This is a genomic window from Burkholderia sp. AU33423 (genome assembly GCF_002223135.1).
GTDB lineage: Bacteria > Pseudomonadota > Gammaproteobacteria > Burkholderiales > Burkholderiaceae > Burkholderia > Burkholderia lata_D.
Genome location: NZ_NKFH01000010.1, coordinates 1 through 113,891 on the forward strand (window position 1 = coordinate 1; position 113,891 = coordinate 113,891).

Annotated in this window: 104 protein-coding genes, 1 rRNA gene and 7 pseudogenes (1 of these 112 running past the window's edge); 82 read left to right on the forward strand and 30 right to left on the reverse strand. The window is 68.0% G+C overall.

Annotated elements, in window-relative coordinates:
* Positions 1 to 3: 3 nt before the first annotated feature.
* Positions 4 to 116, forward strand: a 5S ribosomal RNA gene (gene rrf / locus CFB50_RS35345).
* Between the two features lie 136 nt (positions 117 to 252).
* Here rrf and CFB50_RS35350 read toward each other — a convergent pair.
* From CFB50_RS35350 to CFB50_RS35365, 4 genes and pseudogenes are all read right to left on the reverse strand, one after another.
* The gene (locus tag CFB50_RS35350) at positions 253 to 969 is read right to left on the reverse strand and encodes an O-methyltransferase (protein WP_089449071.1); all 717 of its coding nucleotides are present in this window, start codon (positions 967 to 969) and stop codon (positions 253 to 255) included.
* A 105-nt stretch (positions 970 to 1,074) separates the two neighbouring features.
* Entirely contained in the window at positions 1,075 to 1,371 is a 297-nt protein-coding gene (locus CFB50_RS35355; protein WP_089449541.1) for a 4Fe-4S dicluster domain-containing protein, read from the reverse strand.
* 2 nt (positions 1,372 to 1,373) lie between these two features.
* Positions 1,374 to 1,682, reverse strand: a complete 309-nt coding sequence (locus CFB50_RS35360; protein ID WP_039343153.1) for a hypothetical protein — start codon at positions 1,680 to 1,682, stop codon at positions 1,374 to 1,376.
* A gap of 12 nt (positions 1,683 to 1,694) precedes the next feature.
* Positions 1,695 to 2,280, reverse strand: a pseudogene (locus CFB50_RS35365) (RNA polymerase sigma factor).
* 534 nt (positions 2,281 to 2,814) lie between these two features.
* On the opposite strand from CFB50_RS35365, the gene CFB50_RS35370 reads away from it, so the two are divergent.
* A complete protein-coding gene (locus tag CFB50_RS35370; protein ID WP_089449072.1) occupies positions 2,815 to 4,644 on the forward strand; it encodes a methyl-accepting chemotaxis protein in 1,830 nt (609 codons plus the stop codon).
* Positions 4,645 to 4,694: 50 nt separating this feature from the next.
* On the opposite strand, the gene CFB50_RS35375 is transcribed toward CFB50_RS35370, so the two are convergent.
* The 3 genes from CFB50_RS35375 to CFB50_RS35385 all read right to left on the reverse strand — a co-directional run bounded on the left by CFB50_RS35375 (position 4,695) and on the right by CFB50_RS35385 (position 6,334).
* Positions 4,695 to 5,159 (reverse strand): GNAT family N-acetyltransferase, encoded by a 465-nt coding sequence (locus tag CFB50_RS35375; protein WP_089449073.1) that lies wholly within the window; start codon positions 5,157 to 5,159, stop codon positions 4,695 to 4,697.
* 111 nt (positions 5,160 to 5,270) lie between these two features.
* Entirely contained in the window at positions 5,271 to 5,642 is a 372-nt protein-coding gene (locus tag CFB50_RS35380) for a nuclear transport factor 2 family protein (protein WP_089449074.1), read from the reverse strand.
* A gap of 92 nt (positions 5,643 to 5,734) precedes the next feature.
* A complete protein-coding gene (locus tag CFB50_RS35385) occupies positions 5,735 to 6,334 on the reverse strand; it encodes a hypothetical protein (RefSeq protein ID WP_089449075.1) in 600 nt (199 codons plus the stop codon).
* A gap of 383 nt (positions 6,335 to 6,717) precedes the next feature.
* Here CFB50_RS35385 and CFB50_RS35390 point away from each other — a divergent pair.
* The 3 genes and pseudogenes from CFB50_RS35390 (at position 6,718) to CFB50_RS35400 (ending at position 11,382) form a co-directional block, all read left to right on the forward strand.
* Positions 6,718 to 8,223 (forward strand): annotated as a pseudogene (locus CFB50_RS35390) (aldehyde dehydrogenase).
* A gap of 81 nt (positions 8,224 to 8,304) precedes the next feature.
* The gene (locus CFB50_RS35395) at positions 8,305 to 9,696 is read left to right on the forward strand and encodes an aspartate aminotransferase family protein (protein WP_089449076.1); all 1,392 of its coding nucleotides are present in this window, start codon (positions 8,305 to 8,307) and stop codon (positions 9,694 to 9,696) included.
* Positions 9,697 to 9,996: 300 nt separating this feature from the next.
* A complete protein-coding gene (locus CFB50_RS35400; RefSeq protein ID WP_089449077.1) occupies positions 9,997 to 11,382 on the forward strand; it encodes a purine-cytosine permease family protein in 1,386 nt (461 codons plus the stop codon).
* Positions 11,383 to 11,430: 48 nt separating this feature from the next.
* On the opposite strand, the gene CFB50_RS35405 is transcribed toward CFB50_RS35400, so the two are convergent.
* Complete coding sequence (locus CFB50_RS35405; RefSeq protein ID WP_089449078.1) at positions 11,431 to 12,447, reverse strand: AraC family transcriptional regulator; 1,017 nt, start codon at positions 12,445 to 12,447, stop codon at positions 11,431 to 11,433.
* Between the two features lie 144 nt (positions 12,448 to 12,591).
* On the opposite strand from CFB50_RS35405, the gene CFB50_RS35415 reads away from it, so the two are divergent.
* From CFB50_RS35415 to CFB50_RS35425, 3 genes are read left to right on the forward strand one after another with little or no spacing between them, the layout of a single operon-like run.
* The gene (locus CFB50_RS35415; RefSeq protein ID WP_089449079.1) at positions 12,592 to 14,259 is read left to right on the forward strand and encodes an acyl-CoA synthetase; all 1,668 of its coding nucleotides are present in this window, start codon (positions 12,592 to 12,594) and stop codon (positions 14,257 to 14,259) included.
* Between the two features lie 22 nt (positions 14,260 to 14,281).
* Complete coding sequence (locus CFB50_RS35420) at positions 14,282 to 15,049, forward strand: 3-hydroxyacyl-CoA dehydrogenase (protein WP_089449080.1); 768 nt, start codon at positions 14,282 to 14,284, stop codon at positions 15,047 to 15,049.
* 18 nt (positions 15,050 to 15,067) lie between these two features.
* A complete protein-coding gene (locus CFB50_RS35425) occupies positions 15,068 to 16,258 on the forward strand; it encodes an acetyl-CoA C-acyltransferase (RefSeq protein WP_089449081.1) in 1,191 nt (396 codons plus the stop codon).
* Between the two features lie 113 nt (positions 16,259 to 16,371).
* Here CFB50_RS35425 and CFB50_RS35430 read toward each other — a convergent pair whose 3' ends face one another.
* Entirely contained in the window at positions 16,372 to 17,064 is a 693-nt protein-coding gene (locus tag CFB50_RS35430) for a TetR/AcrR family transcriptional regulator (RefSeq protein WP_089449082.1), read from the reverse strand.
* A gap of 356 nt (positions 17,065 to 17,420) precedes the next feature.
* Between CFB50_RS35430 and CFB50_RS35440 the strand changes: the two genes are divergently transcribed.
* The 8 genes from CFB50_RS35440 to CFB50_RS35475 all read left to right on the forward strand — a co-directional run bounded on the left by CFB50_RS35440 (position 17,421) and on the right by CFB50_RS35475 (position 28,122).
* On the forward strand, positions 17,421 to 18,701 hold the full coding sequence (locus CFB50_RS35440) for a Zn-dependent hydrolase (protein WP_089449083.1): 1,281 nt from the start codon (positions 17,421 to 17,423) through the stop codon (positions 18,699 to 18,701).
* Positions 18,702 to 18,836: 135 nt separating this feature from the next.
* Positions 18,837 to 20,174, forward strand: a complete 1,338-nt coding sequence (locus CFB50_RS35445; RefSeq protein WP_089449084.1) for an NAD(P)-dependent oxidoreductase — start codon at positions 18,837 to 18,839, stop codon at positions 20,172 to 20,174.
* A 64-nt stretch (positions 20,175 to 20,238) separates the two neighbouring features.
* Positions 20,239 to 21,555, forward strand: coding sequence for an NAD-dependent dihydropyrimidine dehydrogenase subunit PreA (preA, locus tag CFB50_RS35450; RefSeq protein WP_089449085.1), 1,317 nt, complete (start codon positions 20,239 to 20,241; stop codon positions 21,553 to 21,555).
* A gap of 100 nt (positions 21,556 to 21,655) precedes the next feature.
* Complete coding sequence (locus CFB50_RS35455) at positions 21,656 to 23,164, forward strand: NCS1 family nucleobase:cation symporter-1 (RefSeq protein ID WP_089449086.1); 1,509 nt, start codon at positions 21,656 to 21,658, stop codon at positions 23,162 to 23,164.
* A 34-nt stretch (positions 23,165 to 23,198) separates the two neighbouring features.
* Positions 23,199 to 24,656, forward strand: a complete 1,458-nt coding sequence (gene hydA / locus CFB50_RS35460; RefSeq protein WP_089449087.1) for a dihydropyrimidinase — start codon at positions 23,199 to 23,201, stop codon at positions 24,654 to 24,656.
* A gap of 337 nt (positions 24,657 to 24,993) precedes the next feature.
* Positions 24,994 to 26,268, forward strand: a complete 1,275-nt coding sequence (locus CFB50_RS35465; RefSeq protein ID WP_069249965.1) for a NupC/NupG family nucleoside CNT transporter — start codon at positions 24,994 to 24,996, stop codon at positions 26,266 to 26,268.
* Positions 26,269 to 26,306: 38 nt separating this feature from the next.
* Positions 26,307 to 27,623 carry a thymidine phosphorylase gene (deoA, locus tag CFB50_RS35470; protein WP_089449088.1) on the forward strand — a complete coding sequence of 439 codons (1,317 nt, stop codon included), beginning with the start codon at positions 26,307 to 26,309 and terminating at the stop codon, positions 27,621 to 27,623.
* 109 nt (positions 27,624 to 27,732) lie between these two features.
* Positions 27,733 to 28,122 (forward strand): cytidine deaminase, encoded by a 390-nt coding sequence (locus tag CFB50_RS35475; protein ID WP_089434074.1) that lies wholly within the window; start codon positions 27,733 to 27,735, stop codon positions 28,120 to 28,122.
* A gap of 34 nt (positions 28,123 to 28,156) precedes the next feature.
* On the opposite strand, the gene CFB50_RS35480 is transcribed toward CFB50_RS35475, so the two are convergent.
* From CFB50_RS35480 to CFB50_RS39310, 5 genes are all read right to left on the reverse strand, one after another.
* Positions 28,157 to 29,272, reverse strand: coding sequence for an aromatic ring-hydroxylating oxygenase subunit alpha (locus CFB50_RS35480; protein WP_069250308.1), 1,116 nt, complete (start codon positions 29,270 to 29,272; stop codon positions 28,157 to 28,159).
* A 248-nt stretch (positions 29,273 to 29,520) separates the two neighbouring features.
* A complete protein-coding gene (gene msrA, locus CFB50_RS35490; RefSeq protein ID WP_089449090.1) occupies positions 29,521 to 30,216 on the reverse strand; it encodes a peptide-methionine (S)-S-oxide reductase MsrA in 696 nt (231 codons plus the stop codon).
* Positions 30,217 to 30,339: 123 nt separating this feature from the next.
* Positions 30,340 to 32,208, reverse strand: coding sequence for a cytochrome c biogenesis protein DipZ (locus tag CFB50_RS35495; protein WP_089449091.1), 1,869 nt, complete (start codon positions 32,206 to 32,208; stop codon positions 30,340 to 30,342).
* A gap of 37 nt (positions 32,209 to 32,245) precedes the next feature.
* On the reverse strand, positions 32,246 to 32,776 hold the full coding sequence (gene msrB / locus CFB50_RS35500) for a peptide-methionine (R)-S-oxide reductase MsrB (protein ID WP_089449092.1): 531 nt from the start codon (positions 32,774 to 32,776) through the stop codon (positions 32,246 to 32,248).
* A gap of 2,062 nt (positions 32,777 to 34,838) precedes the next feature.
* A complete protein-coding gene (locus tag CFB50_RS39310) occupies positions 34,839 to 35,084 on the reverse strand; it encodes a hypothetical protein (protein WP_144020748.1) in 246 nt (81 codons plus the stop codon).
* On the opposite strand from CFB50_RS39310, the gene CFB50_RS35510 reads away from it, so the two are divergent.
* From CFB50_RS35510 to CFB50_RS35635, 26 genes and pseudogenes are all read left to right on the forward strand, one after another.
* Complete coding sequence (locus tag CFB50_RS35510) at positions 35,083 to 36,093, forward strand: isocyanide synthase family protein (protein ID WP_089449094.1); 1,011 nt, start codon at positions 35,083 to 35,085, stop codon at positions 36,091 to 36,093. The genes CFB50_RS39310 and CFB50_RS35510 overlap by 2 nt on opposite strands.
* Before the next feature lie 43 nt (positions 36,094 to 36,136).
* Positions 36,137 to 37,330, forward strand: a complete 1,194-nt coding sequence (locus tag CFB50_RS35515; RefSeq protein WP_166890763.1) for a multidrug effflux MFS transporter — start codon at positions 36,137 to 36,139, stop codon at positions 37,328 to 37,330.
* A 29-nt stretch (positions 37,331 to 37,359) separates the two neighbouring features.
* Positions 37,360 to 37,830, forward strand: a complete 471-nt coding sequence (locus CFB50_RS35520; protein WP_089449096.1) for a protein tyrosine phosphatase family protein — start codon at positions 37,360 to 37,362, stop codon at positions 37,828 to 37,830.
* On the forward strand, positions 37,827 to 39,680 hold the full coding sequence (locus CFB50_RS35525; protein ID WP_089449097.1) for an L-tyrosine/L-tryptophan isonitrile synthase family protein: 1,854 nt from the start codon (positions 37,827 to 37,829) through the stop codon (positions 39,678 to 39,680). Before CFB50_RS35520 ends, CFB50_RS35525 begins: the two co-directional genes overlap by 4 nt.
* A gap of 25 nt (positions 39,681 to 39,705) precedes the next feature.
* A complete protein-coding gene (locus CFB50_RS35530; protein ID WP_144020749.1) occupies positions 39,706 to 40,995 on the forward strand; it encodes a nucleotide disphospho-sugar-binding domain-containing protein in 1,290 nt (429 codons plus the stop codon).
* A gap of 127 nt (positions 40,996 to 41,122) precedes the next feature.
* Positions 41,123 to 43,540, forward strand: coding sequence for a hypothetical protein (locus tag CFB50_RS35535; protein WP_089449099.1), 2,418 nt, complete (start codon positions 41,123 to 41,125; stop codon positions 43,538 to 43,540).
* A 10-nt stretch (positions 43,541 to 43,550) separates the two neighbouring features.
* Positions 43,551 to 44,231, forward strand: a complete 681-nt coding sequence (locus CFB50_RS35540) for a class I SAM-dependent methyltransferase (RefSeq protein WP_089449100.1) — start codon at positions 43,551 to 43,553, stop codon at positions 44,229 to 44,231.
* Positions 44,232 to 44,248: 17 nt separating this feature from the next.
* Positions 44,249 to 45,667 carry a UbiA family prenyltransferase gene (locus CFB50_RS35545; RefSeq protein WP_089449101.1) on the forward strand — a complete coding sequence of 473 codons (1,419 nt, stop codon included), beginning with the start codon at positions 44,249 to 44,251 and terminating at the stop codon, positions 45,665 to 45,667.
* Positions 45,664 to 47,043 (forward strand): FAD-binding oxidoreductase, encoded by a 1,380-nt coding sequence (locus CFB50_RS35550; RefSeq protein ID WP_089449102.1) that lies wholly within the window; start codon positions 45,664 to 45,666, stop codon positions 47,041 to 47,043. The genes CFB50_RS35545 and CFB50_RS35550 overlap by 4 nt, the downstream gene beginning before the upstream one ends.
* Positions 47,040 to 47,780, forward strand: coding sequence for an SDR family oxidoreductase (locus tag CFB50_RS35555; RefSeq protein WP_089449103.1), 741 nt, complete (start codon positions 47,040 to 47,042; stop codon positions 47,778 to 47,780). Before CFB50_RS35550 ends, CFB50_RS35555 begins: the two co-directional genes overlap by 4 nt.
* Complete coding sequence (locus tag CFB50_RS35560; protein WP_060362602.1) at positions 47,777 to 48,712, forward strand: NAD-dependent epimerase/dehydratase family protein; 936 nt, start codon at positions 47,777 to 47,779, stop codon at positions 48,710 to 48,712. Before CFB50_RS35555 ends, CFB50_RS35560 begins: the two co-directional genes overlap by 4 nt.
* Positions 48,713 to 48,722: 10 nt before the next feature.
* Positions 48,723 to 50,018, forward strand: coding sequence for an NAD(P)/FAD-dependent oxidoreductase (locus CFB50_RS35565; RefSeq protein ID WP_089449104.1), 1,296 nt, complete (start codon positions 48,723 to 48,725; stop codon positions 50,016 to 50,018).
* Positions 50,015 to 50,464 carry a GtrA family protein gene (locus CFB50_RS35570; protein ID WP_089449105.1) on the forward strand — a complete coding sequence of 150 codons (450 nt, stop codon included), beginning with the start codon at positions 50,015 to 50,017 and terminating at the stop codon, positions 50,462 to 50,464. The genes CFB50_RS35565 and CFB50_RS35570 overlap by 4 nt, the downstream gene beginning before the upstream one ends.
* A gap of 273 nt (positions 50,465 to 50,737) precedes the next feature.
* A pseudogene (locus CFB50_RS40365) lies at positions 50,738 to 51,000 on the forward strand (tyrosine-type recombinase/integrase); the annotation flags it as partial.
* Between the two features lie 425 nt (positions 51,001 to 51,425).
* Positions 51,426 to 51,815, forward strand: a complete 390-nt coding sequence (locus CFB50_RS35580; RefSeq protein WP_256979409.1) for an FAD-dependent oxidoreductase — start codon at positions 51,426 to 51,428, stop codon at positions 51,813 to 51,815.
* A 92-nt stretch (positions 51,816 to 51,907) separates the two neighbouring features.
* Positions 51,908 to 53,437, forward strand: a complete 1,530-nt coding sequence (locus CFB50_RS35585) for a ferritin-like domain-containing protein (RefSeq protein WP_089449106.1) — start codon at positions 51,908 to 51,910, stop codon at positions 53,435 to 53,437.
* 9 nt (positions 53,438 to 53,446) lie between these two features.
* Entirely contained in the window at positions 53,447 to 54,883 is a 1,437-nt protein-coding gene (locus CFB50_RS35590; RefSeq protein ID WP_089449107.1) for a hypothetical protein, read from the forward strand.
* Positions 54,873 to 55,736 carry a hypothetical protein gene (locus tag CFB50_RS35595; RefSeq protein WP_089449108.1) on the forward strand — a complete coding sequence of 288 codons (864 nt, stop codon included), beginning with the start codon at positions 54,873 to 54,875 and terminating at the stop codon, positions 55,734 to 55,736. Before CFB50_RS35590 ends, CFB50_RS35595 begins: the two co-directional genes overlap by 11 nt.
* A complete protein-coding gene (locus CFB50_RS35600) occupies positions 55,726 to 57,138 on the forward strand; it encodes a radical SAM/SPASM domain-containing protein (protein WP_089449109.1) in 1,413 nt (470 codons plus the stop codon). The genes CFB50_RS35595 and CFB50_RS35600 overlap by 11 nt, the downstream gene beginning before the upstream one ends.
* On the forward strand, positions 57,135 to 58,649 hold the full coding sequence (qhpG, locus tag CFB50_RS35605) for a flavin-dependent monooxygenase QhpG (RefSeq protein WP_089449110.1): 1,515 nt from the start codon (positions 57,135 to 57,137) through the stop codon (positions 58,647 to 58,649). Before CFB50_RS35600 ends, qhpG begins: the two co-directional genes overlap by 4 nt.
* Before the next feature lie 305 nt (positions 58,650 to 58,954).
* Positions 58,955 to 59,077 (forward strand): annotated as a pseudogene (locus CFB50_RS40370) (VapC toxin family PIN domain ribonuclease); the annotation flags it as partial.
* 434 nt (positions 59,078 to 59,511) lie between these two features.
* Positions 59,512 to 60,411, forward strand: coding sequence for a LysR substrate-binding domain-containing protein (locus tag CFB50_RS35615; RefSeq protein WP_069249971.1), 900 nt, complete (start codon positions 59,512 to 59,514; stop codon positions 60,409 to 60,411).
* Between the two features lie 158 nt (positions 60,412 to 60,569).
* Positions 60,570 to 61,319 (forward strand): SDR family NAD(P)-dependent oxidoreductase, encoded by a 750-nt coding sequence (locus tag CFB50_RS35620; protein ID WP_089449111.1) that lies wholly within the window; start codon positions 60,570 to 60,572, stop codon positions 61,317 to 61,319.
* Positions 61,320 to 61,393: 74 nt separating this feature from the next.
* Positions 61,394 to 62,719 (forward strand): MFS transporter, encoded by a 1,326-nt coding sequence (locus CFB50_RS35625; protein WP_089449112.1) that lies wholly within the window; start codon positions 61,394 to 61,396, stop codon positions 62,717 to 62,719.
* A gap of 40 nt (positions 62,720 to 62,759) precedes the next feature.
* Positions 62,760 to 63,605 (forward strand): transketolase, encoded by an 846-nt coding sequence (locus CFB50_RS35630; RefSeq protein ID WP_089449113.1) that lies wholly within the window; start codon positions 62,760 to 62,762, stop codon positions 63,603 to 63,605.
* Positions 63,602 to 64,600 (forward strand): transketolase family protein, encoded by a 999-nt coding sequence (locus CFB50_RS35635; RefSeq protein ID WP_089449114.1) that lies wholly within the window; start codon positions 63,602 to 63,604, stop codon positions 64,598 to 64,600. Before CFB50_RS35630 ends, CFB50_RS35635 begins: the two co-directional genes overlap by 4 nt.
* On the opposite strand, the pseudogene CFB50_RS35640 reads toward CFB50_RS35635, so the two are convergent.
* Positions 64,546 to 64,764, reverse strand: a pseudogene (locus CFB50_RS35640) (LysR family transcriptional regulator); the annotation flags it as partial. The gene CFB50_RS35635 and the pseudogene CFB50_RS35640 overlap by 55 nt on opposite strands.
* Positions 64,765 to 64,927: 163 nt before the next feature.
* Here CFB50_RS35640 and CFB50_RS35645 point away from each other — a divergent pair.
* Together CFB50_RS35645 and CFB50_RS35650 are read left to right on the forward strand one after the other, a co-directional pair.
* Positions 64,928 to 66,133 carry a zinc-dependent alcohol dehydrogenase gene (locus CFB50_RS35645; RefSeq protein WP_089449116.1) on the forward strand — a complete coding sequence of 402 codons (1,206 nt, stop codon included), beginning with the start codon at positions 64,928 to 64,930 and terminating at the stop codon, positions 66,131 to 66,133.
* Positions 66,134 to 66,135: 2 nt separating this feature from the next.
* A complete protein-coding gene (locus tag CFB50_RS35650; protein WP_089449542.1) occupies positions 66,136 to 66,486 on the forward strand; it encodes a four-helix bundle copper-binding protein in 351 nt (116 codons plus the stop codon).
* 9 nt (positions 66,487 to 66,495) lie between these two features.
* Here CFB50_RS35650 and CFB50_RS35655 read toward each other — a convergent pair whose 3' ends face one another.
* Entirely contained in the window at positions 66,496 to 68,088 is a 1,593-nt protein-coding gene (locus CFB50_RS35655; protein ID WP_089449117.1) for a PAS domain-containing hybrid sensor histidine kinase/response regulator, read from the reverse strand.
* A 282-nt stretch (positions 68,089 to 68,370) separates the two neighbouring features.
* Here CFB50_RS35655 and CFB50_RS35660 point away from each other — a divergent pair, with 282 nt between their 5' ends.
* From CFB50_RS35660 to CFB50_RS35710, 12 genes and pseudogenes are all read left to right on the forward strand, one after another.
* Entirely contained in the window at positions 68,371 to 68,739 is a 369-nt protein-coding gene (locus CFB50_RS35660; protein ID WP_089449118.1) for a chemotaxis protein, read from the forward strand.
* 187 nt (positions 68,740 to 68,926) lie between these two features.
* Entirely contained in the window at positions 68,927 to 69,814 is an 888-nt protein-coding gene (locus CFB50_RS35665) for a BON domain-containing protein (protein WP_089449119.1), read from the forward strand.
* 77 nt (positions 69,815 to 69,891) lie between these two features.
* Positions 69,892 to 70,239: pseudogene (locus CFB50_RS40585) on the forward strand (ABC transporter transmembrane domain-containing protein); the annotation flags it as partial.
* A 48-nt stretch (positions 70,240 to 70,287) separates the two neighbouring features.
* Positions 70,288 to 70,755: pseudogene (locus tag CFB50_RS40590) on the forward strand (hypothetical protein); the annotation flags it as partial.
* Positions 70,685 to 71,053 (forward strand): hypothetical protein, encoded by a 369-nt coding sequence (locus CFB50_RS35675; protein ID WP_256979433.1) that lies wholly within the window; start codon positions 70,685 to 70,687, stop codon positions 71,051 to 71,053. The pseudogene CFB50_RS40590 and the gene CFB50_RS35675, both read left to right, overlap by 71 nt.
* 184 nt (positions 71,054 to 71,237) lie before the next feature.
* Entirely contained in the window at positions 71,238 to 71,990 is a 753-nt protein-coding gene (locus CFB50_RS35680) for an SDR family oxidoreductase (RefSeq protein ID WP_089449121.1), read from the forward strand.
* The gene (locus tag CFB50_RS35685) at positions 71,981 to 72,589 is read left to right on the forward strand and encodes a D-glycero-alpha-D-manno-heptose-1,7-bisphosphate 7-phosphatase (RefSeq protein ID WP_089449122.1); all 609 of its coding nucleotides are present in this window, start codon (positions 71,981 to 71,983) and stop codon (positions 72,587 to 72,589) included. Before CFB50_RS35680 ends, CFB50_RS35685 begins: the two co-directional genes overlap by 10 nt.
* Positions 72,589 to 73,791 (forward strand): glycosyltransferase family 9 protein, encoded by a 1,203-nt coding sequence (locus tag CFB50_RS35690; RefSeq protein ID WP_089449543.1) that lies wholly within the window; start codon positions 72,589 to 72,591, stop codon positions 73,789 to 73,791. Before CFB50_RS35685 ends, CFB50_RS35690 begins: the two co-directional genes overlap by 1 nt.
* Positions 73,792 to 73,794: 3 nt before the next feature.
* Entirely contained in the window at positions 73,795 to 75,540 is a 1,746-nt protein-coding gene (locus CFB50_RS35695; protein WP_089449123.1) for a carbamoyltransferase family protein, read from the forward strand.
* Positions 75,537 to 76,538 carry a glycosyltransferase family 2 protein gene (locus CFB50_RS35700; RefSeq protein WP_089449124.1) on the forward strand — a complete coding sequence of 334 codons (1,002 nt, stop codon included), beginning with the start codon at positions 75,537 to 75,539 and terminating at the stop codon, positions 76,536 to 76,538. Before CFB50_RS35695 ends, CFB50_RS35700 begins: the two co-directional genes overlap by 4 nt.
* Positions 76,535 to 77,620, forward strand: coding sequence for a glycosyltransferase family 9 protein (locus tag CFB50_RS35705; RefSeq protein WP_089449125.1), 1,086 nt, complete (start codon positions 76,535 to 76,537; stop codon positions 77,618 to 77,620). Before CFB50_RS35700 ends, CFB50_RS35705 begins: the two co-directional genes overlap by 4 nt.
* Positions 77,610 to 78,560: a glycosyltransferase gene (locus CFB50_RS35710; RefSeq protein ID WP_089449126.1), complete on the forward strand. Its 951-nt coding sequence runs from the start codon at positions 77,610 to 77,612 to the stop codon at positions 78,558 to 78,560. Before CFB50_RS35705 ends, CFB50_RS35710 begins: the two co-directional genes overlap by 11 nt.
* 22 nt (positions 78,561 to 78,582) lie before the next feature.
* On the opposite strand, the gene CFB50_RS35715 is transcribed toward CFB50_RS35710, so the two are convergent.
* Entirely contained in the window at positions 78,583 to 79,605 is a 1,023-nt protein-coding gene (locus tag CFB50_RS35715) for a sigma-54 interaction domain-containing protein (RefSeq protein ID WP_089449127.1), read from the reverse strand.
* 349 nt (positions 79,606 to 79,954) lie between these two features.
* On the opposite strand from CFB50_RS35715, the gene CFB50_RS35720 reads away from it, so the two are divergent.
* A complete protein-coding gene (locus CFB50_RS35720) occupies positions 79,955 to 81,322 on the forward strand; it encodes a sigma-54-dependent transcriptional regulator (protein WP_089449128.1) in 1,368 nt (455 codons plus the stop codon).
* A gap of 14 nt (positions 81,323 to 81,336) precedes the next feature.
* On the opposite strand, the gene CFB50_RS35725 is transcribed toward CFB50_RS35720, so the two are convergent.
* Both CFB50_RS35725 and CFB50_RS35730 read right to left on the reverse strand, forming a co-directional pair.
* Positions 81,337 to 82,260, reverse strand: a complete 924-nt coding sequence (locus tag CFB50_RS35725; RefSeq protein ID WP_089449129.1) for a glycosyltransferase family 2 protein — start codon at positions 82,258 to 82,260, stop codon at positions 81,337 to 81,339.
* On the reverse strand, positions 82,239 to 82,949 hold the full coding sequence (locus CFB50_RS35730) for a PIG-L family deacetylase (protein WP_089449130.1): 711 nt from the start codon (positions 82,947 to 82,949) through the stop codon (positions 82,239 to 82,241). Before CFB50_RS35730 ends, CFB50_RS35725 begins: the two co-directional genes overlap by 22 nt.
* 101 nt (positions 82,950 to 83,050) lie before the next feature.
* On the opposite strand from CFB50_RS35730, the gene CFB50_RS35735 reads away from it, so the two are divergent.
* On the forward strand, positions 83,051 to 85,366 hold the full coding sequence (locus tag CFB50_RS35735) for a PAS domain-containing protein (RefSeq protein ID WP_089449131.1): 2,316 nt from the start codon (positions 83,051 to 83,053) through the stop codon (positions 85,364 to 85,366).
* Between the two features lie 31 nt (positions 85,367 to 85,397).
* Here the strand turns inward: CFB50_RS35735 and CFB50_RS35740 are convergent, their stop codons facing one another.
* The gene (locus tag CFB50_RS35740; RefSeq protein WP_089449544.1) at positions 85,398 to 86,444 is read right to left on the reverse strand and encodes a UDP-glucuronic acid decarboxylase family protein; all 1,047 of its coding nucleotides are present in this window, start codon (positions 86,442 to 86,444) and stop codon (positions 85,398 to 85,400) included.
* On the reverse strand, positions 86,444 to 87,763 hold the full coding sequence (locus CFB50_RS35745) for a glycosyltransferase family 4 protein (protein WP_089449132.1): 1,320 nt from the start codon (positions 87,761 to 87,763) through the stop codon (positions 86,444 to 86,446). Before CFB50_RS35745 ends, CFB50_RS35740 begins: the two co-directional genes overlap by 1 nt.
* A gap of 242 nt (positions 87,764 to 88,005) precedes the next feature.
* On the opposite strand from CFB50_RS35745, the gene CFB50_RS35750 reads away from it, so the two are divergent.
* The 7 genes from CFB50_RS35750 (at position 88,006) to CFB50_RS35780 (ending at position 92,695) form a co-directional block, all read left to right on the forward strand.
* On the forward strand, positions 88,006 to 88,407 hold the full coding sequence (locus CFB50_RS35750; RefSeq protein ID WP_089449133.1) for a BON domain-containing protein: 402 nt from the start codon (positions 88,006 to 88,008) through the stop codon (positions 88,405 to 88,407).
* Between the two features lie 30 nt (positions 88,408 to 88,437).
* Complete coding sequence (locus CFB50_RS35755; RefSeq protein ID WP_089449134.1) at positions 88,438 to 89,466, forward strand: SDR family oxidoreductase; 1,029 nt, start codon at positions 88,438 to 88,440, stop codon at positions 89,464 to 89,466.
* A 26-nt stretch (positions 89,467 to 89,492) separates the two neighbouring features.
* Positions 89,493 to 89,792 (forward strand): DUF2795 domain-containing protein, encoded by a 300-nt coding sequence (locus tag CFB50_RS35760; RefSeq protein ID WP_069250315.1) that lies wholly within the window; start codon positions 89,493 to 89,495, stop codon positions 89,790 to 89,792.
* A 64-nt stretch (positions 89,793 to 89,856) separates the two neighbouring features.
* Positions 89,857 to 90,426, forward strand: a complete 570-nt coding sequence (locus tag CFB50_RS35765; protein WP_069249998.1) for a hypothetical protein — start codon at positions 89,857 to 89,859, stop codon at positions 90,424 to 90,426.
* A 105-nt stretch (positions 90,427 to 90,531) separates the two neighbouring features.
* Positions 90,532 to 91,389, forward strand: coding sequence for an SDR family oxidoreductase (locus tag CFB50_RS35770; protein ID WP_089449135.1), 858 nt, complete (start codon positions 90,532 to 90,534; stop codon positions 91,387 to 91,389).
* Between the two features lie 34 nt (positions 91,390 to 91,423).
* Entirely contained in the window at positions 91,424 to 92,029 is a 606-nt protein-coding gene (locus CFB50_RS35775) for a DUF4142 domain-containing protein (RefSeq protein WP_089449136.1), read from the forward strand.
* 57 nt (positions 92,030 to 92,086) lie between these two features.
* Positions 92,087 to 92,695, forward strand: a complete 609-nt coding sequence (locus tag CFB50_RS35780) for a DUF892 family protein (protein WP_069250001.1) — start codon at positions 92,087 to 92,089, stop codon at positions 92,693 to 92,695.
* Positions 92,696 to 92,779: 84 nt separating this feature from the next.
* Here CFB50_RS35780 and CFB50_RS35785 read toward each other — a convergent pair whose 3' ends face one another.
* Positions 92,780 to 94,060 (reverse strand): NRAMP family divalent metal transporter, encoded by a 1,281-nt coding sequence (locus CFB50_RS35785; protein ID WP_089449137.1) that lies wholly within the window; start codon positions 94,058 to 94,060, stop codon positions 92,780 to 92,782.
* Positions 94,057 to 94,716, reverse strand: a complete 660-nt coding sequence (locus CFB50_RS35790) for a UdgX family uracil-DNA binding protein (RefSeq protein ID WP_089449138.1) — start codon at positions 94,714 to 94,716, stop codon at positions 94,057 to 94,059. Before CFB50_RS35790 ends, CFB50_RS35785 begins: the two co-directional genes overlap by 4 nt.
* Before the next feature lie 195 nt (positions 94,717 to 94,911).
* Between CFB50_RS35790 and CFB50_RS35795 the strand changes: the two genes are divergently transcribed.
* Positions 94,912 to 95,388 (forward strand): response regulator, encoded by a 477-nt coding sequence (locus CFB50_RS35795; protein ID WP_089449139.1) that lies wholly within the window; start codon positions 94,912 to 94,914, stop codon positions 95,386 to 95,388.
* A 30-nt stretch (positions 95,389 to 95,418) separates the two neighbouring features.
* On the opposite strand, the gene CFB50_RS35800 is transcribed toward CFB50_RS35795, so the two are convergent.
* Both CFB50_RS35800 and CFB50_RS35805 read right to left on the reverse strand, forming a co-directional pair.
* Positions 95,419 to 96,630 (reverse strand): MFS transporter, encoded by a 1,212-nt coding sequence (locus tag CFB50_RS35800; RefSeq protein WP_089449140.1) that lies wholly within the window; start codon positions 96,628 to 96,630, stop codon positions 95,419 to 95,421.
* Positions 96,631 to 96,668: 38 nt separating this feature from the next.
* Positions 96,669 to 96,938 (reverse strand): DUF4148 domain-containing protein, encoded by a 270-nt coding sequence (locus tag CFB50_RS35805; protein WP_089449141.1) that lies wholly within the window; start codon positions 96,936 to 96,938, stop codon positions 96,669 to 96,671.
* Positions 96,939 to 97,132: 194 nt separating this feature from the next.
* On the opposite strand from CFB50_RS35805, the gene CFB50_RS35810 reads away from it, so the two are divergent.
* Complete coding sequence (locus tag CFB50_RS35810) at positions 97,133 to 98,026, forward strand: LysR family transcriptional regulator (protein WP_089449142.1); 894 nt, start codon at positions 97,133 to 97,135, stop codon at positions 98,024 to 98,026.
* A 112-nt stretch (positions 98,027 to 98,138) separates the two neighbouring features.
* Here CFB50_RS35810 and CFB50_RS35815 read toward each other — a convergent pair whose 3' ends face one another.
* The 3 genes from CFB50_RS35815 to CFB50_RS35825 all read right to left on the reverse strand — a co-directional run bounded on the left by CFB50_RS35815 (position 98,139) and on the right by CFB50_RS35825 (position 99,478).
* Positions 98,139 to 98,621, reverse strand: a complete 483-nt coding sequence (locus tag CFB50_RS35815; RefSeq protein WP_069250007.1) for a PRC-barrel domain-containing protein — start codon at positions 98,619 to 98,621, stop codon at positions 98,139 to 98,141.
* Between the two features lie 91 nt (positions 98,622 to 98,712).
* Positions 98,713 to 99,144, reverse strand: coding sequence for a CBS domain-containing protein (locus CFB50_RS35820; protein ID WP_089449143.1), 432 nt, complete (start codon positions 99,142 to 99,144; stop codon positions 98,713 to 98,715).
* Positions 99,145 to 99,223: 79 nt separating this feature from the next.
* On the reverse strand, positions 99,224 to 99,478 hold the full coding sequence (locus CFB50_RS35825) for a hypothetical protein (RefSeq protein WP_089434103.1): 255 nt from the start codon (positions 99,476 to 99,478) through the stop codon (positions 99,224 to 99,226).
* Positions 99,479 to 99,654: 176 nt separating this feature from the next.
* Between CFB50_RS35825 and CFB50_RS35830 the strand changes: the two genes are divergently transcribed.
* The 14 genes from CFB50_RS35830 to CFB50_RS35900 all read left to right on the forward strand — a co-directional run bounded on the left by CFB50_RS35830 (position 99,655) and on the right by CFB50_RS35900 (position 111,243).
* Entirely contained in the window at positions 99,655 to 99,960 is a 306-nt protein-coding gene (locus tag CFB50_RS35830) for a hypothetical protein (RefSeq protein WP_089449144.1), read from the forward strand.
* A gap of 409 nt (positions 99,961 to 100,369) precedes the next feature.
* Positions 100,370 to 100,681 carry a hypothetical protein gene (locus tag CFB50_RS35840; protein WP_069250010.1) on the forward strand — a complete coding sequence of 104 codons (312 nt, stop codon included), beginning with the start codon at positions 100,370 to 100,372 and terminating at the stop codon, positions 100,679 to 100,681.
* Between the two features lie 25 nt (positions 100,682 to 100,706).
* The gene (locus CFB50_RS35845) at positions 100,707 to 101,012 is read left to right on the forward strand and encodes a hypothetical protein (protein WP_089449145.1); all 306 of its coding nucleotides are present in this window, start codon (positions 100,707 to 100,709) and stop codon (positions 101,010 to 101,012) included.
* A gap of 112 nt (positions 101,013 to 101,124) precedes the next feature.
* Positions 101,125 to 101,634 (forward strand): DUF892 family protein, encoded by a 510-nt coding sequence (locus CFB50_RS35850; protein WP_089449146.1) that lies wholly within the window; start codon positions 101,125 to 101,127, stop codon positions 101,632 to 101,634.
* Between the two features lie 408 nt (positions 101,635 to 102,042).
* Entirely contained in the window at positions 102,043 to 102,231 is a 189-nt protein-coding gene (locus tag CFB50_RS35855; protein ID WP_069250317.1) for a DUF3008 family protein, read from the forward strand.
* 46 nt (positions 102,232 to 102,277) lie between these two features.
* Entirely contained in the window at positions 102,278 to 102,439 is a 162-nt protein-coding gene (locus CFB50_RS35860; RefSeq protein WP_006767422.1) for a DUF1328 family protein, read from the forward strand.
* Positions 102,436 to 102,822: a DUF3022 domain-containing protein gene (locus CFB50_RS35865; RefSeq protein ID WP_089449147.1), complete on the forward strand. Its 387-nt coding sequence runs from the start codon at positions 102,436 to 102,438 to the stop codon at positions 102,820 to 102,822. The genes CFB50_RS35860 and CFB50_RS35865 overlap by 4 nt, the downstream gene beginning before the upstream one ends.
* A 93-nt stretch (positions 102,823 to 102,915) precedes the next feature.
* Positions 102,916 to 105,054, forward strand: coding sequence for a catalase HPII (katE, locus tag CFB50_RS35870; protein ID WP_089449148.1), 2,139 nt, complete (start codon positions 102,916 to 102,918; stop codon positions 105,052 to 105,054).
* A 12-nt stretch (positions 105,055 to 105,066) separates the two neighbouring features.
* Positions 105,067 to 105,570: a DUF421 domain-containing protein gene (locus CFB50_RS35875; RefSeq protein WP_089449149.1), complete on the forward strand. Its 504-nt coding sequence runs from the start codon at positions 105,067 to 105,069 to the stop codon at positions 105,568 to 105,570.
* A 39-nt stretch (positions 105,571 to 105,609) separates the two neighbouring features.
* Entirely contained in the window at positions 105,610 to 106,602 is a 993-nt protein-coding gene (gene ku / locus CFB50_RS35880; RefSeq protein ID WP_089449150.1) for a non-homologous end joining protein Ku, read from the forward strand.
* Between the two features lie 24 nt (positions 106,603 to 106,626).
* Positions 106,627 to 109,374 carry a DNA ligase D gene (gene ligD / locus CFB50_RS35885; RefSeq protein ID WP_089449151.1) on the forward strand — a complete coding sequence of 916 codons (2,748 nt, stop codon included), beginning with the start codon at positions 106,627 to 106,629 and terminating at the stop codon, positions 109,372 to 109,374.
* 179 nt (positions 109,375 to 109,553) lie between these two features.
* Entirely contained in the window at positions 109,554 to 109,964 is a 411-nt protein-coding gene (locus CFB50_RS35890; RefSeq protein WP_089449152.1) for a hypothetical protein, read from the forward strand.
* A gap of 69 nt (positions 109,965 to 110,033) precedes the next feature.
* A complete protein-coding gene (locus CFB50_RS35895; RefSeq protein ID WP_089449153.1) occupies positions 110,034 to 110,426 on the forward strand; it encodes a DUF3022 domain-containing protein in 393 nt (130 codons plus the stop codon).
* A 268-nt stretch (positions 110,427 to 110,694) separates the two neighbouring features.
* Positions 110,695 to 111,243: a type 1 glutamine amidotransferase domain-containing protein gene (locus tag CFB50_RS35900; protein WP_069250318.1), complete on the forward strand. Its 549-nt coding sequence runs from the start codon at positions 110,695 to 110,697 to the stop codon at positions 111,241 to 111,243.
* Positions 111,244 to 111,378: 135 nt separating this feature from the next.
* Here CFB50_RS35900 and CFB50_RS35905 read toward each other — a convergent pair whose 3' ends face one another.
* A complete protein-coding gene (locus CFB50_RS35905) occupies positions 111,379 to 112,626 on the reverse strand; it encodes a phosphatidylserine decarboxylase family protein (RefSeq protein ID WP_089449154.1) in 1,248 nt (415 codons plus the stop codon).
* Between the two features lie 110 nt (positions 112,627 to 112,736).
* Between CFB50_RS35905 and CFB50_RS35910 the strand changes: the two genes are divergently transcribed.
* Entirely contained in the window at positions 112,737 to 112,982 is a 246-nt protein-coding gene (locus CFB50_RS35910) for a hypothetical protein (protein ID WP_089449155.1), read from the forward strand.
* A gap of 192 nt (positions 112,983 to 113,174) precedes the next feature.
* Here the strand turns inward: CFB50_RS35910 and CFB50_RS35915 are convergent, their stop codons facing one another.
* A protein-coding gene (locus CFB50_RS35915) for an endonuclease/exonuclease/phosphatase family protein (RefSeq protein WP_089449156.1) crosses the window boundary here: on the reverse strand, positions 113,175 to 113,891 show its 3' portion. Its footprint extends 93 nt past the window's final position; the window shows 717 of its 810 coding nt (coding positions 94-810); its start codon lies beyond the right edge, outside the window; it ends in the stop codon at positions 113,175 to 113,177.

The window sequence follows — 113,891 nt, forward strand, 5'->3', positions numbered from 1 at the left end:
TTGCCTGATGACCATAGCGAGTCGGTCCCACCCCTTCCCATCCCGAACAGGACCGTGAAACGACTCTACGCCGATGATAGTGCGGATTCCCGTGTGAAAGTAGGTAATCGTCAGGCTCCCTAAGCCAAGAACCCCCGCCCGAAAGGCGGGGGTTTTTGCATTTGGGCGATGGAAATGTATGGGGGATCGGGATGGCGGCCGTGTTCTTTAGCCCGAGATCCCGTGGAAGAAACGCTTCGATGGACTCCCCGCTCAAGAAACGACGACCGTAAATTCGACTCCCGATTCAAAGTCCAGGGTCATGCTCGAAAACCGCGGGTCGTTGTCGAGGTAGTGCTTGTACGGTCGAACGGCGTCCTCTGCTGTGTACATGTTGTCGGCCAGTACGACCGATCCCGGGCGCAGCAGGCGCTCGATCTGCCTGAACAGTTTCAGATAGGCGTCGGCCCATACATCGATGAACACCATGTCGAAAGTGCCTTCCAGTTCGGCGACGGTCTCGAATACGTCGCCCTCCCGCATGTCGACATAGGCGTCCAGGCCCGCCGTCCCGACGTGATCGCGCAAGCGTGTGAACTTGAGCGCATCGCATTCGGTCGCGACGACCACGCCACGGCCCAGCGTGCGTAACGCCTCGGCGAAATACAGCGTGGATACGCCGCATGAACTGCCGAGTTCAAGGATTCTGGCCGGTCGTTGCGAGAGCACCATGTTGCGCAAGAATCCGCCCGTTTCCGGCGACACGGCCAACGATAGCGGACTGCCTTCGGGGGAATCGAAGTCGTCGCTGGACAGCCCGAACGTTTCGAGAAACCGCCCTCGCAGACGGGGCGCGATCGCTTCGTATTCCTCGGCTAACGACAGAAAATCCTCGTTCGATCCCTGGAACTGCGCACGGGCGCGGGCGACAATTTCGGTCCGGCTCTCTTCGTGGAGCCGCTGCAGAAGAGCGAAGGTGGATGAAGCCATGTGCGTTCCTTGACGAGATTGATCCGGTCGACGAGGTATCCAACGACAGCCTCTCCCGTCAGGGCTTTTGCGCTGTCGCTCGATATCGGCGATACATGGATGTTGTTATGCCGTTCGGGCGAGCGTGATTGCGCGTTCGGGGCACGCCGTCACACACAGTCCGCACGACCGGCACGCGTACGCATTCGGCGTATAGGCAACCTTCATTCCATGCACGCGCTGCTTCAGGCGATGCATCAGATCAAGGCCGAGGTAATCGACTTTGTCGATGCGCCGGATCTCGAACACGTTCTCGGGACAAACGGCAACACAATCCCCTTTGCCTTCGCAACGTTTCAGATCGACGACCGGCGCAATCACACCCGGCTTCTGTTTGCAGTCGCCCGTTGATTTTTCGCGCACGTTCACTCTCCCGTGGGCCGGTTGCTGCCGGATCGCCACGCGGTCCGGAAATGCTCGCGTTCCTCGGGGGTCATGGACTCCCACTTGCGCCAGTGGCGTCGACCGCGCCAGCCGTGATGTCCGCGGAATCCACCAAACAGGATGCGGCTCAACACAAGCAGGCCCAGCGCATGGGCGAAGTCGATCGTACGGGCGCCGACGAATAGCGCCGGAATCACCCAGTTCCATAACATCATGACGACCCATCCGAGCACGCCTATCGCGATCAACACGAGAAGCGCCTTGCCTGCACATCTGATTCGGAAATTCATCTGTCGATTCCTCTAGGTGTTATCCAGTTCGTCATAAATGGGCTGCAGTCGGGCACGCAGATGCAAGACCGCATAGCGTTTGCGAGCGAGCAGCGTATTGAGCGCGACACCGCTTTGTGCCGCCATTTCCTTGAAGGACTGACCTTCCAGCTCGTGTGCGATAAAATACCTCACGCTGATTCGTCGGCAACTCGTCGAGCGCATCCTGCAAGGCCTTGAGCACTAGCGTGCGCGCGTACCGTGCTTCGGGGCCGGCATCATGCGCCGGTAGCGCGAGGTCCAGGCGATACTCATCGTTTGCGTCATCGTCGACCTCGGACAGATCGGTCAGCGGCTGCTCCTTCTTCTTGCGAAAACGGTCAACGATGCGATTGCGTGCGGCACGAAAAAGCCACGCGCTTGCCTGTTCGATTGGCGCAGGAAGTCGATACGCCTGTACGAATTCGTGAAACACATCCTGCAGGATGTCCTCGGCATCGTCCGGGTCGCGAATCCGACGCCGGATGAAATTCACTAGCCTCGATCGTTCACGCATCACTGTCGCTGTGATGTCGCGGTCTGGGTCGGTCATCATGTGCGAAGTGGGTGGCGATTCCATGCGCTTGAAGACGTTTCGGGCGCGCGAATATTGTGGCGAGAGCAAAGAAATCTGCTGCTGAACGCGTCGGCCTTGCGGTAATACCCTTTATCGCCGGCTAAGCCGGGAGTGCACATATCGTCGGCGGCTCGTCAAACACGCGTGCCGGAGCGGAATCGATGCCTGATCCCGTCTCTCGGCTTCAACACGCTGAACGAGATGCCGTCCTGCGGCCGCCCATGCGGAAGTCGACCGGACCGCGAGGCAGATAGACCTTCAACCCTTCGGCGAACCGGAACATGGCAACCTTCCGAGTATCCGGACGAGCGTTGCCAGTTCATCAAGACTCCCTTCTACGCGCCCCAGTCGGCCCCACGGTATCCGATCTTGCCGGATCAGCCCGTCCGTCTCGCACTCCGCGACTCCGCCGATCCGTTGCTCACACTGGTCTGGCCAGTCAGGCCTTAAGTTCCCGCAACCGCGGTCGTTAAACAGGACGTTGCCTGTTTTTGGCAACCCCATTCATATAACGCGGTAACGGAGATCGAAGTCATCATGTTGTCCTCGATTCGTGCACGGATACTCGCGACCTGCGTCGCCATCGTGGTAACGGCGCTGGCCGTCACAGGCGGCCTGGTCTATTACGTCGTCAAGCAACACAACGACGAGGCAATCGACCAGAATCACAAGGCGATCCTCGCCGGGCACGCGCTGGCGATCAATGAATGGGTGGCCAGCAGAGGCCGGGAAACCCAGGCCCTTGCAGACACGATCGCGATCGGCGAGGGCGACCCGCTGCCGGCGCTGAAGTTGCTGGGCAAGTCGGGCGGCTTCGAGGTGCTGACGCTCGGCCTGCCGGACAAGACCGCGTTCTCGAACGTGCCGCTCGCGCCTGGCTACGACCCGACCGCACGTCCGTGGTACAAGCAGGCCGTCAGCGCCGGTAGCCTGGTCGTGACGGCGCTCTACCGTGATGCAACGACCGGCAAGCCGGCGGTTGCGTTCGCGGTACCCGTGGTGCGCGACGGCACGGTGAAGGGGGTACTGGCCGCCAGCCTGTTCATGGAGAGCGTGAGCTCGATCGTGACCTCGGTACACCCGACACCCGCGAGCTTCGCATTTCTGGTGGACAAGAGCGGACGCGTGATCGCGTCGGCCAAGACCGACCTGATCATGAAACCGGCAACCGGTCTTTCGCCGGCACTCGACGCCGACCACCTCGGCGCGCTGCAAACCGCGTCCGAGCCCGTCGCGGTCGACATCGACGGCGCCACCAAGCTGGTGCGGGCCCAGCCGATCGCCGGTACCGACTGGTCCCTCGTGCTCGCGCTCGACAAGGCGGACGTGACGGCCGGCATGCGCGCGGTCGCGACGACGACGCTGGCGGCGATCCTGATCGTGGCCGTGATCGCGGCCGCGCTCGTCGGTGCGATGACGAACGCGGCTTTCAAGCGCATCCTGCTGGTGCGCGACGCGCTGACGGATGTGTCGACCGGCAGCGGCGACCTGACGAAACGCCTGCCTGCCGACGGCGCGGACGAAGCCGCGCAGATCGCGCATGCGTTCAACCTGTTCGCCGAAAAGATCAGTACGATCCTGCTGCAGATTCGCGAGTTCAGCGAATCCGTCAACCTCGCGAGTGCCGAGATCGCGCAGGGCAACCAGGATCTGTCCGGCCGGACCGAACATGCAGCATCGAGCTTGCAGGAAACCGCCGCCGCGCTCGAGGAAATCGCCGGCACGGCTCGCAATTCCGCCGACGCCGCGAGCCAGGTGAGCCGTCTGGCGGAATCGGCGTCGGACGTCGCGGTGCGCGGCGGCACGGTCGTCAGCGAGGTCGTCTCGACGATGAACGAGATCACGCAGGCGTCGAGCGAGATCGCCAACATCGTCGGCGTGATCGACGGCATCGCGTTCCAGACCAACATTCTCGCGTTGAACGCTGCCGTCGAGGCCGCACGTGCGAACGAGCACGGCCGGGGCTTCGCGGTCGTCGCGGGCGAGGTGCGTGCGCTCGCGCAGCGCAGCGCGCAGGCCGCCAAGGAAATCAAGCAGTTGATTCACTCGTCGGTCGAGAAGATCGAGGGGGGCTCGGGACTCGTCCAGACGGCCGGTACGACGATGAACGAAATCGTCGAGGGCGTGCGCAGCATCACGAGCGTGATTGCGGAAATGACCGTCGCTGCCAAGGAGCAGAGCACGGGGCTCGAGCAGGTGAATCAGGCGGTGTCGCATCTCGACAATGCGACGCAGCAGAACGCGGCGCTCGTCGAGCAGTCGGCGGCGGCCGCGACGTTGCTGCGCGAGCAGGCCGCGAGGCTCGCGCAGACGGTCGGCGAGTTCAAGCTCGAGGACCGCCGCGCGATGACGTTGCAGTCAGCCTGAGAAGGGGCGATACCGGGTGCGTCCGGCGGCGGTGCCGACGGACGTTGCAATCAGATCGTGATCCTCAAGATCGGGAAGAACCTGCCCGGGACGACGCTCGATTCCTTTTCGCCGATTTTTTCAGCACCGAGCGCCAGATAGAACGGAAGCGCATTGGGGTCCGCTTCGATCACGAAGCTTCTGATCCCTCTCGCGGCGCTTTCCCTGCGGACCTCTTGCCACAGTGCCCGGGCGACACCGCGGCCCATGTGGTCGGGATGGACGAACAGCCATCCGGGCGTCGGGCGATCCGATTCCGATGCCGCCCGGACCCAGAACCCGATGATTGCTTCGCCGGATTCCGCAACGTATCCGATCGACCCGTCGATCGTCTCCGGCGCAATCGTGAGATCGCTCTGCCACAAGTCGAGCCAGTCCTGCGGATAGCCCCAGTGTGCCTTCGAAATGCGAGCCAGTCGCGTGAGCGCGTCCGCGTCCGTGGTACGGGCAGCGCGTACGGTGAATGCTTGGTGCATCTCGTCTCCTGTGATGGTCGACACCTTCGTCGGGGTGTTGCCCGGCTCGCCTCGACTCAACGCCGGATTCGCGGGGCTTGCCGACTCGAAGGAACGTCGCGCTCGACGCGGCTACGCGACCTGCGATGCATGCCCGGCGACGACGCGCCAGCCGGAGGATGATCGGCGCCAGAGCCGAGTATAGGCAAACGTGCCGTCGAACGCCGTGCCGTCGAAATGGCCGGTGAGTATCGCCTTCGTCGTGGTCAGGATCATCTCGTCGATCACGCGTGCGCGCGTTTCCCGCACATCGAGTCTGTCGAGGCGCAACAGCTTCGCACGATGGGTCGCCAGGTCGTCCTCCTTCGAGATGACCTGTCCGGTCGGAACGGTGAACACAAGGTCGTCGTCCAGCAACGCATCGAGCGCTGCGACATCGTTGGCCAGCATCGCGGCACGAAGCGCGGCTTCGCTGGGTTCGATGGCTGTACGGGTTGCATCCATTTCAGGGCCTCGCATCGTCTCTGAAGGTTTGTGGTTCAGCGCATGCCGGCGAGCAACAGCAGCAACGAAGATACCGCACCGAAGGATACCGTCTACCGCGCGTTCGACAGCGATTGACGCCGGACGAGCATCACCACGCAGATGCCGATCGACGCGATGATGTTGACGGCCGGATAGAACGCGACCGCGACGCTCCACGTGCTCAACGCCAGCAATGCCAGCGCGTACTTGAACACGCACAGCCCGAAATACGCGAGGCTCTCGCTCCACGGATCGCGGATCGTCTTGCGGACGGTCGGGCCGAGGCCGGCCAGCTCGATCAGCGTGACCAGGCAGATCGAGATCGTCGGGTCGTCGGTCAGCATCCACAGCGGAATGGCCGACAGGGCCGCGACCAGGAAAAACCAGTCGACGCGTGTCCAGCCGCGTTCGCCGCGAAAGATGCTCGCCACCAGCGTCAGAAAGCAGGTAATGGCAATGGCTGCCGTGCACCACGCGGACGGCCCGGCACCCGCGACGAACTGGCCGGCAGCCGCGATCGCCGTGACGACCGACCACACGAGCCATGTGAACAGATGCGGGCGAACCGTGCGCCGGTAGATTGCGAGCGCATACGGAATCGCCGCCAGCAAAGACACGGCCGTTCCGATCACGCCAAAGATCGAAGCGGCATCCTGATCGACACTCATCATCGACGCATCCTCATTCGCGCAGGCCGACCAGTATGTGGTCGGACGGGCCGGGGCGCAATGTCGTACCGGCCAGGTGTCGTCGCGGATGACACGTCGAATCTCATCGGAAAGGCGACGCGATCGCGCGCAAACAAACGGCACCGGGATTGCGACGCGGCAGGAAAACCCACTGCACGACCGCGGAATGAATAGAAATAACCTCTTCAATGAGAAGAAAAACTGTTCTTTCGAATCTCATTTTGATGACCGACAGTTTGCCAACCGGACGTCTGCGGCGATGCGCGGCGGTCATGGGCATCGGTCATGCCCGCTGGCGTCATTCGTCGGGTCGGGTTCAGGCGGAGAACAATGCATAAACGCCTGTCGTCAAAACGGAGTCTTGAATGAACCCAACGTCAGCAGAAAATCGTCAGCACGCGGACTGGAGACGTCTCGCGGCGCAAGTGGTCCCGAGAACGCTCGCGCATATCGGCGGCCGCGGCGTGCCGGCCCGAAGCGGCCCGACGTTCGCCGCGATCAATCCGGCGACGGAGGCCGTCATCGCGGAAGTCGCGTCGTGCGATGCACCGGACGTCGACGACGCAGTGCGTGCCGCGCGTCGCGCGTTCGAATCCGGCGTCTGGTCACGTTGCGCACCGGCAGAGCGCAAGCGCGTGCTTTGCCGGCTCGGCGAACTCATCGCATCGCACGGTGCGGAGCTCGCGCTGCTCGACTCGCTCAACATGGGCAAGCGTGTGGCGGACGCGTTCAGCATCGACGTGCCGGCCGCGGGCGGCCTGTTCAGCTGGTACGGCGAAGCCGTCGACAAACTGCATGGCGAAGTCGCGTCGACGGACCCCGGCAACTTCGCGGTCGTCACGCGCGAACCGTTGGGCGTGGTGGGCGCCGTGGTGCCGTGGAATTTTCCGCTCGACATGGTCGCGTGGAAGGTCGCGCCGGCGCTGGCGGCCGGCAACAGCGTCGTGCTGAAGCCGGCGGAACAATCGCCACTGTCGGCATTGCGTCTCGCGGAACTGGCGCTGGAGGCCGGCCTGCCGCCGGGCGTGCTGAACGTCGTGCCGGGCTACGGCGAGACTGCGGGGCGTGCGCTCGGGCTGCATCCCGACGTGGACGTGCTCGCCTTCACGGGATCAACGGCCATTGGCAAGAAATTCCTCGAATACGCCGCGCAGTCGAACATGAAGCAGGTGTGGCTCGAGTGCGGCGGCAAGAGCCCGAACCTGGTCTTCGACGATACGGACGATCTGGACCTGGCCGCACGCAAGGCGTGCTTCGGCATTTTCTTCAACCAGGGCGAGGTGTGTTCCGCCAACTCGCGGCTGCTGGTCCAGCGTTCGATTCACGATGCGTTCGTCGACCGGCTGATTGCGCATGCCGCCGCGTTCATGCCGGGTGATCCGCTCGATCCGGCGAGCGGGATGGGCGCCATCGTCGACGAGCAGCAGCATCGGCGCGTGCGCGAGTAGATTGCTCGCGGCCGCGATAGTGCGACGCTCGCGATCGGTGGAGGCGCGCCGCGCGTCGACGGCAAGGGCTACTTCATCGAGCCGACGATCTTCATCGACGTGAAGCACGACGACGCCATCGCACGCGAGGAGATCTTCGGGCCGGTGCTGTCGGTGATGGCGTTCGACACCGAGGACGAGGCCGTCCGGCTCGCGAACGACTCGATCTATGGGCTGGCCGCGTCGCTCTGGACCGGCAGCCTGTCGCGTGCGCACCGTGTATCGGGGCGGCTGCGTGCCGGCACGGTGTCCGTCAACACGGTCGATGCGCTGAGCGCGCAGACGCCGTTCGGCGGGTTCCGCCAGTCGGGCTTCGGCCGCGATCTTTCGCTGCATGCGATCGACAAGTACACGGGCCTCAAGACAACCTGGATCAGTTACTGATTCGACGCGGCAGGCTGCACGCGGTTGCGCCGCGCAACACGACAACGCTTTTTATCCACAAAACGAACCGGGGACTCGCCCATGAATGCGCCCAACTTTCCGCATCGTACGACGCAAGACTATCAACGCAGCGACGCCGCGCATCACCTGCACGCATTCGTCGACCAGAAGGCGCTGAACGAGGAAGGCGCGCGCGTGATGGTGCGCGGCGAAGGTGTCCATCTATGGGACAACGACGGCAACCGCTACCTGGACGGCATGTCCGGGCTGTGGTGCACGAACGTCGGCTATGGCCGGCCGGAGCTGGTCGACGCTGCCGCGCGGCAGATGAAGGAACTGTCCTACTACAACATGTTCTTTCACACGACGCACCCGTCGGTGATCGAACTGTCGGAGCGGCTGTTTGCGCTGCTCGGCGATCGCTTCAGTCACGTGGTGTATACCAATTCGGGATCCGAATCGAATGAAGTGCTGATTCGCACCGTACGGCGGTTCTGGGACGTGATGGGCAGGCCGCAGAAGAAGGTGATGATCGGCCGCGTGAACGGCTATCACGGGTCGACGGTGGGGAGCGCATCGCTGGGCGGCATGGCGTTCATGCATGAAATGGGCGACCTGCCGATTCCGAACATCACGCACGTGGACGAACCGTACTGGTACGCGAACGGCGGTGACCTGAGCCCCGAGGCATTCGGCAAGCAGGCGGCGCTGTCGCTCGAGCGCAAGATCCTGGAGATCGGTGCGGACCGCGTGGCCGCGTTCGTCGCGGAGCCGTTCCAGGGCGCGGGCGGGATGATTTTTCCGCCGGACGGCTACTGGCAGGAGATCGAGCGCATCTGCCGTCAGTACGACGTGCTGCTGTGCGCGGACGAGGTGATCGGCGGCTTCGGCCGCACCGGCGAGTGGTTCGCGCACCGTCACTTCGGCTTCGAACCGGACCTGATCTGCATGGCCAAGGGGCTGACCTCGGGCTACGTGCCGATGGGCGGGCTGATCATGAGCCGGCGCGTCGGCGATTCGCTGGTCGACAAGGGGGGCGTCTACGCGCACGGGCTGACCTATTCGGGGCACCCGGTCGCGGCCGCCGTCGCACTGGCCAACCTCGACCTGCTCGAGCGCGAAGGCCTCGTCGAGCGGACGAAGACGGATACCGGGCCGTACCTGCAGAAGGCGCTGCGCGATGCGTTCGGCAACCATCCGCTCGTCGGCGAGATCCAGGGCGTGGGTGCGGTCGGCGCGATCCAGTTCGCGAAGAACAAGGCGACGCGCGAGCGCTTTGCGAACGAGGCCGACCTGACCTGGCACAGCCGGACCGTCGGGTTCGAACTCGGCGCGATCGTGCGTTCGACGAACGGCCGACTGATCGTTGCACCGCCGCTGGTGATCGATCACGCGCAAATCGATGAACTGGTCGACACGATGCGCAAGGCCGTGGATGCCACCGCGCGCGAAGTGCTCGGGATCGACTGCTGACGAGGTGAGCGGCGCGCTTTCGTCCGATGAGTGTCGGGCGCAAGCGCGCCAAACCACAGGATCCGGTTCGGAGACGAGTCGACTGCGCGCGGCCACCGGAGTGGCAATCCGGCAGAGCGAAGACCGGGTATCGTGGGCGATGGTCGCAATAAAGCGATGTTCCGCCGGCTGCTTATTGATAAGGAATGCAAATGGCATAGTCGGCAGATCGAAGCGCGCACGCTTTGAGCCAGCCACGTATTCCTGGTCACCCTTCAATCCCCGAATCCACGAACATCACAACAGAAACAAGGAGACGAAATGAGTCAGGGCGAGTCCATTGCTCATCTCGAGGAAAGCACCATCCAGCCGATTCCGCTCACCGAGCGGCACGGCAGCGCGAAGGACCTGTTCACGATCTGGTTCGGGTCGAACATCATGATGCTGACGATCGTCACCGGATCGCTCGCGACCACGGTGTTCAAGCAGCCGTTCTGGTGGGCGGCGCTCGCCACGCTCGTCGGCAGCCTGATCGGCGCGGTCTTCATGGCACTGCATTCCGCGCAGGGGCCGCAGCTTGGCGTGCCGCAGATGATCCAGACCCGCGGGCAGTTCGGGTCGTTCGGCGCGCTGCTCGTGGTCGGGCTGGTCGTCGTGATGTATGTGGGCTTCTTCGCATCGAACTGCGTGTTCGGCGGGCAGGCGCTGCACAGCCTGGGCGCCGGCATTCCGCTCGATGCGGGCGTCGTGGTGATCGGCCTGATCAGCCTGCTCGGATCGATCTACGGCTACAAGCTGATCCACGCGTATGCGCGGCTTTTGAGCTGGTGCTCGGGCAGCGTGCTCGTGCTGGCGTTCGTGTGGATCATCTTCGTGCACGGATTGCCCGCCGATACGTTCTCGAAGCATTCGCTGAACCTGTCGGGCTTCCTGGGTGCGATGTCGGTCGCCGCGCTGTGGCAGATCGCCTATGCGCCTTACGTATCGGACTATTCGCGCTACCTGCCGCCCGATACCGGGCCGCGCACCGCGTTCTGGTCGAGTTACTGGGGCTGCGTGCTCGGCTCGTTCTTCCCGATGCTGCTCGGTTGCCTGGTGGGGCTCGCGACGCCCGACGGCAATGTCGTGAGCGGCCTCACGGGCCTCACGCAAGGGATCAGCGTGCTCGTGATCGTCGTGCTGTCGTTCGGCATCGCGGCCAGCAATGCGATGGAACTGTATTGCGGTGCGCTGTCGGCGATTACCGTGCTGCAGACGCTCTTCCCGTCGTGGTCGGGCAAGGCGCGTGCGCGGGCGATTACCGCGATCGTCCTGTGCGGCATCGCGCTCTCGATCGCGCTGTTCGGGCAGGACAATTTCCTCGCCGGCTACACGAACTTCATCCTGCTGCTGCTGTACGTGCTCGTGCCGTGGACCGCGATCAACCTCGTCGACTACTACCTCGTCTGCCACGGCGAGTACGACGTCGATTCGTTCTTCCGGCAGGACGGCGGCATCTACGGACGCTTCAATACGATCGCCGTTGGCTCGTATTTCATCGGTATCGTCGCGCAGGCGCCGTTCATGGCGACCGATCTCTATACGGGAGAACTGGCGAGCCGGCTCGGCGGCGCGGACGTGTCGTGGATCGTCGGTTTGTCGCTGACGTCGCTCGTCTACTACGCGGGGTGCAAGCTGTTCTCGCGGCCGTTGCAGGGCGTAGCGTGAGCGTTTCCGTGCCGGCCGGGCATGCAGTGTTGACGACTGCCCGCCGCATCATCCGCTCACCACCCCCGGTTCCTCCGCCGCATGCACGTCCCGCCGGAACGCACCCGGGCTCGTGCCCGTCCATTTCCGGAATGCGCGATGAAACGCGCTCGGCTCGGTGAAGCCGAGCTCGGCCGCGATCTCCGCCACGCTGAGCGCATGCCCGCGCAGCAGCGACTGGGCCAGCGCACCGCGCAGCTCGTCCTTGATTGCCGCGAAGCTTTGCCCTTCGCTGCGCAGACGCCGTCGCAGCGTCGCGGGCGTCGTGCCGAGGCGCACGGCCAGCGTATCGAAGTCGGGCCACTCCGCGGCCGGCAGCGTCTTCAGCTGCGCGCGCGTCTTCGTGACCCAGCCCGTATCGTGCCGGTAGCGGACCAGCAGGTTGCCGGGCGCGCCGCGCAGGAAGGTCTTCAGTGCCTGCTCGGAGCGGATCGTCGGCAGCGCGAGGTACGCGGCATTGAACGCAAGCCGGCTGTCGGGCCGGTCGAAATGCACGGGCACGCCGAAGAACTGGTGATAGTCGCTGCGCTGGTCGGGGCTCGGGCACGCGAAGTCGATGCGCTGCAGCGGGATGCGCCTGCCGATCAGCCAGCACGCGACACCGAGCAGGATCAGCCAGAACGTCCGGTACGCGAACGCCGGACAGGGCGCGCCCGTCTGCGTCAGCACGATCTGCGCCTGCCCATCGGCCACGACGAGCTCGCCATGCGGCTCGTCCAGCACCACGCGCAGGAACTGCAGCGCGCGCCGCAGCGCCTTGTCGAGCGTGCCGGCGTGCAGCACCGCATGGCACAGCAGCGTGAAGCTGCCGCGCCGCATCGGGCGCGCGGCAAGCCCGAAGAATTCGTCGTCGAGCGCACCGGCGATCGCGAGCCACAGCCGGCCGTACTGCTGCGGCGTGACGGGCTCGCGCACGGCGGCCGGCAGGCCGGCGGCACGCAGCACGGCCTCCGTCGGAAGGCCTTGCCGGCGCAGGCACGCGAGCGCATCGTCGACGAAATCCGGCGAAATCATCTGCGGCCCCATTTTCCTGCATCCTCCCGACATGGCAAAAGCGATCACGATTCTAGATTCTGTTTGTCATTGATTGCAATGTACGGGCTGTCTACTATCGAACTATCCCCGTCGCGCCCCTGGCTCGCCGGCGGCCATAACGCACAGGAGACACGCATGTCTGATGGAGCTACCGCCCGCGCGGTGCCGGCCTACGCCGACGCCGTGGCCCGGTTCAGTATCGAGACCGCCGCGCAGCAACTGCACGGCGACCTGGAGCGCGGCCTGAACGCGTGCGTGGAATGCTGCGACCGGTACGCATCGGCGGACGCGATCGCGCTCGACTGGATCGACGCCGGCGGGCAGCACCACCGCTACACGTTTGCGCAGATGAAGGCGCTGTCGGCGCGCGTCGCGAACCTGCTGGTCGCGCAGGGCGTGAAGCCGGGCGACGTGGTGGCGGGCCTGTTGCCGCGCACGCCGGAACTCGTCGCGACGATCCTCGGCACGTGGCGCGCGGGCGCCGTCTACCAGCCGCTGTTCACCGCATTCGGCCCGAAAGCGATCGAGCACCGGCTGCGCATGAGCGACGCGCGCCTGGTCGTGACCAACGTCGCGAATCGCGCGAAGCTCGACGAGATCGCCGGTTGCCCGCCCGTTGCGACGGTGCGCGAGCCGGGCGAGACGTTGCCGGAAAGCGACATCGATTTCCGCGCGGCGCTCGATGCGCAGTCCGACTCGTTCGAGCCGGTGCTGCGCAAGGGCACGGACCTGTTCATGATGATGTCGACATCGGGCACGACGGGTTTGCCGAAGGGCGTGCCGGTGCCGCTGCGCGCGCTGCTCGCGTTCGGTGCGTACATGCGCGAAGCGGTGGACCTGCGCGCCGGCGACCGGTTCTGGAACATCGCCGATCCGGGCTGGGCATACGGCCTCTACTACGCGATCACGGGCCCGCTGCTGCTCGGCCACGCGACGACGCTCTACGAGGGCGGTTTCACGGTCGACAGCACGTACGACGTGATCGAACGGCTCGGGATCACGAGCCTCGCCGGCTCGCCGACGGCCTACCGGATGCTGATGGCGGCCGGGACGGAAGCGGCGGCGCGGCTGAAGGGCAAGCTGCGCGTGGTCAGCAGCGCGGGCGAACCGTTGAATCCGGAAGTCGTGCGCTGGTTCGACGCGGCGCTCGGCGCGCCGATCTACGATCACTACGGCCAGACCGAACTCGGGATGGTCGTGAACAACCACCACGGCCTCGCGCATGCGGTCCACGCCGGTTCGGCCGGCTTTGCGATGCCCGGCTACCGCGTCGCGGTGCTCGACGACGCGAGCCGCGAGCTCGGCCCCGGCGAGCCGGGCAACCTCGCGATCGACATCGCGCGCTCGCCGCTGCTGTGGTTCCACGGCTACTGGCAGCAGGACACGCCGGCGATCGCGGGCGGCTATTACCGGACCGGCGACAACGTCGAGCTGGAGCCGGACGGCACCGTGAGCTTCATCGGCCGCGCGGACGACGTGATCACGTCGTCCGGCTACCGGATCGGCCCGTTCGACGTGGAAAGCGCGCTGATCGAGCATCCGGCCGTGAGCGAAGCCGCCGTCATAGGCGTACCCGACGCGGAGCGCACGGAGATCGTCAAGGCGTTCGTCGTGCTGTCGAAAGACTATGACGGCACGCCGGCGCTGGCCGAGGAATTGAGCCTGCACGTGAAGCGGCGGCTGTCCGCTCACGCCTATCCACGCGCGATCGACTTCGTCGACGCGCTGCCGAAAACCCCGAGCGGCAAGATCCAGCGCTTCGTGTTGCGCAAGATGGAAGCCGAGAAGGCCGCTCAACCCTGAACACAACCTGTACGGACTGCGAATGGATATCAAGGATCGCGTTTTTCTGATTACGGGCGCCGGTTCCGGCCTCGGCGCCGCGGTGGCGCGCATGGTGGTCGCGGAAGGCGGCAAGGCCGTGCTGCTGGACGTCAACGAAGAAGCCGGCGCGGGCCTCGCGCACGAGCTTGGCGCGGCGGCGCGCTTCGTGAAGACCGACGTGACGAGCGAAGCCGACGGCCAGGCGGCCGTTGCCGCCGCGCGTGACGCGTTCGGCCGCATCGACGCGCTCGTCAACTGCGCGGGCGTCGCGCCGGGCGAGAAGGTGGTCGGCCGCGAGGGTCCGCATTCGCTCGACCGCTTCGCACGCGCCGTGTCGATCAATCTGGTCGGCACGTTCAACATGATCCGGCTGGCCGCCGACGCGATGTCGAAGCAGGACGCCAATGCGGAAGGCGAGCGCGGCGTGATCGTCAACACCGCGTCGGTCGCGGCGTTCGACGGGCAGATCGGGCAGGCCGCGTATGCGGCGTCGAAGAGCGGCGTGGTCGGCATGACGCTGCCGATCGCGCGCGAGCTCGCTCGGTTCGGCATTCGCGTGGTGACGGTCGCGCCGGGCATCTTCGCGACGCCGATGATGGCCGGCATGCCGCAGGACGTGCAGGATGCGCTCGGCAAGAGCGTGCCGTTCCCGCCGCGGCTCGGCCGCCCGGAAGAATTTGCGGCGCTGGTGCGCCACATCGCCGAGAACACGATGCTGAACGGCGAAGTCATCCGTCTCGATGGCGCGTTGCGCATGGCACCGCGCTGACACTGGAGGAAGCGAATCATGACGACTCAGGATCCGATCGTAATCGTTGGTATGGCGCGTACGCCGATGGGTGGTTTTCAGGGCGACCTGGCGGCCGCCAGCGCGAGCGACCTCGGCGCGGTAGCGATTCGCGCGGCGCTCGAGCGCGCGAACGTGCCGGCCGAGCGCATCGATGAAATCGTGTTCGGCTGCGTGCTGCCGGCGGGCCAGGGCCAGGCGCCGGCGCGCCAGGCCGCGCTGAAGGCCGGGCTGCCGCTCGCCGCAGGTGCGACCACGGTCAACAAGATGTGCGGCTCGGGGATGAAGGCCGCGATGTTCGCGCGCGACCTGCTGCTGGCAGGCTCGGCAGGCGTGGCCGTCGCGGGCGGGATGGAGAGCATGACGAATGCGCCGTACCTGCTGCCGAAGGCGCGCGCGGGGATGCGCATGGGTCACGGGCAGGTGCTTGATCACATGTTCCTCGACGGGCTCGAGGACGCGTACGAGAAGGGCCGCCTGATGGGCACGTTCGCCGAGGATTGCGCGCAGGCATACCAGTTCACGCGCGAGGCGCAGGATGCGTTCGCGATCGCATCGCTGACGCGCGCGCAACGGGCGATCGCCGACGGGCATTTCGTGTCGGAAATCGCGCCGGTGACCGTGAAGGCCGGCAAGACCGAAACGGTCGTGTCGATCGACGAACAGCCGGGCAAGGCGAAGCTCGACAAGATCCCGACGCTGAAGGCTGCGTTCCGCGACGGCGGCACGGTGACGGCCGCGAATGCGTCGTCGATCTCGGACGGCGCGGCCGCGCTGGTGATGATGCGCCGCTCGGAAGCCGAGCGCCTCGGCCTCACGCCGAAGGCCGTGATCGTCGGGCATTCGACCTACGCGGACAAGCCGGGCCTGTTCGCGACCGCGCCGATCGGCGCGCTGCGCAAGCTGTCGGAGAAAACCGGCTGGAACCTGCGCGACGTCGACCTGTTCGAGATCAACGAAGCGTTCGCGGTCGTGCCGATGGCCGCGATGCGCGATCTCGACCTGCCGCACGAGAAGGTCAACGTGCATGGCGGCGCGTGCGCGCTTGGGCATCCGATCGGTGCATCGGGTGCGCGCGTGATGGTGACGCTGCTGGCCGCGCTCGAAACCTATGGGATGAAACGCGGCGTCGCATCGCTGTGTATCGGCGGCGGCGAGGCAACGGCCATCGCGATCGAGCGCATCGTGTAACGCATCACGCAGTACATCACGCGTAGTCGGCAAGTGGCGACGCGTACGACGGGTATCGCACGGGAATTACCGGTGCGATACCCGTTTTGCTTATGGCGGATCGCGTGGTCCCGCTACGCCTTCGCGCGCGGCGACACCGCCCCGCACGCACGAAGCACGAGCTGCACGACCTGTTCGGTCTGCTCGTCGTACGCCTTCTGCGTGAACGTCCGCTTGCCGCTCAGCGCGCGGATCTGTGCATCGAAATCCGCGTAGTGCTGCGTGGTTGCCCAGATCAGGTACATCAGCGCATGCGCGTCGATCGGCGCGAGCAGCCCGCGCGCGATCCAGCCGTCGATGACCTTCACGCGCGTATCGAACCACGGCTTCACGCGTTCCGACAGGATGTCCTGCATGTGCTCCGCACCGTGGATGATCTCGTTGGCCCAGACCTTCGAGCCGAGCGGGCGCCGCCGCGACAGCGCCATCTTCGCGCGCACGTAGGCACCGATCGCTTCGACGGGATCGTCGTCGGCCTCGAACGAACCGGCCGCGCGATGCCAGTCCTCGAACAGGTCGTCGAGCACGCGGCGGTACAACGCAAGCTTCGTCGGGAAGTAGTAATGCAGGTTGGCTTTCGGCAGGCCGGCGCGCTCCGCGATCATCGCGGTGCTTGCACCGTCGAGCCCGCGTTCCGCGAACACGGCCTCCGCGCAGGCGAGCAGATGCGCTTCGTTGGACTCGCGGATGTGCGCCTTGCGTCGCCGCAAAGGCGCGGGCGTTTCGTCGCTGTCGGTGGCTTCGGTTGCCGCCTCGTCATGTCTCATCGTTGCCCTCGCGCGGCGGGCGTGCCGCGTTGGGCTTCATTCTAGCCGCTGATTCGCATCGAACGCACGCGTGCTGATCTCGTGCATCCGTCGCCATGCTGCGTTGCGATGGCACGTTTCTCGCTCCATTCATTCACGCAAGAAAGAGATTGATTTGGTGATTTTGATCGTCTAAAACCTGTCCAATCGGACAGGATTCGACGAGCGGCGGAAACCTGTCAACCCGATTCGTCGGACGATCTTCGCGAACGACCGGGGCATGCACCGCGCTTGGGCGGCATTGCCCCAAAACAGGCATGACACGCACCGGCACAGACCGGGCTGACGACATCACCGACCCCACAGGAGCGATACGAATGAACGCGGTATCGGAAACAGTGAAGCGGGCAGCTTTCGACACGTCGATCAAGGTCGACGGCAAGCGGTTGTGGGACAGCCTGATGGAAGTCGCGAAGATTGGCGCGACGCCGAAGGGCGGCGTGTGCCGCCTTGCGCTGACCGATCTCGACAAGGCCGGCCGCGACCTGATCGTCGGCTGGGCGAAGGCCGCCGGCTGCACGGTGGCGGTCGATACGATGGGCAACGTGTTCATGCGCCGCGCGGGCCGCGTGGCCGATGCGGCGCCGGTCGTCACGGGCTCGCACGCGGATTCGCAGCCGACGGGCGGCCGCTTCGACGGCATCTACGGCGTGCTCGGCGGCCTCGAGGTGATTCGCAGTCTCAACGATCACGGCATCGAGACCGAGCATCCGGTCGAGGTCGTGATCTGGACCAACGAGGAAGGCTCGCGCTTCGCACCGGCGATGGTAGCGTCGGGCGTGTTCGCGGGGGTGTTTTCGCTCGAATACGGACTGTCGCGCAAGGACGTGGACGGCAAGACGATCGGCGAGGAGCTGGCGCGCATCGGCTACGCGGGTGACGTGCCGTGCGGCGGACGCAAGCTGCACGCGGCGTTCGAACTGCATATCGAACAGGGACCGATTCTCGAAGCGGAATGCAAGACGATCGGCGTCGTAACCGATGCGCAGGGGCAGCGCTGGTACGAGATCACGTTCACCGGCCAGGAAGCGCACGCGGGGCCGACGCCAATGCCGCGGCGGCGCGACGCGCTGCTCGGCGCATCGCGCGTGGTCGATCTCGTCAACCGGATCGGCCTCGATCATGCGCCGTTCGGCTGCGCGACGGTCGGCATGATGCAGGTCTACCCGAACTCGCGCAACGTGATTCCGGGCCGCGTGTTCTTCACCGTCGATTTCCGTCATCCGGACGACGCAGTGCTCGCGAAGATGGATGCCGCATTGCGCGATGGCGTGGCGCGCATCGCGGGCGAGATCGGGCTCGAGACCGAACTCGAGCAGATTTTCTATTACAAGCCGGTCGCGTTCGACGCGGCCTGTGTGGAAGCGGTGCGCAGCGCGGCCGACCGCTTCGGCTTCTCGCATCGCGACATCGTGTCCGGTGCCGGACACGACGCGTGCTACCTCGCGCAGGTCGCACCGACGTCGATGGTGTTCGTGCCGTGTGTCGACGGCATCAGCCACAACGAGATCGAGGACGCGACGCCCGCCTGGATCGAGGCCGGCGCGAACGTGTTGCTGCACGCAATGCTGTCGCGCGCATGCGAGCCGGCCTCATGACGCCGCGACCGTAGCCGCCGGCAGGCTGCTCGACGCCCGATAGCCTGACCGTAGGACGCCTAACAACGACCGCCCCGACTGTGCATTCGCAGCCGGCGGGGACGGCTTTGTCTCCACCCAGTCGAAGGAACGCGTATGACCACCAAGCCAACCGGCGATATCGCCGCGCATCGCCTGTCGTCCACGCAACTCTCGTGCGAATTCGCCGACATCGCGCCGCTGCTCGATCCGACTGCCGCGGCGGCGGCCGCCAGCCGCTGCCACTACTGCTACGACGCGCCGTGCGTGCAGGCCTGCCCGACGCAAATCGACATCCCGAGCTTCATCCGCAAGATCGGCAACGGCAACCTGAAGGGCGCCGCGACCGACATCCTGTCGGCGAATCCCCTCGGCGGGATGTGCGCCCGCGTGTGTCCGACCGAGATCCTGTGCGAAGGCGCGTGCGTGCGCAACCACCAGGATGCGCAGCCCGTCGCGATCGGCGCGCTGCAGCGGCATGCAACGGATTGGGCGATGGAGACCGGCGCGGTGCGCTTCACGCGCGCGCCGGACACGGGCCGCCAGGTCGCGGTGGTCGGCGCGGGGCCGGCCGGGCTCGCGTGCGCGCATCGGCTCGCGCTCGCCGGGCACAGCGTCACGCTGTTCGACGCGCGCCCGAAGGGTGGCGGCCTCAACGAATACGGGATCGCCGCATACAAGACCGTCGACGATTTCGCGCAGCGTGAAGTCGAGTGGCTGCTGTCGGTGGGCGGCATCACGTTGCAAACCGGCGTCGCGCTGGGCCGCGACATCACGCTCGACGCGCTGCGCGAGCAGCACGACGCGGTGTTTCTCGCGATGGGGCTCGGCGGCGTGCGGGCGCTTGCGATCGATGGCGAGCAACTGAACGGCGTGATGAACGCGGTCGATTTCATCGTGCAGGTGCGGCAGGCCGATGCGCTGGAGAACGTGCCGGTCGGGCGGCGCGTCGTCGTGATCGGCGGCGGCAATACGGCCATCGATGCGGCGGTGCAGAGCCGCAAGCTCGGCGCCGAGCGCGTGACGATGGTGTATCGGCGCGGCGTGGATGCGATGAGCGCGACGTGGGCCGAGCGCGAGTTCGCGCAGAAGAGCGGCGTCACGCTCGTCACGCACGCGAAGCCGGTGCGCATGGCGGGGGTGAACGGGCAGGTGACGGGTGTCGAGTTCGAGGCGGCATCGGGCGAGCGTTTCACCGTCGATGCGGACATGGTGCTGAAGGCGATCGGCCAGACGCTGGTGCCGGACGCCATCGACGCCGCGCTGCTGACGGCGGACGGCGCGCGCATCGCGGTGGACGCCGACGGACGCACCGCATGGCCCGACGTGTGGGCCGGCGGCGACTGCGCGGCGACGAGCGGCGTCGACCTCACGGTGCAGGCCGTGCAGGACGGCAAGCGCGCGGCCGCGTCGATCGACGCAACGCTCGCGCAGCGCGACGCGAAGGCCGCGTGACCGCACCGCGCGCGTCACGCACCACGAGCACAACCAACACGACCCCACTCTCACGGAGCCGACCATGGCCGACCTTCGCTGCACCATCGCGGGCATTACTTCGCCGAACCCCTTCTGGCTGGCGTCCGCGCCGCCAACCGACAAGGCCTACAACGTGAACCGCGCGTTCGAGGCGGGCTGGGGCGGTGTCGTCTGGAAGACGCTCGGGCTCGATCCGCACGTCGTCAACGTCAGTTCGCGCTATGGCGCCGTGCAGTGGAACGGTCAGCGCATCGCGGGCCTGAACAACATCGAGCTGATCACCGACCGTCCGCTCGACGTGAACCTGAGAGAGATCGCGCAGGTGAAGCGCGACTGGCCGGACCGCGCGCTGATCGTGTCGCTGATGGTGCCGTGCAACGAGCGGGACTGGAAATGGATCCTGCCGCTCGTCGAGGATACGGGCGCCGACGCGGTCGAGCTGAACTTCGGCTGTCCGCACGGGATGAGCGAGCGCGGGATGGGCGCGGCGGTCGGACAGGTCCCCGAATATGTGGAGATGGTCACGCGCTGGGTGAAGGAAGGCACGAAGCTGCCGTGTCTCGTGAAGCTCACGCCGAACATCAGCGACATCCGGATGGGGTCGCGCGCCGCGTACAAGGGCGGTGCGGACGGCGTGTCGCTGATCAACACGATCAACTCGATCGTCGCGGTCGATCTCGACCACATGGCGCCGATGCCGATGGTCGACGGCAAGGGCACGCACGGCGGCTATTGCGGCCCGGCGGTCAAGCCGATCGCATTGAACATGGTGGCGGAGATCGCGCGCGACCCGGAAACGCCGAACCTGCCGATCTCGGGTATCGGCGGCATCTCGTCATGGCGCGACGCGGCGGAGTTCATGGTGCTCGGCGCCGGCAGCGTGCAGGTGTGCACCGCCGCGATGCATTACGGATTCCGGATCGTGTCGGACCTCACCGACGGGTTGTCGAACTGGATGGACGAAAAGGGCTACGCGACGCTCGACGACATCCGCGGCCGCGCGGTGCCGAACGTGACCGACTGGAAATACCTGAACCTGAAGTACGACATCAAGGCGCGCATCGACCAGGACCGCTGCATCCAGTGCGGGCTGTGCCATATCGCGTGCGAGGACACGTCGCACCAGGCGATCACCGCGACGAAGGACGGCGTGCGCCACTTCGAAGTGGTCGATTCGGAATGCGTCGGGTGCAATCTTTGCATGCATGTGTGTCCGGTCGAGCAATGCATCACGATGGAGCGTGTCGATTCGGGCGACTACGCGAACTGGACCACGCATCCGAACAATCCGGCGAGCGCGGAGGCGGGGGCGAGTGCAGGCGCGGCGGCATCCGAGAAGCACGCGAAGAAGGCTGCTTGACGGCGTCCGGCGATGCGGGTCATCCTGCATCGCCGCCTTTCGTTCCACCCGGGCCGGCATCGGACGATGCCGGCGCTGACGTTTTCGTGGAGTGCGTTCGATGAATCACGCAGCGAATCCCGCCGATCCCGATAGCGCCGCGGCGCAGGGCGGCAGCCTGTACAACGACGACCTCGCGCCGACGACGCCGGCGCAGCGCACGTGGAAGTGGTATCACTTCGCGGCGCTGTGGGTCGGGATGGTGATGAACATCGCGTCGTACATGCTCGCGGCCGGGCTGATCCAGGAAGGCATGTCGCCGTGGCAGGCGGTGATGACCGTGCTGCTCGGCAACCTGATCGTGCTCGTGCCGATGCTGCTGATCGGCTATGCGGGCGCGAAGCACGGGATTCCTTACGCGGTGCTCGTGCGTGCGTCGTTCGGCACGCAGGGCGCGAAGCTGCCGGCGTTGTTGCGGGCGATCGTCGCGTGCGGCTGGTACGGTATCCAGACCTGGCTCGGCGGCAGCGCGATCTATACGCTGCTGAACATCCTGACCGGCAACGCACTGCACGGCGCCGCGCTGCCGGTCATCGGCATCGGGTTCGGGCAGCTCGCGTGCTTCCTCGTGTTCTGGGCGCTGCAGATCTACTTCATCTGGCACGGCACCGATTCGATCCGCTGGCTCGAGAGCTGGTCCGCGCCGATCAAGGTCGTGATGTGCGTGGCGCTCGTGTGGTGGGCGACGTCGAAGGCGGGCGGCTTCGGCACGATGCTGTCGGGGCCGTCGCAGTTCGCCGCGGGCGGCAAGAAGGCCGGGCTGTTCTGGGTGACCTTCTGGCCGGGACTGACCGCGATGGTCGGCTTCTGGGCGACGCTCGCGCTGAATATCCCCGACTTCACGCGCTTCGCGCATTCGCAGCGCGACCAGATGATCGGGCAGTCGATCGGGCTGCCGTTGCCGATGGCGCTGCTGTCGGTGGTATCGGTCGTCGTGACGTCGGCGACTGTCGTGATCTACGGCAACGCGATCTGGGATCCGATCGACCTGACGAGCCGGATGACGGGCATCGGCGTGGGTATCGCGCTCGTGATCCTCACGCTCGACACGATGTGCTGCAACCTCGCCGCGAATCTCGTCGGTCCGGCCTACGACTTCTCCAGCCTGTGGCCGAAGGCGATCTCGTACCGCACGGGCGGAATGATCACCGCGACGATCGCGATCGTGATGATGCCGTGGAAGATCCTCGCGACGACGGACGGCTACATCTTCACCTGGCTCGTCGGCTATTCGGCGCTGCTCGGGCCGGTGGCGGGGATCCTGATGGTCGACTACTTCCTGATCCGCGGCACGCGGCTCGACACGCGCGCGCTGTTCGACGAGCGCGGCGGCTTCAGCTACGCGCGCGGCTGGAACCCGGCCGCGCTGGCCGCGCTCGCCGTCGGCGTGCTGCCGAACCTGCCCGGCTTCCTGCATACGGCTTTTCCGGCATCGTTTCCGAACGTGCCGGCGTTCTTCAACACGCTTTATACGTACGCGTGGTTCGTCGGCCTCGTGCTGGCGTCATGCGTGTACGGCACCTGGATGAAGTGGCGCGCCGGACAGCACGCGCAGATCGCGAGCGCCTGATGCGGCACCCGACAGTCAACGAGGAGGCAACCCCATGGCAATCCTGATTCGTGGCGGCACCGTGGTCGATGCGGACCGCTCCTATCGCGCGGACGTGCTCTGCGCAGCCCCGGAGGACGGCGGCACGATCCTGCAGATCGCCGAGCAGATCGATGCACCGGCCGGCGCGACCGTCGTCGATGCGCACGACCAGTACGTGATGCCGGGCGGCATCGATCCGCATACGCACATGGAACTGCCGTTCATGGGCACGACCGCGAGCGACGATTTCTACTCGGGTACGGCCGCCGGGCTCGCGGGCGGCACGACGAGCATCATCGACTTCGTGATCCCGAGCCCGAAGCAGCCGCTGATGGACGCATTTCACGCATGGCGAGGCTGGGCCGAGAAGGCCGCGGCCGACTACGGCTTCCACGTGGCCGTGACGTGGTGGGACGAGAGCGTGCACCGCGACATGGGCACGCTCGTGCGCGAGCATGGCGTGTCGAGCTTCAAGCACTTCATGGCGTACAAGAACGCGATCATGGCCGACGACGAGGTGCTCGTGAACAGCTTCTCGCGTTCGCTCGAACTCGGCGCGTTGCCGACCGTGCACGCGGAGAACGGCGAGCTCGTGTTCCAGTTGCAGAAGGCGCTGCTCGCGCGCGGGATGACAGGGCCGGAGGCGCATCCGCTGTCGCGGCCGCCGGAGGTCGAGGGCGAAGCCGCGAACCGCGCGATCCGCATTGCGCAGGTGCTCGGCGTGCCGGTGTATATCGTGCATGTGTCCGCGAAGGACGCGGTCGATGCGATCACCAAAGCGCGCAGCGAAGGGCTGCGCGTGTTCGGCGAGGTGCTGCCGGGCCACCTGGTGATCGACGAGGCCGTCTATCGCGATCCGGACTGGACGCGTGCGGCCGCGCACGTGATGAGCCCGCCGTTCCGCTCGGCCGAGCATCGCGAGGCGCTGTGGCGCGGGCTGCAGGCGGGGCAGCTGCATACGACGGCAACCGACCACTGCGTGTTCTGCGCATCGCAGAAGGCGATGGGCCGCGACGACTTCACGAAGATCCCGAACGGCTGCGGCGGTGTCGAGGATCGCATGTCGGTGCTGTGGCATCACGGCGTGAATCACGGCCGTATCACGCCGAACGAGTTCGTGCGGATCACGTCGACGAACGCCGCGCAGATCTTCAACCTGTATCCGCGCAAGGGTGCCGTGCAGGTGGGCGCCGATGCCGATCTCGTCGTGTGGGACCCGGCCGCGACCAGGACGATCTCGGTGAAGACCCATCACCAGCAGGTTGATTTCAACGTGTTCGAGGGCATGACGGTGCAGGGCGTCGCGACGCACACGCTCACGCGCGGCGCACTCGCGTGGGCCGACGGCGATCTGCGGGCCGTGCGCGGCGCGGGCCGCTATCTGAAGCGCCCGCCGGCGGCCAGTTACTACGAGGCCGCGCGGATCGCGAATCGGTTGCGCGAACCGCATCCGGTCGAACGCGCCGGTTGAGCGTTGCGTGTCGCGCGGGGCGTGTCGGTTCGAACGGCACGCCCGCGCATGTTTGAGCGTGCGTTTCCATTCGTGCCGGCACCGCTCCTGCCTCCTCCCCGCATCACGCCAATTCTCTCAGTATTTGGGACGAATGGAGCGTGATCGCGCCTTTCCGATCTCCAGGTACATAGAACAACTGAGCAAGTCGACGCAACCCGCGACGTCGCGCAAATGCGACCATTTTGTTTGCGTTGTCGGCGTGCATGCCCGCGAGTAATATCCACCGACGGCGTTGCGCAGGCGTGCCGGGCCGCCCGCCGAACAATCCAACAACATTGAGAGCAAGGAGTACGAGGTGGATATTCTGCGCAGTCTCCTGGGTATGCTGTTCCTGCTGCTGGTTGCCTATCTGCTGTCGAACAACCGGCGCGCGGTAAGCGGCCGGACCATGATCGCCGCGCTGTGCACGCAGCTGGCGATCGGTGCGCTGGTGCTGTTCGTGCCGGCGGGCCGCGCGGCACTGGCGGGCGCCGCGAACGGCGTCAATCGCGTGCTCGACATGGGCAATCACGGCATCGCATTCGTATTCGGCGGGCTCGTCGACAGCCGGATGTTCCAGCTGTTCGGCGACGGCGGGTTCGTGTTCGGCCTGCGCGTGCTGCCGATGATCATCTTCGTGACCGCGCTGATCGCGGTGCTGTACTACATCGGCGTGATGAAGTGGATCGTCGCGATCCTCGGCGCGGCGCTGGCGAAAGTGCTCGGCGTGAGCCGCATCGAGGCGTGCTCGGCGGTCGCGACGATCTTTCTCGGGCAAAGCGAAATGCCCGCGCTCGTGAAGCCGTTCGTGCGGAACATGACGAGCGCCGAGATCTTCACGGTGATGGCGAGCGGCATGGCATCGGTCGCGGGCTCGGTGCTGGTCGGCTACGCCGGCCTCGGCGTGCGGATGGAATACCTGCTCGCCGCGTCGTTCATGGCGGTGCCGGGCGGGCTGCTGTTCGGCAAGCTGCTGTATCCGACGGTCGAGCCGAGCCGCGTCGTGGTCGACGGGCTCGACTTCGACGACAAGCGGGCCGCCAACGTGATCGAGGCCGCGGCGTCGGGTGCTTCGGTCGGGCTGCGGATCGCGATCAACGTCGGCGCGATGCTGATCGCGTTCGTGGGGCTCATCGCGCTGATGAACCTCATCGTCGGCGGCGTGGCCGCGTTCGCGGGCTTTCCGCAGATCACGCTGGTGGGTATCATCGGCCACCTGTTCGCACCGCTCGCGTGGATCATCGGCGTGCCGTGGCACGACGCGGCGCTGGCGGGCAACTTCATCGGCGAGAAGCTGATCTTCAACGAGTTCGTCGCGTATGGCGACCTGTCGCCTTACCTGAAGGGCGGCGAGCACGTCGCGGCCGCCGGCCTGCAGGTGCTCGACCCGAAGACGCTCGCGATCGTGTCGTTCGCGCTGTGCGGTTTCGCGAACTTCTCGTCGATCGCGATTCTCGCGGGCGGCTTCAGCGCGGTCGCGCCCGAGCGCCGCTCGGAAGTCGCGCGGCACGGCCTGCGCGCATTGACGGCCGCGACGCTGTCGAACCTGATGAGCGCCGCGATCGCCGGCCTGTTCTTTTCCCTGCATTGAGCCCGCAGCGGCCATCGACCGATCGAGGAGAGGCAACGATGTTCTTACCGCAGGAATTCATTCGCCGGAAGCGCAACCGGCAGCCGCTCGATCGCGACGAGATCGCCGCGTTCGTGCGCGGCGTGACCGACGGCAGCGTGACCGAGGGCCAGGTGGCCGCGTTCGCGATGGCCGTGTATTTCAACGACCTGAGCACCGACGAGCGCGTCGCGCTGACGCTCGCGCAGCGCGACTCGGGCGACGTGCTCGACTGGCGCGCGCTCGAGCTCGACGGGCCGGTGATCGACAAGCATTCGACCGGTGGCGTCGGCGATGTCGTATCGCTGATGCTCGGGCCGATGGTGGCCGCGTGCGGCGGCTACGTACCGATGATCTCGGGGCGCGGGCTCGGCCATACCGGCGGCACGCTCGACAAGCTCAGCGCGATTCCCGGCTACGACGTCACGCCCGATACGGATGCGTTTCGCCGCACGGTGCGCGACGTCGGCGTCGCGATCATCGGGCAGACCGCGCGGCTGGCGCCGGCTGACATGCGCATCTATGCGATTCGCGACGTGACGGCGACCGTCGAGTCGGTCGCGATGATCACGGCGTCGATCCTGTCGAAGAAGCTCGCGGCCGGGCTCGACGGGCTCGTGATGGACGTCAAGGTCGGCTCCGGCGCATTCATGCCGACCGCCGAGCAGTCGGCGGAGCTGGCGCGCAGCATCGTCGACGTCGGCAACGGCGCCGGCATGAAGACGACCGCGATCCTCACCGACATGAACCAGTCGCTCGCGCCGTGCGCGGGCAATGCACTCGAAGTGGCGTGCGCGATCGACTACCTGACGGGCAAGTCGCGTCCGGCGCGCCTGCATGAGGTCACGATGGCGCTGTCGGCGGAACTGCTCGTCACCGGCGGGCTGGCACGCGACGTCGCAGAAGCGCGCGCGAAGCTGCAGCAGGCGCTCGATACGGGTGCGGCAGCGGAACGCTTCGCGAGAATGGTCACGGCGCTCGGCGGCCCCGCGGATCTGATCGACGCACCTGCGCGTCATCTGGCGCGGGCGGAGGTGATCGTGCCGGTACCGTCGCGCGAGAGCGGCGTGGTGCAGCGGGTCGATTGCCGCGCGCTCGGGCTGGCGGTCGTCGCGCTCGGCGGCGGCCGCACGCGCGCGGCGGATGCGATCGACTACAGTGTCGGCCTGACGGCGCTCGCGGAGATCGGGCAGCGTGTCGAGGCCGGCCAACCGCTCGGTTACGTGCATGCCCGCGACGCCGCCGCAGCCGCGCACGCGGTGGACACGATCCAGCGCAGCTACGTGCTGGGCGAGACGGGTGACGCGCCGCCGACCATTTATCAGCAGATCGGCTGACCAATCGCCGGTACGGGCATAGGCGATCACTTCACGTCACGGGGGTATCGCGACGGTCGCGGTTTGGCCGCGCCGATACCTTCCCGCACACAATCGAGGGTATGACGAGATGGAACGAAACGAACTGATCGAAGCGGCGAAGGCGGCGCGCGAACGCGCGTATGCGCCGTATTCGCGCTTCAAGGTCGGCGCGGCGCTGCAGGCGCGCGACGGGACGATCTTTCACGGCTGCAACGTCGAGAACGCGTCCTACGGACTCTGCAATTGTGCGGAACGCACGGCGATGTTTTCGGCCATCGCCGCCGGGTATCGTCCGGGGGATTTCACGCGGCTTGCGGTGGTGGGCGACACCGACGGCCCGATCGCGCCGTGCGGCGCGTGCCGTCAGGTGATCATCGAGATCGGCACGCCCGACATCGAAGTGATCCTGGCCAACCTGAAAGGGGCCGTCGAGGTCACGACGGCCCATGCACTGCTGCCGGGCGCGTTCCGGTTGTAACGGCGCGCGCGACTCACGCCACGCGCCGCCCGCATCACGCACCGTCGCGCGCGTCGCGGATCGGGATCACCGTGCGCGCGCCGCATTGGCGCAGCAGGTCGCGCAGCTCGTTGATGACCGGAAACACCTCGTGGTTCCAGTCGGCGCCTTGGGCGTCGTGCGCTTCCTGCTCGCGCTCGACGATCCAGCGATCCTCACGGAAGATGCGCTCGGTGAACCAGACGAGCAGCGGCCACGCGAGATCGAGCGCGAACGGGATGCCGGGCTTGTGGATCGACAGCAGTCCGAACGTGCGGTTGGTACGCTGCTCGGCGTCGAGCGGCACGTAGACGATCCACAGGTCCATCACGAGCGTGCCTTCGCTCGAGCGGATCTGCAGCGTCTGGTACGGGTAGCCGGTGCGCACCGTCATCACGCTCTTGTCGGACTGGTCGGCCGGCTTCTTGCTGGCGCCGAACACCAGCGCTTCGCCCACCGGCTGCTTGCCTTCCATCCGCGCGAACGTGTAGTCGACCTCGACCCAGTCGTCGCCGCGGCGCCGGCCCACCGAGCGCGCGCGCATCTGCCCCATCTGCTTGCGATGCAGGAACTGATGGTTCATGTCCATCAGGTTCTCGTGCATGAACGAGTAGTGGCACTTGACCTCGCGGCCGAAGCGGCGCGTCTTGTATGCACGATTGTCCGCCGATTCGAGCGCGGGGAACGGCCGGGTGTCGGCGAGCGTCGCATCGCCCGGGAACACGAAAATCAGCCCGTGCGCTTCGCGGCACGGATACGCGCGCACGCCGTTGGGCAGGCGCTCGCGGCCGAGGTACGGCACGTCGACGCAGCGGCCGCTGTCGCACGCGTAGGTCCAGCCGTGATAGCAGCAGCGCAGCGTCTCGCCGCTCACGACGCCCGCGTGCAGCGGCACCTGGCGGTGCGCGCAACGATCCTCGAGCGCATACACGGCGCCGGATTCGGTGCGCACGAGCACGATCGGATCGCCGGCGAAGCGCACGCCGAGCGTCTTGCCGCGTTTCAGCTCGCGCGACCACGCGAGCGGGTACCAGTGATCGGGATGAATCGGCACACGGCGCAGGTCGCGCACGGCCGCGCCGGAAGAGGGTTCTACAAGGGTGCCGCTGTCAGGAATGGGCACTGCGCGCATGCGTGACGTCTCCTGGCTGAACTGGGGTTCCGGGCGCCGCATGATGCGGCGGGGATCTGGAGAAGTCTACGCGAAGTTGCCTGCCGCGGCGGACGCGATGCGGGTTTGCCCCGGCACGGCGGTCGCCGTTTCGTTGATGCAGCGCAAACCGGGTCGAAGGCGGCGCGCGCCGGGTCCGGGGTGGCCGCACGGGCCCAGGCCGTGCGGCAGGCGCCACGCCGTCACCCCGTCACGCGGCCGCTTGCCGGTCACGAGCGCGCATCGCGCCACAGTACGGCGTCGGTGCGGTACAGCGCCGGGAAGTGCTGCTTCAGCCCGGCGATCTTCGGCATGTCGTTGTACGCGATGTACGGCGCGTCGGGGTGCAGTTCGAGGTAGTTCTGGTGATACGCCTCGGCCGGGTAGAACCCCTTGTAGTCCTCGACGCGCGTGACGACGGGCGCCGGAAACACGTGCGCGGTGCCGAGCTGCGCGATGTACGCGGTCGCGACCGCGCGTTGCTGCGCGGTGGTCGGGAAGATCGCCGACCGGTACTGCGGCCCTTCGTCGGGGCCCTGCCGGTTGAGCTCGGTCGGATCGTGCGCGACCGAGAAGAACACCTGCAGCAGCCGGCCGTACGTGATCTGGGTCGGGTCGTAGACGATGCGAACCGATTCCGCGTGCCCGGTCAGCCCCGAGCCGACGAGCGCGTAGTGCGCGGTTTCGGACGCGCCGCCCGCATAGCCGGCCGTGACCTGCTTCACGCCCTTCACGTGCTCGAACACGCCCTGCACGCCCCAGAAGCAGCCGCCGGCAAGCACGGCCGTCTCGTCGTGCGATGTGCCGAGTGTTTCGTCGAGCGTCGGGGCGGGCACGGTGCGCATCGGCTCGGCGGAATTGACGATGCGCTGGTAGCCGAACACGGCGGCAGCCGCGACGGCGATGGCGCCGATGCGGCGCAGCATCGCCGTGCGCCGTTGCGGTGCGGGACCGCGGGGGGAGAGGGTGTTCACGGTGTGCTCCTTCGAAAGGCGGAATGGGAAGCGGGTGGCTCGGACGCGGCGCCGGTGCGCCACGTCCTGCCGGGATCAGCCGAACGTGAACGCATACGCATTCACACCGGGATCGAGAAACTCGATCGAGAACGTACGGTCGGCGATCGCGCCGGGCTGCCGGACCAGCTGGTACAGGCGCTGCCCGGTCACGGTGCCGTAGCCTTGCGCATCGACGTCGCTGCCGTGCGCGGCACCGGGCGCCGCGCCGTCGAGCGTCACGCGAAAGCGCACCGGCTTGCCGTCCTCGCCGGGGCCGAGCACCAGGTGCAGGTCGCGTGCGTGGAAGCGGTAGACGATGCGGCCGGCCGGCGCCGCGAGCGTCGCGCGTTCGGCGCCGACCTGCCACGTGCCGGCGAGGCCCCAGTCGTTGAGACCGGGACGGGTCGGCTCGGCGTAGTGGTACGCCGCGTCGCGCACCACACCGCCCGGCGACATGAAGTCCTCGGCGCGTGCGTAGCCGACGTAGGTCTCGGGCGAGCGGACGTCCGCGCTGTCGGCCGCGGCGAGTGCACCCTTCGCGGGCGCACCAGCGAGCCCGATCGGCACCTTCAGCGCTTCCGGATGGCCGGCCTCGGCGAGCAGCGACTGGATCGCGCGCTCCGATTCCGCGTATTCGCCTTCGCCGAAGTGGTGGCGGCGCACGCGCCCCTGCGCGTCGACGAAGTAGTGCGCGGGCCAGTATTCGTTGTTGAACGCGCGCCAGATCGTGAAGCGGTTGTCGATCGCGACCGGGAAGTCGATGCCGAGGTCGTGCACGGCCTTCTTCACGTTGCCGATGTCGCGCTCGAACGCGAATTCCGGCGCGTGCACGCCGATCACGACGAGCCCGTACGGCGCGTACTTGCGTGCCCATGCGGTCGTGTACGGCAGCGTGCGCAGGCAGTTGATGCACGAATACGTCCAGAAATCGACCAGCACGACCTTGCCGCGCAGGCTGGCCGCCGTCAGCGGCGGCGAGTTCAGCCACTGCACCGCGCCGTCGAGCGACGGCAGCGTGCCTTCGACGGGCAGCGCGGCAGGCGCATGCGTCGTATCCACCGCGCGCATCATTGCGCCCCCGGCGATCGCCCCGCCGGTGGCCTGGGTGCCATCGGCAGCCGCGGCCATCATCGCGCCGCCGTTCGTGTTGTCGGCGGCGTTGCCCGTCGCGGCCATCGCCGCCGGTGCGCCGTTCGAACGCCCGCCGAGCCGGTCGACGAGCTTCGTCTCGAGCCCGCCCGTCGTGACGGTCGACAACTGCGCGAGTGCCCCTGTATCGAGGCCGAGCGCGATCGCGCCGACGCCGGCCAGCAGCGCCACGCCGATTCCGCGCTTGATCCATTCGCCGGCGCCGAGCGAGCGCTTCATCGCGGCGAACACCTTGCCGCCGATCACGAGCGCGACGCCGAGCGACGTCGCCGCGCCGGCCGCATACGCGACCAGCAGCAGCGTCGTGCCGACGCTGGCGCCGCGCAGCGCGGCGCCGGTCAGCACGAGCCCGAGGATCGGGCCCGCGCACGGCGCCCACAGCAGGCCGGTCGCGACGCCGAGCAGCAGCGACGACGCGGGGCCGGCCGGCCGGCCGTCGCGCTGCGCGAAGCCGGTGAGCCGGTTGCCGGCGGCGACGAGCGGGCGCGTCAGGTGCTCCGCGAGGCGCGGCATCAGCAGGGTCAGACCGAATATCGCGAGCAGCACGATGGCGACCCAGCGGCCGGCCTGGTTGGCCTGCGCGACCCAGCCGCCGCCGACGGCCGCGAGCGTCGCGACGACGGCGAACGTGAGCGCCATGCCGACGAGCAGCGGCAGGCCGCTGCGGACGAACGGCTGGTCGGCGCGCGCGAACACGAACGGCAGCACGGGCAGGATGCACGGGCTCAGGATCGTGAGCACGCCGCCGAGGTAGGCAAGGACGATGAGCAGCATGGTGCGTTCTCCAGTCGGTCGGGAGTTCGGGGCCGGATCAGGCGGCGGCGGGGTGGAAGGTGAGCGCGAGGCCGTTCATGCAGTAGCGCAGGCCGGTCGGTTGCGGACCGTCGTCGAACACGTGGCCGAGATGGCCGCCGCAGCGGCGGCAGTGCACTTCGGTGCGGATCATCCCGAACGACGCGTCGGTGTTCGTGGCGACCGCGTGGTCGAGCGGCTTCCAGAAGCTCGGCCAGCCCGTGTGGCTGTCGAACTTGGTGGCCGACGAGAACAGCGCGAGGTTGCAGCCGGCGCACGCGAACGTGCCTTGCCGGTGCTCGTCGTTCAGCGGGCTGGTGTACGGCCGCTCGGTGCCGGCTTCGCGCAGGATCGAATACTGGGCGGGCGTGAGCCGGCGATGCCATTCGGCGTCGCTGAGGGTGACTTCAAAAGGGGCGGCCGTCTGCGGGGTAGCCGGCGATGCGGCGAACGCACGGCCGACCAGCGCGCGGCGGCCGACGGACGACAGGGTCGCGAGCACGGCGAGGCCGGTGGCGCCGGCGAACAGCAGATGTCTGCGGGTGGGCATGATGGGCTCCTGGCAGCAGGTCCTGAAAACATGCGCCCATCGTAGTCAGCGGCCGGTGTCGAAGTCCTCACGGAAAGTTAAATGAATTGTGATGGTTGGGGTGGGCGTGGGGGGGGCGGTGGAATTCGTCGAAGCGCCGGCTGGCACGGGTTGTCGAGCGGGTGAGCTGCTGAGGTTTCCGAGTATCTGTTCGCGCCGCGATTTTTAGTGTTCTTTGCGTTCCACGAGCGACGCGGTGAATCCGGACCTTGGCTTGCGATCGAATCGGATTGGGGCACGAGCGTTGTTCGATTGCGGTCGCGAATCACACCGAGCGTCTGATGCGCATTGATAGACCGGGAATTTGCAAACTAGAGCGATCGACGCGCGGTATGCGTGTGGACGCGGAAGCTTGACAGTTTCTACGTAGAAACTTCAGGAGTTGAGTTAAGACGTGCGCGGTTGTGCAGTGAAAGAGGGGCGCGATGCACTCCGCGGAAGTAATCCATATCGAGGCAGGATCAGGCGGAATAAAGGGGAACATAGTAAGGGCTATGTTCCCCTTCATTTCTGGACAAGCATGCCCCTGCGACTGAATTCGTGACTCGTTTTAACGGCTTTTTTATCTACCGCTGCGGGAGCGGCTGCTGCCGACACGGCAAGTGCGCATACCCGCCCGATTTCGCCGCCGGAAGATGACGTTGGGCGCATTCTCTCCGCGGCGCCGGTTGAATGCGGGAGCGCGCTCGCCAGGGTTCCGCCGCTGTCGAGATTCCGATAACGTGGCCATGGCTTGGCGCTGCCTGCCGGCACCGATTTCTTCGATTCAAATGTCGTAGCGGTAGCTAAATACAAATGTCGCATGTTTCATCGGTTTGCCCATCATTTACAGCGTTGAAGGATTGAGCTTGAAGCAGCAGGGCGCTTACGCTGATTCAGCCAGTCCTCGCAGACCGCCAGACGTCGTGGATCTGCGCGAAGGGAGAAGCGGTCGGTAGCCCTCGCGTCTTGTATCGGCAACAATCACCGCCGCGACCGACACTGTTCTCAATGACATACGTTGGTCGAGCCGCCTGAGATGGTCGAGACGCCCGGCGAGAGCACGCGAAGATGTGAACTTCGGTCGCGAGAACGGCTTCACCGTTCGTGTGCGGGCGGTGTCGCCCTCGCTCGCGGCATCTTGGCAGGCCTCAGTGCTCACCGGCCGCGTCCTGCCGAGCTACGCCGGCACCAACACCGACTGCCCGGTCTCGCTCAAGATCGAGCCGAGCCGAGTCGGCCGGAACCAGTTGTACCGTGAGGCGCGGGAAGCTGGTTACGCGGCCCGCCGCCGGATCCGAAGTCGAGTGGGACCAGCCCGGCGTTGTCGAGATGCCCATCGAGGCGGACCATCTGCCGTTATGGAGCGTAGAGCGAGTAGGTGCCGCCAGGCAGCTTGCGCCCGGTTTTCGCGACCGGCGCCATCTGCGCGGGGCCTTCGTGCGCGACTTCGGGGTGCCACCGCAGGCGATGCGGCGCTAGGCGAGGAGCGCCTAAAACCGATTCGATCGGAATCCTGAGCGTTTAGGGGGCCGCGGCGAGAGGCGCGTTACCGGGCTCGCCTCGGTCGGATAGCCCAATCCCGACGTATGTAAAACAAAAAGCGGATGCCTTGCCGATGGCAATGGGAATGCCATTTGAAGTGGCCTGCCTGGATGCGAACCATGTCGAACGATTTTCTTGAAGGCTTCGCGGTAGAGGTTGGAATATCAGACCGGAATTTGTTAAAAATTTAAGGTTAACTGATCGGCATATGGAATCCTCGTATTTCGTGAACAAATCTATCGATTGACGATGCGATATTGAATAAATGGTTCGTCAATATCCCGGCTCGATTCGTCGAGCTGCTCGCCGCATGAAGTCGGAGAATGGCGGAAGGAAAATCGTCAACAAAATGACGGATTGTTGACCGCGGGATGTGCCCTTTGCAGCATGACAATCGAGCCGAAAGCGACGAGAAACAATGCGCGTTAATGCACGCATCCCGCTGAACAATCACCCATTTCTTACCGGTTTGAAAATCCACTTGCGAGAAAAAAAGTCATTATTCTGGTGGCCAATTCCATGCTTCATTAATTCCGATATTTCTGTTGACGGAATGATTTTCGATATGTAAATTCCATTCCCGCAAATCAGATAAGTTAATTCCAAGGGTGAATAACCCGGTTGTGTCGTTGCTGCCGCCATTTCGATTCCATTCCCTGGCCGGGCGCGGAATGGCGGAATCAGAACGCCATGCGCGCGGCTTTGCGCGGTAATGGCGCGGACCATCCATCCTGAGAGAAATCATGTCTGTTCAACTAGGATACGCCGTCGTGCGCGAAGCACGGGATGACGCGTGGGCGGTCGCCGAGGCGATCGTTCGCGAAGTGTTCGTCTTGCGCAACCTGCACCGCTCCGAGGACGAGACGCCGTACCGCTTTGCCGAGGAGGCCCGGCATCACATCGAGGCGATCCTGCCGGTGGTGGAGCGCGGCGAGCCGGTGACGATGATTCTGCCGGCCTTTCCCGGCAAGTCGCCTAATCGCAGCAAGACGCTCGGCGCGCTGCCCGACCTGGCCGAGAAGCACGCGCTGGCGAACCTGGCGCGGCTCTGTCGGCGGATCGGCGCGCTGTATGCACCCGGCGCGAAGCTGATGATCTGCTCCGACGGCTACTGCTTCTCTGACGTCGTGAACATCCCCGATCCCGAGGTGCGGCAGTACCTGGACAGCCTGGAGGCCTATGCGGGGCGCCATTTCCCCGGCGTGTTCGAGTTCTTCGACCTCGACGACACCTTCTGCTATCTCGACGACCTGACCTCCAAGCGCGAGGAACTGCTGATCGTCCACAGCGATTCGGTCGACCAGATCAAGCGCCAGTGCGCCGAGGATCCGGCCGCGATCGCGATGTACCGCGGCATCACGCGCTTCCTGTTCGAGGACACGCAGGGCATCGAACGCTTCAAGGGTCTCAGCAACACGGCGATCCAGAAGATGGCGCGCAGCAACGCCTATCGCGTGATCCAGCGCAGCAACGCCTGGGGGCGGCTGATCGACCGCAGCTTCCCGAACAGCCTGCGCCTGTCGATCCACCCGCAGTTCCGAGCCTCGAAGAAGATCGGCATCCGCCTGGTCGACTGCGACGACGTCTGGCTCACGCCCTGGCACTCGGTGGCGGTGCGCGAGAACGACCGGATCGTGCTGAAGAAGCGCTCCGAGATCGATGAGCGCAATTCCGTACTGGTGTTTACCGACGGCATTCCCTGCCACTTCGTCCATTACCCGCAACCGGACCTGAGCGTTCTTCATCATGGTTAAACGGAATCTTCCGCCGGCGGCGCCCGCCGTGCGCCCGCCCCCTGTGATCTACCTGGCGCTGCTGGCGATCCTGTCGATGCTCGGCACCGACATCTACCTGCCCGCGCTCGGCGAGATCCAGGCCGAGCTCGGCACTTCGGTGTTCCTGGTCGGGCTCTCGCTGACCGTCTACGCGGCCGGCACCTGCGTGACGCAACTGCTCTACGGGCCGGTGTCGGACGCGATGGGGCGCAAGCCGGTGCTGCTGTTCGGGCTGCTGGTGTTCGTCGCCGCCACGCTCGGCTGCCTGTTCGTGCGCGATATCGGCGGCTTCCTCGCGCTGCGCTTCCTGCAGGCGTTCGGCGTGTGCGCGGCCACCGTGCTCTGGCAGCCGATCGTGACCGACGTGCACGCCGGCAACGACGAGCGCGTGCGCGGCATCTTCGGTTTCGTGATGTCCTTCGTCGGTATCTCGCCCGCGCTCGCGCCGCTCGTGGGCGGCGCCATCGCCGGCGCCTTCGGCTGGCGCTACACCTTCGTGGTGCTGCTGGCGCTCGGCGCGCTGATGCTGGCGTGGACCGCTGCGCTCTACCGCGAGACGCATCCGCGCGAGCGCCGCGCCGCGCGCCCGGCCGGGCTGCGTGCCGTATTCGCGCCGTATCGCACCTTGCTGGGCGACCTGGGCTTCCATCTCTATGCCTGGTCGGTGGCGGCCGCGGTGGGCGGCTACATGGCCTACCTGACGGTGGCGCCGTTCGCGCTCGCGCAGTTCGGCCTCGCGCCGGTGTGGATCGGCGTGAGCTTCCTGCCGCTGGCGGGCCTGTTCGGGCTCGGCGGCGCCGCCGCGAAATGGCTCGCCGCGAAGTACGGCGACGAGGGCGCTCTGAAGGTCGGCGCCTCGCTGGCGGTGGTGGCGGGTGCGTTGTTCTGGCTTTCGGTCGAGAGCGGCTTCGGTGCCACGCCGGTGCGCTATGTCGCCCCGTTCGGGCTGATGACCTTCGCGATCGGCATCACCATCCCGACCGGCTCGGCCGGCGCCATCGCGCGCTTCGCCTCGATCTCGGGCGCCTGCTCCAGCGCGATGAACTGCCTGACCTCGGTCGCGGTGTTGGTGGCCACCATCCTCGCCTCGATCGGCTACCAGGCGGCCGGCAGCCGGCCGCTCGGCGCGATCCTGGTGGTCGCCGCCCTGGTCTCGCTGGGCTGCGCGGCGGCATTGCGGCCGGCTCACGGCCGCCGGCACGTTCCCGCCCGCTGAAGCGGGCTTATTCGACGCACGGAGATTGCATGAAGCAATTCGGAATCAGCAATGAACGCTGGCTGGATGAACGCACGCTCACATCCGGCCAGCCGTCCGCCGAGCAGTTCGGCCGGCTGGCGAGCGAGGGGGTCGAGGTGGTGATCGATCTCGCGCCAACCGACGCGCGTTATTCGATCGAGGACGAGGCCGGGCTGATGCAGCGCCTGGGCATCGAATACCACTTCCTGCCGGTCAACTTCAAGGCCCCCACGCTGGCCGATTTCGTGCGCTTCTGCGCCGTGTATCACGCCAGCGCCGGTCGCCGGCGGCTGGTGCACTGCGCCGCCAACTATCGCGTCTCGGCCTTCGTCGCGCACTACCAGATGATCTACCACGGCTGGACCACTGAGCAGGCCGATGCCTGGGTCGCCGACATCTGGAAGGTGGCCGACTACCCGGTCTGGGAGCGCTTCATCCGCATGCTGCGCGACAACCTGTTCGTGGCGCGCGCGGCATGAACCAGCACGCCAGCCAGCTCGAGGACCACGCCGCCGTGGTCGAGCGCTTCATGGCCGTGTTCGCGGCGCGCCTGTCGCGCGAGGGCGAGCTCACGCGGCTCTCGCCCGCGCAGCGCGACGAGCTGGCGACGAAGGCCCATGCCTTCGTCGCGCGCGGGGAGCCGATTCGACTCACGCTGCCCGGCTTTCCGCTGAAGGCGCCGCTTGCCTCGGGCAAGGTGCTCGGCGCGCTGCCCGATGCCGGCGAACGCGCGGCGCTGGCCTATCTCGACGCGTTCTGCGAGGAAGTGGCGGGATTCCATGCGCCGGGCTGCCTGATCGACCTGTTCAGCGACGGCCTGACCTTCCACGACCTGCTGGGCGTGCCGCGCGAGGTGGCGAACCGCTATCACCATGCGCTGCGCGAACTGCACGCGTCGCGGCACCTGGTCTGGCATTCGTATTCGAGCGTCGATCCCACCTTCGAGCGCGCCACCGATAGCGCCGATCGCGCGCTCGCGCCGTACTGGCCCGAGCCGCGAGCGCTCCTCGGCGACGCCCGCCATGCGCGCCGCGTCGCCTTGCTGCGCGGCCTGCTGGCGCGCGAACGTGGCCTGGCCGGCGCGGCCGGGCAAGGTGCCGCTGGCGACGCCGCAGCCGGCTTGGCCGAACACCCGGCGCCCGACCTGGCGAATCACCCGATGGTGCCGGCTGGACAAGCCGCCGGCGCGCCTGCCGATCTCGAAGCCGCCGCGCGCCGCATGGCCGAGCGCGGCATTGCGCTCGACGCCTTTCTTGCGGCGAGCCTGCCTGACGGGATCCGGCTCACCGTCCACGACCCCGCGCCCGAGCAGCGCAAGGTTCCTGTCCGGATGCATGCCCGCCGCGGCGAGGCCGCGCTGCCTTGGCATGGCGTCCTCGTGTATCGATCTAATGGAGAAACCATCATGCTGAGCAAACAAGCCGCCGTCGACGAACTGGACGTGGCCGTGATCGGTCGCGCCGGCCAACCCTGGTGCGGCGTGGAAGGCGCCGCGCCGCTGGCCGAGCACTGCGACATGGAAATCGTGCATGGCGAGGATTTCGGCCTGCTGGTCACGCCGCGGGCCGGCAGCGGCCGCCTCGACTGCAATGCGCTGCCGCGGGAAGCGGTGGCGGCCCTCACGCGCCGCTACGGCTTCGTGGTGCTGCGCGGCTTCGAGGTGGCCGACGAGGATGCGCTGGTGGCGTTCACCTCGCAGTTCGGCCGTCCCTACATCTGGCAATTCGGCCCGGTGCACAAGGTGATCCCCGAGGAGCAGCCGAACGGCTATGTGCATTCCTTCGAATCGGTGCCGCTGCACTGGGACCTCAGCATGCTGCCGCTCACGCATCCGCTGGTGCAGCAGGACGAGCACTTCGCGGCCACCCTGTTCGCGCTGCATTGCCGCAAGGCGCCGCGGCCAGGCGAAGGGCAGACTACTCTGGTGGACGCGCGCGCGATCGCCCGCGATCTCGATCCCGCCACGCTCGCGCAGTGGGAGCGGCTGAGCCTGACCTACAACACGAAGATGACCTATTTCGGCGGCGTGCCGCGCACCTTCCCGCTGATCGCCGTGCATCCCGAGACCGGCGAGAAGCTGCTGCGCTACCAGGAGGGCAGCGAATCCTCGCTGCAGCGCTTCGAGGTCGGCGTCTCCACGCCGGGTCTGGTGCCCGAGGATTTCGTCGCGCGCGTCAACGCGCTCGCCTATTCGCCGAAGTACCTCGTCGAGCACGAGTGGCAGGACGGCGACATCGTGATGGTCGACAACTACAGCGTGCTGCACGGGCGCCGCGCCATGTCGCGCGATTCGGCCGCGCGCGAGCTGTGGCGCGTCCAGGTCTATTGAAGCGCCAGCGGCGAGGAATCCGATCTTGACTTTCGCGACCCGACCCCTGCGCGTGCTCTGCTTCGGCGAGGCGGCCACCTTCGCGCACGTGGCGCGGCCCTATTGCCTCGCGAAGGCGCTCGACAAGCGCGCCTTCGAGGTGCACTTCGCCTGCGACGCGCGTTATGCCGATGTCCACGACGATCCGGCGGTCCGCTATCACGAGATCCATTCGAAAAGCGCGCAAGCCTTCCTCGATGCGATCGAGACCGGCGCGGCCCTGTATTCGAAGCGGGAACTGATCGAGTACACGGAAGAGGATCTGGCGCTGATCCGGCATGTCGAGCCCGACGTGGTGGTCGGCGATTTCCGCCATTCTCTGTCGGTCGCCACGCGGCTGGCCGGCGTGCCCTACGTGGCGCTGATCAACGCCTACTGGAGCACCGGGGTGGACGATCCGGTGCTGCCGGTGCCCGAGATCCGCGGCCTGAACATGTCGCGGCTGCCGTTCGTGCCCAGGCTGATGCCGCTGATGGGACGCATCGTGCTGGCCTTCCAGGCCCGCGCGCTGGACGGCGCGCGCCGCCACTTCGGCCTGCCGCCGTTCGCCTCCTGCCGCGCCGGCTGGACCTTCGGCGATCGCGTTGGCTACTACGACTCGCCGTCGCTGGTGCCGCTCGCGGCGCTGCCGGCCGGGCACGCCTATCTCGGCCCAGTGAGCTGGTCGCCCGCCGTCGGCCTGCCCGACTGGTGGACCTCGCTCGACGAAGGCCGGCCGCTGGTCTACGTCTCGCTCGGCTCCTCGGGCGACGTGAGCCTGACCGACCGCATCGTCGACGGGCTGCTCGAGGCAGGCCTGCAGGTGGTGACCACCTCGGGCGGCCGCTACCTGCCGGCGCCGCGCGAGGGGCTGTACACGGCGAACTTCCTGCCCGGTGCCGAGGTTGCGCGGCGCGCCGACCTGGTGATCAGCAACGGCGGCAGCCCCACCGGCTACCAGGCGCTCGGCGAGGGCACGCCGGTGATCGGCATCCCGACCAACATGGACCAACTGCTGGCGATGCGCTACATCGAGCGCTACGGCGCGGGGCTGACGGTGAGGCCGGTGCGCGTGCGGCGCGGCGAACTGCCGGCGATCGTCGCGCGAATGCTGGCCGATCCGGCCTACGCGGCGCGCGCGCGGGAAGTGGCCGGCGCCTTCGCGCAGATGGATCCGTTCACGGCCTTCCCGGCACTGCTGCGCGAGGCGGTCGAGGCGCACGGCGCGAACAGCGCGCAGGCCGCCGGCGCCGCCGTGCCGCGAGCGGCGATGCCGGCCGCCGCGACGGCGCACTGAGAAACGGCCGCCGCGACGGCGCACTAAGAAACGGCCGGCGTGGCCATGCATGCCGGTATCGAGACAAGCACGACGGCATGGCCGGACCCGCCGGAAGGCGGTCGGCGCCGATCGACGACGAGGGAGAGTGCAGGTGAGTGACAAGCATGATCTGACGATGCCGGCCTCCGCCGCGGCCGGCGGCATCACGCAGGCGCAGGCGCGGGAGCACGGCGAGGCGGGCCGGGGCGGCCTGGCGCTGGCCTGTCGATGGCTAGCGGTGCTGGCCCTGGCCGCGGTGATCCTGCCGTGGCTGCCGGCAATGCCGGGCGAGGGGCTCGATCCGTCGTGGATGGCCGCGCTGAACCAGGCGCTGGCGCAGGGCCTGGTGTTCGGCCGCGACATCGTCTTCACGCTCGGGCCGTATGCGGGCGTGTTCACGCGCGTGTTCCATCCCGCCACCGACGGCCTGATGCTGGCCGCGAGCGCGGTGTTTCTGCTCGGCTACGCGAGCGCGACGCTGCAGCTCACGTGCGGCGCCGGGCGCGTGCTGCCCCTGCTGCTAGCCTTGATGATCGCCGGCGCGCTGTCGCGCGACGTGCTGCTGCTCGGTTATCCGCTGCTGGTTTCGGCGGCCTGGTATCGCCATTGCCGCGGGCTCGACGCGCAGGTCGAGCCCGGCTCGGCCTGGCGCAAGCCGCTTGCCGCGCTGCTTATGTTCGCGCCGTTCGGCCTGCTGCCACTGGTGAAAGGCTCGATGCTGCCCGCTTGCGCGGCTGCGTTGCTGCTCTGCGTGCTGCTGCTGGCCAGCCGCCGCGCCTGGGGCGTCGCGCTGGTCATGCTGCTCGCGCCGCCGCTGGCCTCCATGGCGCTGTGGCTGGCGGCGGGCCAGCCGCTGGCGGCGCTCGGGCCCTACCTGCATTCGCTGGTGGCAATGATCTCGGGCTACGAGGAGGGCATGGCGCTGGACGGCCCGGCCATCGATCTCGCGCTCTACCTGCTCCCGGCGCTGGCGCTGTTCGCCGCGATCGCCCTGCGGCGCGGCGAGGCGTTCAGGCTGCGCGCCTTCCTGCTGCTGTCCTTCGCGGCCTTCCTGTTCCTCTGCTTCAAGGGCGGCTTCGTGCGCCACGACGATCACGCGCTGATCGCCGCCAGCGCTATCGCCTTCGCGGGTCTGGTGTTCGCGCTGGCCGCGCGGTCCTGGGCGGGCGCGGGGCTGGCCGTGCTCGGCGCGGCGGCGGGCTGGGCGATCGCGCTGCACTACACCGAGGCGACGCCCGCGCGCTACGCGATGAACGTCGCGCGTACCGCGCTCGGCGTGAGCGAGGGCCTCGCGCTGCGCGCGCGCGGCGATGCGCTCGCGCAGGCCTACCGGGCACGCCTCGCGGCGCTGCACCGCGAGCACGAGGTGCCGCTGATGAAGGGCAGCTCAGACATCTACTCGTTCTGGCAATCGGATCTGATTGCGGCCGGCAACCAGTGGAACCCGCGCCCGGTGATCCAGAGCTACGCGGCCTACAGTCCGATGCTGGCGGGCCTGAACGCGGCGCACCTGGCCGGCGCGCGCGCGCCCGACACGGTGCTGATGCGGGTCACGCCGATCGACGGCAAGTACCCGACGCTCGACGACGGCCCGAGCTGGCCGGTGCTGATGCGCGACTACCGGCCGGTGGCATTCCGCGACAACTTCCTCTATCTCGCGCACGCGCCGGCGCCAGCCAGTCCGCAGGTGCCGGTGCTCAAGGCCGACGCGATGCTGGGCGCGCCCGTCACGGTGCCCGATTCGGCCGTGCCGCTGATGGCGAAGCTGGACGTCGAACCGAGCCTGGCGGGGCGCCTGCGCGCCTTCGCGCTGAAGCCGGCCGCCCTGCGCATCCACGTCACGTTGCGCGACGGCAGCGAGCACGACTACAAGCTGGTCTCCGGCATGGCCCGCGCCGGCTTCGTGCTGAGCCCGCTGGTGCGCAATTCGACCGAGTTCGCGCTGATGTACGGCGCGCCCGGCACACTGCGCTCGCAGCAGGTGACGCGCTTCACGGTGGAGGCGGCCGAAGGCGGCGCCTATGCCTGGCAGAGCCATTACCGCGTGACGCTGACGCCTGCGCCGGTCACGCCGGCAGCCGATCCCGCCAGCCTGTTCCAGCACGACCCGCTCGGCGATCTCGCGCCGGCCGATCGCACCGCGCGGCGCCGCGAGGGCGCCTGCATGGGCGGCCTGCTGGTGCTCAACGAAACCTATCCGGCGCCAGCCAGCGCGCGTATCGACCACGTGCTGTCGGCCGAAGGCTGGCTCGTCGCACAGCAGCAGACCATGCGGCCGCCAGAGCGCACCTACCTGAGCCTGACCGATGCGAGCGGCCACGTGCGCTACGCGCCGACCCGCGCCATGCCGCGCCTGGACGTGCAGGACATGATCGGCGCCGGCCCCTTGCCCGATCTCGGCTACACCGCCTATCTCGACCCGGCCGGGCTGCACGGCAGGCAGATGCTCGGCGTGGCCTATGCCAGCGAGGGCGAGGTGGTGTCGTGCAGCAATACGCGCGTGGCGCTGAAGTTCGCCGACTGAGGACCCTGAGATGAACCCGAACCAACTGGCACTGCTCTATCGCAAGCGCTTCGCCGACCACGTGCTGGCGCGCAAGAACGCGATCTGGCGGACAATCTACGGCAGTTTCCTGAAGCGCTACGTGGCGCCCGGCGACACGGTGGTCGACGTCGCCTCGGGCTACGGCGAATTCATCAACCACGTGCGGGCCCGGCGCCGCATCGCGATCGACCTGAACCCCGACGCGCGCCGCAGCCTGGAGGCCGGCATCGAGTTCCACCAGGCGGCGGCCACCCAGGTTGGCGAGCTGGTGGCGGGCCAGGCCGACCTGCTGTTCACCTCGAACTTCCTCGAACACCTGCCCGACAAGGCCACCCTCGACACCTTCCTGGGCTCGGTGCGGCGCGCGCTGAAGCCGGGCGGGCGCTACCTGATCCTGGGGCCGAACCTGCGCTACCTGGCGGGCGCCTACTGGGATTTCTACGACCACCACCTTGGCCTGACCGACAAGTCGCTGGCCGAGGCGCTCCACCTGGCCGGCTTCGAGATCGAGCGCTCGATCGACCGCTTCCTGCCCTACACGACACAGGGCGCGCTGCCCACGCATCCGGCGCTGGTCTGGCTCTACCTGCGCCTGCCGCCGGTCTGGCCGCTGCTCGGCAAGCAGTTCTTCATCGTCGCGCGCAAGCCTGCCGACTCCCGCGCGCGCTGATCCCGACGAGGCGATTCATGCAAGTTGACAAGATACTCGTCGTCGATCTCGACGGGACGTTGATCCAGTCGGACATGCTGGTCGAGTCCGGGCTCGCCTACCTGAAGCGCTGGCCGCATCGCTTCTATCGGCCGCTGCTGTGGCTGCTGCAGGACGGTAAGGCCGGCCTCAAGCAGCGCCTGGCCGAGGCCGCCAGCGTCGACGTGACGAGCCTGCCCTACAACGGCGCGGTGCTCGAATGGCTGCGCGCCGAGCGCAGCCAGGGCCGGCCGATCACGCTGGCCACCGCCAGCGCCTCGCACTACGCCAATGCGATCGCCGGCCACCTGGGCCTGTTCGATCGCACCTTCGCCAGCGACGGCGCCGTCAACCTGTCGGCCGACAACAAACGCGACGCGCTGGTGGGCGCCTACGGCGACAAGGGTTTCGACTACGTCGGCAATTCCCGCGACGATCTTTCCGCCTGGCGCGCGGCCGAGCGCGCCTACGTGGTCAACGCGCCCCGGCGCATCGCGCGCGAGGCGCAGCGCAACGGCAACGTCGAGCACGTGATCGACACGCGCGCCGGCACGCTGCGCGTCTGGGCCCGCGCGCTGCGCCTGCATCAATGGCTCAAGAACCTGCTGGTGTTCGTGCCGCTGTTCGCCGCGCATCGCGCCGGCGAGCCGGCGATGTTCTGGCAGGGCCTGCTGGCCTTCTTCGCCTTCGGGCTGTGTGCCTCCAGCGTCTACGTGCTCAACGACCTGGTCGATCTCGACGACGACCGCCATCACCCGGTCAAGCGGCATCGGCCGTTCGCTAGCGGGGCGCTGTCACTGCTCTCGGGCGCGATCGCCTTTCCGCTGTTGCTGGCCGCCTCGCTGGCGATCGCGCTGAGCTGCCTGCCGAGCGCATTTTCGTGGGCGCTGGCGGCCTATTACGCGCTGACTGTGGCCTATTCCTTCGTGCTCAAGCGCATGGTGATCGTCGACGTGATCGCGCTGGCCGCGCTCTACACGGCGCGGCTCGCGGCCGGCACGGCCGCCTTCGGCATGCGCCTGAGCTTCTGGCTGCTTGCCTTCTCGATGTGCATCTTCCTGAGCCTCGCGCTCGTGAAGCGCTACACCGAACTGGTGGCGCTGGCCGGCGGCCAGGCGCGCGGGCGCGGCTACGTCAGCGACGACCGCGCCATCGTGCTGGCGCTGGGCGCGGCGGCCGGCTACCTGTCGGTGCTGGTGCTCGCGCTCTACATCCAGGATCCCGCCACCCTGATGCTCTACGCCAATCCGCAACGCATCTGGCTGTCCTGCCCGCTGCTGCTGTACTGGGTCAGCCGCACCTGGATCATCACCAATCGCGGCCAGATGAACAGCGACCCGGTGTTGTTCGCCGCCACCGATGCCACCAGCCTCGGCGTGGCCGCGTTGTTCGCGCTGGTCTTCGTCAGCGCGATATGAGCACGACCGGCCTGCGATCCTGGGCGCGCTATCCGCGCCATCCTCAGACGGGCGCGCCGGTGCACTGGCGCGACAGCCTGCCCGCGCTGCTGAGCGGCCTGAGCGGGCGGCGGGCTTCGGTGCTGGCCTACGGCAACGGCCGCAGCTACGGCGACAGCTGCCTGGCCGTCTCCGACCAGGTGCTGTGGATGAAGTCGCTCGACCGCTTCATCGATGCCGACTGGCAGACGGGCCGCATCCGCGCGGAAGCCGGCATGACGCTCGACGTGCTGCTCGATGCGGCGCTGCCGCGCGGCTGGATGCTGCCCGTCACGCCGGGCACGCGTTACGTGACGCTCGGCGGCGCGCTCGCCAACGACGTGCATGGCAAGAACCATCACATACGCGGCACTTTCGGCCGCCATGTCACGCGTTTCGGCCTGGTGCGCTCCGATCTCGGGCCGCTCGAGATCGATGCGCGAAGCCATCCCGAGCTGTACGCGGCGACCATCGGCGGACTCGGCCTGACCGGCGTGATCAGCTGGGTCGAGTTGCAATTGATGCAGGTGCCCTCGGCTCGTGTCGATCTGCGCCAGATGCGCTTCGGCGGACTCGACGAGTTCTTCGCGCTGTCGAACGAGCACGATGCGCGCCACGAGTACAGCGTGGCCTGGATCGATTGCGGCAGCCGCGGCAAGGCGCTGGGTCGCGGCGTGCTGACGGTGGCCGATGCGGCGCCGGCTGAAACGCGCGGTCAGAGCGAGCAGGATGGGGGTAAGGGCAATGCGGCTGGCCGCTCCGGCATGCGTAGCCGGCCGTCGACGCGCCAGCTGACGGTGCCGTTCACGCCGCCGTTCTCGCTGGTGAACCGCCTGTCGGTGCCGGCCTTCAACGCCCTGCATTACTGGCGCGCCGGCCGCGCCGCCGGCAGCGCGCGGGTCGACCTGCTGCCGTTCCTCTATCCGCTCGACGGCCTGCTCGAATGGCACCGTATCTATGGCCGGCGTGGTTTCCAGCAATACCAGTGCGTGGTGCCGGCTGCCGATGCGCGCGACGCGATAGGCGAGATGCTGGCGGCGATTGCGGCCAGCCGTGCCGGTTCCTTCCTGGCCGTGCTCAAGCGCTGCGGGGCGCTGGTCTCGCCGGGGCTGCTGTCGTTCCCGCTCGAGGGCACCTCGCTCGCGCTCGACTTCGCCCAGCACGACGCGCGCAACGCGGCGCTGTTCGCGCGACTCGACGCGATCGTGCGCGGCGCGCGCGGCCGTCTTTATCCCGCGAAGGACGCTCATATGTCGGGCGAGGACTTCCGGCGCGCCTATCCGGCCTGGACGCGTGTCGAGGCCTTGCGCGACCCGGCGATCCAGTCGCGTTTCTGGCAACGGACCACCCAGACATGAAGACCATCCTGATCGTGGGCGCGACCTCGGCGATCGCGACCGAATGTGCACGCCGCTGGGCCGGCGAGGGCGCCGCGCTGTGCCTGGCCGGCCGGCGCGCCGGCCGGCTCGAACAGATCGCCGACGACCTGCGCCTGCGCGGAGCGTCGCGCGTCGCGACCCTCGAATTCGACGCCAATGCGCTCGACACGCACGCGGCGATGCTGGAGGCGGCCGAGCGCGCGCTGGGCCCGATCGAGCTTGCGCTGGTCGCGCACGGCTCGCTGCCCGAGCAGGCCGCCTGCGAGCGCGACGCTGCGCTGGCGGTGCGCGAGTTCAGCACCAACGGGCTGTCCACCATCGCGCTGCTCACGCCGCTGGCCAACCGGATGGCCGCGCGCGGCGCCGGCACGATCGCGGTGATCGCCTCGGTGGCGGCTGATCGCGGGCGGCCCTCGAACTACCTCTATGGCGCCGCGAAGGCTGCCGTGGTGGCGTTTTGCGAGGGCCTGCGCGCGCGGCTCGCGAAATCGGGCGTGCACGTGCTGGTGATCAAGCCCGGCTTCGTCGCCACGCCGATGACAGCCCATCTGCAATTGCCGGGGCCGCTGGTGGCGCGGCCCGAGCGCGTGGCGGCCGACATCGTGCGCGCGGTGGCGCGCCGTCGCGACGCGATCTACACGCCGTGGTTCTGGGCGGGCGTGATGTGCGCGATCCGCTGGATGCCCGGCTTCCTTTTCAAGAGAGTGTCCCTGTGAACCTGCGAGTGATCCTGCCCGGCGGCGCCGGGCTCGTCGGACAGAACCTGGTGGCGCGGCTCAAGCGCCGCGGTGTGAAAGAGATTGTGGTGCTCGACAAGCATCGCGCGAACCTGGCGGTGCTGCGCCGGCTGCATCCTGACATCGTCGCCGAATACGCCGATTTGGCCGAGCCGGGCGACTGGTCCCGCCACTTCGAGGGCGCGGACGCGGTGGTGATGCTGCAGGCGCAGATCGGCGGGCCGACGCGCGAGCCCTTCGTGCGCAACAACCTCGACAGCACGCGCCAGGTGCTGGAGGCGATCCGCCTGCACCGCGTGCCGCATACGGTGCACATCAGCTCCTCGGTGGTCGAGTCGGTCGGCGACGATTTCTACACGCAGACCAAGCGCGAGCAGGAGCAGATGGTGCTGGCCTCGGGTATCGACTGCGTGGTGCTGCGCCCGACCCTGATGTTCGGCTGGTTCGACCGCAAGCACCTGGGCTGGCTGTCGCGCTTCATGCAGCGCGTGCCGGTGTTCCCGGTGCCGGGCTCGGGGCGCTTCGTGCGCCAGCCGCTCTACGCGGGCGACTTCTGCAACGTGATCGTGGCCTGCCTGGAGGCGCGCATCCGCGGCCAGGTCTACAACATCAGCGGCCGCGAGCGCGTCGACTACATCGACCTGATCCGCGAGGTGCGCCGCGCGGTGCGCGCACGCTGCGCGATCGTCAGGATCCCGTACCGGCTGTTCCATGCGCTGCTGACCATCTATGCCTGGTTCGATCGCGATCCGCCGTTTACCGCCGCGCAGCTGCGGGCGCTGACGGCCGGCGACGAATTCGAGGTGATCGATTGGGAGCGCATCTTCGGGGTGCGCGCCACCTCGCTGCGCGAGGCGGTCGGCGAGACCTTCGGCGACCCGGTCTACAGCCGCGTCCAGCTGGATTTCTGAGGGAGGCCCGATGGAGCGACGCAGCGACAAGCCGGCAGTGGCCGTGCTCGGCGCCGGGCCGATGGGGCTCGGCGTGGCCTACCAGCTCGCGCGCGACGGGCGCCGGGTGGTGGTGTTCGAGGCCGACGACCGGATCGGCGGGATGGCCGCCTCCTTCGATTTCGGCGGCATCGACATCGAACGCTATTACCACTTCCATGCCGCTTCGGACCATGCTTTCTTCGAGGTGTTGCGCGAGCTGGGCCTGGAGGACCGCCTGCGCTGGGTCGAGACGCGCATGGGCTACTTCTACCGGAACCGTGTGCAGCGCTGGGGCAATCCGCTCGCGCTGCTGCGCTTTCGCGGCCTGGGCTGGATCGCGAAGTTCCGCTACGGGCTGCATGCGCTGCTGGCGACGCGGCGCGACCATTGGCGCGACCTGGACCGCATCGAGGCGACCGGCTGGATCCGCCGCTGGATCGGCGAGGAAGCCTGGGAGGTGCTGTGGCGGCGCCTGTTCGACTACAAGTTCTACGAGCACGCGCAGGATCTCTCGGCCGCCTGGATCTGGAGTCGCATCCGCCGCATCGGCCGCTCGCGCTACAGCCTGATGCGCGAGAAGCTCGGCTACCTGGAGGGCGGCTCGGCGGTGCTGCTCGAGGCGATGCGCGCCGAGATCGAGCGCCGCGGCGGCGAGCTGCGGCTCGGCCAGCCGGTACAGCGCGTGCTGATCGAGGCGGGCCGCGTGAGGGGCGTGCTCACCGCCGCCGGCGAGCAGCGCTTCGAGCAGGTGATCAGCACCGTGCCGCTGGCTCACGCGCCGCGCCTGATGCCGGACCTGCCGGCCGAGATCCTCGACGCCTGGCGCGCGATTCCGAACGTCGCCGTGGTCTGTGTGATCGTCAAGCTGGCGAAGCAGGTGAGCGACAACTTCTGGCTCAACGTTAACGATCCCGCCATGGATATCCCAGGCATCGTCGAATACACCAACCTGCGCCCGCTCGATGCGCATGTGGTCTACGTGCCGTTCTACATGCCGGGCACGCATCCGAAGTACGCCGAGCCGGATGCGGCCTACGAGACCAAGGTGGTCAGCTACCTGAGTCGCATCAATCCGGCACTGAGCGCCGAGGATGTGCTGGAGGTGAGGGTGAACCGCTATCGTCACGCGCAGCCTGTCTGCGGCCCGGGCTTCCTCGATCGGCTGCCGCCAATCCGCACGCCGGTGGAAGGCCTGTTGGTGGCCGATACTTGCCACTACTACCCGGAAGATCGCGGGATCTCCGAAAGCATCGGCCTGGCGCGCCGGATGGCGCGCATGCTATGAGCGCGCCGGGTTCCGGAGCCGCGGGAGCGGGAACGGCGACGACGGCGGTCGGGAGAGAGGGCGCGCACCGCTTCGCGCGTTTTCTCGCCACCGGCGGCATCGCGGCGGCGGCCAACCTCGGCTCGCGCATGCTGTTCAGCCTATGGCTGCCCTATACCACGGCGATCGTGCTGGCTTGGGTGGTGGGCGTGAGCTGCGGCTACCTACTGGCGCGCCGCTACGTGTTCGGCGCGGGCGGCCAGCGCACTTGGCGCTCGGCGGCCGCCTTCACGGCCGTCAACCTGTTCGCGCTGCTGCAGACCTGGGCCGTCAGCATGGGGCTCGCCCAGCACCTGATGCCGGCCATCGGCTTCGGCTGGCATGCGCAGGACCTGGCGCACCTGGCCGGCGTCGGGGCACCTGTGTTCACCAGCTACTTCGCGCATCGAAACTGGTCGTTTCGCTGAGGCCGCGCGTCGAGCGGGCCCGGCCGTGGCTGGCAGGGACCCGTCGCTCAGCCGCTCAGCCGCGCGGCACCTGCGTGATCGCCCCGTCACGCTCGTGTGCGCGTCCAATGGCATCGCCGGCGAACTGTTCTTTTATCGCTACAGCGCGATTGCCCAACCAAACTCAGGTTCAGCACAAAGCGGTAACCTGGTTCGTGACGAATGTGAGCGAGCCTTACGCGTTTGCGCCGGGCGCGGTGTATCACCTGCGCGAGCCTGACTTGAATCAGTAGGTCTACTACAGTTCATTTTCGCGATATCGCGAAGCAGATTTATGCTCAAGCGATTCTGCACGGCGGAAAATCGCGAACCCCGCTGACGGGGTTGGCGTCGCATCGATTGCCACGTTTATGCCGAAGGACCGGGTCCTGTCGACGTTGGAAATTCGGCTCATGCATCGACTGTTGGAGTAGGTGGCGACCTACCCGACGATCCGGCTCGCCCTGCGCCTCATTTTCCTGACGATGGTGCGCAAGAGCGAATTGATCGAGGCAACGTGAGATCAAGCAGCTTTTGAAGCTGCGGCTACCGGCCTGATCGAACTTGGACTTGATGTCTACGGCCCGGGCGATTGGAGCATCCTTATCGATCCGGTCCGAGGTCATGTACCACGCGTACATCGGCCACAAAAACATAGGAAGAAACCCTGATTCGCCGCGACGCACCGCGATTGAGATCTCACCTCCTGTCAGGATTGCCAGCTTGCTCACATACCGCCGCTCGCATGTAATTCGACCGCAGCGACTAGCTAAGCGTGAGACGGACGGCGACGCATCGCCAACCATGAAAATGGCGTCATCCATTCCGTTTTCCGAAGCCTCTCTGAAGCTCGCCTAGCGACTCGGCCATTGCTGCATCAATCGGGACCGTGATCTCACGGATCGCTGTAATCGATGTGCTTCCGGATGCCCTGGAGCCCCACATGCACGACGCAACGCAACGCTTTGACGTCATCGTTGTCGGTGGAGGGCCCATGGGCCTATCGACCGCTTACCATCTCGGCAAGCGCAAGGCCAGGACGCTGGTGCTCGAGCAGTTCACCTTCGTGAACCAGCTTGGCAGCTCGGCCGGCGTGTCGCGCCAGTTCCGCATTCCCTATCCCGACGCCTATATGGTCAAGCTGGTCAAGCAGTCGATCCCGTATTGGGACGAGTTGCAAGGCTTGACGCCGCAGCCGCTCATGGACACGGTCGGCACCTTGTGGTTCGGCGATCCGTCAGTCAAGTCGACAGAGGGCAATATCCCCGCCGCCGGGAAAGACGAGCGGGAGGGGCGGCGACGCGCCCGCTCGAATGACCGCGCGGCTGGTTGAAAGACGTTTGGCGCGCATCAATACCGAAATACCAGCCATTCCCTGCAGTACTGCACGACCCTCTATTTCAGACGTAGTAATAAGGAGCGGCAATGCAATCTCTAAGACTGTGGCGGCATCTCGCGCCCGGCGGTTCATCCCTACGGCGGCTTGCGCTTGGCGAGCAGGTCGCCGAAGACCCTTCCACCAAGCCTCTGCACAAGCATGAGCTATCGACGCGCGACTACGTCACCTATCTGCTGTCCATCGACGCGGAAATCGAACATTGCCTGATGGTCCAGTATCTGTACGCCGGCTATTCGCTGGGCGGGCCGCAAGTGCCGGAGGCGTTTCGCGACACGGTCCGCAATTGGCAGGAAACCATCCTCGGCATCGCCAAGGAGGAGATGGGCCACCTGATCACGGTGCAGAACGTGCTGCGCCTGATCGGCTCGCCCTTGCATTTCGAGCGTGACGATTACCCGTGGGATACGCCGTTCTATCCGTTCCCTTTCATGCTCGAACCGCTGACGCTGGATTCGCTCGCGAAATACGTCTATACGGAGGCGCCGCTCCATTGGGACGGCGGCGAGCTGGGCAAGGATATCCGCCGGCGCGTCGGTGAGCAGGCCTCCAATCCTCATCAGGTCACCGAGCTGTTTCATACGCTGATTCCGCTCGTCAAGCACCACCTGCCCGATGATGTCTTCCAGGCCGACACCTACCGCTGCCAGGCGGATTTCGCCGAATGGGGACGCGGGTACAAGGGCGGCCACAGGGGCAGCGGCGGCGGTCGCGTTCTAGGCGGAACGCCGGACGTGCTCGTGATGCCCGCCACCTCGCGCGACGACGCGGTGAACGCGCTGGATAAAATCTCCGCGCAAGGGGAGGCGCCCCACGGCAAGGATCCCTCGCATTTCGTGCGTTTTTTGCGGATCTATGTCGAGATGCTCGCGGTCCTCGAAGGCGAGCTGTGCGGCGTCGACATCTGGCTTGCCGCACGCCCCGACGACTTTCTCGAAGAAGCCTGGACGGAAGCGTACCCGGCAGCGGCGGCCGAGCTGCATGCGGCGAAGGTAGACGACACTTGGCGGCCGTCGCGGCCCGTCGCGGTCAATCCCTACGTGGCGCTCGACCCCGAGCTCGAGCCGGAGCAGGGCGGCGCACCCGTGACGCCGATCACCGAGCCGGTGACTCAGCTGTGGGCGTCGCTGTTCAACCTGCGCTACCGCATGCTGTTGCAGTACCTGATCCACAGCTTCACGCTCTACGGCGGGCTCAATGCGGCCGGGCAGTTCACGCCGCGCGGCACGATCGTCAATGCGGCTTTCGGCGAGATGTACAACCTGCGCGCGCTCTCGGAGATCCTGATGCAGTCGCGCGTGTCGATCGCGCCGGACGCACCGCTCGCGGGGCCGCCGTTCCAGATGCCCTATACGCTCGACAGCCCGTTCGGTGAGGCAAACCGCTGGCGCGGGCACCTCGATCTGCTCGCGGCATCGGAGAACCTCGTGGTGGACTTGCTGGCCAAGACCGATGCCGGCCGCCATCCGTATTTGCTCAGTCTGCGCGAAGCCGACAGGAACCTGGCCGCCGTCGCCAGACGCATCCTGTCCGGCGACGTCGACCTGGCGCTACTCTAGGAGCCGCACATGCCGATACTGGAACTCCGGATTTTGCCGCCCATCGCGGTCGGCAGGCTGGGCGCTGCGGCGACGCCGCTGGAAGCGTTCGACCTCGTCGTCGATCCCGACAACCCGCTCGACTTTCGACGCATCGTGCCGCGTACCACGCTGGAGGTGGATCCCGAAAGCGGCGAGATCGTGAAGGCCTATGTGCCCGACACGATTCGCTTCAAGGACGAGAACAAGAAGGTGCGGCCTGTCGCGCCTTTTCTCGAAGTGTTTGCGCGCACGAGCGAGGCGCCCCATACGCTGCAGCCGCTCACGCTGCAATTGCTCGCGGCGGAACAACTCGATCTCGACGCCCTGCATTGGGATATCCATCTGGGCAACATCAAGATCTACCGCCGCACCAACGACGCGAACGACAAGATCCACGCGAACCTGACCGGCCTCAAGGATCACAAGCGGCACGCGATGCATGGCCATTGCGAGCACTTTCGCCCGGGGCGGCATCTTCCGCTCGGCCACGTCCAGTTCGTCAAGCCGACGGCGCAGTTCCCCGAGATCCGCCTGCGCTACACCCCTGCCGCCGGTATCGTGTACGGTACGCGGCTGGTGCGCCGCACCTCGGACAAGGAACGCGAAGACGAGCTGAAGCTCGATCCCGTCATCGATCGCGACCATCTCCTGCTCTACGCCGAGACGCCGGGCAAGTGGCTCGGCTTCAGGGAGGCGGGCGGCCCCACGAAGGAGCATCCCGCGCCGACCAACCCCGCGCAGATTTTTGCCGGATACGCCGACAAGGATGGCAATCAAGTCAGCTGGGGCTATCTCGACGACGAATGCGATGGCCACGTGCAAGTCGTGCTGACGAGAAAGGACGGCTCCACGCTGCGCGCGCACGGCTATATCGGCGCCGGGCCGCCGGCCTATGCGCCCGATACCATGCCGGTGCGCGTGGTGTCTGACGAGATGGAGCAGATTCTCCACGGCATCCATGTCCCGGAAGAGAGCGTATCGATCGACGAAGCCACGGAGATCGTCCTGCGTGCGCTCGAAACGATCCGCCTCATGAACACCGCCGTCATGAACGGCAACCCGGTCAACGGAAGGCTCAACGTCGCGAGCACGATGGTGCGGCAGAACACGGCCGACTTCGAGCGCTATTACGAGCCGATCGCCGCCGAATCGATCGTCGACAATCTCGCGCTGCGTGCGCTGCACGAGCGCGTGTTCAGCACGCTGGCGGCGGGTGGCGCGCCGTGGTTCGCCAAGCTGCTGCGCCAGCCCGAGGACATCGGCGACCTGACCGCCGAGGGCCTGCGCAAGATGCCGGCCCTGATGCGCGGGGCGGATGGCCGTAGCCTGACGCTCACGCGCCGCCACATCAATCTTGTGATCAAGGCGGCGCGAGACGCGATGTTCGGACAACCTGATCCGAAGGGAGACAAGCATGTCGGCTAACGACCCGAACGTTCCGAAAGACCTCGAGCAGCCCGGCAACGGGGAAATCCGCGCGTCCAACCTGACCGCGCAGATTCACCATCGCGGCGTGGGCAACCCGGCCTCGGTGATGCCGCGCACGGCGATTTCGAATTGCTTCCCGGGCCTGGAGTTCGATTTCCGCAATTTCTGGCGGCGCGCATTCGTCGGCATCACCCTGGTCGAGAACAACAACTACGTCGTCGATGCGGAGCCGGGCTACGAGCATCTCAAGACGCGCCGCCTGCTGAGCTTCGACGGCCACAAGGTCGGCACGATGGTCCTCACGACCGGGCCGGTGCTGCCAGGCGGGGATCCTGTCACGCTGGCGAGCAAGCCCAACCCCAATGCGGTGTCGTTCATGGAGTGGTCGAACTCCATCGCCCGCATCGTGCATTTGCAGGGCAAGCCGGTCGAATGCGAATTCACGGCTCACGAGAACGCCCTGGAAGAGGTGTACTACGACCACGGCAAAACCGAGACACTGAAGACGACGCTCACGCTGAGGCACTTTTTCGAGGGCGACACCGCCAGCTTCAACCTCGAGATGCTGAAGCCGGGCGAGCTGACGCAAGGCCTCTGCGCGCCTTGGCAGAACGACTATCGCGAATGCGCGTGCTACTACTGGGCCGCGTCGCGACCCGACTTCGTCAATGTCGAGCCGGGCGACGACGGGCTGGCGCGCGGCGACATGTGGCTCTCCAAGCGCCGCACAGGCACGTACGTGCCGGACAATCGCGTCGACACGCGGTTGTGGTCCTACGACGATCTGTTCCGGTCCTGGCAGGAGGATCTGCAGTTCGTGATCCGCGGCAAGGATGCCGATGAAACCTGACCCCACCGTCGAGCCGCTCGCGCCGCTGGCGTCGGCGATGGCGGCGCGTATCGTCGAGGCGTCGCGCCCGCGGCATCCCGGGATCCACGTGGTCGAGGATGCGGAGGGCGCGCAGCTGTTGCTCGTGAACGGAAGCCGCCTGTTTCATGTGCCGCATGATCTGCATGACGCGTTTCAGGCGGCGATCGAGGACGGGGACGCGCAGGCCGTCGCCTCGCTGGTCGCGAGCCGCGGGCTCGACATGCGTCCGGCGATCGACGACGATCCGTTGACCGAGATGCCGGTGCACGCGTTGTCGCTTGCCGTCGCGCAGAAATGCAATCTCGGCTGCACCTATTGCTACGCCCAGCAAGGGGAATTTGGCGGCAAGGCGAAGAACATGCCGCTCGAAACCGCGCTGGCGGCAGTTGACCTGCTGATCGAGCAGGCGAGCGAGGGCGGCAAGATCAATCTTGCATTCATGGGCGGTGAGCCGCTCGCCAATCGCGCGGTGCTGCGCGCGGCGACTGTCCACGCGCGGGAGCGCGCCGATGCCCGCGGAATCCGATGCCAGTTTTCAGTGACGACGAACGGCAGTCTGCTGCAGGAAGATGACGGAGCGTTCTTCGAAGAGCACGGCTTCGCTGTCACCGTCAGCCTCGACGGCCCCGCGCCCGTGCATGACCGCTTGCGTCCGTTCAAGGGCGGCATGGGCTCGTTCGATCACATCGTCGAGCGCGTGACGCCGTTGCTGGCGCGCCAGCGGCGCATGCAGGTCTCGGCGCGCGTGACCGTCACGCCGTTCAATCTCGACTTGCCGAGCACGCTCGATACTTTCGTCGACATGGGGTTCCACAGCGTCGGCTTCTCGCCGCTGCTGCGGGCTTCGAACGGCCGCGCGGAAATGGGCCCGAACGATATGGCAGACATGCTGCAAGGGATGATCGCCTGCGGGCTCGCGTTCGAGCAAAAGGTCATGCGCGGCGAGCGCTACCCGTTCTCGAACATGCAGAACGCGCTGCGCGAAATCCAGCGCGGCACGCATCGGCCGTATCCGTGCGGCGCAGGGGCGGGGTATTTCGGCGTCTCCGCCGATGGCGAGCTGGCGGCGTGTCACCGCTTCGTCGGCGACGAGGCCGGCGTCATGGGGCATCTTTCCACGGGCGTCGATCAGGCGCGCCAGACGATCTGGCTCGCCGAGCGTCACGTGCACCAGCAACAGCCCTGCAATACATGCTGGGCGCGCTATCTTTGCGGCGGCGGATGCCATCACGAGGTCCTCGAGCGCGGACGCAGCGCCTGCGATTACATCCGCGGCTGGCTGCACTATACAATCGGCGCGCACGGCAGGCTCGCGCGCTATGCGCCGGCGTGGTTTGCCGGTTCGCCTGGCGCGTCGTCCAGCGGTGCGGGAACGGCGTGAATCGCGCGTTCGACATGCTCGTGACCGGCGCCGGTCCCGCTGGCCTGTGCGTGGCGCTGCGCTTGAACCATCTCGGGCATCGCGTGCTGCTCGTCGAGCGAAGCCCGCTATGGCCTCGTCCGCAGATCGGGGAAGCGCTGACGCCGGGTGTCAGAAACATCATCGACTACCTCGACGCGGACGAGGTGCTCGAATCCGTTCCCATCCTCGCAGGCAAGCCCACGAGCGTACGTTGGACGAGCGAATCGATCGAGACGGTGGCGCACGACGGCGCCGTCGTGGAGCGCGCCGCATTCGATGCGGCGTTGCTGCACCTGGCCGTGGCGCGCGGCGTGGAAGTGCTGCGGCCGGCGAGCCTCGCGCAAGTCGACGGAGCGCCCGGTGCCTGGTGCGTGCAAATCGCTACGCCCGACGGGCTGCGGACCGTCGAGGCGCACGTGCTGCTCGATGCCCAGGGCCGGCAGAGCCGGCGCGAGCCGCAGCGCTTGCACGCGCCTCGGTTGTCCACGGTATGGGCCGAAGCCGCGATGGAAACACCGGCTGCGCATGCCGATGCCGCCACGCGCGTGGAAGCGCTCGATGACGGATGGATGTGGGGTGCTGCGCTGCCGGGCGGCCGTTACCGCGTGATGTTCACGTTCGATCCCTCCGCACGGGACGACGCGCTCGAACGCGAGCCGGAGTCTGTCTTGCGCAACGCCTGCACGCGAAGCGCCTTGTTCAAGGACATGGCAGGTGTGCGTTGGTGCGATTCGCCGCGCATGTGCGTATCGACGCCCTACGTCGACGCGCTCTCCTGGCAGGACGGCCGCATCAAGCTCGGCGACGCGGCGTTCGCGCTCGACCCGATCTCGTCCTCGGGCGTCGAGAAGGCGATGCGCTTCTCGCTGCAGGCCGCTATCGCGATCAACACGTGGTGCCGGGCAAGCGATGCCTCGGAGCGCGAACTGGCTCGGCGCTTTTACGAATCGCGCCTGATCGAAAGCGCGGCGCGTCACCTCGCATGGACCGCCGGGTACTACCGTCAGGCATGGTGCGCCGAATCGCCTTTCTGGCGCCTGCGCTCGACGCCCGCGTTGACGTCCGATCCGGTTGCGACGTCCTCGCCCGGCGACGAAATCGCGGCGCGCGTAGACCTCATGACGCGCGCGCTGCAAGAGGAATGGGCGCGCGTGCCGTCGGACCAGCCGCAGCCCGGCGAACCCGTGCCTCCGTTGTCCTTGCACAGTCCGATCCGCTTCGCCCGCAATACCGGCATCGTCGTGGTGCCTTGCGCGACCGGCGACCGCGTCACCGCGCATCCCGCCTTGCAGCATCCGAGTCTTGATCGACCCGTCGCGTTCTGGAATGGCGTGGCGCTGTTTCCGCTCCTCGACATGCTGACGCGGGCAACGCATCCACTCGAGCTGATTGCGTTTCTCTGCAGATCGATGGAAGCGGCCAGGGCGCAACAGCTGCTCGAATGGCTGTGGAGCAAGCAAATGGTCGAGCCCGCTGTGTTCGGTGCGTGAATGCCTGTTATTGGGCGGCGCAAGCACACTCGCTTCGTGACCGCTTGTCCCGTCGCGCAGCGATACTTTCCGGACCATCGCTCGTCCGTTGCGGGAACGCGGTTTGAACTGCTGAGGTTTTCTGATGAGCTGGCGAGCGCTCAGCACTGACTCGAGCGTGCTCGAGTCAGCCATCGGGAGATGACGGTTCATCGAATCACTTCGCGACGAGGCAAGAGGCCCGGTGCCGGTGGCAGCCCTCGAAGATCCGCCGAAGTAGCGAGCCCCGGCATCTGAGCGCGACTGGTTCGGTCGAGGAAAGGCACTCCGCGATGGCGGATTTCGCGGACTGCCTGATCGAGCGTTACGGGCAAGTAGCCGGGTGCGAGTACACGGCTACTTTCGACGTGTCGGCCTCGAAGGTCGTGGGGATGCAGTTGACCAAGTAATCGTGCCGATCGCTAATACACGACGAGTCGTTCGGATGCTGCCGAGAACGCTGCCGACGTCCCGCGCTCGCCGGATCCGGGGCTTCGTCGCGTCCGCCTTTTAGTTGTTTTTTAGTGTTCGGACTGGGGTAAGGGAAGTCCGGTTTTGGGGGCTGGAGCGCAAGGCCTTGCTGGCATTGCCTTGGAACACATTCGCGATTCGAAGTTTCTACGTCGAAACTTCAGGAGCTGAGTTAGGACGTGCGCGGTTGTGCAGTGAAAGAGAGCGCGATGCGCTCCTCGCAAACGAGGACAACCTTGTGGGTCTACGGTGAACGGAGGCCATCCGGCGCCCTGGAATTTGACGCGTAATATATTGGACTGGCTTTGCCTGGATGATCGCCCGAGCGCGATATCGCATTGCCGGCGTTCTGCAAATTTCCCAAGATTCCAATATGCGTATCCCGCCGCTCAAGGCCATCATCGCGTTCGAAAGCGTCGCCCGGACCAAAAGCGTCAACCGCGCGGCGGAAGAGCTCGGCCTGACCGCGTCCGCCGTCAGTCATCAGCTCAGCAACCTCGAATCGCAGATCGGTCAGCCGCTGTTTCAGCGCTCGGGGCGCGGCCTCGTCCTCACGCCGACCGGCGAACGCTATTTGGCCGACGTCACCGGCTCGTTGGCCGATCTCAGCCGCGCGACCGAGCGCGCGTCGAGCCGCACCGAAGTCGATATCCTGCGCGTGCATTCGAGCCCGAGCTTCGGGTTGATGTGGCTGCTGCCGCGGCTGTCGTCGTTTCAGGAGGCGAACGGCGATATCCAGCTGAACCTCGCGTGCTCTTACGAAAACGTGTCGTTCTCGAACGGTTTCTACGATATCGACGTCCGGCACGGCTATGGCAACTGGGATAACCTCGAGGTCCGGACCGTGCGCGGCGAGTTCATCGCGCCGCTCGCGTCGCCGCGCTATCTCGAACGGCATCCGGTCAAGGCGCCGGAAGACCTGTTAGCGCATCGTCTGATCTATTCAGAAACGCCGCTGGTCCAGTGGAAGCAGTGGTTCGGCCGAACCGGCGTGCCGCAGGCGGCCCAGAAGACCTTCGATTTTTCATTCGACCGTTCATACATGTCGCTCGAAACCGCCGCGCTCGGCCTCGGCATCGCGCTCGAAAGCCTGATGCTCGCGTCGGTGAAGATCCGCGAAGGGCTGCTGGTGCCGGTGTTCGGCTCGGCCCATGCGGTCGAAGTCGGCGCACATCATCTCGTTTACCCGCGGCAGAACGCGGAGCTGCCGCGCGTGAAGCGCTTCCTTGCCTGGATCGAGCGAGAAGTCGCGGCTCATCAGCAAACGGGTTGAGCGGGCCGTTCGGCCGCGCCCCCGGGGATATCGCGCTGCAGCACCGGCCGCGCGCCGTCATCTGAATTTTTCTCAACTATGGCTGAGCGTTTCCGCGTTGATGCGGGTGTCAGGGGAGCCGACACTCCATGCACACATCAACACACAGGAGACGACCGATGTTGCTCGACCAGAAGACCATCATCGTGACCGGCGCCGCGTCGCCGCGCGGTATCGGCAAGGCCACTGCCCGGGCACTGGCCGCCCACGGCGCACGCGTGGCGATCCTCGACCTTCGTCGGGAAGACGCAGAGGCGGCAGCCGCCGAACTCGGGCGCGACCATCTCGGCCTGGCCTGCGACGTGACCGACCGCGACGCGTGCGTGGCCGCAGCCCGTGCGACGCTGGAACGCTATGGCCGCATCGACGGCCTCGTCAACAACGCCGGCATCACGCAACCCGTGCGCACGATGGAGATTTCCGGGCGCGACTTCGATGCGATCGTCGACGTGAACCTGCGCGGCACGCTGTACATGTCGCAAGCCGTTCTGCCGGCGATGAAGGAGCAGCGCGGCGGCAGCATCGTGTGCATGTCGTCGGTATCCGCGCAGCGCGGCGGCGGCATCTTCGGCGGGCCGCACTACAGCGCCGCGAAGGCCGGGGTGCTTGGGCTCGCGAAGGCGATGGCGCGTGAATTCGGTTGTGACCATATCCGCGTCAATTCGATCACGCCGGGCCTGATCCAGACCGACATCACCGGCGACAAACTGACGCCCGACATGCGCGCGGACATCATCAAGGGCATTCCGCTCGGCCGCCTCGGCGAAGCCGACGATGTCGCCCATGCATGCCTGTTCCTGCTGAGCGACCTGTCGAGCTATCTGACGGGTATCACGCTCGACGTCAACGGCGGGATGCTGATCCACTGAAAACGGCGCCGCGACACGTGCGGCGCCGCCCATCATGCACCCGGGACAACCCGGGGCCGTGGCAGGAGACAAACATGAGAGCAAAGTATCCCGCACCGCCGGTTCACGGCGAGATGCTGCAACAGGGCGATGTACAGACGTTCGAAGCGGCGACCTATGCGAAGGTCGCGCGCCGGCTGATCCCGTTCCTGATGTTGTGCTACCTCGGTGCCTATCTCGACCGGGTCAACGTCGGATTCGCGAAACTGCAGATGCTCAACGACCTGCGGTTCAGCGAGACCGTGTACGGAATGGGCGCAGGCATATTTTTCCTCGGGTACTTTCTGTTCGAAGTGCCGAGCAACCTGATCCTGCATCGGGTCGGGGCGCGCCGCTGGCTCGCGCGCATCATGCTGACGTGGGCCGTGATATCCGCGAGCTTCGTGTTCGTGAAGTCGCCTACCGCGTTCTATGCGCTGCGGTTTCTGCTCGGTGTCGCCGAAGCGGGCTTTGCGCCGGGCGTGATCCTGTACCTCACGTACTGGTTCCCGTCGGCGCGGCGCGCGAAGGCGCTGTCGCTGTTCTTCATGGCGATTCCGCTCGCGGGGATCATCGGCGGGCCGCTGTCCGGCGCGATCATGCATTCGCTGCACGGCGCGATGTCGATGGCCGGCTGGAAGTGGCTGTTCCTGCTCGAAGCACTGCCTTCGTTCGTGCTGGGCTTTGCGATCCTGCTGTATCTCGACGACGGCATCGACCGCGCAAAATGGTTGACCGATGCCGAAAAGGCCTTGCTCGTGCGCAACGTATCGGCCGATGCCGCGCACACGACCGCTCACCTGTCGATTCGCGCATTCGTCGCCGATCGCCGGCTCTGGCTGATGGCCGCGATCTATTTCTGCGTCGTGCTCGGGCAGTACGGCCTGACGTTCTGGCTGCCCACGATCATTCGCAAGGCCGGTGTCGCCGATCCGCTGTGGGTCGGGCTGTTCACCGCGATTCCGTATGCGTGCGCGATCGTCGCGTTGCCGCTGATCGGCATGAGCGCCGACCGCCGCCGCGAGCGCCGCTTCCATCTCGCGGTGCCGATGCTGATCGCGGCGGCGGGTTTCGCGACGTTGCCGATGCTGGGCAGCGTCGGCGCATCGATCGTGTGCCTGAGCATCGCGTCTGCCGGCATTCTCGCGTCATCGTCGCAGTTCTGGTCGCTGCCGACGGCGCTGCTCGGCGGGATGTCGGCCGCCGCGGGCATTGCCGCGGTCAACTGCTTCGCGAACCTCGCGGGATTCTTTTCCCCGGCGATCGTCGGCTGGCTGAACGACCTGACCGGCAGGTCCACCGCCGGGCTGCTCTTCATCTCCGTTGCGATTGCGTTCGGCGCGCTGCTGGTGTTCCTGGTGCCGCGATCCGTGAACCGCTGATTCGACCTGCATACCTTCTGATCCAATACTGGAGTAATCGATGGATACCGAAACGATCCATGAAGCGGTCACGCTCGCCGAGCGCGCGTACTGCATCCGCAGAAACGCCGTGCTGATGGGCGAAGTCCAGGGCCAGGGCTACGTCGGCCAGGCGCTCGACATCGCCGACGTACTGGCCGTCGCGTACTTCGGCGCGATGCGCTATCGCCCCGACGATCCCGAGTGGGAAGGGCGCGACCGCTTCCTGCTGTCGAACGGTCACTATGCGATCGCGCTGTACGCCGCGTTGTTCGAAGCCGGCATCCTGCCGGCCGACGAACTCGAAACCTACGGCAGCGACGATAGCCGCTTGCCAATGTCCGGGATGGCGAGCTACACGCCGGGGATGGAGATGTCGGGCGGCTCGCTCGGGCAGGGGCTGACGATTGCGGTCGGTCGTTGCCTCGGTCTGAAGCACAAAGGCTCGGACGCATTCGTCTATACCCTGTTCTCGGACGGCGAACTGGACGAAGGCGCGATCTGGGAAGGGCTGATGTCGGCCGCGCACTGGAAGCTCGACAACCTGATCGCGATCGTCGACGTGAACAACCAGCAGGCCGATGGCCCGTCGACACAGATCATGGCGTTCGAGCCGCTGGTCGATAAGCTCGAGGCATTCGGCTGGTACACGCAACGCGTGGACGGCAACGACATCGATGCGGTGAAGCGCGCGTTCGACCATGCGCGCGAACATGACGCGCCGCAGCCGCGCATCATCGTCTGCGACACGAAAATGGGGTGCGGCGTGCCGTTCCTCGAAGCACGCGAGAAAAGCCATTTCATTCGCGTCGATGCGCACGAGTGGAAGCTCGCGCTCGACGCACTCGAAGCAGGGAGACACGCATGAGCACCGTCGACAACAAGCCGCGCCTGAAGACTTCCGCGATGATCGCGTCCATCGCGGCCGACGGGCAGGCGACCCGCGCCGCGCCGTTCGGCCATGCGCTCGCGAAGCTCGCGCGGACCAACGAGAACGTGATCGGCATGACGGCCGATCTCGGCAAGTACACCGACCTGCACATCTTCGCGAAGGAATTTCCCGAGCGTTACTACCAGATGGGGATGGCCGAGCAGCTGCTGATGGGTGCGGCCGCCGGATTCGCGCACGAAGGGGCGCAGCCGTTCGTCACGACCTATGCGGTATTCGCGACGCGCCGCGCATACGACTTCATCCATCAGGCGATCGCCGAGGACAATCTCGATGTGAAGCTGGTGTGTGCGTTGCCCGGCCTCACGACCGGTTACGGCCCGAGCCATCAGGCGGCCGAGGATCTGGCGCTGATGCGCGCGATGCCGAACATGACCGTGATCGATCCGTGCGACGCGCTGGACATCGAGCAGATGGTGCCCGCGATGGCCGCGCACAAAGGGCCGGTGTATGCGCGCCTGCTGCGCGGCAACGTGCCGGCCGTGCTTGACGAATACGATTACCGTTTCGAACTCGGCAAGGCGAAGCTGCTGCGCGACGGCAACGACGTGCTGCTGATCTCGTCCGGGATCGTGACGATGCGTTCGCTCGAGGTCGCGAAGGCGCTCGAGGCCGATCGCGTCGATGTCGCGGTGCTGCACGTACCGACGATCAAGCCGCTCGACACGGCGACGATCGTCCGCGAGGCGTCGCGCAGCGGGCGCATGGTGATCGTCGCGGAAAACCATACGGTGATCGGCGGGCTCGGCGAAGCGGTAGCGACCGCGCTGCTGGCGGCCGGCGTTGTCGTGCCGTTCCGGCAGATCGGGTTGCCCGATGCGTATCTCGCCGCGGGTGCGCTGCCGACGCTGCACGATCGTTACGGGATCTCGGCCGGCGCGATGCGGACGAATATCCGGTCGTGGGCCGGGTGACGGCCTGACGGCCGTCCAGCGTCGTCTCCGCGCGCGACGACGTCGAATGCTTCGTCCGTGACGGTCACGTCGATGGTCGCGTCGGGATAACGCACCGCAAAGCTTGCCAGCCACGGCCCCGACAGGAAGGGTTCGGCAATCGACGTGGCCGAGAGCCGAAGATGGCCGCGCGGCGCGTCGGTTGTGCCTCAGCGACGTCCTTGGCGCCGTGACGGATGAATTCTCTCCGCACTGCGGAGAGAATTCAAGCTATGGCCGCCGCGGCCCACTCCTTGCTCGATTGTTTTCTCGGTATTTCCGAGAACGTTCGAACAAGGAGGGCCTGACATGAAAGCAGTCGTATTTCACGGAATCGGCGATATTCGCCTCGACACGGTGCCCGATCCCGAAGTCACCGACGCGACCGACGCGATCGTGCGCCTGACGGCCAGCGCGATCTGCGGCACCGACCTGCACATGGTGCGCGGCACCCTCGGCGGGATGAAGCCGGGCACGATCCTCGGCCACGAGGGTGTCGGCATCGTCGAGACGGTCGGGCGCGACGTGCGTAACCTGCGGCGCGGCGATCGAGTGCTGATTCCGTCGACGATCGCATGCGGCAGTTGCGCGTACTGCCGCGCGGGCTACACCGCGCAATGCGATGTCGCGAACCCGGGCGGCCCACGCGCGGGTACCGCGTTCTTCGGCGGTCCGGCCGACAGCGGCGCGTTCGACGGGCTGCAGGCCGAATACGCGCGCACGCCGCTTGCGCACGCAAGCCTGATTCGGCTGCCGGATGCCATCGACGACGATCGCGCGATCCTGATGTCGGACATTTTTCCGACCGGCTATTTCGGCGCGCAGCTCGCGGAAGTGAGTCCGGGCGACACGGTCGCCGTATTCGGCGCGGGGCCGGTCGGCCAGTTCGCGATCGCGAGCGCGAAGCTGATGGGCGCCGGACGCGTGATCGCGGTCGACCGCGTTGCGTCGCGTCTCGAGATGGCGTGCGCGCAAGGCGCGGAGATCGTCGATTTTTCGGAGGACGATCCGGTCGAGACGGTGCTGCGGCTGACGGGCGGGATCGGCGTCGATCGCGTGATCGACGCGGTGGGCGTTGACGCGATGCGCGCGACGCACGGGCCGGCCGCGGCCGATCGCGATGCGGCGCATGCGTTCGATGCGGAAGTCGATGCGATCGCGCCGCACCGCAAGCCGGACGGCCGCAACTGGGTGCCGGGCGACGGGCCGTCGCAGGTGCTGCAATGGGCGGTGCGCGCGGTCGCGAAAGCCGGCACGGTGGCGGTGATCGGTGTGTATCCGTCGGCGTCGCGCGTGTTTCCGGTCGGCGATGCCATGAACCGCAACCTGACGATCAAGATGGGCAACTGCAATCACCGAACGGTGACGCCGCCGCTCGTCGAGCTCGTGCGCAGCGGCGCATTCGACCCGCTGTCGGTGCTCACGCGTTGCGAACCGCTGACGAATGCGATCGATGCCTATCGCGCGTTCGACACGCGCGAGCCGGGCTGGATGAAGGTGAAGCTGACGCCATGACGATGCCAACCGAAACCGGGAGGACTGCGATGAACGATCAATACGACAACTGCATGGCCGCTTGCGACGCATGCGCACACGCATGCGATGCGTGTACGGCCGCGTGCCTCGCCGAGCGCGACGCGCAAGCGCTGGCCGACTGCATCGCGCTCGACATCGAATGCGCGCAGCTGTGCCGCTTCGCGTCGGGCGCGATGGCGCGCCGCAGTGTGCTTACGCCAAGCATCTGCGCGCTGTGCGCGCAAGCATGCGACCTGTGTGCGGCCGAATGCCTGCGGCATGCACACGATCATTGCCGCCGCGGCGCGCTCGCGTGTGAAGCATGCGCGGCGATGTGTCGCGCGGTGGCTTGAGCACGGCGGTCACGGCGTGTCGCGAACCCGGCGCGCGACGCGCTGCAGCAGCGCGTCGAGCACGGCTATTTCGACGGGCTTCACGAGGTGCTCGTCGAAACCCGCGCGTTCGGTGCGCTCGAGGTCCGCGGCGCTGGCATGTCCCGACAGCGCAACGCAGGTCGCGTCGCGCAGCGCATCGATCGCGCGCAGTTCGTGCAGGAGCGTGAAGCCGTCGACGTCGGGCATCGTGAGGTCGAGGATCATCAGCTGCGGGGCGTAGTCGCGGGCGAGCGCCAGGGCGTCGCGCGCGTTGTAGGCGACGCGGGGCGCGTGCCCTTTCACCTGCAGCAGCACGGCGAGCGTGTCGGCAGAATCGCGATTGTCGTCGACGATGACGATACGGAGCGGCGTAGTGTCCGTTTGCGCGGACTTGACCGGCCCGCGCACCTCGTCGCGTGTCGCGCGCGCCATGCGGTCGATCGGCAACCGCACCGTAAATGTCGCACCGCGACCGGGGCCGTCGCTTTCGGCCGAGATGCGCCCGCCGTGCAGTTCGACGAACGTCCGGCAGATCGCGAGACCCAGCCCGAAGCCTTCGGCCGGCCGCCGGTCCGACCCGCTTTCCTGCTCGAACAGGTCGAAGATGGTTTCGAGCGCGTCGCGCGCGATGCCGACGCCACGATCGGTCACGCGGATCGCGACGACCGGCCCCTCGATCCGGGCGCCGACGTCGATGCGTCCGTCGAGCGGCGAGAACTTCGACGCGTTGTCGAGCAGGTTGTGCAGCACCTGGACGAGCCGCGCATCGTCACCGTGCAGCGGCACGGCATCGGATGGCAGATCGACGTGGATCTGCTGCCCGCGCGCGGCCAGCTTCGGCTGGATGCTTTCGACGCCGCGGCACACGATGTCGCGCACGGTAATGGGGCGGTCGTCCAGCTCGAGCTTGCCGGCGGTGATGCGCCCGACGTCGAGCAGGTCGTCGACGAGTCGCGTCAGTTGCGTGACCTGACGATTCACGGCGTCGCGGCACTGCGCGAGCGAGGGGGCCGGGTTGGCCAGGCTCTGCAGCACGCCGACCGAATGGCGCAAGGGCGCGAGATGGTTGCGCAGCTCGTGCGCGAGCATCGCGATGAACACGCTGAGCCGGTGCGTCGACGCTTCGAGCTCCTCGAGCCGCTTGCGCTCGGTCATGTCGCGCGTGATCTTGATGAAGCCGCAGAGCTGGTGCGAGTGATCGTGCACGGGCGTGATCGTCACGCTTGCCCAGAACTGCGAGCCGTCCTTGCGCACGCGCCAGCCTTCGTCCTCGAAGTGGCCGTTGGCGGCCGCTTCGGCGAGCCCGAGCGAGGGCCGGCCGGCCGCGATCGCGTCGGGCGGATAGAAGCGCGAGAAGTGGTGGCCGACGATCTCCGAGGCGCGATAGCCCTTGATGCGCGCGGCCCCCGCGTTCCAGGTCGCGACGTTGCCGTGCGGATCGAGCATGAACACCGCGTAGTCGGTAATCGACTCGACCACCGTCTGGAACCGGAACTCGGCGAAGCGGTGCAACAGGTCGCACGCCTCGGATTGCCCGAGCGGCGGGGGATGCGAGCGAGGATCGATGTCGTCTTTCATCATCGGAGCGGCTTGTCGAAGACGGGCGAGCGAGCACGCCCGGCCACCGTCGGGCGGGCCGGCGGCGGTACGAACCGGATTGGCACCCCGAAAGCATAAGGGAACTCAACGCGGGTGATCAATGGGCGCGCATCGGTTGTGCCGATCGTCGTGCCGGCCGCGCGAAATCGGTTCCAGCGGTTCCGGGGCGCGATGCGGCATGCCGATTGCGCGCGCTTGCGGTCCGCCAGCCATACCGCGGTTGCCCGGATGCACGCGGCCGCGAAGCCCCGCAAGGAGAGCGATATGAACAGCACGCTGAACCCCGACAACGAACCGTCCGACCCGGACGACGACAATGCCAGTCGCGGCCGCGACGGCCGCGCACTGGGGCCGAGCGACTCCTCCGACAGCGGCAGCGACACGGCCGGCGCGCGGCGTTATCCGTTCGACATCGATTCGCCGCTCGACGATCACGCGCTCGAACGCGGCGATGCATCGCTCGACAGCGATACGGACCGTGCGGGCACCGGTGAGCGCGCGTCGGCGGACGGCGATTCGACGCTCGACGAAGGCATGGACATTATGCCGGACCGCACCGAGCGGCTGAGCGAGCCCGGTCGCACGACGGAATCGGATGACCGGGACGAAGCGGGCGATGACGGCACGCCGTAGCGCCCGCCACGCAAAAACTGCAATCGCATTGCAGATTCTCGCGTCCGGCAGCGGATCGGCGTCGCAATGCGCGTCCGTCTTCCCTCGGCCACGACATCGGCACGCGACTTGCATTCGAGCTGACCGACGCGCGCCGTGACCCGGCATGGGGCCGTGCGCGGCGCAGGCGCGCTCAAGGAGGGACACGATGCAACGACGATATCCCGGACGGCACGGCGAACGCGGTGGCCCGCCCGACTGGCAGGAGCGCAACGAACGCGCATACCGGGGCGCCGGCGAGCGCGGCATCCCGAACGATCCGGCGCGATGGCCCGAAGAGGGCGACGAGGCGGCGTACCGCCGCTTCGTGAGCGAGGACGTCGGTTCGGAAGACTGGGGCAGCGAATGGAGCGAACGCGCGGCGCGGCCGGTCGGCCAGCGGCGCGGCGGGGCCGATGCGGGCTGGCAGGGCGACTTCCAGCGCCAGCCGGCGCGCGAACCCGATCCCGGCTACGGCGAACGCGAACGTCGCGCGCAGGGTCGCGACTGGCGGGAAAGCCAGTACGGGGAAAACCAGTACCGCGGCGTTCCCCCGGAGTTTCGCGGGCATCACCGGATGGGCGGGTACGACAGCGACCGCGCCTATGGTGACCCGTACGGCAATCGGCGCTACGGCGGCGCCCCCGACTTGTCGCGGTTCGGCAGCGACGCCGAACGCGACGCGTTGCGCAATCGTCGCGGGCCGAAAGGCTATACGCGATCGGACGAGCGGATCCGCGAAGATGTGTGCGAGCGGCTCACGCGTGCACTCGACATCGACGTGAGCGACGTCACGGTGCAGGTGCAGGATGGACGCGTCGAACTGGACGGCACGGTGCCGGCGCGATGGATGAAGCACGGTATCGAGGATCTGGCCGACGGCTGCATGTGCGTGCGCGACGTCGAGAATCGCGTGCGGGTTCGTCGTGAGGGCGAGCACGATTCGGGGATGGTGCTGCATCCCGACCAGCGGACCGTGACGCCGACGCAGCCTGCCGCGCTCGATCCCGAGCCGGGCACCGTCGGTCGCGACCGCGAGCGCAAACCGCATCACTGAGCGCGCGTGCACGAAACGGCGCGCCCCGAACCGCCTCCCGCACGCATGACGACGGGAACCGACGATACGCCGCCCGGGCGGTGCTCGTGATCGTCGTCGGCAAGTACGGCGGCGGCTTCACCGCGATCCTCTTCGTCACGTTCGCGATCCATGCGGCATGGACGGCCGTGTTCAAGCGCCTGCGGATGCGCTACCAGCGGCGCGTGAATGCGCTGGAGGCCGAGTCGAACGCGCGTGTGGTCGACCGCCTGCTGAACGTCGATACGGTCAAGTATTTCGCGCGCGAGGACGTCGAGCGCGACCGGCTCGAACGTGTGCTCGACGCATGGCGCGAGGCGGGCATCGACAACCCGTACGCGCCGTCGACGCTGCATATCGGGCAGAGCGCGTGCATCGGCGCGGGGATCGCGGCCGTGATGCTGCTGGACGAACTGTGGCGCGCGCGCCGGGCCGACTGGCCGGCGCTGCTCGTGTGCGACATCGACCTGGGCGACGACGAGGAAGACGGCTATGCGGTGATGTCGCGCATTCGCCAGATCGACGCCGCGCGTGATCGGGAAGGCCGCGCGCCGCTCGAGGGCGTGGCGCTTTCCGGCCACGCGCGCGAGCGCGACCGCACGCGCGCGGTCGAGGCCGGTTTCCATGCTTACCTGACCAAGCCCGCGGCAACGGCCGACCTGATCGCGACGTTGCGCGCACTCGCATTTTCCTCTGGAGAAACCCATGTCCCACCCGCCACCCGAAGCGCTGATCGGCCGCCGCGCCGGAAGCGCGTTTGTCGACCGCCAGACCGCGGTCGCCGCGGTCGAACTGCTCCTGCCGAGCCTGTCGGCCGCGCTGCAGAGCGACTTCGTCGGCGACAGCGGCTGCCTGCACATCGTGATCATGGATCCCGCGCTCGGGCCTCACGACGCGGCGTTCGAGGACGCGATCCTGTATGAGTTCTCGTTGCCCGACCCGAAGGACTGGGACGCCGACTACCGTGCGTATGCGCGCGCGAAGGCGCGGCTGTCGTGGGAAACGGGCCGCGACGGCCACCTCGTGCAGGCGCTGGAGCCATACCGGCTGCGCGCGGGCGATACGAACCTGTGGGGCGGTGTCGCGCTCGGCGGGATCGTGGTCGGCGTGTCGGGCGCGCAGCCGTGGTTCGACGAGGCATTCGCGGGCTGCATCGCGCACTGCCTGCGTGCGCTCGCGAAGCGCCGCGCGCAGGCGACGCCGGACGCGCTGGCGATCTGAGCGCGGCCGGCCGGGGCGGTTTTTACAGCAGCTTATAAAAAAGCCAGCGATCGCGTACCGGCGCGCGAGGCGGCACGGGCGCACGCAAGTCGGCACGGTTCTCGCTGTATCTCCGGCACCGACGCTTGTCGCGACACGCGTCACAGCCAGTCCGGATGCGTCCGGACGTCCCCAGGAGGTGCAGGTGAGCGACGTCAAACACGATCCGGCCCAAGCGCCGCTCGCCGGCCGCGTCGCGCTGGTGACCGGCGGCGGCCGCGGGCTCGGCGAGGCCATTTGCGAAGACCTGGCGCGGCACGGTGCGCACGTGATCGTCGCCGATCTCGACGGCGACCGCGCGGTCGCCGTCGCGCAGCGGCTCGAACGGCACGGCCGGCCGGCGGTCGGCCGGCCGCTCGACGTGCGCGACGAGGCGTCCGTGCTGCAGGTCGTGCACGACGCGCGGGAAGCGCTCGGCGACCTCGACGTGATCGTCAACAACGCGGCGATCGACGTGACCGCGCCGATCGACGACGTGAGCGTCGATGCGTGGCGGCAGGTGCTGATGACGAACCTGCTCGGCCCCTACCTGATGTGCCATGCCGCCGTGCCGATGATGAAGGCGCGCGGCACCGGACATATCGTCAACATCGCGTCGACCGCGTCGAAGCGCGCGTGGCCGAATGCATCCGCCTATCACGCGACGAAGTGGGGGCTGCTCGGGCTGTCGCACGCGCTGCATGCCGAACTGCGGCCGGCCGGCGTGAGCGTGTCGGCGATCGTCGCGGGCGGGATGCGCACGCCGTTCCTGCTCGACCGCTTCCCGGACATCGACGCGGACACGCTGCAGCCGGCCGAGAACGTCGCGGCCGCCGTGCGCTTCGTGCTGATGCAGCCACCCGGCACCGTGGTGCCGGAACTGATGGTGCTGCCGATGAAGGAGACGTCATGGCCTTGACGCGCGAAAGGGGGCTGCCCGGGGCCGTGCTGATCGACAAGGACGGCACGTTGCTCGACGACGTGCCCTACAACGTCGATCCGGCGCGGATGCGCCTCGCACCGGGCGCGGCACGCGCGCTGCGCACGCTCGGCACGACCGGCATGCCGATCGTGGTCGTCTCGAACCAGCCGGGCGTCGCGCTCGGCCGCTTTACCGAAAACGAGCTGGGCGCGGTCCGTCGGCGTCTCGCCGAACTGTTCGAAGCGAATGGCGCGACGCTGGCGGATTTTTTCTACTGCCCGCATCATCCGCGGGGCAGCGTGCCGGCTTATACGGTCGACTGCGTCTGCCGCAAGCCGCGCCCCGGCATGTTGCGTCGCGCGCTGGCCGCGCTGGGCGTCGTCCCCGAATGGAGCTGGATGATCGGCGACATCCTCGACGACGTCGCGGCCGGGCGCGCCGCGCGTTGCCGCACGATCCTCGTCGACTGCGGGCACGAGACCGAATGGCGCACCGGCGCCGCGCGTACGCCGCACCATGTCGTCGATCGCGTCGACCTCGCGGCCGACATCGTCGCGCGCGAAGCCGTGCGGCGGCACGGCACGTGGGTGCGGTGATGAACGCCGCGTGGCGTCGCGCGCGACGCATCCTGTGCGTGCGGCTCGACAGCGTCGGCGACGTGCTGATGACGACGCCCGCGTTGCGCGCGCTGAAGGAAAGCGGCGAGGGTCGCCGGCTCACGCTGCTGACGTCGCGCACGGGCTCCGCGCTGGCGGCGCACCTGCCGATGGTCGACGACGTGTGGACCTACGACGCGCCGTGGGTCAAGCACCCCGACGTGCGCGGCGATCCGGTCGCCGATCTCGACATGATCGATCGGCTGCTGGCCGGCCGTTTCGATGCGGCCGCGGTCTTTACCGTCTACAGCCAGAATCCACTGCCCGCCGCGATGATGTGCTGGCTGGCGGGCATTCCGCTGCGGCTCGCGCATTGCCGCGAGAACCCGTATGAACTGCTGACCGACCGCGTGCCGGAAAGCGAACCGGAGTCGCACGTGCGGCACGAGGTGGCGCGGCAGCTTGCGCTCGTGCGCGCGATCGGCGCCACGACGTCGAACTGGCGGATGGCGTTCGAGCCTGGCGACGCGGCGCGGCGCGCGGTCGATGCGCGGTTGCGGGCCGCGTTGCAGCGCATCGGCGGCCCGCGCCGGCCGGACGCGCCATCCGCGCGCTGGCTCGTCGTTCATCCGGGTGCGAGCGCGGCGTCGCGTCGCTGGCCGGCCGAGCGCTTCGGCGAGGTGGCCGCGTGCGTCGCGCCGCTGTTCGACGGCATCGCGGTGACGGGTAGCGAGAGCGAGCGCGCGCTGGTCGACACGGTGTGCGCCCGCGCGGGCCCGCGCGCGGTGCCGTTGGCGGGCGCGCTGTCGCTCGGCGAACTCGGCGCGCTGATCGAGACGGCCGACCTGCTGCTGTCGAACAATTCCGGCCCGGTGCATCTCGCGGCGGCGCTCGGCACGCCGGTGGTCGATCTCTATGCGCTGACCAATCCGCAGCACACGCCCTGGCGGGTGCCGCATCGGGTGCTGAACGTCGACGTGCCATGCCGCAACTGCTACCACAGCGTGTGCGATCAACCCGGCCATCCGTGCCTGCGCGCGGTGAGCGTCGACGATGCGGTCGCAGCCGTGCACGCGCTGCTGCGCGGCCGCATACGCCATGCGCGGCGGGCGGCCGTGCGGGCCGCCATGCATGGCGACGGACCGGTCGAGGCGAGGACATCGAACGTGATTCCGTTCGCGCCCGCCATCACGAGGAGCTGACGCATGCCCGCACCGATCCATACGCTCGGCATCAACGCCGCCTTTCACGACAGTGCGGCGTGCCTCGTGCGCGACGGCATCGTGATCGCGGCCGCCGAGGACGAACGCTTCACGCACGTGAAGCACGCGAAGCGCCCGGTACCGTTCTCGACCTGGGAGCTGCCCTACCATGCGATCGACTACTGTCTCGCGGAGGCCGGCATCGTGCTCGCGGACGTCGACCATGTCGCGTATTCATACGATCCGTGGTTCGAGCTCGACCGCGACACTGCCGAGCCGTCGCTGACCTTGCCGCTTTCGCCGTCGGCCCATGCGCCGCGCAACGGCGGCGCGTCGCCATGGCATCCGCTGTTCCTGTCGTCGATCGTGAACGCGCCGCGCCAGCTCGCGGGCGGTGCGCCGCACCACCTGCAGCGGCGTTTTCGCGGCGTCACGCACGACGGGCCGTTCCGCTGGCATTTCGTCGAGCACCATCTCGCGCACGAGGCGAGCGCGTTTCTCGCGGCGCCTTTCGAGCGCTGCGCGGTGATGACGATGGACGGGCGCGGCGAGCGTGCGACGACGAGCTACGGCGCGTTCGACGGCCGGTCGTACCGGCGGCTCGGCCAGGTCAACCTGCCGCATTCGCTCGGGTTGCTGTACGAACGCGTGACGCGCTACCTCGGCTTCCTGCATTCGTCCGACGAGTACAAGGTGATGGCGCTCGCGTCATACGGCAAGCCGGTGTTCGCCGACGCGATGCGCAAGCTGGTGCGCTACGACGGCGACGGACGCTACGCGATCCTCGACGGCGATCTCGTCGCGCTGTTCGGCCCGCCGCGCGAACGCGGCGGCCCGATCGAGCCGCATCACTGCGACATCGCGCATGCGTTGCAGCGCGTGCTGGAAGAAACGGCATTGCAGGCGGTCGACTGGCTGGCCGCCGGCACCCGCGAGCGGCAGCTCGCGATGGCGGGCGGCGTCGCGCTGAACTGCGTGATGAACGCGAAGATCCGCGATCGCGGCCCGTTCGACGACGTGTGGGTGCAGCCCGCCGCCGGCGACGCCGGCACCGCGCTCGGCGCGGCGCTGTGGACCGACTTCCGGATGCGCGGCGAGCGCGGCGCATGGCGGATGGACCATGCGTATCTCGGGCCGTCATACGGTGACGACGCGATCGAGGCGTTCCTGACGGACGCCCAGCTGCCGTACCGGCGGCTGGCCGACGTCGCCGCGCAAACGGCCGCGCTGCTCGCGGCGAACCGCGTGATCGGCTGGTTCCAGGGGCGCATGGAGTTCGGCCCGCGCGCGCTCGGCGCACGCTCGATCCTCGCGTCGCCGACCGACCCGGACATGCAGCGCAAGCTCAACCGGATCAAGGACCGCGAGGACTTTCGCCCGGTCGCGCCGGTCGTGCTCGAAAGCAAGGCGCATCACTGGTTCCGCGGCGGGCGGCGCACGCCGCTGCGCGCGCCGTTCATGCTGTTCGTGTACGACGTCGCGCCCGGCGCCGAAGCGACGATTCCGGCCGTGCGCCATATCGACGGCACCGCGCGCGTGCAGACCGTCGACGACACCCAGCATCCGCTGCTGCACGCGCTGCTGACCGAGTTCGACGCGCTCACCGGCGTACCGGTGCTCGTCAACACGTCGTTCAACACCCGCGGCGAACCGATCGTCTGCACGCCGCGCGACGCGCTCGAATGCTTCTGGACGTCGCCGCTCGACGCGCTCGTGATCGGTTCGTTCCTGCTGGAGAAACCGAGATGAACGCGCGCGACACGCAACGACCGCCGGTCGTGTCGGTCGTCGTGCCGACCTACCGGCGGCCCGACCTGCTCGAACGCTGCCTCGAAGCACTGTGCGTGCAGGTGTTCGACCCGACGGCCTACGAGATCATCGTGGTCGACGACGACGCCGCCGGCAGCGCGCGGCCCGTCGTCGAGCGGTGCCGTGCGCGCGTGACCGACGTGCCGGCGATCCGCTACATGACCGCGCCCGCCACGCAGGGGCCGGCCGGTGCGCGCAACGTCGGCTGGCGCAGCGCGTGCGGCGCGTTGATCGCGTTCACCGACGACGACACGATTCCCGATCCGGCGTGGTTGCGCCACGGCACGGCCGCGTTGCTGGCCGAACCGTCCGCGGCGGCGGCCGCGGGCCGCATCGACGTGCCGTTGCGACCGCACCCGACCGACTACGAACGCGACGCGGCCGGCCTCGCACATGCGGAATTCGCGACCGCGAACTGCTTCGTGCGGCGCGTGGCGCTCGAACGTGTCGGCGGCTTCGACGAACGCTTCACGCGCGCATGGCGCGAGGATGCGGACCTGATGTTCGCGTTGCGCGAACACGCGGGGCCGATCGTCGACGCGGATGCGGCGTGCATCGTGCATCCGGTCCGCCCCGCGCGCTGGGGCGCGAGCATCGGCCAGCAGTCGAAGGTCTATTTCGACGCGCTGCTGTACAAGAAGCACCGTGCGACCTACCGCCGCCACATCCGGTCGGCGCCGCCGTGGCACTACTACGCGGCGGTGCTCGCCGGGCTCGGCGCGATCGTGTGCTTCGCGGCCGGGTGGCCCGCGCCGGGCGTGGCATGCGCGACGGTCTGGGCCGTGATTACCGCGGCGTTCTGCGTGAAGCGCTTGCGCGGCACCGAGCTCACGCCGTCGCACGTTGCCGAGATGATCGTCACGTCCATCGCGATTCCGCCCGTGTCGCTGTACTGGCGCATGCGCGGCGCGCTTCATTTCCGGGTCTTGTTCCTATGACAACCGAACCTCCTGATTTCGAGCGCGTGCAACGCCCGACGCGCATCGCGGTGTTCCGTGCGCTGCAGCTCGGCGACATGCTGTGCGCGGTGCCCGCGTTGCGCGCGCTGCGGCGCGGCGAACCCGACGCGCGGATCACGCTGATCGGGTTGCCGTGGGCGCGCGAGTTTGCGTCGCGTTTCTCGGACTACATCGACGGTTTCATCGCGTTTCCCGGCGCGCCGGGGCTCGACGAACAACCCGTGCCCGACGCAGCCGCCCGTGAAGCGTTCATCGCCGAGTGCCGCGCCCGGGATTTCGACCTCGCGATCCAGCTGCACGGCAGCGGCACGTACACCAACGCGATCGTCGCGTCGCTCGGGGCAACGCGCACGGCCGGCTTCATGCCGGCCGACGGTGGCGCGACCCGGCTCGACCACACGCTCGCGTGGCGGGACGACGAGCCGGAAGTCACGCGTTACCTGGCGCTGATGCGCGCGCTCGGCTATGCGGCATGGGGCGACTACCTCGAATTCCCGCTCGGCGGCCTGGATTATGCGTTGTGGCACGTGCTGTGCGACGAGCATGGGCTCGATCCGGGGCGGTACGTGATCGTGCATCCCGGCGCGCGGATGGCGTCGCGGCGCTGGCCGGTCGAGCGCTTCGCGCTCGCCGCACGGCAGCTCGCCGACGACGGCTGGCAGATCGTGTTGACCGGCACGCGCGCGGAACTGGCGCTGGCCGGTGCGTTCGCCGAGCATCTCGCGCGGCCCTGCGTGAACCTGTGCGGCCGCACGCCGCTCGGCGCGCTGGCCGCGCTGATCGGACGTGCACGGCTGCTGCTGTGCAACGACACGGGCGTGTCGCACGTCGCGGCGGCGCTCGGCACGCCGAGCGTGGTCGTCGCGTGCGGCAGCGACACGGCACGCTGGGCGCCGCTCGACGGCGCGCGTCATCACGTCCTCGCGAACTTTCCGGCGTGCCGGCCGTGCATGTTCGACACGTGCCCGTATGGGCACGAATGCGCGATGGCGATCGGCGTCGGCGACGTGATCGAGCGGGCAGGCGAACTGCTTGCGGAGGAGAGGCGTCATGTCACGTAAGCGGCTGCGCGTGCTGACCTGGCACGTGCATGGCAACTACCTGTATTACCTGTCGCAGGCGCCGCACGAGTTCTTCATCGTGACGAAGCCGCACGATCCGCCCGGCTATGCAGGCCGCGTCGGGCATCTGCCATGGGGCGACAACGTGCACGAGGTGCCGGTGGAGTGCGTACGCGACACCGCATTCGACTGCGTGCTGTACCAGCATCAGAGCCATTACGAGCACGACCGCCTGCGGCTGCTGAGCGACGACCAGCGTGCGTTGCCGACCCTGTTCGTCGAGCACGATCCACCGCGCGGGCATCCGACCGATACGCTGCATCCGGTGCAGGATCCGAACGTCCTGCTGGTGCACGTGACGCCGTTCAACGCGCTGATGTGGGACAACGGTGTGACGCCGACGCGTGTGATCGAGCATGGCGTGCTGATGCCCGACAACGTCGCGTACCACGGGACGTTGCCGAAAGGCGTGACGGTCGTGAACAACCTGGCGCGCAGGGGCCGTCGCCTGGGCGCCGACCTGTTCGAGGCCGCGCGTCACAGCGTGCCGCTCGAACTGGTCGGGATGGGCTCGGCCGAGCTGGGCGGGATCGGCGAGGTACCGAACCCGGCACTGCCGCAATTCCTGTCGCACTACCGGTTCTTTTTCAATCCGATCCGCTATACGAGCCTCGGGCTCGCGGTGATCGAGGCGATGATGATCGGGATGCCGATCGTCGCGTTCGCGACGACCGAGATGGCGTTGCTCGTCCGGAGCGGCCGCAACGGCGTGGCCGATACGCGGCCGGCCGTGCTGATCGATGCGATGCGCATGCTGATCCGCGATCCCGATCTCGCACGCGAGTGGGGCGCCGCCGCGCGACGCGACGCATGCGAGCGCTTCGGCATCGAGCGGTTCGTGCGCGACTGGGACGCGGCGTTGCACGACGTCGCGACGTAAGTCGCACGCGTGCCGCGCGGGCTCAGGGCGTCGGTGCGTCGGGTGGGTTCGGCACGTCCGGCACGTTCGACGCGCCGGTTCCGCGAAACGCATCCCGTTCATGTTCGGGCAGGAGCGCGAGCCGGTTGTACAGCGTCTTCAGGCTGATGCCGAGCGCTTTCGCGGTGCGCGGCTTGTCGCCGTTGAAATGCCGCAGCGATGCGACGATGAAGCGCTGCTGCGTGTGCGCGAGCGTCGTGCCGATATGCAGCGTGATCGCGTTGTGACGACATTCGTCGCGCGGTGGCGCACGGCGCGGCAACTGCAACTCGATCTGCTCGTCGGCGAGGATGAACGCGCGCTCGAGCGTATTGCGCAGCTCGCGCACGTTACCGGGCCACGTGTAGGCGCGCAGCGCCTTCATCGCCTGGATGGACAGCCGTTTTCTCGTGCGGTGCCGCGCATTCAGCCGCTCGACGATCTGCAGCGCGATATCGTCGACGTCGTCCTCGCGCTGCCTGAGCGGGGGCACGTGCAGCGCGACCGTCGCGATCCGGTAGAACAGGTCCTCGCGCAGCCGCCCGCTGCGCACGGCCTCGACCGGGTCGTGATGGGTGGCGGCGACGATCCGCACGTCGAGCGGGATCGACTCGTGGCCGCCGACCCGCACGATCGAGTTCGACTCGAGCGTGCGCAGCAGCTTGACCTGCAGCTCCGCCGGCATTTCGGCGATCTCGTCGAGAAACAGCGTGCCGCCGCGCGCGGCCTCGAACATGCCGACATGCTGGGCAACGGCGCCGGTGAAACTGCCTTTCTCGTGACCGAACAGATGCGATTCCGCAATGTCATGCGGGATCGCGCCGCAATTGACGGGAACGAACGGCCCGCGGCGGCGTGGGCTCAGGTCGTGCAGGAGCCGCGCGACGATGTCCTTGCCCGCGCCGCTTTCGCCGACGATCAACACGCCGACGCGCGTCGCGGCCACGCGCGACACCTTCAGCAACAGGGTCTGGATCGCACGCGAGCGGCCGACGAGCCGCGCACCGTCATCGACGGGTTTCGACATGGGGGTGGGATATCGAATGGGAAGATTTGACCGAATGCGCCGAGACCGGATGAAAAAATGACGTGGCATGCGTCACCGTTTTCCTGTATCGAGAATACCTTTTATACCGGCGGTGAGACATTGAATCTGCAATGCGGGCCGCGCGGCCGGATAGATTTATTCGATTGGCGGAGAATGCGCGACACCGTTCTTCTATACTGCTAAGCGTTGCGTCCCGGGCACGAACGCTCGCCCGTCCGATCATGCGCAGCGCGGCGCGTGCCGCCGCGAAACGAGGCGGAGACAGTGCGCTGTGCGTCCGTCGCGGTGCCGGCCATGCAGGGGTCGGGCCGCTTCACGAGGAGCCTCGATGCCCTACGTCCTGATCGTCGAAGACGATGCCGATACGCGCACCATGCTCGCGACCCTCGCACGCACACAGCAGCTTGCCTGCGATACGGCCGCGACGCTCGAGGAAGCGCGCACGCTCGTCACGACGCACCCCCCCGATCTCGTGCTGTGCGATCTCGTGCTGCCGGACGGCAACGGGATGGATCTGTTCGATGCGTTGCCGAAGCGTGCGCATTGTGAAATGGTGCTGACCACCGGCCACGCGAGCCTCGAAACCGCGATCGACGCACTGCGGCGCGGTGCGACCGACTACCTGGTGAAGCCGCTCAACATGCAGCGGCTGAACAGCATCTTCGCGCGCGTGCCGCGCACCACCGCGCTGCATGAAGAGATTGCCGAACTGCGCTCGGAATTGCAGCGGCTCGGCCGCTTCGGCCGCATGCTCGGCAGCTCGCCCGCGATGCAGACCGTCTACGACGCGATCGGCCGCGTGGCGCGCACCGAGGCGTCGGTGCTGCTGACAGGCGAATCGGGCACCGGCAAGGAGCTGGCCGCGCAGACGGTGCACGACCTGAGCCTGCGCCGCCGCGGCCCGTTCCTCGCGGTGAACTGCGGCGCGATCGCCGCGAACCTCGTCGAGAGCGAGATGTTCGGCCACGACCGCGGCAGCTTCACGGGCGCGGAGCGCCAGCACAAGGGCTTCTTCGAACGCGCGGACGGCGGCACGCTGTTTCTCGACGAGATCACCGAGATGCCGCTCGAGTCACAGGTCAAGCTGCTGCGCGTGCTCGAGACGGGGCGCCTCACGCGGCTCGGCTCGACGCGCGAGATCGATGTCGACGTGCGCATCGTCGCGGCGACCAACCGCGACCCGGAGGCCGCGATGGCCGACGGCAAGCTGCGGCCCGACCTGTTCCACCGGATCAACGTGTTCCCGATCCCGCTGCCGTCGCTGCGCGAGCGCGGCGACGATATCCCGATGCTCGCCGATGCATTCCTGCAGCAGTTCAACGCCGAAAGCGGCCGGAACCTGCGCTTCGCGCCGGCCGCGCGCGACGCGCTGAAGACCTATGCGTGGCCCGGCAACGTACGCGAGCTGCGCAACTTCGTGCAGCGCGCGAGCATCTTCAGCGATACGGACCTGATTGATACGCTGCCGCCGCCGATCATGGACGAATTGTCGAGCATGGTCGATTCGCATGACGATCGCGTCACGGTGCCGTTCGGCACGCCGCTCGAGGAAGTCGACCGCAAGCTGATCCTCGGCACCATCGCGCAATGCGGGGGCGTGAAGGCGCAGGCGGCCGAGGTGCTCGACGTCAGCCTGAAGACGATCTACAACCGGCTCGCGCAACTGGATGACGATGCAGGAAAACCGGATTCCTGATGGTGCCGCCGCGCTCATGCTCCGTTGCACGCATCCCGACGCGCATCACGGTCGAGCTGGCGGCGCATGCGGTCCACGTGCGGCGGGATCGCACGGCGCTCCCGCAGGATCCACGCCAGGCCCGCGAACGTGCGCGCGAGCATGCGGTCGCGCCACAGGCGCGGCAGCAGCCGCACGGTCTGCCGCAGCGCGGCGGGGGCCGGCCACCTGAGCCAGGCGGTCCATACCGCGTTGCGGGCGGTGACGCGGGCGCGCGTGAGCGAGTCGCGCTGCGGCGACGGGTCATGGTGGACCGTGAGACTCGGCGCATAGACGAGCCATCCGCCGGCGCGGTACAGGTCGAGCGCGAGCAGCGCTTCCTCGCCGCCGAGAAAGTAGCGCGGATGGTAGCCGCCTGCCTTCACGAACGCGTCGCGCCGGAACGCCGTCGCGCCGGCCAGCAAGCCGAGGATCGGGCGGCCGGGCAGCGTGACGGGCGCATCGAGCGGGCTGTCGGCCATCCGGCGGCAGGTCGGGTCTTCGCGCAGATCGGCGCCGACGAGCACGCGTGCGGTGACGGCCGCGACGTGCGGATACGCGTCGAGCAGGTCCGCGGCTTGCTCCATCGAACCGGGCGCCCACCAGGTGTCGTCGTCGCAGAACGCGACGTGGCGCGTGCGGGCGACGGCCACGCCGAGGTTACGGCCGGCCGCGCCGAGATTGGCGGGCGCATGCACGAGTACGACGTGCGGAAAGCGGTGGCGGATCAGGGCGGCGGTGTCGGCTTCCGACGCATTGTCGACGACGACGATGGCGGGGCGGTCGGGCAGCGACGAGAGCCGGGCCAGCGTGTGCGCGAGCCCGGTCGGTCGTCTGTAGGTCAGCACGATGGCGGTCACGCGCGGTTCGGTCGGGGGCGCAACGTTGCGCGCGGGTGTTACGCGAACGTGACGTCGCATTCGAGCCGCCAGTACGTTTCGGGTTCCTTGAGATCGGCGCGCATATGAGAATCGAACAACGCAATCTGGCTCGCATACGCGGCGACCGCGGCGGTTTTCGCGGCGATGGCTTCCGCGCGGTCGCAGGCCGGGGCGCCGGCCGGATGGGCGACCCAGCCGCGCTCGCGCCAGCCGGTCACGCGCGTGGCCATCAGCCCCGCGATCCGGCGGTACGGTACGTCCTCGTAGAAGCGCCACACGCGCGCCGCGTCGTGCGACGTGCGTGCGCGATCCAGCAGCGACAGCGCGGCCTGCTGCACTTGCAGGTGATCCCGGTGGAACAGGCCGGCCGGCGCGAGGACGCCGAATCCGGCATGTGCGTCGATCTCCTGTGCCAGGCGCGCGGCAATCGCTGCCGATGCGGCGGGCATCCCGTATTGATCGTCGAGAAAGTCGAGCCAGACCGGCCGCGCATCGAGCCGTGCGAGCGCGCGTCGGTCTTCGTCGCGGCGCGCGCGCACGGCTTCGTCGGCGCGATGGAAGCCTGCGCGGCGATCCCACGGCGGCGCCGGCGCATCGCGCGGCGGAATGCCGGCGAACACGGTGACGACGATCGAACCGGGCGCTGCGGCAAGCAGGCGCCCGCAACTGAAGACGGCGTCGTCGAGATGGGGCGAGACAACGAGCCAGCGAGTCGGGGCATGCGTCACAAGATGATCTCCCGGGTGGGTGGCCAGCCGGGCGAGCAGGCATCGTACCCAGCCGTCGTTGCCCCGAGGGCGCACGGCCACTCGAGGCAGGAACGTGTCCGATGATTGAAATGACCCGACCGCGAGCCGGCAATTACGTGATGGCAGCGATGCTGGTCGCGCTCGCGACCGTGTTGCAGTCGCTCGCGATCCGTTTCGGCGGCGTGAACCTGCCGTTCGTGCTGTACTACCCGTTGCTCGCGGGCGCCGCATGGGCGACGTCGTTCCTGTTCGGCATCGTGTCGACCGTGGCCAGCGGCATACTCGTGTGGACGCTGTTCCTCTCGGATTCCGCGGCCTATACGCAGCCGCTGCCCGATCGGCTCGTGCAGCTCGGCACGTTCATGCTGGTCGGCGTGCTGGTGTGTGCGCTCGCGGCGATGCTGCGCCATACGCGGCTCACGAACGATCGTGCGCGCCGGCGCGAGGCGGCCGCGCGGCAGCGGCTCGAAGCCGTGTTGCAGGCACTGCCGCACGGTGTGATCGCGGCCGATGCGAACGGGCGGCTCACCTACCTCAACGCGGCTGCGGCCGCGCTCGTCGGCTGCACGCCGGAAGACGCGACGGGGCGGCCCGCGCGCGACGTGCTGCGGATCGTCGACCATGAGGGCCGCCGCGTGCCGACGACCCCGCTCGAACGCGCGCTCGGCGGCGCCCACGCGACGTCCGACCGGCACTGGCTGCAGGTGACGGAGGGCGGCGATCCGGTACCGGTCGTCGAGGTGGCGTCGCCGCTCGGTGACGTGGACGGCAACATCGACGGGGCGGTGATGATCGTGCGCGACGCCAGTGCGGACCGCGTGCGGGTCGATGCGTCGCGTCTTCAGCAAGCGGTCGTCGACGCATCGCCCGACGCGATCGTCGGCGTCGACGGCGATGGCCGCATCGTCAGCTGGAACCCGGCCGCGCAGCGGATGTTCGGCTACGAGGAAGACGACGCACGCGGCCGTTCGCTCGAGACGTTCGTCGCGATGCGCTGGCTGTGGCGCAGGCCGTTCGCCGAATCGTTCGACGCCATGCGCGATGCGGTCGGGCCGGTCGAACTGCTGTGCGTCCGGCGCGATGGCCGGCGGTTTCGTGCGACCGTGTCGGCGCGCCGGTTGCGCGGCGACGCGGGCGCGACCCTCGCGCTGTCGCTGACGCTGCACGAAACCGGTGCGCGGCGCCGGCGTGATCTGCGCGCGAAGCGGTCGCTGCAGGGCGCGCGCGATGCGCGCGACCAGGCTGATACGTCGAACCGGTTGAAGGACGAGTTGCTGGCCACGGTGTCGCACGAATTGCGCACGCCGCTGAACGTGATCTACGGTTGGATCGAGGTACTGCGCCATTCGGTCGACCACGCGCTGCAGCGTCAGGCGATCGATGCGATCGACCGCAGCGCGCGCTCGCTCACGCGGATGGTCGGCGACATTCTCGATGCATCGTCGCTCGCGACCGGCAAGCTGCGGCTCGACACGGCGCCGGTCGACATCGCGCGGCTGTTCTCCGACTCGGTCGGCACGTTCCAGACGGCTGCATCGTCGGCCGGCGTCATGCTCGAATTCGCTTGCGGGTCCAGCACGTTCATCGTGTCCGGCGACGCGGAACGGTTGCGGCAGATGCTGTCGAACCTCGTGTCGAACGCGCTCAAGTTCACGCCGGGCGGCGGCAGCGTGCATGTCGGGCTGGTGCGCAACGGCACGCACGCGGTGTTGACCGTGGCCGATACGGGGCAGGGGGTCGCGCCCGAGTTCGTGCCGTACGTCTTCGACATGTTCCGTCGGGCGGACGATTCGCCCGCGTCGTCGCGGCGCGGGCTCGGCCTGGGGCTGTCGATCGTGCGGCATATCGCGGAGCTGCACGGCGGCACCGTGACGGCCGAAAGCGCGGGCCGCAATCTCGGCTCGACGTTCACGGTGAGGCTGCCGGCCGACTGGCAGCCGGCCGGCGCGATGGCGTGGGGGTTCGCGCAGGCGGGCGACCGTCACGCGCCGCTCGGGCTCGCCATGCAGCGGATCCTGATCGTCGACGACGATGCGACGACGCGCGCTAGCCTGACCGCCGCGCTGACGACGTTCGGCGCGGCCGTCACGGTCGCGTCGTCGGGCCGCGAAGCGCTCGCGATGGCCGCCGACCTGCAGCCCACCGTCGTGCTGTCCGATCTCGCGATGCCGGACGGAGACGGCTTCTGGCTGCTCGATGCGCTTCGGCACGGCGCCGGCAACGGCAACGGCGAGGGCGACACGCGGAACCTGCGCGTGCTCGCCGTCACCGCGCACGCGGGCCCGGCGGACGAGCGCCGAGCCCTCGAGGCCGGCTTCGACGGCTATCTGTGCAAGCCGGTCGACGTGCGCGAACTGGCGCACAAGATCATGCTCGTGACGAAGCGCGACGACTGACGGACGGTGCGCGCCGGATGCACCGGCGTCGTCACTGCGCCGGTGCCGGCCGGCGCGGCATATCGACCTGCGCGAGCAGGTGCGACGCGATTTGCGTGCTGCGCACGAGATCGCCCGGTTGGTGAAGCGCGGCCTGCCGATGAATGAAGTACCGGACGGTACGCGCGAGCCCGGTGGCGAGCGGCGTGGTCGCGCGCCAGTCGAGGCGCCGCTGCGCGGCGTCGAGGTTCGGCCGCCGCTGGCGCGGATCGTCGGATGGCAGCGGCCGGAACTCGATCGCGACCGTCGCGCCGACGATCCGCACGACTTCGCGCGCGACGTCGAGCATCGCGATTTCGGCGTCGCTGCCGAGATTGACCGGTTCGCTCGCGTCGCCCGGCTCATTCATAAGCCGAATCAGCGCATCGATCATGTCGTCCACGTAACAGAACGAGCGCGTCTGCCTGCCGTCGCCGTAGACGGTCAGCGGCGCGTCGGCGAGCGCCTGCGTGATGAAGTTCGACACGACGCGGCCGTCGGCCGGATGCATGCGCGGGCCGTACGTGTTGAAGATGCGCGCGATCCGCACGTCGACGCCGTACTGGCGGTGATAGTCCATGAACAGCGTTTCCGCGCAGCGCTTGCCTTCGTCGTAGCAGGCGCGCAGGCCGACCGGGTTCACGCGGCCGCAGTATTGCTCGTGCTGCGGATGGACGTCGGGGTCGCCGTACACCTCGCTCGTGGACGCCTGCAGGATGCGCGCCTTCACGCGCTTCGCGAGACCGAGCAGGTTGATCGCGCCATGCACGCTCGTCTTGGTCGTCTGGACGGGGTCGCGCTGGTAGTGGACGGGCGACGCGGGGCACGCAAGGTTGTAGATCTCGTCGACTTCGACATAGAGCGGAAACGTCACGTCGTGCCGCATCAATTCGAAGGTCGGCGCGTCGAGCAGATGCGCGATGTTGTCCTTCGTGCCGGTGTAGAAGTTGTCGACGCACAGCACGTCGTGGCCGTCCGACACGAGGCGTTCGCACAGATGCGAGCCGAGGAAGCCGGCGCCGCCGGCGACGAGCACGCGTTTGCGATCATGGCCCTTCATCATGCGTTCTCCCTGCGATGGGCGAGCGCGCCCGATGTGATCGAGACGGGGGTGCGACGACCGGCACCGGCCGACGCGCCGGCGCTGCGCGGTCGGGCGACGTCGCGATAGATGTCGACGAGCCGGTCGGCCACGCCTTTCCAGGTATAGAACCGATGCGCGCGCAGATAGCCGGCGCGTCCCAGCGCCGCGCACAGATCGGGTTGCGCGCGCAACTGGACGAGCCGCGCGGCCAGCGCGGCGGGATCGCGCGGGGGGACGAGGTAGCCGGTCGTTCCGTCGTCCACCGTCGTGCGGATGCCGCCGACGTGGCTGCCGATCACCGGCGTCGCGCAGGCCATGGCCTCGACCGGCGTGATGCCGAACGGCTCGTACCACGGGGTCGTGACGAACACGTCGGCCGCGCTGTAGTACAGGTGCAGCGTGTCGCGGTCGCGCCGGCCGACGAAGGTCACGCGGTTGGCGATCCCCAGTTCGTGCGCGAGCCCCGCGAGACGGGCGAGTTCCGGGTCGCGTGCCGGATCGGGCGTGGCCTGGCTACCGCCGACGATGTAGAGGTGGGTCGGCCGTTGCGGATCGCGCGGCATGCGGGCCAGCGCGTCGATCACCGTGTCGATGCCTTTGCGCGGCACGAGGCGGCCGAGCTGCAGCACGACGAACGCATCCTGCGGCCAGCCGAGCTGCGCGCGCGCGTCGATGCGCGGCGTCGGCCTGAGTTCCCGCACGTCGAAACCGCACGGCACGATCTCGATGCGCGCGGCGTCGGCGCGATAGTGCGTCATCAGGTCGAGTGCATCCTGCGGGCATTCGGCGATCACGCGGTCCGAGCGGCGCGCGAGCGTGTCCTCGATCGCGAAGCGCGCATCGGGGAAGCCGTCGGCGTCGCCCTGATGGAGCCGGCGCACGCGACCGAGCGCATGGAAGGTCGTGACGAGCGGGATGCCGAGCCGCCGCTTCACGCGCAACGCCGCGTCGCCCGACATGAAGAAGTTCGCGTGCATCACGTCGACCGGGTCGGGCTCGCGTCGCATGCGCGCGACCATGCCCTCCGCAAACGCGGCCATGTACGGCAGCAGCCGCTCCTTGGGGATGTCGGTGGGTGGCCCGGCCGGTACGTGGATCACGCGCATGCGCATGCTGATCGGCACGACTTCCGGCAGGTGCGGGTTGTCGCAGCGCGTATAGACATCGACGTCGAGGCCGCGCTCGGCCAGCTGCTTCGCGACGTTCGCGACGTAGATGTTCTGCCCGCCGGCATCGACGCCGCCGATCACCCCCAGCGGCGATGCGTGCTCACTGATCAACGCGATTCTTTGCATGGTGTTGCTCCCGGTACCGGGGCCGCGTGGATGGGCCACCGTTGCCAGTGATTCGGCAAGCGGCATACCCGGGGCGTTGCCCGTGAAGCCGCCCGTCGCGATACCGAAAAAATTACAACGGGTTGGATGAAAGGGCGTCCGATCGGGAGAACCCGCGGCGGCGCCGCACGGGCACCGAGGCACGCGACTTGCGCTGCCCCGTTCACCCGCCGGCAATCCCGGCTCGACGAAAGGAGGTCACGATGAAGGCATTTCCGCTGCAAGCCCGTTCCTTGAGGTTCCGTCGTCGCAACGCGATGCGCACCGGCATGGCGATCGCGATCGCCGCCACCACGGCGTGCGCGGTGATCGCACCGGTCGCGGTCGCCGCCGGCGACGACAGTGCCGCGTCGACGTCGTCGTCGTCGCATTCGTCGACCGGCGCGAAGATCCGCGACGCCACGATCACGACCAAGGCGAAGGCCGAGCTCGTCGGGACGAACGGACTGTCGTCCGGCGACATCCACGTGAAGACGCGGCGCGGCATCGTGACGCTCACCGGCAGCGTGCCCGACGAGCAGCAGCGCACGCAGGCCGTCAGCGTCGTGAAGCAGGTCGACGGCGTACAGGACGTGCGCGATCAGTTGACGATCCGGGCCAAGTGACCGCGGCCGCGCCGCACAAGGAGTCCAGTCATGCAATGCATGCTCAAACCGGTCGGCGAGCAGACGATCGTGATCACCGGCGCGACGAGCGGCATCGGCCTCGTCACCGCGCGCAAGGCCGCGCGCCGCGGCGCGAAGCTGGTGCTGTTCGCGCGGAATGAAGCCGCGCTCAACACGTTGTGCGAGGAGCTTCGCCAGCATGGCGATCTCGCGGTGGCGGTCGCGGGCGACGTGGGCAATCTCGAGGATCTGCAACGCGCGGCCGCCAAGGCGGTCGAGACCTACGGCGGTTTCGACACGTGGGTCAACAACGCAGGCGTATCGATCTTCGGTCCGGCTTCGGCCGTGCCGCTCGACGACCAGCGCAAGCTGTTCGACACCAACTACTGGGGCGTCGTGCACGGGTCGCTCGTCGCGGCCGACCACTTCCGGCGCAAGAACGAATTTCACGGCGGCGCGATCATCAACATGGGCAGCGAGGCGTCCGACGCGCCGGTGCCGTTGCAGAGCGCGTATGCGGCGTCCAAGCATGCGGTGAAGGGCTTCACCGATTCGCTGCGGCTCGAGATGGAGGGTGACCACCTGCCGGTATCCGTGACGTTGATCAAGCCGGCCGCGATCGACACGATGCTCGTGATGCACGCGAAAAACTACATGAACGTCGAGGCGAAGCTGCCGCCGCCGATCTACGACCCGGAACTGGTGGCCGACGCGATCCTGTTCGCGGCCGCGCATCCGCGCCGCACGCTGTTCGTGGGCGGCGCGGCGAAGTTCACGTCGGCGAGCGCGTATCACGCGCCGCGCCTGTTCGATCGCGTCGCGGCCCGGCTCTTCTGGCGCAGCCAGCGCACGGATCGCCCCGCCCGCCCGCGCGACGACAACGCGCTGTACGAGCCGCGCCATGCGTTGCACGAGCGCGAAGGCATGGACGGGCCCGTGCTGCGCGGTTGCGCCTACAACACGGTGGTTCAGCGGCCGAAGGTGGCGGGGGCGGTCGCCCTCGGCGCGGTGGCGCTGGTGGTCGCCGCGCTGGCGCGTGCGCGCCGTGCGTCGACGTGATTTCGTTCATCCCCAAGGAGATTTTCATGACATCCCGACAACATACGGGCCACGAGTACAGCCACTCACGCGCGCACGAAGGCGAGCGCGTGCAGCAGGACCATGACAAGGGCGGCCATCAGGGCGGCCACGGCAAGGCGCCGAGCCCGATCGACGTGCAGAAGGCGTTGAAGGGCATGGACTATCCGGCCAGCAAGGCGGCGGTCGTCGAGTGCGCGGAACGCTCGCATGCGGACCCCGGCGTGATCGACATGCTCCGCCGCATTCCCGATCGCGAATACGGCACGCCGGCCTCGGTGTCGAAGGAACTCGGGCGGTTGATGTGAGCGCCGCCCCGTCGCGCCGCGTGCGGTGGCACGCGGCGCCACCACCGTCACGAGGAGCACGACCATGGCGATGATCGTCGCAGGCCGCTTCACGACGTTCGACGAAGCGGAAGGTGGGGCGCGTTACCTTTACGAGCGCGCGTTCGGCTCGGACGACGTATCGATCTTCTTCCTGAATCCCGCCGGACAGCATGCGCGCTTTCCAATCGGCGGCGACGTCTATGCCGATACGGCCGCGAAGCCGGGCGGGCGCGGCGCGATGATCGGCGCGATCCGCGGGGTGGTGATCGGCATCGTCGTGGGGCTCCTCGTCTACGCGATCGGCGTGCGCTACTGGTTCGTTCCGGCTGCCGCCGCGCTGGCCGGCGCGTATCTCGGCGCATTCGGCGGCGCGCTGGGCCGGATGCGCGGCGAGCAGGCCGAGGGCAAGGGCACGCTCGCGCAGAGCGAATCCGGCGTGATCCTCGCGGTGCGCGTGGCGCCCGACACCGTGAATACCGCGGAAGACGTGCTGCGCGCGACCGGTGCGTCGTCGATCGAGCGTGTCGAGGGCGACTGGCAGGACGGCGAGTGGCGTGACTTCGATCCGGTGCGCCGGCCCGGCCAGCCCGCATCGGGCGGCCATCCACGCTGAATTTTTCATGCCCGTTCGCCGCGTGGCACGCGCAATGAGGTCGCTGCCGTGGGCGGCACGCCGCTTGCGAGCGTTTGACGACACCGTTCAGGGAGGAACGACCCCATGACTACCGCACAGACCCCGCCGCCCCAGCATCAGGACCACCAGCCGGGCACCGAGCGCGACATGCATCCGCAGCCGCGCGACGAGGCGGCCGACTACGTCGGCAGCGGCAAGCTCGCCGGCAAGGTCGCGCTCGTGACGGGCGGTGACAGCGGGATCGGCCGCGCCGTCGCGATCGGCTTCGCGAAGGAAGGGGCGGACGTCGCGATCGTCTACCTGAAGGAGGCCGCCGACGCCGCGCATACGAAGCAGCTGATCGAGCAGGCCGGCCGGCGTTGCGAGGTGATCATGTGCGACGTCGGCGACCGACGGCAGGCGCACGACGCGGTGGCGCGCACGGTCGAGCGGCTCGGGCGGCTCGACGTGCTCGTGAACAACGCGGGCGAACAGCATCCGCGCCCGGGCATCGAGGACGTGACCGAGGAACAGCTCGAACGCACGTTCCGCACGAACGTGTACGGGATGGTCTTCTGCACGCAGGCCGCGCTGCCGCACATGAAGCCCGGCGGACGCATCGTCAACACCGCGTCGGTGACCGCGTATCACGGCAATCCGACGCTGCCCGACTACTCGGCGACCAAGGGCGCGATCGTCGCGTTCACGCGGTCGCTGTCGGCGGAGCTGGCCGAACGCGACATCCGCGTCAACGCGGTCGCGCCCGGACCGATCTGGACGCCGCTGATTCCGTCGACGTTCACGGCCGGGCAGGTCGCGAAGTTCGGCGAGAACGTGCCGCTCAAGCGGCCGGGGCAGCCGGACGAACTGATCGGCTGCTACGTGCTGCTCGCGTCGGAAGGCGCGAGCTACATGACCGGGCAGACGCTGCACCCGAACGGCGGCTCTATCGTCGGCGGCTGACGGCCGTCTGTTGCCCCATGCAAGGAGGAAGCACATGAAACGACCCAACCGGACGATCGTGGCATTCTCCGCGGCCGTGCTCGCTGCCGCGGGCCTCGCCCGCGCGCAGATGCCGAGCGAGCCGCCCGCATCGAATTCACATGTGCCCGGCGGCGTGATCAACCCGTCGTCGGGTGCGGGCGACGCGATGATCGCGAAAGCGCCGCAAGGCGGTGACGCGGAATTCGTCGACAAGGCCGCCATCGCCGGCAAGGCCGAGGTGCAGGCGAGCCAGCTCGCGCTGCGGCAGGCGCAGTCGCCGGACGTGCGCGCATTCGCGCAGCGCATGGTGGCCGATCACGGCAAGGCGAATGCGCAATTGAACGAGATCGCCGCGCGCCAGGGCAGGAAGCCGCAAGTCGAACAGATCCAGGATCCTGACGTCGAGGCGCTGCGCGGCAAGCACGGTCGCGACTTCGACGTCGCGTACGTCGCGGTGGCCGGCCCGGATGCGCACCGCAAGGCCGTCGCGCTGTTCGAAGGCGAGGCGCGCGACGGGCGGGATCCGCAATTGCGCGAGTTCGCGAGCACCACGCTGCCGACGCTGCGGCATCACCTCAGCATGGCGCAGGCGCTCGAACGCAAGGTGGGCGCGCACTGACGCGCGCCCGTTCAACCCCGGGCCGCGCGTGCGGCCCGTCTTTTTGGAGAGGCAGTCATGGCCCATCGGCAACCGAAGCACGAAGGCATCCGCGAATTGCTCTGCCAGGCATACGAAACCGAGCTTGGCGGCGCGAAGATCTACGAAGCCGCGCTGCAATGCGCGACCGACGAGGATCTGCACAAGGAATGGGAGAAGTACCACCGCGAGACGCTGCATCACCAGGAGGTGCTGCGCAAGGTGTTCGAGACGTTCGGCATGGACGCCGACGCGCAGACGCCCGGCCGCAGCGCGGTGGCGGCCATCGGCAAGGCGCTCGTGCATACGATCGAGCAGGCGCAGAAGCAGGCCGAGCCGGCCGTCGCGCAAATCATCGCGGCCGAGTGCGTGGTGCTCGCCGAGACGAAGGATCACCTGAACTGGGAGCTGATCGGCTATGCGGCCGATCAACTGTCGGGTGATGCCGCGAAGACGCTGAAGGACGCGCACGACGAGGTCGAGGCCGACGAGGATCATCACCTGTATCACACGCGGGGCTGGGCGCGCGAGATGTGGATCGGGTCGATGGGCTTCAAGGCGGTGCTCCCGCCGCCGGAAGAAGTGAAGAAGGTCGAATCGGCGGCCGACGCGGCGCGCGCCGAACGTTCGCGCGGCAAGATGATGTGAGCGCGGCGGGCCGGGCATGGCCGCGACGCGGTCGGCCCGGTTCGGCGAAAGTCGTGCGCGCGCGATGAATGGACGATGCGCGGTTCAGGTCAGCAGGTCGACGACCATCGTCACGACCGATGCCGCCATCAGCGCGACCGCCAGCCAGCCGAACGTTTTCGACACGATGCCGCTGCCGGGTTGTCCGGCCGCCTCGCGCCGGTGCGACAGCAGCATCACGAGCACGAGCATCGGTACCGCCGCGATACCGTTGAGCACCGCGCTCCAGTACAGCGCCTTGATCGGATCGATGGGGCTCACGCAGATCGCGATGCCGACGATCACGCACAGCGCGAGCACCGCATAGAACGCGGGGGCGCGCCGCACTGGCTCGTTCAGCCCTTCGCGGAACCGCCACGCTTCCGCGCAGCCATACGCGGCGCTGCCCGCAAACGCGGGAATCGCGAGCAGCCCGCAGCCGACGATGCCGAACGCGAACACGAGAAACGCGGCTTCGCCGGCGATCGGCCGCAGCGCTTCGGCGGCTTGCGCGGTGGTGCCGATGTCGTGCCGGCCGTGCGCGAAGAACACGGCGGCGCCGATCACCATGATGCAGAACGACACCGCGTTCGTGACGATCATGCCCACCCACGTGTCGACCGTGACGCGCCGCTCGGTCTCGCGGCGCGTGGCGCGTGGCCCGGACGCCGTTTCCTCCACTTCGAGCGCGGCCTGCCACACGAACAGGTACGGGCTCAGCGTCGTGCCGAGCACGGCCACCGTGGTCGTCGCATACGCATGCGTGAATTCGATCCGCGGCAGCACGATCGCATGCATCACGCCCCGCCAGTCGATCGGCACGAAGCCGAGTTCGAGTACGTAGGCGATCAGGCCGAGCGTCATCCATTTGAGCCAGCGCGCATAGCGCTCGTACGACAGCGTCATCTGCAGCGCGAGCGAGGCGATCCCGTAGACCGGGGCGTACCAGTAGCTGCGCCCGCCTGCGACGAGCGCGGTCGCGTCGCCCATCGCCGCGAGATCGGCGCCGACGTTGACGACGTTGACGATCGCGACCATCACGATCAGCGTCTTGGCGAGCCGGTCGGAGTAGTGCTCGCGGATGGCGGCGACGAGGCCCGCGCGGTTGCGGCGTCCGATGAACGCCGACGCGAGCTGCACGGCGACCATCATCGGCAGCGTGACGACGATCATCCACAGCATGTTGAAGCCGAACTGGCCGCCGGCCTGCGCGTAGACCGCGATGTTGCTCGGATCGGCATCGGACGCTCCCGCGAGCAGGCCGGGGCCGAGGCGCCGGTACCACGGTGTCGCGGTGCGCGGCGCGGCGTCCGTGGCCGGCCGCGCGTCGTCGCCCGGTGCGCTCATCGGGTGTCTCCCCGTGCGCCGTGCCGGTGGTCGCGATCGGGGGCGCGCTCGGGTTCGCCGGCCAGGCGAGACGCGGTGCGCAACGCGTCGACGAGCCTCCGGTATGCATGCTCGCGCGAATCGGCGCCGCGCGTGCGCAGCACGTACGACGGGTGATAGGTCGCGACGACGAGCCGGCCTTCCGCCGTGCGAATCGGCGCGCGCGCGGCCTCCAGCGTCGCGTCGTTGTCTTGCAGCAGCGCGCGCAACGCGGTGCCGCCGAGCGCGACGATGACGCGCGGCCGTACCGCGTCGAGTTCGCGTTCGAGCCAGTAGCGGCACGCGGCCACCTCGCGTTGCGCGGGCGTCTTGTGCAGCCGGCGCTTGCCGCGCGGCTCCCATTTGAAGTGCTTGACCGCGTTCGTCAGGTAGCAGTGCGCGCGCTCGATCCCGGCTTCATCGAGTGCGCGGTCCAGCATGCGTCCGGCCGCGCCGACGAACGGCAATCCCTGGCGGTCCTCCTGGTCGCCCGGCTGCTCGCCGACCAGCATGATCGTCGCGTCGACGGGGCCGGCGCCGGGCACCGGCTGGGTCGCATGCTCCCACAACGCGCAGCGGCGGCACGCACCGAGTGTCGCCGGTGCGTCGTCGTCGGCGGGCGGCGTCTGGCGCGTCATGTGACGACGCCCGTGCGGCCCGGGGCGCGGCATGTCGCGCACGCCAGCGGGGCTGGACAGAAACGAAAGCACAGCGTGGCGCGCATGAAGGGCTCCGGTACGACGATTCGTCCCTGTGCAGCAACCGCCGTTCCGCATCGGCCGGGACGGGCGCGTGGTTTGCGTGGAGGCGGTGTCAACGACAGGAGAAACGCGATGCTTCCCGAACCCGGCGACGATCCGGCCGCGGACGACGTGCTGCTGTGGCGCGCACCCGACAGCGTGCCGAGGCGCCCGCGTCGCGTGCTGATCGTCGACGACTATCGCGACGCGGCCGATGCGCTGCGCCTGCTGCTCGAGGCGCGCGGTTTCGAATGCCGCATTGCCGTCGATCCGTTCGCCGTCTGCGCGATCGCGCGCGACTGGCAGCCGTTCGCGGTCGTGCTCGATATCGCGATGCCGGGCCTCGACGGGCTGCAGCTGGCCGCGCGGCTGCGCGGGGATCCGCATACCGGTGACATGCTGCTCGTCGCGTGCAGCGGGTTGGCGTCGCCACGCGACTGCGAGGCGGCGCGGCAAGCCGGGTTCGACGCGCACTGCGCGAAGCCGCTGACGCCGCACCGGCTGCTCGGTTATCTGGACGCGGCGAGCGGCCGCGCGAAGCCGGACGGGGCGGTTACACGACGCTTGTAAAAACGCCGCCGGGGCGTCGTGGCGCAGGCATCAAGCGCCGGTGCGCGTGGCCGCGCGTCGGGCGGACCGGCCCGCGACGACGGCCAGCCCGCCGGCGAGCGCGAGCAGTGCCGCGCTCATCGCGAAGGTCGCGCGGTAGCCGTGCAGGTCGAACAGCATGCCGCCGATCGTCGCGCCGAGCCCGATCGCGAGTTGCACGACCGCCACCATCAGCCCGCCGCCGGCTTCCGCATCGTGCGGCAGCGTACGGGCGAGCCACGTCCACCAGCCGACCGGCGCCGCGGTGCCGAGCAGGCCCCATGCGCCGAGCAGGCAGGCGGTTGCCGCCGTGGAGCCGCCGACGACCATCAGCGCCGCCGCAATCGCGGCCATCAGTACCGGCGTGGCCACGAGGGTCCGGTAGAGCCCGCGTGCCAGCACGCCGCCGATCAGGAACGTGCCCGCGAAACCCGCGACGCCGATCACGAGCAGGATCAGCGACAGCGTGACGGTGCCGGCGTGCGTCACGGTTTCGAGGAACGGACGCAGGTAGGTGAACAGCGTGAACTGGCCCATGAAGAACACGCTGACCGCCGCCATGCCGAGCGCGACCGGCGGCCGTGCCAGCAGCCTGAGCGCGTTGGCCGACGTGCCGCGCGGCGCGGACTGCATCGACGGCAGGCTGACGAGCTTCCAGCCGAATGCGATCGCGGCGACCGGCACGACGCAGAAGAACGCCCAGCGCCACCCGACGATCCCGCCCAGAAAGCTGCCGAGCGGGGCCGCGACGACGGTCGCCAGCGCATTGCCGCCGTTCACGATCGCCAGCGCGCGCGGCACGTGCGGCGCCGGCACGAGGCGCATCGCGGTGGCGGCCGACATCGACCAGAAGCCGCCGATCGCCACGCCGATCAGTGCGCGGCCGGCGATGAACGCCGCGTAGTTCGGCGCGAATGCGACGAGCGTGCCGGACACGATCGTCAGCAGGGTCAGCAACAGCAGCAACGGCTTGCGATCGCGCCGGCCGGCGAGCGATGCGATGAACAGGCTCGTGACCAGCGCGAAAGCGCCCGACACGGAGATGGCCTGGCCGGCCTGGCCTTCGCTGACGTGCAGGTCGCCCGCAATCGGTGTGAGCAGGCTGACGGGCATGAACTCGGAGGCGACCAGCGCGAACGCGCCGAGCGACATCGCGAGGACGGCGCCCCACGCGGCCGCACCGTCAGGTGCCGTGCCGCGATCGGGAGTGGAGACGGATTGCATGTCGGGAACCGGATCGGAAGGGAGGGGCGGTTGCGCGCTCAGTCGCAATGCGTCGTGGCGCCGTGCACGGCGAGCTGCGTGCGCGCGTCGTCGGCGCGCCCGGCCTGCACCCGGGCCGCGGCGGCCTGGGCGTCGTCGACCCAACTGCGCGGGTTCATGCGTGCGGGATTGAAGCCGGCGGCCTCGTAGCGCAGCATGTCCTGGCGGACCTGCTCGCGCGTCAGGGCCGGTGCGGATTGCGCGAACAACGAGCCGGACGCGACAAGCGCGGTGACGGCAGCGACGGCGGTGAGAAAGCGGGTAGTCATGAGATTGGGCTCCGGAATGCGGGTAGTCCGAGCGTCCGGGCGCTGCCGCGACGCATCGGGTCGATGGCTTCGCAGTCTAGCGAGCCGTCCCGGATCGATTAAGTAGCGCGGCGTGCTTGGACTGATGAGCCAAACTGATGAATCGCCGCCGGCGGTGCTACGATTGGCGTCCGTCCCGACCGGAGCTTTTCGACATGGCGCGCGAAAATCTGAACGACCTGCTCGTCTTTCTCGCGGTGGCCCGCGACCGCAGCTTCACGCGCGCGGCCACGCGGCTCGGCGTGTCGCAGTCGGCGCTGAGCCACACCATTCGCGATCTCGAAGCGCGGGTCGGCGTGCGGCTGCTGACGCGCACGACGCGCAGCGTGTCGACGACCGACGCGGGCGAAGCGCTGTTCCAGGCGGTGGCCCCGCGCATCGACGAGATCACCGCGCAACTGGCCGCGCTGTCGGACTTCCGGGACAAGCCGGCCGGCGTGGTGCGCATTACGGCCACCGAGCATCCGATCGATACGATCATCTGGCCGAAACTCAGGCAGGTCCTGCCCGACTACCCGGATATCCGCGTCGAGCTGTCGGTCGATTACGGGCTGTCGAACATCGTCGAGGAGCGCTACGACATCGGCGTGCGCTACGGCGACCAGGTGGCGAAGGACATGATCGCCGTGCGGATCAGCCCGGATGTCCGGATGGCGATGGTCGCGGCGCCGGCCTATCTCGACGGCCGCAAGCCGCCGAAGAAGCCGCAGGACCTGCTCGATCACGATTGCGTCACGTTGCGGCTCGCCACGGCGAAGGGCATCTATGCGTGGGAGCTGAAGAAGGGCAGGAACGACGTGCTGGCGCGCGTGAACGGCCGGATCACCTGCAACACGCAACCGCACATGGTCCAGGCGGCGCTCGACGGCTTCGGCATCGCGTTCGTCACCGAGGACATCGTGCTGGAGCATGTCCGCAACGGCAGCCTGCGGATCGTGATGCCGGACTGGTGCCCGGTCTTTCCCGGCTACCACGCGTACTATCCGAGCCGCCGCCCGGCGTCGCGCGCGTTCACCATCGTGATCGACGCGTTGCGGCATCGCGCGTAGCGCGTGTCGCGTCGGGGCCGCCGTCGCGACGGCCGGCAAGAAAAAAACGCCCCGCGCGGGCGGGGCGTTCGAAGCGGCTGCGCCGGTGAACCGGCGCAGCGCGATGGCGCGATCAGAGACGGTCGCGTGAGCGCGGATCGTTCAGTTCCTCGGTCGGGTCGGTCAGCCCGAGTTCGTCGCCGGCGCTCCAGTACGGCGCGCTGCCGTAGAACTCGTGCAGCGGCCCGGCCCATTGCGGATCGGCCATCGCCGGCCAGTGGTCCTTGTCGAACCCCGGTGCGTTGCGGATCCGCTCGGACGACACCGACAGCAGGAAGCATTTGCGCTCGGTGTCGAGCGTGAGCGCGCTCCACGGGATCGCGTGCAGCTTGTCGCCGATGCCGAGGATGCCGCCGCTCGACAGCACCGCGTAGGCGACGCGGCCGGAGCGCACGTCGAGCATGATGTCCTTGATCTTGCCGACATCGTCGCCGTCGGTCGTATAGACCTTGTCGCCTTCCAGCGTATCGGCCGCCATCACGTCGGGGCCAGGGCCGGCCGCCGTTGCGGCGCCCTTGCCGATGATGCGGGTCTGACCTTGATCGGAAGTCTGCATGGTTTCCTCCAGACTGTGTGAGGCGCGACGGTGCCCGGGGCGGGCCCTGCGGGTCGCGCGGGGTGGTCGGGACGGGGCAGGGATCGCTCCGTCACGTCTGCTTCGGTTGCGACACGCCTTCGAGCGTGTTCGCGAGATCGTCCCGCTCGGGGCCGGCCATGCGTGTCGCGATATCCGCGAGCGACAGCATGCCGACCAGCCGCTTGTCGTGATCGACGACCGGCAGGCGGCGCAACTGCGCGTCCGCCATGTAGTGCTGGATCTCGTCCAGCGAATCGTCGTCGAAACACCATTCGATCGGTCCCGACGCGACTTCTTGAATGCGCGTCTCCGGCGGCTTGCCGGCCGAAATCGCGCGCACCGCGAGATCCCGGTCCGTCACCATCCCGATCAGCCGGTTGTTGTCGCACACGGGCAGGGCGCCGACGTCGTAGCGCTCCATCAGTTGCGCGGCATGACGGATCGAGTCGGTCGGTGCGATGTGCACGACGTCCTGCGACATGATTTCGTTGACGCGATGCATGAAATTCTCCTCACGAGTTCGGTAGTGCAATGGATGGAAATGGGCGGGACGGAATCAGCAAGCCACGTGCCGTCGGCGCTCACGCGTCGCCGCGTTCGCGCTTGTCCTGCCACGGCCCCTCGTCGTGCGTGCCGGGCGGCGTGTCCGGCTCGATGCGCGTGACGCCGCCGGTCGCGGGCGGGTCGCTCGCGGGAAACGTGTCCTCGAGCTGCTTGTCGATATGGCGTTCCGAGTGGCGCGTCCGCGCGCGGTCGCGGTGCTTGAGCGGCGGCGACGGATCGGGTTGCCGTTCGTGTGCCGGCGCGTCGTGGCCGGTCCGGGTCGAATCCTTCATCGCGAGCCTCCGTGTCGATGCCGATGGCGTGTCCCATTCGCAACGGCCATGCCCGGTATGCGCCGAGTGCGTCGATATGCGCCGGACGCGAGCGGCACGCGACTTGCCGTGATGACGATGACGAAAGCGCGTGGCGCAACCGGTGCCGGCCGCGCACCCATCGAGCGGGAGGCACGATGACGATTCCGAAACGACGACCGGGCGTGCGCTACGAGGTCAACGTCTGCGGCGGCGGATTCGATTCGTTGAAGAGCCATTTCAACGAATGGAAGCATGAACCGCTGATCTACCGGCCCGAGCGCCGGATGTTCGAAGGCAAGGCCGACGTGAGGCCGCTCGGCGGCGAGACGTTCGGCTTGACCGAGCCGGCGCGGTTCGCGCTGCAGCGTGCGTGCGAGCCGTCCGATTCGTATGCGCTCGCCGCGCAGGTGCGCGATGACGGCCGCGAGCTATGGCTCGTGATGGCCGCTTACGACGCGTAGCCGCGCCGTTGCAAGATTTGCAGCGGACGGTGTAGCGAAGGCACGGCAGGCCGCTCGCGGCGCCCGCGTGCGCGTCGCGGCGGCCAGGCGGACGACGTGGACGACGGCATGCGGCTTGCGCACCCTGGGCAGGCGAAGGTCGCGCCCGCTGCCGACCCGCCGACCCCGCAATGAAGGAGTGCCGATGACACATGACGCAGTGCAGTGGTTGCAGCGGCCCGAACCGCCGCTATCCGACATCGGGCCGGATCCGGACCCGCCCGATCCCGACGATTTGCCGCCCGACATGCCCGAGCCGTACCGGGAGCCCGAGGGCGACCCACCGGGGCATGCACCCCCCCGAGCGCGAGCCGCCCGTGCATACGCCGCCAATGGGTGCGGTAACGCGAACGCGCAACGAGGTATTGCCATGAGCATCCGTGTGAAACCCGGCGTGTTGCGCGACATCGCCGAAACGCTTGGCCGCCATTTCGAGGCGCGCGCGATGCCGTTCCATATCGAGGAAGCGCCGCTCGATGCGTTGCATATCGGCTTTCGCGTCGACGGCCATCCGGCGTCGCTGACCGTGGCGTTCGACGCTGACGCATTCGCCGCGCTCGAGCAGGCCGGCATCGAATCGCAGCGCCGCGCGCTGACGCGCGTCGCGGTGGAGTTCGACGAGATGATGGCGCGCCGCGCCCCGACCGCCTACGCAGGCGATTTCCGTTTCAACCGGCTATGAGACGTCGATCACAGGGAGGATTTCGATGAACCCGATCCAGACGATACGCGTGGTCATCCTTGCGTTCGCCGCCGCGTGCGCGCTGGGTGCATGCACGCAATCGGCGAACGGCCCCTACGGCGCCCGCGGGGCGCCAGCCGACAGCCGTGGGGCACAGTCGACCACGACGACGCCCGACGCGAATGCGCGTGGCGATACGCACCCGGCGCCGGGCACCATGATGCCGCAGGGCGCGGCCGGCGGCGAATCGGCCGACGGGCCGTCCACCGGCGCGAACGGTGTGCAGGGCGACCGGCCGCTGCCGGGCACGCCGCCGCTGATGCAGTACTGACCCGGCGCCGGGACATCACCCACGGTGCGTGCGCGGGATCGCGTGCGCCGAGCAACGCGCCGTCCAGTGCGGCGCACGGCATGCCGCCGCGCGAGGCGGCCGGAGGAAACCGATGGCGAATCCGCGCGAACACCTGGAAGACTGGCTGCGCGATGCCTATGCGATGGAGCGGCAGGCGGAGATGCTGCTCGCCGCGCAACTGAAACGGCTGGATCACTATCCGCAGTTGCAGGACCGGCTGCGCCTGCATCTCGACGACACGCTCGGCCACCAGGCGCTCGTCGAAGCGTGCCTGATGCGGCTCGGTACGACGCCGTCCGCGATCAAGGACCTCGCCGCGCGGATCACCGCGTACGGCCGGATCGCGAGCGGCATGCTGGCCGTCGACGAAGTGGTGAAGGGGGCGTTGGCCGGTTATGCATTCGCGCAGGTCGAGATCGCCGCGTATACCGTGCTCGCCGCCGCGGCGCAGGCAGCCGGCGAAGCGGAGATTGGCGCGTGCTGCGAACGGATCCTGCAACAGGAGCGCAGCCTGGCCGCGTGGCTGCTGAGTCACCTGCCGGCACTGACGACCGCCTTTCTCGATCGTTCGGCCGTCGATCGCATCGATGCGAAGCGATGACGGCCGACGATCCGGCATGCTTCCCGGCTCGCGGAACGCGTGTCCAAAACTTGCCGCCGGCTTGTAAATAAGCGGCTCCCGCCTGCGGCGACACGCGGGGCGAACCCGCAACGGACGCGCTTCGACGAGCTGGCATGCTCAATGCATGAGGCATGCAGACGGTCAATCGTGAATCGAATCGCCTGACGGCTTTCGAAGCCGTGTTCGGCGGTGCCGCGCGCGGCCTAGGCATCGTTTTTGCGCGTTGCCCGGTGACGCAGGATCGCCAGGCGATGACGATTTCGCCGGCCGGCCCGTGGCGTCGCGATGCGGCGTGACAGCCGGGCGATTCGACCGCGTTCAACCGCGTTCAACCGCGTGCGTGCCACCGCTTGCCGCGATGCACGCACCCACGAGAGGAGCACGACCATGCCAGCAAAATCGCAGGCCCAGCAACGCGCCGCCGGGGCCGCCCTGTCGGCCAAGCGCGGCGAGACGAAAATGAAGGACCTCAAACCGCCTTCGAAGTCGATGGCCAAATCGATGAGCGAAAAAGAGCTCGAGAAAATGGCCTCCACGCCGGTCCACGGCAAACCGAAACACAAGCACGACGCCTGATCGACGCCGACGCATGTCGACGACCGCTGTCATCCAGGAGGGTTCCATGCTTCGATACGCCATCATCTTCTTCATCATTGCGATCATCGCGGCCGTGTTCGGTTTCGGCGGCATCGCAGCCGGCGCGGCGGAGATCGCGAAGATCCTGTTCTACATCTTCGTGGTGATCTTCCTGGTCACGCTGCTGCTGGGCGTGGTCCGACGATGAGCGTCACGCTCGACCGGTCGCAGCGCATCACGGAACTCGAGCATGCGCTCGCGAACGGTTTCCCGTCGGAATCGACCGTCGTCGTGCATGCGGACGACGCGTCCGGGCGGCTGACCATCCAGGTGTCGTGGGTGCGCGTGCCGGCCGACGCGAGCGCGCGCGACTGGCGTTGCGCGGTCGACCTGCGGTTCGATCCGGACGTGATCGCCCGCTATGCGTCGCTCGACGCGGCCGACCGGCTGCGCGTGCGCACGCATCTGTGCGACGGCGCGCGGCGCGCGGTGGACGCGCGCAAGCCGCGCGTCGACGATGCGGCGATCGAGTGCAACGTGGCGCTCGACGTGACGCGCGCCGAACTCGACGCGGCGTTGCGCGCGCCCTGAGGCCACCGCCGGCCGGCGGGTGCGGTCGCGCCCGGCCGCGCCGGTTTTCCAGCTGTCCCCGCCACGTGCGCGCCGCAGCAACGCGGCGCGTGCATGGCGGATACCCATCCAAACGCCACGAGGACCCGATCGATGACCCTTTCCCCCTCTTCCGGCAAGACGCCGCCCGCCCAGCCGCAGGACAGCGCGAAATCGCGCCAGCTCGACGAGCACCGCTCGCGGCCCGACCACGAGGCACTGCGCACCAACCAGGGCGTGCGGATCGCCGACAACCAGAACACGTTGCGGGGTGGCCCGCGCGGCCCGTCGTTGCTCGAAGATTTCATCATGCGCGAGAAGATCACGCATTTCGATCACGAGCGCATTCCGGAGCGCGTGGTGCACGCGCGCGGCTCGGCCGCGCACGGCGTGTTTCGTGTGTACGAGCCGATGGCCGACTACACGAAGGCCGCCTTCCTGCAGGACCCAGCCGCCGAAACGCCGGTGTACGTGCGTTTCTCGACGGTACAGGGGCCGCGCGGCTCGGCCGATACCGTGCGCGACGTGCGTGGCTTCGCGGTGAAGTTCTATACCGAAGAGGGGAACTACGATCTCGTCGGCAACAACATGCCGGTGTTCTTCATCCAGGATGCGATCAAGTTTCCCGATTTCGTGCATGCGGTGAAGCCCGAGGCGCCGAACGAGATGCCGACCGGTGCGTCCGCGCACGACACGTTCTGGGATTTCGTGTCGCTGGTGCCGGAAACCACCCACACGGTGCTGTGGCTGATGTCCGACCGCGCGCTGCCCGCGAGCTTCCGCGCGATGGACGGCTTCGGCGTGCACACGTTCCGCTTCGTGAACGCGGCCGGCGCCGACCGTTTCGTGAAGTTCCACTGGCGGCCCGTGAGCGGCGCGTTTTCGCTGCTGTGGGACGAGGCGCAGCGGATTGCCGGCCACGATCCGGACTTCAACCGGCGCGACTTGTGGATGGCGATCGAGCGCGGCGACTATCCGGAGTTCGAACTCTGCGTGCAGATGATCGATCCGGCCGACGCCGGGAAGTTCGACTTCGACCTGCTCGACCCGACCAAGCTGGTGCCGGAAGAGCGGGTGCCGGTGCGTCCCATCGGCCGGATGACGTTGAACCGCAATCCCGACAACTTCTTCGCGGAAACCGAGCAGGTCGCGTTTCATCCGGGGCACGTGGTGCCGGGCATCGACTTCACGAACGATCCGCTGCTGCAGGGGCGGCTGTTCTCGTACACCGATACGCAATTGAGCCGGCTCGGCGGCCCGAACTTTCACGAGATCCCGATCAACCGCCCGGTGTGCCCGTTCGCGAACAACCAGCGCGATGCGATGCACCGGCAGACGATCAACGTCGGGCAGGCGTCGTACGAACCGAATTCGACGAGCGGCGGCTGGCCGCGCGAGACGCCGCCCGCGCCGGCCGGCGGCGGCTTCGAGACCGTGCACGAGCCGCTCGAAGGCGACAAGGTGCGCGTGCGCAGCGAGACGTTCGCCGATCATTTCTCGCAGGCCGCGCTGTTCTACCAGAGCATGACCGAGATCGAGCAGCGGCATATCCGCGACGCATACTGCTTCGAGCTCGGCAAGGTGACGCAGCCGCACATTCGCGAGCGGGTGGTCAACGACATCATCGCCCGCTTCGACGCGGGGCTGGCCGCGCAGGTGGCCGAGCGGCTCGGGCTGCCGGCGCCGCACGGAGGCGCGACGCCGGCGGTCGCGCAGCGGTCGCCCGCGCTGAGCCTGATCGGCCGCGCGAAGCCCGGCATCCGGTCGCGCAAGATCGCGCTGATCGCGACCGCCGGGACGAGCCAGGCGCTCGTCCAGCAGGTGCGCGATGCGCTGCAGGCCGCGCACGCGGTGCCGACGATCGTCGCGCCGACGCTGGCGCCGATCGGCAGCATCGTGCCGCAGGCGACGCTGGCCGGCATGCCGTCGGTGATGTTCGATGCGGTGTTCGTGTGCGGCGGCGACGGCCGCGACCTCGCGCACAGCGCCGACGCGCGGCATTTCGTGCGCGAAGCGTTCAAGCACCTGAAGCCGATCGCGGCCGTCGGGTCGGGGCGGCAATTGCTGAGCGCCGCCCACCTGCCGGACCCGGCCGAAGGCGTGTGCGTCGGGCAGGCCGTCGATCTCGACGCGGTCCTGAACGACCTGTCCGACCACCTCGGCCGTCATCGCGTCTGGGCACGCGAGCAGCAGGCCGCCGAGTTGCCGGCCTAGCGCAACGCGATCATGGACGTCGTCGTCGCACTGTTCGGACAGGGCCGGATGCTCGGCCCCGGGCAGATGGTACTGCGGGCGATCGTCGTGTTCGTGATCGCGCTGGTGCTGATTCGCATCGCCGGGCGGCGCGCGTTCGGCCAGCGTTCGCCGGTCGACTACGTGGTCGGCATCCTGCTCGGCGCGATCCTGAGCCGCGCGGTGGTCGGTGCGTCGCCGTTCGTGGCGACGGTGGCCGCGTCGCTCGCGATCGCGCTGCTGCATCGCGTGATCGGCTGGGCCTGCGTGCGCTCGAGCCGGCTCGAGCGGCTGCTGGTCGGCGCGGAGCGCGAGGTGTATCGCAACGGCCGCTTCGACGACGCGCAGATGCGCTCGGCGCTGATCACGCCGACGGACGTACGCGAAAGCGTGCGTCAGGCGCTCGGCGCGGACGACCTGTCGGACGTCGACGCGGCGATCCTGGAGCGCAACGGCCACGTCAGCATCGTGCGGCGCAGCCGTTGCCGAAGGCCCTGACGGCCGTGCACGGCGACGGACGCCGCAAGGAGGACATCGATGACACGCATGATCTGGAAAGGTGCGATCAGCTTCGGGCTCGTTCACGTGCCCGTGCAGCTGTTCCCGGCCACGCGCACCGTGAAGCCGTCGTTCCGGCTGCTCGACAAGCGCTCGATGGACCCGGTCGGCTATCGGCAGGTCAACAAGCGCACCGGCAAGGAAGTCACGCGCGAGGACATCGTGCGCGGCTACGAGTACGAGAAGGAGCGCTATGTCGTGCTGACCGACGACGAGATCCGCGCGGCGAACCCCGAGTCGACGCAGACCGTCGACATCGTCACGTTCGTCGACGAGGACGCCGTGTCGTTCCTGTATCTCGACACGCCGTACTACCTCGTGCCGGACCGCAAGGGCGAGAAGGTCTATGCGCTGCTGCGCGACGCGCTCAAAGACAGCGGCAAGATCGGCATCGCGCACGTCGTGATGCGCGACCGCCAGCATCTCGGCGCGCTGATTCCGGTCGGGCCGCTGCTCGCGCTCGATACGCTGCGCTGGCAGGAGGAACTGCGGCCGCTGGACGAACTGTCGGTGCCGGCCGACGACGCGAAGCGCGCCGGCGTCAGTGCGCGCGAATTCGCGATGGCGAAGAAGCTGATCGAGGACATGTCGGGCTCCTGGACGCCCGATGAGTATCACGACACGTTCCGCGACGACATCCTCGAGCTGGTCGAGCGCAAGGTGCGCGCGGGCCGCATCGAGGAAATCGAGGACCGGCCCGCGCAGACGGCGCGCACGGCGACCAACGTGGTCGATCTCACCGAGCTGCTCAAGCGCAGCCTGAAGGGCGGCGGTGCGCGTGCCGCACGCACGGACGACGACGAGGAGGCCCAGGAGCCTTCGCATGCGACGGGCACGCGGCGCAAGCCGGCGGCGAAAACGTCTGCGAAAGGCACGGCGAAGACGCCGGCGAAGCGCGCGGCCGCGAAGCGCGGCGCGACCGGCACGCACGCGGCGAAGAAGGCCACCGCGCGCCGCAAGCACGCCGCGTGACGGCGCGGGAAGGAGGGTGACGCGATGGCCGGCAAGCTCGAACCCTATCGCCGCAAGCGCCGCTTCGATGCGACGCCGGAACCCGAGGGAGCGCACGGACGGCGGCGCGCGCATGCGGATGCGGACGCGAGCGTGCAGAAGGCGCATAAAGCGCGACCCTCCGCGCGCACCGCCCGGCCGCTGCGCTTCGTGATCCAGGAGCATCACGCACGGCGGCTGCACTACGACTTCCGTCTCGAGCTCGACGGCACGCTGAAGTCATGGGCGGTGCCGAAAGGGCCGAGCGTCGATCCGTCGGTGAAACGGCTGGCCGTGCACGTCGAGGATCATCCGCTCGAATATGCGTCGTTCGAAGGCGAGATCCCGGCCGGCCATTACGGCGCGGGCTCCGTCACCGTGTGGGACGAAGGCACCTGGACACCCGATGGCGGCATTGCCCGGGCACGCGACGGTTATCGTGCGGGCAAGCTGACGTTCCGGCTCGACGGCACGAAGCTGCACGGCGGCTGGGCGCTGGTGCGCAGCGGGCGGCAGCAGGGACGCCAGGAGCAATGGCTGCTGATCAAGGAACGCGACGACGAGGCGCGCGATGCGGCGAGCTTCGATGTCGTCGCGCAGCAGCCGGGCAGCGTGCATGACGGCCGGACACGGGCGTCGCGCACGGCGCCTGCCCGTCCGCCGCCTGACGGCGGGGCGCGCACGACGGCGATCGATCCGTCGCAGGTGGAAGGCGCGGTGCGTGCTGCGTTGCCCGAGCGCGTGACGCCGCAACTCGCGACGCTCGTCGATGCACCGCCCATTCACGACGACTGGCGCTACGAAGTGAAATTCGACGGTTACCGGATCCTTGCCCGGATCGCGGGTCGCGGTGCGCGTCGGCACGTCACGCTGATGACGCGCGAAGGCCGCGACTGGACCGCGAAATTGCGCGTGCAGCGCGACGCGCTCGCGGCGCTCGATGTCGACAACGCGTGGCTCGACGGCGAGGCCGTCGTCCTGGGTGAGCACGGGCTGCCCGATTTCCAGGCCCTGCAGAACACGCTCGGCGCGGGCCGTTCGGACGCGGTGACGCTGTTCGTGTTCGACCTGCCGTTTCTCGACGGATACGACCTGCGCGATGCGCCGCTCACCGCGCGGCGCGCGCTGCTCGAACCGTTGCTCGCCGGCAGCGATCCCGCGCGGCTGCGCTACTCGCCCGATCTCGGCGACGACGTCGCGTCGCTGATCGCGAGCGCCTGCGACACGGGGCTCGAAGGGTTGATCGGCAAGCGCGCGGATTCACGCTATCGCGGCGGCCGCTCGTCCGCGTGGATCAAGCTGAAATGCCGGCGGCGCCAGGAGTTCGTGATCGGCGGCTATACCGAGCCGTCGGGCAGCCGGCACGGCTTCGGCGCGCTGCTGCTCGGCGTGTACGAACCGGCCGCGGGCGGCAAACGGCCCAGGCGACCGCACGCCGCCGCGCCGTTGCGCTATGTCGGCCGGGTCGGCACCGGGTTCGATACGCGTCTGCTCGACCGGCTCGCGGCGACGCTGCGCAAGCACGAACGCGGCACGACGCCGTTCGATCCGCCGCCGCGCGAACGGTCCCGCACGCGCGTCCACTGGGTCGAGCCGACGCTCGTCGCCGAATGCGAATTCGCGGAATGGACCAGCGACGGAATCGTGCGGCAGGCGGCGTTCATCGCGCTGCGCGAAGACAAGCCGGCGCGGCAGATCGTCCGCGAAGTGCCACGGCCAACCGAAACGGAGGCGACGATGAACGAATCCCGCGCGGCACACGACCCATCCTCGCATGCCCCGCATACCGATACGGCGCACGGCCGCAAGCACGGCGCGCGATCGTCCGCGTCTTCCGGCGACACGCGGGGTGCGGCCGCCGCCGATCAGGTCGGCCGCGTGCGCCTCACGCATCCCGATCGGGTGCTTGATCCGCAAAGCGGCACGCGCAAGATCGACCTCGCGCACTACTGGCAATGGGTCGCGCCGTGGCTGCTGCCGGACCTGAAGGGCCGGCCCGTGTCGCTCGTGCGCGCACCGGGCGACATCGCCGGCGAACTGTTCTTCCAGAAGCATGCCGAGCGCCGCGAGATTCGGTTCGTCACGCAGCACGAAGGGCTCGATCCCGGCCACGGGCCGCTGCTGTCGATCGACAGCGTCGATGCGCTGCTCGGTGCCGCGCAGATGGGCACGGTCGAGCTGCACACGTGGAACGCGCACGCGTCGAACATCGAGCGGCCGGACCGCATCGTGTTCGACCTCGATCCCGATCCTGCGCTGCCGTGGCGCGCGATGATCGACGCCGCGCAACTCGTGCGCGGGCTGCTCGACGAGCTGGGGCTCGCCTCGTTCTGCAAGACGAGCGGCGGCAAGGGGCTGCACGTCGTCGTGCCGCTCACGCGACATGCGGGCTGGGACGACGTGAAGGATTTCTCGCGCGCGGTGGCGCAGCACGTCGCGGGCGCGCTACCCGACCGTTTCACGGCGACGATGGGGCCGCGCCACCGGCGCGGCAAGATCTTCGTCGACTACCTGCGCAACGGCCGCGGCGCGAGCACGATCGTCGCGTATTCGGTACGCGCGCGGCCCGGCATGGGCGTATCGGTGCCGCTCGACTGGGACGAGGTGCCCGGCACGACGGGCGGGGCGCAATGGACGATCGACACGCTGCCCGAACGCCTCGATGCGTTGAAACGCGACCCGTGGGAAGGCTATGCGCACGCGCGGCAGCGCATCACCGCGTCGATGCGCGCCCGGCTGGGCGCTGAAACGTGAATGCGTCATGGCCGATGCTGCGGCCCGTGATGCCCGTCGATCGGCGGCGTCGCGGACATCCCGCGTGCGATCACGGATGGCGACACGACCGCCGGCATGCGTGCCGACGGCGGCATGGGCCTTGCTGAAAGGAAGGGGCAGGAATTTCCTTCACGTGATCTCTATCAGGGAGAAAACTCATGAAATCCGCATCCGAATCGAAATATGTCGCGCCGCGCGTGCTTGCGTGCGCGGCTGTCGCGATCATCGCGGCCGCGCCTGCCGCATGGGCGCAGAACTCGCAGCGCCCGGACGAGGGCACCGGCGCGCCGAATCCGTCGATGGACATGTCGACGCCAGGCACCAACGGCAATACGGCCGCGCCGCCTCCGCCTGCACCCATCCAGCGGCAGGGTGCGACACAAGGCTCGCGTTCGCACAGCGGATCGGCCGGCCACGTGAAGCCGGGCGGCGGCCCCAACGGCGCGGGTGCGGGCGGCAGCGGCACTGGCGCCGGCAGCGGTGCCGGTAGCGGCAGTTCGCCCGGGTCGACGGGCACGGGCGGTGGCGGCGCTGGCGGGGCGGGCAGCGCGGGTTCCAGCGGTTATTGACGGCGCCGTGCCGACGAGGGTGGCGAGGTTTCCCGGGACGGGCTTGCCGCCACGACACAGGAGGGCATCATGCGATCCAATTCCCGGAACGGGGTGGAGAACGACGAGATCGACGAGATCGACGAGATCGACGAGATCGACGGCGACGCGATCGAGGCGGACGATCTCGATACCACGGTCCATGTCGACGTCGCGACGGGCAGGATCAAGTTCCATTCGACCTGGGCGCTGACGGCCGATGCGCCGCCCGAGTACGCGCGGCATGCGGTCGAACTTGCGCTCGACAGCGACACGATGGAGCGGTATGCAGCGCTCGACGACGGCACGCGGATGCGCGTGCATGCGATTTTGCACGACACGGTGCAGGCGATGCTCGACCGTCTGCCCGACACGAATGAGAGCCTGACGCTCACGATCGAAGTGACCGACGCGATGCTGGACGCGGCGAGTCACCTGCAGTAGCGGGGTGAGCGACGCCGTCTCGCGGTTCGTTCAGGCGCGCAACTGAGGCGAGCCCATTTGCGTTTGGTATGCGGTCAACGCGCCCCGACGTCATTGCAGGCGGCGGCCGCCGCCCGGACGGCATCGGCCCTTGCATGCCGGAAATCCGCGTGCCCGGCGCGCGAAATCGTTCCGGGATGTCGGGCGCGTCGCGTCGGCGGAAACGGCACGCCGCTTGCTGCGACACCGGCGCGGCACGACGTGTGCCGCGTCACTGACGGAGGGCTTCATGAGCGGAAGGCTGGTTCATTGCAAGGTGGCAATCCTCGCGGTCGACGGCTTCGAGGAAGCCGAACTCGTCGAACCGCAGCGCGCGCTCGCGGCGGAAGGCGCGCAGGTCGACGTGATTTCGCAGAAGGGGGGCGAGATCCAGGGCTTCAGGCACGTCGAAAAGGGCAAGCGCGTGAAGGTCGACCGCACGTTCGACGATGCGCGCGAGGGCGATTACGACGCGGTCGTGCTGCCCGGCGGCGTCGTAAACGGCGACGCAATCCGGATGGTGCCGGCCGCGCGCGAGTTCGTGACGGCGGCCGTCGGCGCCGGCAAGCCGATCGCGGCGATCTGCCACGGTGGCTGGCTGCTCGTGTCCGCCGGCCTCGTGGAAGGCCGCACGATGACGAGCTGGCCAAGCCTTCAGGACGACATCCGTCATGCGGGCGGCAAGTGGGTCGACCAGGAGGTGGTCCGTGACGGCCCTTTCATCACCAGCCGCAAGCCCGACGATCTGCCCGCCTTCAACGGCGCGCTGATCGATTCCCTGGCGCCACGGGCGGCGTGAACCCGTGTCGGCCGCGCCATTCGTCGCGTCACGCTGACCGACGCTCCGCCGACGTTCCGCGGCATTACAAACCGTTGAAAACATTGCACCGATAGCCGGCGTGCGTCGAGCCTGCGAGCCCGACGCACGTGCCACTCACCGTGCGATCGCGACCGGTGAATTGACGTTCACGACGGCGGTGTCGTGGCCGAACGGCGGCGCAGGCACGAACCGGTCGATCACACCGGCTTCGAACAGCATGCAGCAGGTCGAGCCGCCGAACTGGAAATAACCGATCTCGTCGCCCTTGTCGACGCGCTGTCCCGGCACGACGTCGATCACGCAGGACGATACGTCGCCCATGCCGACGAACACGGCGGCCACGGTGCCGATGCCGGGATCGTCGCAGGCGATCGCGACGACGGCGCGCGTGGCGACCGCCGTCATGTACCCCTGGGAGTCGTTCAGTCCGGCCGGGTCGGGGCCTTCCGCCTCGACGATGGAGTAGTAGGTGCCATGGACCCGATACGCATGCGTGACGACCCCGCGCACCGGCGCATGCCAGCGATGGTAGTTGTACGCGCTGAGATACGCCTGGTACAGGTCGCCGCCGACGAAGCGCTCGGCGAGCGACAGCCGGGCCGGCGTGAAGATGTCGCGCAGCGAATACGGCTGCGCCTTGATCCAGAACCGGTCGCGCAGCTTCACGTTCGATTCGACGTGGTACGGCGCGGCCTCGCACGCGCTGACGATCACATGCGGATCGTCGGGCGCCGCGACGGGGCGCGCGCCGTCGAGAAAGCGCCGCGTGAAGAAGTCGTTCCACGACGTGAAGCCCCCGTGCGGCTGGTCGTCGCGATACTGGAACTGCGATAGCCCGATGCGCGTGCTCGCCGCGTCGCAGAACCAGCCGTCGGGCGCCGACGTGTCGAGATGCGCGCGCGAATGCGGGCCGCCAAGGAAGCCGCACCACACGTTCAGCACGTTCTGCAGATGCGCGTTGACGGCGGCGTCGCGAAACAGCGCATGGCCCGACGGCATGCACATCGGCCAGTCGAGAAAGGCGTTGATCGGGCACACGATCAGGCTCGCGTCGCTGAACGGCGGCGTGTAGGTCATCAGGTGATCCAGGACGGTCATCAGCCCGTCGACCGACGTATAGCCGAGCTGGTGGCCCGATTCGACCGCTTCGTCGATCGCGCGGACCAGGCTCATGCGCAGCACGGCATGGTCGTCGAACAGCCGCGCGAGTTCCTGCACGGCCGGCGTGCGCAGCCGCTCGCCGGCATGCGTGCGCGCGTCTGCGGCGATTTTTTCGCGAAATGCGGCCATGTGCGCTTCTTCGCGGGCCATCCATTCGCCGAGCCGATGGCGCTCGGGCGGCGGGTTGAGGTCGGTCGGCATCGTGGTCTCCAGGGCGATGATCGGTAACCGACGCAAGGAGCAATCCGCCTGCCCGGAGGGGGCACCGATCTTGCGGATCGGCTGTTGTTTGATTCCTACCGGAGAAAACCATGAGCGCGGCTTCAACTGGACGGCCGAAGACGAAGGCCGAATCGACGGGCGACGGGCGCGGTGGCGCGCAGCACACCGTGGCGCCCACGCGGACGCGCCACGCAACGGCGAAGTCGCGCGGCACGCGGGCGGCCCGGGAGCAGGAAACGGGGCGCGGGACGGTGACCGCGGGCAGCGGCGGCGAGACGGGCCAGCCGTTGTGGGAGGACGACAGCGGGGCGTTGCCGCCGGAAGAGTGGTCGTGAGGCGCAAACGCGGCCCTTCTGCGCGATGTGACGGCGCGGACTGGTACGGCGGCACGTGAGGTGCATCGTGTTTTCGTCATCGGCACACGGCACACGGCGCACGGCACACGGCGCACGTGCGCGTCATGACGCGTCATCCATTCCCGCGAGTTTGCCGGTTCGCATGGACGCGCGCTGCCGTGCCGAAGCGGTTCATCGCGAATCGGGTGTGCGCACCGTGGCGCCCCTTTCCGCGTCGGACGGCAACCGCATCCGCGCGACGAGCGGGTAGTGATCCGACGCATGCCGCGCACGCACGCTGCGATGCACGACCACATCGACCAGCCATTCGCCCGGATGAATCCAGATCCGGTCCAGCGAGAACACCGGGCATACGGTCGGGAACGTGCGCGGCGCCGGCGCGCGCCGGAACCGCGTGACGAGCGCCTGCAGCGCACGGCCGCGCACGAACCATTCGTTGATGTCGCCGAGCAGGATCACCGGCATCGCGCCCGTGTCGAAGGCCGCGAGCAGCCGCTGCACCTGCGCGCTGCGCTCGCTCGCCGACAGCCCGAGGTGGGTCGCGACCACGCGCAGCGTGAGCGCGCCGCAATCGATGTCGGCGTCGAGCGCCCCGCGCGGTTCGCGCGAGTGAAACGACAGGTCGAGCGTGCGTGCCGCGCGGATCGGGCAGCGCGACAGCACCGCGTTGCCGTAGCGGCGCTCCGGCGTGTCGATCGTCGGGCCGGCCACCGCATGCATGCCGGTGGCGTCGTGCAGGTGCGCGAGCACATCGGGCGCGCGCGTGCCGCCGAGCGGGACTTCCTGCAGCGCGATCACGTCCGCGTCGAGTTCGTCGATCACGGCCGCGATCCGGTCGGCCGCGCGCGCCGGCCACGCGCCATAGCCGCCGCGGATGTTGTACGTCGC

Coding starts and splice junctions, on each gene's coding strand:
- CFB50_RS35350 (WP_089449071.1), bottom strand. CDS start 969: ATGGCTTCATCCACCTTCGCTCTTCTGCAGCGGCTCCACGAAGAGAGC.
- CFB50_RS35360 (WP_039343153.1), bottom strand. CDS start 1,682: ATGAATTTCCGAATCAGATGTGCAGGCAAGGCGCTTCTCGTGTTGATC.
- CFB50_RS35370 (WP_089449072.1), top strand. CDS start 2,815: ATGTTGTCCTCGATTCGTGCACGGATACTCGCGACCTGCGTCGCCATC.
- CFB50_RS35375 (WP_089449073.1), bottom strand. CDS start 5,159: ATGCACCAAGCATTCACCGTACGCGCTGCCCGTACCACGGACGCGGAC.
- CFB50_RS35380 (WP_089449074.1), bottom strand. CDS start 5,642: ATGGATGCAACCCGTACAGCCATCGAACCCAGCGAAGCCGCGCTTCGT.
- CFB50_RS35385 (WP_089449075.1), bottom strand. CDS start 6,334: ATGATGAGTGTCGATCAGGATGCCGCTTCGATCTTTGGCGTGATCGGA.
- CFB50_RS35395 (WP_089449076.1), top strand. CDS start 8,305: ATGAATGCGCCCAACTTTCCGCATCGTACGACGCAAGACTATCAACGC.
- CFB50_RS35400 (WP_089449077.1), top strand. CDS start 9,997: ATGAGTCAGGGCGAGTCCATTGCTCATCTCGAGGAAAGCACCATCCAG.
- CFB50_RS35405 (WP_089449078.1), bottom strand. CDS start 12,447: ATGGGGCCGCAGATGATTTCGCCGGATTTCGTCGACGATGCGCTCGCG.
- CFB50_RS35415 (WP_089449079.1), top strand. CDS start 12,592: ATGTCTGATGGAGCTACCGCCCGCGCGGTGCCGGCCTACGCCGACGCC.
- CFB50_RS35420 (WP_089449080.1), top strand. CDS start 14,282: ATGGATATCAAGGATCGCGTTTTTCTGATTACGGGCGCCGGTTCCGGC.
- CFB50_RS35425 (WP_089449081.1), top strand. CDS start 15,068: ATGACGACTCAGGATCCGATCGTAATCGTTGGTATGGCGCGTACGCCG.
- CFB50_RS35430 (WP_089449082.1), bottom strand. CDS start 17,064: ATGAGACATGACGAGGCGGCAACCGAAGCCACCGACAGCGACGAAACG.
- CFB50_RS35440 (WP_089449083.1), top strand. CDS start 17,421: ATGAACGCGGTATCGGAAACAGTGAAGCGGGCAGCTTTCGACACGTCG.
- CFB50_RS35445 (WP_089449084.1), top strand. CDS start 18,837: ATGACCACCAAGCCAACCGGCGATATCGCCGCGCATCGCCTGTCGTCC.
- preA (WP_089449085.1), top strand. CDS start 20,239: ATGGCCGACCTTCGCTGCACCATCGCGGGCATTACTTCGCCGAACCCC.
- CFB50_RS35455 (WP_089449086.1), top strand. CDS start 21,656: ATGAATCACGCAGCGAATCCCGCCGATCCCGATAGCGCCGCGGCGCAG.
- hydA (WP_089449087.1), top strand. CDS start 23,199: ATGGCAATCCTGATTCGTGGCGGCACCGTGGTCGATGCGGACCGCTCC.
- deoA (WP_089449088.1), top strand. CDS start 26,307: ATGTTCTTACCGCAGGAATTCATTCGCCGGAAGCGCAACCGGCAGCCG.
- CFB50_RS35475 (WP_089434074.1), top strand. CDS start 27,733: ATGGAACGAAACGAACTGATCGAAGCGGCGAAGGCGGCGCGCGAACGC.
- CFB50_RS35480 (WP_069250308.1), bottom strand. CDS start 29,272: ATGCGCGCAGTGCCCATTCCTGACAGCGGCACCCTTGTAGAACCCTCT.
- msrA (WP_089449090.1), bottom strand. CDS start 30,216: ATGCTGCGCCGCATCGGCGCCATCGCCGTCGCGGCTGCCGCCGTGTTC.
- CFB50_RS35495 (WP_089449091.1), bottom strand. CDS start 32,208: ATGCTGCTCATCGTCCTTGCCTACCTCGGCGGCGTGCTCACGATCCTG.
- msrB (WP_089449092.1), bottom strand. CDS start 32,776: ATGCCCACCCGCAGACATCTGCTGTTCGCCGGCGCCACCGGCCTCGCC.
- CFB50_RS35510 (WP_089449094.1), top strand. CDS start 35,083: ATGTCTGTTCAACTAGGATACGCCGTCGTGCGCGAAGCACGGGATGAC.
- CFB50_RS39310 (WP_144020748.1), bottom strand. CDS start 35,084: ATGATTTCTCTCAGGATGGATGGTCCGCGCCATTACCGCGCAAAGCCG.
- CFB50_RS35520 (WP_089449096.1), top strand. CDS start 37,360: ATGAAGCAATTCGGAATCAGCAATGAACGCTGGCTGGATGAACGCACG.
- CFB50_RS35525 (WP_089449097.1), top strand. CDS start 37,827: ATGAACCAGCACGCCAGCCAGCTCGAGGACCACGCCGCCGTGGTCGAG.
- CFB50_RS35540 (WP_089449100.1), top strand. CDS start 43,551: ATGAACCCGAACCAACTGGCACTGCTCTATCGCAAGCGCTTCGCCGAC.
- CFB50_RS35545 (WP_089449101.1), top strand. CDS start 44,249: ATGCAAGTTGACAAGATACTCGTCGTCGATCTCGACGGGACGTTGATC.
- CFB50_RS35550 (WP_089449102.1), top strand. CDS start 45,664: ATGAGCACGACCGGCCTGCGATCCTGGGCGCGCTATCCGCGCCATCCT.
- CFB50_RS35555 (WP_089449103.1), top strand. CDS start 47,040: ATGAAGACCATCCTGATCGTGGGCGCGACCTCGGCGATCGCGACCGAA.
- CFB50_RS35565 (WP_089449104.1), top strand. CDS start 48,723: ATGGAGCGACGCAGCGACAAGCCGGCAGTGGCCGTGCTCGGCGCCGGG.
- CFB50_RS35570 (WP_089449105.1), top strand. CDS start 50,015: ATGAGCGCGCCGGGTTCCGGAGCCGCGGGAGCGGGAACGGCGACGACG.
- CFB50_RS35580 (WP_256979409.1), top strand. CDS start 51,426: ATGCACGACGCAACGCAACGCTTTGACGTCATCGTTGTCGGTGGAGGG.
- CFB50_RS35585 (WP_089449106.1), top strand. CDS start 51,908: ATGCAATCTCTAAGACTGTGGCGGCATCTCGCGCCCGGCGGTTCATCC.
- CFB50_RS35590 (WP_089449107.1), top strand. CDS start 53,447: ATGCCGATACTGGAACTCCGGATTTTGCCGCCCATCGCGGTCGGCAGG.
- CFB50_RS35595 (WP_089449108.1), top strand. CDS start 54,873: ATGTCGGCTAACGACCCGAACGTTCCGAAAGACCTCGAGCAGCCCGGC.
- CFB50_RS35600 (WP_089449109.1), top strand. CDS start 55,726: ATGAAACCTGACCCCACCGTCGAGCCGCTCGCGCCGCTGGCGTCGGCG.
- CFB50_RS35615 (WP_069249971.1), top strand. CDS start 59,512: ATGCGTATCCCGCCGCTCAAGGCCATCATCGCGTTCGAAAGCGTCGCC.
- CFB50_RS35620 (WP_089449111.1), top strand. CDS start 60,570: ATGTTGCTCGACCAGAAGACCATCATCGTGACCGGCGCCGCGTCGCCG.
- CFB50_RS35625 (WP_089449112.1), top strand. CDS start 61,394: ATGAGAGCAAAGTATCCCGCACCGCCGGTTCACGGCGAGATGCTGCAA.
- CFB50_RS35630 (WP_089449113.1), top strand. CDS start 62,760: ATGGATACCGAAACGATCCATGAAGCGGTCACGCTCGCCGAGCGCGCG.
- CFB50_RS35635 (WP_089449114.1), top strand. CDS start 63,602: ATGAGCACCGTCGACAACAAGCCGCGCCTGAAGACTTCCGCGATGATC.
- CFB50_RS35645 (WP_089449116.1), top strand. CDS start 64,928: ATGAAAGCAGTCGTATTTCACGGAATCGGCGATATTCGCCTCGACACG.
- CFB50_RS35650 (WP_089449542.1), top strand. CDS start 66,136: ATGCCAACCGAAACCGGGAGGACTGCGATGAACGATCAATACGACAAC.
- CFB50_RS35655 (WP_089449117.1), bottom strand. CDS start 68,088: ATGATGAAAGACGACATCGATCCTCGCTCGCATCCCCCGCCGCTCGGG.
- CFB50_RS35660 (WP_089449118.1), top strand. CDS start 68,371: ATGAACAGCACGCTGAACCCCGACAACGAACCGTCCGACCCGGACGAC.
- CFB50_RS35665 (WP_089449119.1), top strand. CDS start 68,927: ATGCAACGACGATATCCCGGACGGCACGGCGAACGCGGTGGCCCGCCC.
- CFB50_RS35685 (WP_089449122.1), top strand. CDS start 71,981: ATGGCCTTGACGCGCGAAAGGGGGCTGCCCGGGGCCGTGCTGATCGAC.
- CFB50_RS35690 (WP_089449543.1), top strand. CDS start 72,589: ATGAACGCCGCGTGGCGTCGCGCGCGACGCATCCTGTGCGTGCGGCTC.
- CFB50_RS35695 (WP_089449123.1), top strand. CDS start 73,795: ATGCCCGCACCGATCCATACGCTCGGCATCAACGCCGCCTTTCACGAC.
- CFB50_RS35700 (WP_089449124.1), top strand. CDS start 75,537: ATGAACGCGCGCGACACGCAACGACCGCCGGTCGTGTCGGTCGTCGTG.
- CFB50_RS35705 (WP_089449125.1), top strand. CDS start 76,535: ATGACAACCGAACCTCCTGATTTCGAGCGCGTGCAACGCCCGACGCGC.
- CFB50_RS35710 (WP_089449126.1), top strand. CDS start 77,610: ATGTCACGTAAGCGGCTGCGCGTGCTGACCTGGCACGTGCATGGCAAC.
- CFB50_RS35715 (WP_089449127.1), bottom strand. CDS start 79,605: ATGTCGAAACCCGTCGATGACGGTGCGCGGCTCGTCGGCCGCTCGCGT.
- CFB50_RS35720 (WP_089449128.1), top strand. CDS start 79,955: ATGCCCTACGTCCTGATCGTCGAAGACGATGCCGATACGCGCACCATG.
- CFB50_RS35725 (WP_089449129.1), bottom strand. CDS start 82,260: ATGCGACGTCACGTTCGCGTAACACCCGCGCGCAACGTTGCGCCCCCG.
- CFB50_RS35735 (WP_089449131.1), top strand. CDS start 83,051: ATGATTGAAATGACCCGACCGCGAGCCGGCAATTACGTGATGGCAGCG.
- CFB50_RS35740 (WP_089449544.1), bottom strand. CDS start 86,444: ATGAAGGGCCATGATCGCAAACGCGTGCTCGTCGCCGGCGGCGCCGGC.
- CFB50_RS35745 (WP_089449132.1), bottom strand. CDS start 87,763: ATGCAAAGAATCGCGTTGATCAGTGAGCACGCATCGCCGCTGGGGGTG.
- CFB50_RS35750 (WP_089449133.1), top strand. CDS start 88,006: ATGAAGGCATTTCCGCTGCAAGCCCGTTCCTTGAGGTTCCGTCGTCGC.
- CFB50_RS35755 (WP_089449134.1), top strand. CDS start 88,438: ATGCAATGCATGCTCAAACCGGTCGGCGAGCAGACGATCGTGATCACC.
- CFB50_RS35760 (WP_069250315.1), top strand. CDS start 89,493: ATGACATCCCGACAACATACGGGCCACGAGTACAGCCACTCACGCGCG.
- CFB50_RS35765 (WP_069249998.1), top strand. CDS start 89,857: ATGGCGATGATCGTCGCAGGCCGCTTCACGACGTTCGACGAAGCGGAA.
- CFB50_RS35770 (WP_089449135.1), top strand. CDS start 90,532: ATGACTACCGCACAGACCCCGCCGCCCCAGCATCAGGACCACCAGCCG.
- CFB50_RS35775 (WP_089449136.1), top strand. CDS start 91,424: ATGAAACGACCCAACCGGACGATCGTGGCATTCTCCGCGGCCGTGCTC.
- CFB50_RS35780 (WP_069250001.1), top strand. CDS start 92,087: ATGGCCCATCGGCAACCGAAGCACGAAGGCATCCGCGAATTGCTCTGC.
- CFB50_RS35785 (WP_089449137.1), bottom strand. CDS start 94,060: ATGAGCGCACCGGGCGACGACGCGCGGCCGGCCACGGACGCCGCGCCG.
- CFB50_RS35790 (WP_089449138.1), bottom strand. CDS start 94,716: ATGACGCGCCAGACGCCGCCCGCCGACGACGACGCACCGGCGACACTC.
- CFB50_RS35795 (WP_089449139.1), top strand. CDS start 94,912: ATGCTTCCCGAACCCGGCGACGATCCGGCCGCGGACGACGTGCTGCTG.
- CFB50_RS35800 (WP_089449140.1), bottom strand. CDS start 96,630: ATGCAATCCGTCTCCACTCCCGATCGCGGCACGGCACCTGACGGTGCG.
- CFB50_RS35805 (WP_089449141.1), bottom strand. CDS start 96,938: ATGACTACCCGCTTTCTCACCGCCGTCGCTGCCGTCACCGCGCTTGTC.
- CFB50_RS35810 (WP_089449142.1), top strand. CDS start 97,133: ATGGCGCGCGAAAATCTGAACGACCTGCTCGTCTTTCTCGCGGTGGCC.
- CFB50_RS35815 (WP_069250007.1), bottom strand. CDS start 98,621: ATGCAGACTTCCGATCAAGGTCAGACCCGCATCATCGGCAAGGGCGCC.
- CFB50_RS35820 (WP_089449143.1), bottom strand. CDS start 99,144: ATGCATCGCGTCAACGAAATCATGTCGCAGGACGTCGTGCACATCGCA.
- CFB50_RS35825 (WP_089434103.1), bottom strand. CDS start 99,478: ATGAAGGATTCGACCCGGACCGGCCACGACGCGCCGGCACACGAACGG.
- CFB50_RS35830 (WP_089449144.1), top strand. CDS start 99,655: ATGACGATTCCGAAACGACGACCGGGCGTGCGCTACGAGGTCAACGTC.
- CFB50_RS35840 (WP_069250010.1), top strand. CDS start 100,370: ATGAGCATCCGTGTGAAACCCGGCGTGTTGCGCGACATCGCCGAAACG.
- CFB50_RS35845 (WP_089449145.1), top strand. CDS start 100,707: ATGAACCCGATCCAGACGATACGCGTGGTCATCCTTGCGTTCGCCGCC.
- CFB50_RS35850 (WP_089449146.1), top strand. CDS start 101,125: ATGGCGAATCCGCGCGAACACCTGGAAGACTGGCTGCGCGATGCCTAT.
- CFB50_RS35855 (WP_069250317.1), top strand. CDS start 102,043: ATGCCAGCAAAATCGCAGGCCCAGCAACGCGCCGCCGGGGCCGCCCTG.
- CFB50_RS35860 (WP_006767422.1), top strand. CDS start 102,278: ATGCTTCGATACGCCATCATCTTCTTCATCATTGCGATCATCGCGGCC.
- CFB50_RS35865 (WP_089449147.1), top strand. CDS start 102,436: ATGAGCGTCACGCTCGACCGGTCGCAGCGCATCACGGAACTCGAGCAT.
- katE (WP_089449148.1), top strand. CDS start 102,916: ATGGCGGATACCCATCCAAACGCCACGAGGACCCGATCGATGACCCTT.
- CFB50_RS35875 (WP_089449149.1), top strand. CDS start 105,067: ATGGACGTCGTCGTCGCACTGTTCGGACAGGGCCGGATGCTCGGCCCC.
- ku (WP_089449150.1), top strand. CDS start 105,610: ATGACACGCATGATCTGGAAAGGTGCGATCAGCTTCGGGCTCGTTCAC.
- ligD (WP_089449151.1), top strand. CDS start 106,627: ATGGCCGGCAAGCTCGAACCCTATCGCCGCAAGCGCCGCTTCGATGCG.
- CFB50_RS35890 (WP_089449152.1), top strand. CDS start 109,554: ATGAAATCCGCATCCGAATCGAAATATGTCGCGCCGCGCGTGCTTGCG.
- CFB50_RS35895 (WP_089449153.1), top strand. CDS start 110,034: ATGCGATCCAATTCCCGGAACGGGGTGGAGAACGACGAGATCGACGAG.
- CFB50_RS35900 (WP_069250318.1), top strand. CDS start 110,695: ATGAGCGGAAGGCTGGTTCATTGCAAGGTGGCAATCCTCGCGGTCGAC.
- CFB50_RS35905 (WP_089449154.1), bottom strand. CDS start 112,626: ATGCCGACCGACCTCAACCCGCCGCCCGAGCGCCATCGGCTCGGCGAA.
- CFB50_RS35910 (WP_089449155.1), top strand. CDS start 112,737: ATGAGCGCGGCTTCAACTGGACGGCCGAAGACGAAGGCCGAATCGACG.